The sequence below is a fragment of the Klebsiella sp. BIGb0407 genome (assembly GCF_024807845.1).
Taxonomy (GTDB): domain Bacteria; phylum Pseudomonadota; class Gammaproteobacteria; order Enterobacterales; family Enterobacteriaceae; genus JGM124.
Map to the genome: position 1 here is coordinate 1 of NZ_JANUEQ010000004.1, position 115,343 is coordinate 115,343.

Here is a 115,343-nt window from a genome sequence, read left to right on the forward strand (position 1 = left end):
AAAAAGGCGCCTTTAGGGCGCCTTATTACATTGGTGGGTCGTGCAGGATGACTCGGCCTGCGGCCTCACCCTTCGGGCCGTTGCTGCGCAACGTTGTTACGCTTCGCTTCACCCGAACCTGCTGCAGGTTCGAACCCCGCCCGAATTACGCATAGCAAAAAGGCGCCTTTAGGGCGCCTTTCTACATTGGTGGGTCGTGCAGGATTCGAACCTGCGACCAATTGATTAAAAGTCAACTGCTCTACCAACTGAGCTAACGACCCGCACTTGCGGTGTACTACATTACTGCTTGCTGCATCAGAATATTTCGTAATTGGTGGGTCGTGCAGGATTCGAACCTGCGACCAATTGATTAAAAGTCAACTGCTCTACCAACTGAGCTAACGACCCGTACTTACGATTTACTCTTACTACTCTCGATACAACATGTTGTTTGCAATGCTAAATTGGTGGGTCGTGCAGGATTCGAACCTGCGACCAATTGATTAAAAGTCAACTGCTCTACCAACTGAGCTAACGACCCGATTTAGCATGCTTTCCAGCTAGTAACAACATCACTGGGCAACGGCGGCATATATTACTGATTTAAGAATTTGACGCAACAAATATTTCTAACAAAATCACACGACTGCTGGATTTTTACGCGGCGCGACCAGAAAAACGACAACTTCTGGTCAGGACGCGAACATTACAAACCGGTTAAACGCTTTTGCGCTTGTTTAGCGCCGTCGCTGCCAGGATACTGTTTAACCACCTGCTGATAGACCGCTTTTGCTTTAGCCTTATCACCTTTGTCTTGCATGATAATCCCGACTTTCAACATGGCGTCTGAGGCTTTGGGTGATTTAGGGTAGTTTTTGACTACAGACGCGAAATAAAACGTCGCATCATCTTTTTTACCCTTGTTGTAATTAAGCTGACCGAGCCAGTAATTTGCATTAGGCAAATAAGTTGAATCCGGGTAAGCCTTTACAAACTGCTGAAAAGCAGCAATAGCTTCATCCTGACGAGCGTTGTCACGCATCAAGGCGATAGCCGCATTGTAATCGCTGTTGGCATCATTTCCCTGAACAGCGGCAGCAGGAGCTGCTGCTGCCGCATTCTGGTCAGGTGTCGCCGTTGTTGACGCTGAGTTACCGCTAGCACTTGCTGCTGCATTGCCACTACCCAGACTGTCTATTTGCAACATAATACTTTTTTGACGCTCTACAACCTGATTCAACTGATACTGGCTTTCCTGAATCTGACCACGCAGGGTGTCGATATCATTCTGGCTATCAGAGAGCTGTTGCTGGAGCTGAGTTAAAAGCTGGCTATGAGCATTAGAAATACGCTCAAGCTGGGTGACTCGGTCATCAACCGAGCCAGAGCCGACACTACTGATTGGCGCTTGTGCAATAGCGGCCCATGGAGCCGCTATGCCAACCAGTAGCGACAGACTCAACAGGTGAGTTCTGAAGCTACCAATCATGTGATGCTCTTAGTAAACCAGTACGGCACGACGGTTTTTAGCGTAAGCCGCTTCGTCATGGCCCAGTACTGCAGGTTTTTCTTTACCGTAAGAAACGATAGAGATCTGGTCAGCAGAAACGCCTTTACCTTGCAGGTACATTTTAACAGCGTTAGCACGACGTTCACCCAGGGAGATGTTGTACTCTGGGGTACCGCGCTCATCCGCATGACCTTCTACGGTCACTTTGTATGATGGGTTGCTACGCAGGAAGTTTGCGTGGGAATCCAGCATATTACCAAACTCAGGGCTCACGTCGTATTTGTCGAGACCGAAGTAAACGATGTTGTTCTGCTGCAATTGTTGCATCTGCAGACGAGCTTGCTCGTCAGAAGATACGCTGCCGTTACTCATACCAGTGCCGGCACCCAACATACCTTCACCGCTCTGGTCATTGTTGGCGCTCTTGTTAGAAGAACATGCCGCGATGGCCATAACCGGCAGAGCAATAAGCAGCCCTTTCAGCACTTTATTCAGTTGCATTTCTTTGATCCTTTAATAATCAATTTATTGTTATCACAGATACGGCGACCAGGCAGGGAATTTTACCTGTCCATCAGTTGCCGGAAGACGCGCTTTGAAACGCCCATCTGTTGAAACCAAATTCAACACGGAACCCATTCCTTGAGAGGAACTGTAGATTACCATCGTGCCGTTAGGTGCCAGACTTGGCGTTTCGTCCAGGAACGTCGACGTTAAATTCATCACGCCACCCGTCTCCAGATCTTGTTTGGTGATATGTTGCTGTCCGCTGTTTGTGCTGACCATCACCATTAATTTGCCATCGGAGCTCACATCAGCATTCTGATTCTGAGCACCTTCCCACGTCAGACGCTGTGCGCTTCCGCCGTTGACATTAATTTTATAAACTTGTGGACGACCTGACTGACCTGAAGTGTAGGCCAGATTCTGACTGTCCGGGAACCATGATGGTTCGGTATTACTGCTGCGATCGTTGGTTACCTGACGGATTTGTCCAGAGTTCAAGTCCATCACATAGATGTTCAGAGTACCAGTTTTCGACAGGGCAAACGCCAGTTTGCTACCATCAGGTGAAAACGCAGGTGCGCCGTTATGCTGCGGGAATGAAGCAATCTGACGGATAGCACCATTAGACAGCGTCTGAACCACCAGCGCAGAACGGCCGCTTTCAAAGGTCACATAAGCCAGTTTGCTACCGTCCGGAGACCAGGCGGGTGACATCAGTGGCTGAGGCGAACGGTGAACCACAAACTGGTTGTAACCATCGTAGTCAGACACACGCAGTTCATGCGGGAACTCACCACCATTGGTTTTCACCACGTAAGCGATACGGGTACGGAATGCGCCTTTAATCCCGGTCAGCTTTTCAAAAACTTCATCACTCGCGGTGTGAGCAGCATAGCGAAGCCATTTTTTATCAACTTTGTAGGAGTTCTGGGCCAGAACGGTTCCCGGTGCGCCCACGGTATCGACTAACTGATAAGCAACAGTATAGCTGCCATCCGGGTTTGCGGTTAATTGACCGACAACAACAGCGTCAATCCCGACAGCACTCCAGAGAGCAGGTTGTACTTCACCTACTGAACCCGGCTGTTGCGGTAAACGTGCGCTTGCCAGTGGATTAAATTTACCGCTGTTGCGTAAATCCGCCGCTACGATACCGGCGATATCTTCAGGTACGGCACCCGTGCCGCTCCACTGGAAAGGAACAACGCCAATAGGACGCCCCGAGTCAACCCCTTCGGTTATCTCGATACGCACTTCTGCATGCAACACCGTTGCCCACAGCATTAAGAAACCAAACGCTACACGTAATGCCTGCTTCATCATATCTCCCTTATCCGGGTAGTATACCCGCGATAATCTAGCAGAATGTCAAATAATCGCTGTTCTCTGTTATTTAAGCTTGGTTACTTTTCTCAATTATGCGAGAAAAAGTTTTCTACAGCTTAAAGTCGAGAGGGACATTTTTATACACTTCATAAACAGCCTTACTCGGCGGTTTAGGGATTTTAGCCTGCCTGGCTGCCGCAAGAGCGGCCTGACATAACGCAGGATCGCCACCTTCAGATTTAACGTCCAGTAACAAACCATCCGGAGCCATTCTTATCCGCAAAGTACAGGTTTTGCCAGCATAGGACGAGGCATCATAAAGTCTGCTCTGAATAGCAGTTTTTATTTGCCCCGCGTAACCGTCAATCTCCGCCTTCGACGGTCCACTACTTTTACCAGCTCCGGCAGAAGATGCAGTATTTCCTTGTGCAGCCCCCCCGGTTTTCGGCGCATTCTTACTAGAACTTAAGTCACCGAAGAGATCGTCAACCCCTTCAGCTTGTTTTTTCGCAGCAGCTTTGTCCGCATCGGCTTTTTTCTTATCTGCAGCTGCTTTGGCGGCTTTATCTGCGGCGGCCTTTTCAGCAGCGGCAGCTTTGGCAGCAGCGGCTTTCTCTGCAGCCGCTTTTTCGGCGGCAGCGGCTTTGGCAGCGGCAGCTTTTTCAGCAGCAGCGGCTTTTGCTGCCTCGGCTTTCTCTGTAGCAGCCTTTTCCGCAGCGGCGGCTTTTGCAGCAGCGGCTTTATCGCTCGCAGCCTTTTCAGCGGCAGCAGCTTTAGCAGCAGCGGCTTTCTCAGTAGCCGCTTTTTCAGCCGCGGCTTGTTTTACAGCTTCAGCGGCTGCAGCTTTTGCTGCGGCTTCTTCTACTGCTTTTTTCTGAGCATCCGCCGCCGCTTTTTTCGCAGCTTCGGCAGCAGCTTTTGCATCGGCTGCGGCTTTGGCTGCTGCTTCAGCCTGAGCTTTAGCTGTTGCATCGGCCTGCGCTTTGGCTTCAGCCTGCGCTTTTGCAGCAGCGGCTTCCGCCTGTTTCTGTTGCTCCTGAGCCTGCTTAGCAGCGACCTCGGCTTGTTTTGCCGCGGCTTCTGCCTGTTTTTGTTGCTCAGCCTGCTGTTTAGTCTGCTGCTCTGCCGCCAGGCGTTCCCTTTCCAGTTCTTTCAGACGCTGTTGTTCAGCAGCCTGCTTTTCCTGAAGCTCTTCCGCCTGTCGTTGAGCCTGTTTTTCTTGCTGTTCAGCTTTACGTTTGCTGTCAGTCTGCTGTTGCTGCTGTCGATTATAGTTTTGTGCTATAGCACCAGGATCGACCATGACGGCGTCAATAGACGATCCGCCACCACTGGCAGATGTATCAATATGTTCATCAAACGAGCTCCAGATCAGCAGTGCTATCAATACCACATGAAACACGACTGACCAGGATAGCGATCGTTTAAATTTAGCGTTTTCTTCAGTTGCCTTTGACACTATCGATATCCAAACGTTATACGCAAGATGGATCAGATGGGTTGAGTCATCAAACCAACGGACTTAACGCCTGCCTGATGCAACAGATTTAGCGCTTTGATAATTTCGTCATACGGAACTTCTTTCGCCCCACCAATCAAAAACACCGTTTTTGGATTAGCTTCCAGGCGCTGCTGAACTTCAGCAACAACCTGCTCGGCAGGCAACTGTTCCATACGATCCTTTTCAATAACGACGCTATACTGCCCTATTCCCGAAACTTCAATAATAACGGGTGGGTTGTCGTTAGTGCTGACGGTTTGAGAATCTGTCGCATCCGGCAGGTCTACTTCAACACTTTGCGTGATGATAGGCGTTGTTGCCATAAAAATAAGCAGCAACACCAGCAGCACATCTAATAACGGAACAATATTAATTTCCGATTTTAGCTCACGACGACCACGTCTGACTCTGGCCATGACTTACCCCTTGTTACTGCTTTTCGCTGCTGGTAAAAGCCTGACGGTGCAGGATAGCCGTGAACTCTTCCATAAAGTTGTCGTAATTCAGTTCCAGTTTATTCACGCGCTGGTTAAGGCGGTTGTACGCCATTACCGCCGGAATAGCCGCAAACAAACCAATAGCGGTTGCTATCAGCGCTTCTGCGATACCTGGAGCGACCATCTGTAAGGTTGCCTGCTTAGCCGCACCCAGTGCGATAAAGGCATGCATAATGCCCCAGACAGTACCGAACAGGCCGATATAAGGACTGATCGAACCCACCGTACCGAGGAAAGGAATATGGGTTTCAAGGCTTTCCAGCTCACGGCTCATGGAAATACGCATGGCACGGGTAGCACCATCAACCACCGCTTCTGGCGCGTGGGTATTGGCGCGATGCAAACGGGCAAACTCTTTAAAACCGGAATAGAATATTTGCTCGCTACCGCCCAGGTTATCACGACGCCCCTGGCTTTCCTGATACAGACGTGATAATTCGATACCAGACCAGAACTTATCTTCAAAAGCTTCTGCTTCACGGCTTGCGGCATTAAGGATACGCGTACGCTGAATGATGATTGCCCATGATGCTATAGAAAAACCAATCAAAATCAACATGATGAGTTTGACCAGAAGGCTAGCCTTCAGGAACAAATCAAGGATATTCATGTCAGTCACTGCTTGAACTCCGCGACAATAGACTTGGGAAGCGCACGAGGCTTCATAAGGGATAAATCAACACAGACAATCAAAACCTCAGCCTGGTTGAGAACCTGATTTTCGGCGTTAATTATCCGCTGCGAAAACACCATAGAAGCGCCTCGCATAGATTTAACTTCACTTTGAATTTCGAGTAAATCATCGAGTCGTGCTGGCGCAAGATACTCAACGGTCATTTTGCGCACCACAAAAGCCACATGCTCAGCAAGCAACATTTGTTGACTAAAACCTTGCTTACGCAGCATCTCGGTACGTGCTCGTTCATAAAAAGCAATGTAACTGGCGTGATAAACAACACCACCGGCATCCGTGTCTTCGTAGTAAACACGTACCGGCCATGAAAATAGCGATGTACTCACAATACAATCCGGAAATATCATTAAACGCAGTTACTATACGCAAGAGAATGCGGCTTTGGAATGGGTTGAGATTAACGTTGAGTAAAAAATTATGAGCTTATGAAAACTCATAATTTTTTTCTGAGAATATCTGGCGGAAATGTAACTAAGCGAAGAGCATAACCAGGGCAGCAATCAGAACGATGTCAGCCAGTAACGGGCAAAAAAAGGTCTGCCAGCGCAGCTTACGCGGACGAAATCCGACGCCGTGTACGACTCCGGCACAGATTGCCCACATCAGGACATAACCATGCCAGATTTCAAATTCACTGGTCTTTGCTGCAAAGCGGCTTGGGTCCCAAAAAATCATTCCCGCAAGCCACAATGCCATCACTAAGGACAGGGCCCGCAAGGGGCCCTTATCCATTACCGCATATAATTTTGCGATAATGGATTTCATTAGTGTTCTTCTTTTCCGGTCTTGTTGTCTTCTAACTGCTCAATAGCCAAAGCAGTGATGACACCGAATGCACAAGCCAGAAGCGTTCCCAGGATCCATGCAAAATACCACATAACTATCTCCCGATTAATACAAAGAGTGGGTGTTGCTTTCAATGTGCTCTTTAGTGATTCGGCCAAACATTTTCCAGTAACACCAGGTGGTGTAAATCAGAATGATTGGAACGAAGATAATCGCAACATAGGTCATCACGTTCAGCGTCAGCTGACTAGATGTTGCATCCCACATGGTCAGGCTCACGTTCATCATAATGCTGGATGGCATAATGAATGGGAACATAGCGATGCCCGCAGTCAGGATCACACAAGCAATAGTCAGTGATGAGAACAAGAACGCCATCGCCGGACGATTCAGACGAGACATCAGAATAGTCAGCAGCGGCAGCAGTACACCCAGTGCCGGTATCACCCACAATATTGGCGCGTTATTGAAGTTAACCAGCCAGGCTCCTGCCTGTTGAACGACTTCTTTATTCAGTGGATTAGACGGTGCGGTATGGTTAAGGACAGAAGTCACCACATAACCATCAATACCGTAGATAACCCAGACGCCAGCCAGAGCAAACGCAACCATCGTCACCAGCGCTGAGATTTGCGCTGAAACACGAGAGCGTATGTTAAGTTCACCAACAGTACGCATTTGCAGGTAAGTTGCACCTTGAGCCAGAATCATAAACAAACTGACTACGCCCGCTAACAGTGCAAAAGGATTCAGCAGCTGGAAGAAGGTACCGGTATAACTGATGCGCATATACTCATCAATGGTGAAAGGGACACCTTGCAACAGGTTACCAAAGGCAACACCAATCACTAGCGGTGGAACAAAGCTACCGATAAAGATGCCCCAGTCCCACATACCACGCCAGCGGTTATCTTCGATCTTGGAACGGTAATCAAAGCCAACCGGACGGAAGAACAGTGATGCCAGAACCAGAATCATCGCAAAATAGAAGCCGGAAAATGCGGTAGCATACACTTGAGGCCAGGCAGCAAATAATGCACCGCCAGCCGTGATAAGCCAGACCTGGTTACCGTCCCAGTGAGGAGCAATGGAGTTAATCATGATACGTCTGTCGACGTCGGTGCGACCGATAACGCGCGACAGCATACCGACCCCCATATCAAAACCATCGGTGACAGCAAAACCTATCAGCAGAATGCCAATCAGCAGCCACCAAATAAAACGCAATATTTCGTAATCGATCATTTGAGAACTCCTGTCTTAGTGTGCCGTTTTAGAAGCCACTGTGGACTGCTCAAAGTGGTAACGACCTGTTTTCAGACTGCTCGGCCCAAGGCGAGCAAATTTGAACATCAGGAAGAGCTCTGCGACGAGGAACAAGGTGTAAAGACCACAAATCAGGCCAATGGAGAGAATAAGATCGCTTCTTTCCAGTGCTGAGTGTCCCATTACTGTTGGCAGAACCTCACCCACGACCCAAGGCTGACGGCCATATTCAGCAACAAACCAACCGGACTCGATGGCAATCCATGGTAGCGGGATGCTGTAGATCATAGTACGCAGCAGCCATTTTTTCTCACCAATACGATTACGAATAGTACTCCAGAAACATGCAGCAATGAGAACCAGCATCAGCAGTCCACAAGCCACCATGATACGGAAGGCAAAGTACAGAGGCAGAACTTCAGGAATAGAATCTTTTACCGCTGACTGAATTTGCTCTTCGGTCGCATCAGAGACATTTTCGGTATAGCGCTTAAGCAACAAGCCATAACCGAGGTCTTTTTTGATTTCGTTGAAACTTTCACGTACCGCTGGATCGGCTGAACCGGTACGTAACTGTTCCAGCAATTTATATGCAACCATCCCGTTACGGATACGCTCTTCATGCTGCACCATCAGTTCTTTCAGACCAGTAACCTGCTTGTCCAGTGAACGGGTGGCGATAATACCGAGAGCATACGGAATTTCAATCGTGAAGCTGTTTGATTGCGTATCCTGGTTAGGAATGGCGAACAAGTTGAAAGAAGCAGGAGCGGGTTGCGTTTCCCATTCGGCTTCAATCGCAGCAAGTTTGGTTTTCTGTACGTCACCAAGCTCATAACCGGAGTCATCGCCCAGTACAATAACAGACAGAACAGCTGCCATACCGAAAGCAGAAGCGATAGCAAAAGAACGTTTTGCAAAAGCAATATCGCGTCCTTTAAGCAGGTAGTAGGCACTGACACCGAGCACAAACATTGCGCCACAGGTATAACCTGCTGCCACGGTGTGAACGAACTTCACCTGAGCAACCGGGTTAAACACCAGCTCAGAGAAGCTCAGCATTTCCATACGCATGGTTTCAAAGTTGAAATCTGCCGCGATAGGGTTTTGCATCCAGCCGTTGGCTATCAGGATCCACAGTGCGGAGAAGTTTGAACCCAGAGCAACCAGCCAGGTCACACCCAGGTGTTGCACTTTGCTCAAACGATCCCAGCCAAAGAAGAACAGACCCACAAAGGTTGACTCAAGGAAGAATGCCATCAGACCTTCAATGGCCAGAGGCGCACCGAAGATATCACCCACATAGTGAGAATAGTAAGACCAGTTAGTACCGAACTGGAATTCCATTGTCAGACCAGTAGCTACACCCAAGGCAAAGTTAATACCAAACAACTTGCCCCAGAACTTGGTCATATCTTTATAAATTTGCTTGCCAGACAAAACATATACCGTTTCCATAATGGCCAGCAGGAACGCCATACCCAGCGTCAGTGGCACAAAAAGGAAATGGTACATCGCGGTCAAGGCAAACTGTAATCGCGACAGTTCAACAATATCCAACATCTTGACTCCTTGCTCTTCGCATGAAGACTCCACACGTGGAACGAAAAATCGCGCCACAACGTATGCCCTAATACAAAAACATTTGCTTCCGCACACCCTTTGATAACCGAAAATATTTAAAAAACGGCCCCAAAGGTAAAGGTTACAAACACGTTAAAAAATAAATGATACAGGTCGCAAATATATTACCCCGCAATGACCTTACAATAAATAGGTATTCGCTGAATGTTTTTTGCGTTTCTAGACAATGTCTCATTTATAGATAAATTATCACTTTTTAGCCAGTTTGATCTAAAACATTTTCCGAATATTTATACCTTTATCCACTTCTTTACTTATTGATCCAGCTCAATTTAATTAGGTTTGTTAATTATTTTACACACTGGTATTCAATCGTTGGCGGGATGTTAAAGAAATGTATATTTAATTCTATTGAATGGTGCATAGTCGTTAATTAGTAATCCGCAAGTTTAATTTTTTAACTTAACGGAAATTTAATATAATCAAAATAAAACAGCGGGTTTTGTTGAGGAAAAGGCTCAAAACCGGGAGAGATACTTTTCTGAAGCGATTCGTATGTTTAACACATACAAAACAACTCGTGTATTACGGGCTGCCCTCAAGCGACTTTTTCTTCAAATTTACAGATAAATTCCTGCTTTATCTGGATATCAAAATCAGTAAATAAAGCTATCGGTTTAACGCTTTTACCCTGCTTTTCAAGTCTGACAAAACCGTAGGACTGCAGCGTTTTCAGCGTTACTGAAAGGTTACTTTTTTTCCTTCCGACTCTCTCAGCAAGCTCGGTGATAGTTTCAGGCTTTTGCTCATCAATTAATCTTAGCAGAGCGATATTATCATTGCTGAGTATCTGCCCTATGGCGTTGATGGATGTGAACCAAATTTTTGGCTCCCCAGACTCCGGCTTGTGCTCTCCTGTCACGATAGAGAGCATTCTCTTTCTAATCTGTTCTTCTGGCATAACGCCTATCAGTGCTTTCATATGAAAGACCTCTTTTCTCTCTGAGCGATAACTGCGTCTATTTTCTCGAAAAAATCGCTAATTAATTGTGCTGCCGAAACAAAGTCGTACGGGAAACCTTTGTCACTCGGATTTCGATGAACATGGTCATAAACAATCCTTCCTGAATACTTTCCTTTCTTTGGCAACTTAACCGCATGCGCATTATCCATGCCAAAAACCCGCGTATTATACTTATAGTGAAGCGTCAGACTGTATCGAATACCGTGGGGAATAAATCGGGATACCTGGACTTTCCAGACCTCAACTTTCCACCAGTAACCATCATTCCGATAAACCGTTTTCCCATGCAGTTCCAGCAGATAATCCAGCCCTGTATCTTGAATCATATCACCACACATAGTTATGACCCAATCATAACCATTAATGATGACATGGCAACTTGAATAAACAAAATGAGTGCTATTTGTAACTTTCACTCACCAGACCCCATAAAAAAGGCCATCCCTGAGGATGGCCTGATATTGCTCTCGGTCGCGCCCTGAACAGGACTATGACTTAGCGTGGCAGAATAGTTTTCAGCGCTTCGCCGATATCAGCCAGGCTGCGTACGGTTTTAACGCCAGCCGCTTCAAGGGCTGCAAATTTCTCGTCAGCAGTACCTTTGCCACCGGCAATGATAGCGCCAGCATGGCCCATACGCTTGCCTTTAGGTGCAGTTACACCTGCGATGTAACCGACTACTGGTTTAGTGACATGATCTTTAATATAGGCAGCAGCTTCTTCTTCTGCGCTACCACCGATTTCACCGATCATAACAATCGCTTCAGTTTTCGGATCCGCTTCAAACAGTTTCAGAATATCGATAAAGTTTGAACCCGGGATCGGGTCACCGCCGATACCGACGCAAGTAGACTGGCCCAGACCGATATCAGTCGTCTGTTTAACCGCTTCATAAGTCAGGGTACCTGAACGTGAAACAATACCAACTTTACCTGGCAGATGGATATGGCCTGGCATGATACCGATTTTACACTCTCCTGGAGTGATAACGCCCGGGCAGTTAGGTCCAATCATACGGACGCCAGCTTCATCCAGTTTCACCTTAACAATCAGCATATCCAGAGTAGGAATGCCTTCGGTGATGGTGATGATAAGCTTGATGCCAGCATCAATCGCTTCCAGAATCGAGTCTTTACAGAAAGGTGCCGGAACGTAGATCACGCTGGCGGTAGCGCCAGTCGCTTCTACAGCTTCACGCACGGTATTAAATACCGGCAGGCCGAGGTGCGTGGTGCCGCCTTTACCTGGCGTCACGCCGCCAACCATTTGCGTACCATAAGCAATAGCTTGTTCGGAGTGGAAAGTCCCCTGGCTACCAGTGAAGCCCTGGCAAATTACCTTGGTGTTTTTATCGATCAAAATGGACATTATTTCCCCTCCACGGCAGCAACAACTTGCTGTGCTGCATCCGTCAGGCTTTTCGCAGCAATAATATTCAGGCCACTGTCAGCCAGTTTCTTCGCACCCAGTTCGGCGTTGTTACCTTCCAGACGAACAACAACCGGAACGTTAACACCCACTTCAGCTACTGCGCCGATGATGCCATCAGCAATCAGGTCGCAACGTACGATGCCGCCAAAAATGTTAACCAGTACGGCTTTAACTTTTTCGTCTGACAGAATGATTTTAAATGCTTCAGTAACACGCTCTTTAGTTGCGCCGCCGCCTACATCGAGGAAGTTTGCTGGTTCGCCGCCGTGCAGTTTAACGATGTCCATGGTACCCATTGCCAGGCCCGCACCGTTAACCATACAACCGATATCACCGTCCAGCGCAACGTAGTTCAGTTCCCACTGTGCAGCCTGAGACTCACGGACGTCTTCCTGGCTAGGGTCACGCATTTCACGCATTTCTGGCTGACGGAACAATGCGTTACCATCAACGCCCAGTTTACCATCCAGGCAAATCAAATCACCCTGCTTAGTAATAACCAGCGGGTTAATTTCGATCAGCGCTAAATCACGGTCGAGGAAAATATTCGCCAGACCCATGAAGATTTTGGTGAACTGCTGAACTTGTTTACCTTCCAGACCCAGTTTAAATGCCAGCTCACGTCCCTGATACGGCATTGGGCCGGCCAGAGGATCAAGGGCGATTTTGTGGATCAGGTGCGGAGTTTCTTCAGCAACTTTCTCAATCTCTACACCACCTTCGGTGGAAGCCATAAACACGACGCGACGAGAGCTACGGTCAACAACCGCACCCAGGTACAGTTCAGTCGCAATATCGGTTGCAGCTTCAACCAGGATCTGATTAACCGGCTGACCATTTGCATCAGTTTGGTAAGTAATCAGATTTTTTCCAAGCCAGTGTTCAGCAAAAGCACGGATTTCTTCTTTGCTGTTAACCACTTTCACGCCGCCCGCTTTACCGCGGCCACCAGCATGAACCTGGCATTTCACCACCCAAGGACCCGCGCCAATTTTCGACGCTGCTTCTTCCGCTTCACGCGGAGTGGTGCAGGCGTAACCTACTGGTGCCGGCAGACCTGACCGGGCAAACAATTGTTTCGCCTGATATTCGTGTAAGTTCATGAGTTCTATCCATCCAGATAAAGAGCACTACAGCTCGGGGGTAAGGTTAGATTTTTTCATCGGGCGGGTGAACAACGTCACCCGCCAAAGTCTTTATTGACTAAACGTCCAGCAGCAGACGTGTTGGATCTTCCAGCAGCTCTTTAATGGCGACCAGATAGCCCACTGACTCACGACCATCGATCAGACGATGATCATAGGACAGTGCCAGATACATCATCGGCAGAATTTCTACTTTGCCGTCAACCGCCATTGGGCGGTCTTTGATGGCATGCATCCCAAGAATCGCACTCTGTGGCGGGTTGATGATTGGCGTGGACATCAGAGAACCAAAAACACCGCCATTGGTGATAGTGAAGTTACCACCGGTCAGTTCTTCTACCGTCAGCTTGCCATCACGACCTTTAACTGCCAGCTCTTTGATGCGTTTTTCGATGTCTGCCATGCCCAGAGTATCGACATCACGCAGTACCGGAGTAACCAGACCACGTGGTGTTGATACCGCAATGCTGACATCAAAGTAGTTGTGGTAAACCACATCTTCGCCATCAATAGAGGCGTTAACTTCCGGGAAACGCTTCAGGGCTTCAACAACCGCTTTAATATAGAAAGACATAAAGCCCAGACGGACACCGTGGCGTTTTTCAAAGGCATCGCCATATTGCTTACGCAGGTCCATGATAGGTTTCATGTTCACTTCGTTAAACGTAGTGAGCATTGCTGTTGAGTTTTTCGCTTCCAGCAAACGCTCCGCTACACGCTTACGCAGACGCGTCATCGGAACACGTTTTTCACTGCGACCCGCCAGTGGTGCAACAGGTGCTGCAGCCGCAGCAGGTTGTTTAGCCTGAGCTTGTGCCTGATGTTTTTCAACATCTTCACGCGTGATACGACCGCCGACACCGCTGCCTTTAATCGCGCTGGCATCCAGAGAATGCTCAGCCAGCAGACGGCGGATTGCCGGGCTCAGAGTGTCGTTATTTTGCTCTTCCAGAGAAGCTTGCTGACGCTGAGCCGGAGTCGACTCTTTGCTCTCAGTTTTAGCCGAGGTCTCTTTTCCAGCGCTGTTGCCTTCTTTTAAACGCCCCAGAATCTGACGAGAAGTTACAGTGCTACCCTCGTCTTCGAGGATAGAGTCTAAAATGCCATCAGCCGACGCCGGGACTTCCAGAACCACTTTGTCAGTTTCGATTTCTACCAGCACTTCGTCACGTTTGACGCTGTCGCCAGGTTTTTTATGCCAGGTTGCCACTGAAGCATCAGCTACAGACTCAGGCAGCTCAGGTACAAGAATATCTACGCTACTCATTATTTATCCCTTAAATTTATTCGACGTTCAGCGCGTCATTGACCAGATTCTGTTGCTGTTTCTGGTGAACGGACATATATCCTACCGCCGGAGAGGCGGAGGCCGGGCGACCTGCGTAACGCAGAGCAGACCCAAACGAAATCACTTCACGGAAGTGATGCTGGCTGCAATACCATGCACCCTGGTTCAGTGGTTCTTCCTGGCACCAGACAAAATCATGTACATGAGCGAACGGTTTAAGCGCTTCTTGTACCGCCTGAGTCGGGAACGGATAAAGCTGTTCGATGCGCACAATGGCAACATCTTTCTGATCGTTTTTGCGGCGTTGTTCCAGCAAGTCGTAGTAAACCTTACCTGAACACAGAACGACGCGTTTCACACCTTGTGGATCAAGGTCATCAATTTCACCGATAGCTGGCAGGAAGGTTCCATTAGCGAGTTCGTCGAGGCTGGAAACCGCCAGCGGATGACGCAGCAGCGACTTAGGTGACATAACAACCAGCGGACGGCGCATACCACGCAGTGCCTGACGGCGCAGCATATGGTAAACCTGAGCAGGAGTAGAAGGCACACAGACCTGCATATTCTGCTCAGCGCACAGCTGAAGGTAACGTTCCAGGCGCGCAGAGGAGTGCTCCGGCCCCTGCCCTTCGTAGCCATGTGGCAGCAGCATCACCAGGCCACACAAACGTCCCCACTTCTGTTCGCCAGAACTGATGAACTGATCGATAACCACTTGAGCTCCGTTGGCGAAATCACCAAACTGAGCTTCCCAGATAGTCAGCGTCCGTGGTTCCGCGGTCGCATAGCCATATTCGAATGCCAGAACAGCTTCTTCTGATAACACCGAATCCCAGACTTTAAATTGTCCCTGACTATTATGAACGTTAGCCAGTGGAATATAGGTAGAACCATTCGTTTGGTTATGGATAACCGCATGACGATGGAAGAACGTACCGCGACCCACATCCTCACCAGACAGACGTACAGAGATACCCTCATCAACCAAAGTGGCATAAGCCAGGTTTTCTGCAGCACCCCAATCAAGTAGCTTACTGCCGTTCGCCATTTCCTGGCGATCGCTGTAGATTTTAGCCACACGAGATTGCATTTCTACCGCTTCAGGAGCAGTACTGATGCGATTAGCCAGCTCTTGCAGACGCTTCATCTCAACCGTACTTGGGTAAGCTTCATCCCACTCATGGTTAAGGTAAGGAGACCAGGCAAAAGATTGCAGGTTCATCGGACGCCACTCTTTCACTACGCACTCACCGGCATCCAGCGCATCGCGATAAAGATTGACCATTTCAGTGGCATCTTCTAGCGTCGCAACCTGCTGTTGTTCCAGTTTATCCGCGTAAAGTTTACGTGGGGTCGGATGTTTTTTGATTTTCTGGTACATCACTGGCTGAGTTGCACTTGGCTCATCGGCTTCGTTGTGGCCGTGGCGGCGGTAGCAAACCAGGTCAATAAAGACATCACGCTTAAAGGTATTACGGAAGTCGAGTGCCAGACGGGTAACAAAGGCCACCGCTTCAGGATCGTCCGCATTCACGTGGAAAATCGGTGCCATCACCATTTTACCGATATCGGTACAGTATGGCGTAGAGCGCGCATCCAGTGGATTTGAAGTAGTAAAACCAACCTGGTTGTTAATAACGATACGTACCGTACCGCCGACTTCGTAACCACGCGCTTTGGACATATTCAGGGTTTCCTGAACCACGCCCTGTCCTGCGACGGCGGCATCACCATGGATAGTGATTGGCAGAACTTGATTGCTGCCAGGCTCTACCAGTCTGTCCAGACGAGCACGTACTGAACCGATAACCACCGGGCTCACGATTTCGAGGTGAGAAGGGTTAAACGCCAGCGCCAGGTGAACCAGACCGCCTTCTGTTTCAAACTCAGAAGAGAAGCCCATATGGTATTTAACATCGCCGGTGCCCAGATGTTCTTTGTGCTTGCCCGCGAATTCATCAAACAGTTCTTGTGGTTTTTTGCCGAGAACGTTAATTAGCACGTTAAGACGACCGCGGTGCGCCATACCCAGCACCACTTCACGCGTTCCACTCTTGCCTGCGTGATGGATCATCTCTTTCAGCATTGGAACCAAGGCATCGCCCCCTTCCAGTGAGAAACGCTTGGCTCCCGGGAATTTAGCCCCGAGATAACGCTCCAGACCTTCTGCTGCAGTCAGTTCGGAGAGAAAGCGCTTTTTCTCCTCAGCAGTAAAGGTCGATTTTCCAGCCACTGACTCAATACGTTGTTGGATCCAACGTTTTTCTTCAGTGTTGGTGATGTGCATATATTCTGCACCAATCGACCCGCCGTAGGTCTGTTCCAGAGCGACAATCAAATCAGCCAGTTTCATGGTGTCTTTGCCTACGGCAAAAGAACCCACATTGAAGGTCTGCTGGAGATCGTCTTCAGTCAGATTGTGGAAAGCAGGGTCGAGATCCGGTACGGACTCTTGCTTCCATAATCCTAACGGATCCAGATTAGCCGCCTGGTGCCCGCGGAAACGCCAGGCGTTGATCAGCTGCAGAACTTTGACTTGTTTAGAGTCATTTTCCGGATCGGTGACTGCGGTGGAATAACGTGAGGCATCCTTCGCCAGACGACGAAAATAATCACGTGTTTTAGAATGGAATTGATCTGGTCTGGCTCCGGTTCCAGGTAACTGCTGGAAAAGAGTGCGCCAGTGCGCATCAACAGAGTCAGGATCGGTTAAGAAGTCTTCATAGAGCTGCTCTATGTAGGACTGGTTTGCGCCCGCCAGCCAGGAAGAGTCCAGCCAGGGCTTCATTGCGCCGTTCTGCATCGTGATCCCTTACGCATTATTATGCTTATTACGCCGTGGAAACTATAACGTATACCGTGAAGTACACGTTCCAGGGTTCACTCGCTGCGAGCATTATCAAATGGCCCGCGAAGGAACCTTTGAAAACTGTCAGGGTGACAGCTTTCAAAGGTTTCCTGCCTTTTTAAAACGCTCCCCCTCAATCGAGAGGGAGCCGTCTGATTAAGCACTCTTCTGCAACAACATCGATTTAATGTGGCCAATCGCTTTTGTCGGGTTCAAACCTTTAGGACACACGCTAACGCAATTCATAATGCCATGGCAGCGGAATACACTGAAAGCATCACTTAAACCTTCCAGACGTTCTTCCGTTTCAGTGTCGCGGCTGTCTATCAGGAAGCGATAAGCAGCAAGCAAACCTGCCGGGCCGATAAACTTGTCCGGATTCCACCAGAACGAAGGACAAGAGGTGGAGCAGCAAGCACAGAGAATACACTCGTACAGGCCATCCAGCTTTTCACGCTGCTCTGGCATCTGTAGATGCTCGCGAGACGGCGGGTTTTGTCCATTGTTCAGCAGAAACGGCTTAATCTTCTCATATTGAGCATAGAATTGTCCCATATCAACCACTAAGTCACGAATAACCGGCAACCCAGGCAGTGGACGAATAACAATTTTTTGCTTGCCGTTACCCAGAGCGGATATCGGTGTAATACAAGCCAGACCGTTTTTACCGTTCATGTTCAGGCCATCAGAGCCACAAACACCCTCACGACAGGAACGACGGAACGACAGGGTCGGATCTTTTTCTTTTAACTGCATCAGGGCGTCCAGCAGCATCATGTCGCGCCCTTCTTCCCCTTCCAGTACGTACTCCTGCATGCGCGGAGCATCGTCAACGTCCGGGTTGTAACGATAAATGGAAAACTCGAGTTTCATCGACTCATCTCCGCTATTAATAAGTACGTATTTTCGGCGGGAACGCCGGACGCAGTTTCGGTTGCATGTTGACCTCACGACGGGTCATGCTTTCCGACTCAGGCAGATACAAGCTGTGGCATAACCAGTTCGCATCATCACGCTCCGGGAAGTCAAAGCGACTGTGAGCCCCGCGACTTTCAGTACGGAAGTTAGCAGAAACGGCCGTTGCGTAAGCAGTTTCCATCAAGTTATCCAGCTCCAGACACTCAACACGCTGGGTGTTGAATTCAGTCGAGGTGTCATCAAGGCGTGCATTTTTCAGACGCTCACGAATCGCTTTCAACTGTTCCAGGCCTTTGGCCATCGCATCGCCTTCACGGAATACCGAGAAGTTGTTCTGCATACACTCTTGCAGCGCTTTACGAATTTGAACCGGGTCTTCACCGTTACGATTATTATTCCAGCGGTTCAGACGCTCCAGCGCAGCGTTAATTTCGGCTTCACTGGCGTCACGCAATTCGCCTTGCTCAGCGATAGATTCATGCAGATGAACGCCGACCGCGCGACCAAATACCACCAGGTCAAGCAGCGAGTTACCGCCCAGACGGTTAGCACCGTGTACCGATACGCAAGCAATCTCACCGACAGCAAACAGGCCTGGGATAACAACGTCTTCACCTTCGGCATTCACCGTCAGAGCCTGACCGGTAACTTTGGTCGGGATCCCACCCATCATATAGTGACAGGTTGGGATGACCGGAATAGGTTCTTTCACTGGGTCAACGTGAGCAAAGGTACGGGATAATTCCAGAATGCCTGGCAGACGTGACTCCAGTACATCTTTACCTAAATGATCCAGTTTCAGTTTGGCATGAGGTCCCCACGGGCCTTCACAACCACGACCTTCACGGATTTCAATCATGATGGAACGGGCAACAACGTCACGTCCCGCCAAATCTTTGGCGTTAGGCGCATAACGCTCCATAAAGCGCTCGCCGTGTTTATTCAGCAGGTAACCGCCTTCACCACGACAGCCTTCGGTCACCAGAACACCTGCACCGGCAATACCGGTTGGGTGGAACTGCCACATTTCCATGTCCTGCACTGGAACACCAGCACGTAAGGCCATGCCAACACCGTCACCGGTATTAATGTGCGCATTGGTGGTCGACTGATAAATACGCCCTGCTCCACCCGTTGCCAGTATTGTCGCACGCGCTTTGAAGTAGACGACTTCGCCGGTTTCGATATCCAGCGCAGTACAACCCACGACAGCACCGTCCTCGTTTTTCACCAGATCCAGTGCATACCACTCAGAGAAGATGGTGGTGTGATTTTTCAGGTTTTGCTGGTAGAGCGTATGTAATAAGGCATGTCCGGTACGGTCAGCAGCGGCCGCCGTACGCGCCGCTTGTTCACCACCGAAATTCTTCGACTGGCCGCCAAATGGGCGCTGATAGATAGTGCCATCTTCGAGACGAGAGAATGGCAGACCCATATGTTCCAGTTCCAGAATCGCTTCAGGACCGGTTTTACACATATATTCAATCGCGTCCTGGTCACCGATGTAATCGGAACCTTTGACGGTATCGTACATGTGCCATTCCCAGTTATCTTCATGGGTGTTACCTAACGCAACGGTGATACCACCCTGCGCAGATACGGTATGGGAACGGGTTGGAAACACTTTAGACAATAAGGCACAGGTTTGGCCTGACTGTGAAATTTGCAGCGCAGCACGCATTCCTGCACCACCGGCGCCAATAACAACTGCGTCAAACTCTCTGATTGGTAAACTCATTACACACCCCACACCACAACAAATCCATAAAGAACGTAAACCAGCAATGCAGCAACAATTGCAAACTGTAATACCAGGCGGATAGCCAGCGGTTTAACGTAATCGGTCAACACCTGCCACATGCCAATCCAGGCATGGATTAAAATCGAAAAGAGTGCCAGCAGGGTAAACACTTTAGTGAAGGATGAGGCGAAGAAATCGCGCCAAATCTCATAAGTTAATTCGCCGGTAAAGGCAAAAAAACCAACCATGTAAATAATGTACAGCGTCAAGACAATGGCAGAGGCACGAACCAGAATATAATCATGCACACCATTGCGACCCAATGCGGAGGCATTGCTTACCATACGAGGACTCCTGCGAGGATTGAAAGCACGACAGTAATAACAAAAGAGATATACGCGGATCGTTTGCCCACTTGTAATGTTTCTTCCAGACAACCTATATCCATCATGACATGACGGATGCCTACCACAACGTGGTAAGCGAGGGCGGTAAGAATGCCCCACATTATAAACTTAGCGAAGAAGCTGCCCATGACCGCAGATGCAGCCTGGAAACCTTCAGGGGAGGAAAGAGACTGTCCTAATAGCCACAACAGGATGCCAACCGCCACAAAAGTTATCACACCAGAAACGCGGTGGAGAATGGAAGCGATAGCAGTAACAGGAAATTGAATCGTTTTCAGATCCAAATTGACAGGTCGTTGTTTTTTCACTTTTCTTATCATGAATAGCGCCCACATGCTCTTCTTATTGTTTCCTTCCTCCGGATCTGCATTCGGGGTCAGACAGCGCTCATTTCATATAACTGTGCATTGTGCTTTACGCAAAATACAGCTACATCCCGAGACCTAAAAAACAGGCCACAACGCTGGGTGGCTCCCGGTAGCAGGGTGTTCCGGAGACCTGGCGGGAGTATAGGCTCTTCACAAAATCATTACAATTAACAGCAATACTGTTTGCGGGGTTTTGCTCTGAACAGTGACCAGGATCACGATAACAACAATATTTTAAATTTTAACCATCTAATTTGACAAAACCAAAACAATATTGTTACAAACGGCTTTATAAAAGCCATATAATTCGTAAAAGTTATAGGGTCAGTCTTTCACCTGAAGAATAGTTATGTAACAGTGTGAACCTATTGACCCATGTAATCAGGACGGTTATTAGTGGTATAAAGATTTAAATGATACAGGCTGCTAACACCCTGATTTGCTGTCGTTCGCCCCAAAGCGAGTGTTACCTGAAAGCGCCCATTGCTCTGTACCCTGGGCTGTACAACTCTACGCAGAGCTAAAAGCTAAATAAAATTACGGGTAATAAAACAATGCGACTGTAGTGCAAATCAGGCATCCGGCAGTCTTACAAATAAGGCGCTAAGGAGACCGTAAATGTCTGACAATAAGGCAAAAATCACTCTAGATGGTGATAATGCTATCGAACTGAATGTTCTGAAAGGAACAATCGGTCAAGATGTAATAGATATCCGTAGTCTTGGTTCTAACAATATTTTTACCTTTGACCCGGGTTTTACCTCTACCGCATCCTGTGAGTCTAAAATCACCTTCATCGATGGTGATAACGGTGTGTTGTTGCACCGTGGATTTCCGATAGACCAGCTGGCGACTGAATCCAGCTACCTTGAAGTTTGTTACATTCTGCTGAACGGTGAAAAGCCGACTCAGGAGCAATTTGACAGCTTTACCAAGACTGTGACCCGTCACACCATGATCCATGAGCAAATCACCCGTTTGTTTAATGGCTTCCGTCGTGACTCTCACCCTATGGCTGTACTGTGTGGGGTTACCGGTGCACTGGCTGCGTTTTATCACGACTCGCTGGATGTTAATAATCCACGTCACCGTGAAATTGCCGCCTTCCGCCTGCTGTCAAAAATGCCAACCGTGGCGGCGATGTGTTACAAATATTCGATTGGTCAGCCATTCGTATATCCACGTAATGACCTGTCCTACGCAGGTAATTTCCTGAATATGATGTTCTCTACGCCTTGTGAAGAGTACGTAGTGAATCCTATTCTGGAACGTGCGATGGACAGAATTCTGATCCTGCACGCCGATCACGAGCAAAATGCATCAACCTCAACGGTCCGTACCGCAGGCTCTTCAGGCGCGAATCCATTCGCCTGTATCGCCGCAGGTATCGCCTCACTGTGGGGACCAGCTCACGGCGGCGCTAACGAAGCCGCACTGAAAATGCTGGAAGAAATCAGTAACGTAGACCATATTCCTGAGTTTATTCGTCGCGCGAAAGATAAGAACGACTCTTTCCGTCTGATGGGCTTCGGTCACCGCGTCTACAAAAACTACGATCCGCGTGCCACCGTGATGCGTGAAACCTGCCATGAAGTTCTGAGAGAGCTGGATCTGAAAGATAACAGCCTGCTGGAAGTGGCAATGGAACTTGAACACATCGCGCTGAATGACCCGTACTTCATCGAGAGAAAACTGTACCCGAACGTGGACTTCTACTCTGGTATTATTCTCAAAGCGATGGGTATTCCGTCTTCCATGTTTACCGTTATCTTCGCCATGGCACGTACCGTTGGCTGGATTGCACACTGGAATGAAATGCACGACGATGGCATTAAAATTGCCCGTCCTCGTCAGCTGTATACCGGTTATGACAAGCGTGATTTCAAATCTGATCTGGCAAAATAAGCCGCTTGCTGCATAGCGAGTTCTGATTCAGATTAAACGTCTGGTGCCCTGCATCAGGCGTTTTGTATTTTTGTTCTGCCATTCAGCTCTCCCCGTCCGATGCAGGTGTCTGATGGGTAAGCCATACCCGAGAGATACTACTTTAGTGGTATAAATCTACCATCTGTGGAACTATTTGTAAGTACCCTTCACTTCCCCTGCTCATTCTTTTTTTTATTTTTCTTTTTTAATTCAATGCCTTGAATTCTTTTTTTTGTCATGGTCATTCTTTTTTCTTCATTAAATGAATAATATGTAAATACATATTGATAATGATTATTATTTGTAAAATAATTATCGTTTGGTTTCAAACATGATTTATTTGATGGCTATTAAGATGATCCGCGACGAATAGCGACATTTTTAGCGTTCAAAAACACCGTTAATCTGACTTTTAAGCGATCGGTGTTATGACCATCAGGAGAGATGCAGTGAGTTATTCGCCAACCGCCAGCGCAAGTTTCGGGCCTGAAAATACAGAAGGGTCCGGCTGGCGCACGTCCGGAAGCATAACGGGCTCACTGGTACTCCATTTACTGCTGGTCGCAGGACTTATCTATGAGAGTAACCGGCATCCACTGGAGATGGCGGGCAAGGAAGGCGGAGTGATGGCTTTCACTATGGTGAATATGGCCAGTCAGCCCGTTTCAGTGCCTCCGGTCTCCAGTCCTCCGGTTGAAAATAGCCCGCAGCCGCCCGTGGTGCACAGCGTCAGAATTGAACATCCGGCTCCTGCAATCGTCTTGCCTGAACCGGTAAAACCAAAACCCCCTGTCGCGAAGCCTGAGCCCAAAACTATTCCCAAAACCAATACGCGCGAAACGTCTCCCCAGACAACCGTAAAAACAACGAAACCGACCACCACCCGGACAGTCACGCCTGCACCTGCTAAACCTGAAGAATCTAAATCGCAGTCGCTGTCACAGACACAGACACAGTCAAAATCCACATCGGAATCGGCATCCTTAACGCCTTCGAAATCACCTTCGACAACTAATAATGTGAGCGCTGCCACCGCAGGCAACAGTGATAGCGGCCAGGCAGCACAGGGCTCAGGAAATGCCACCAACCAGAATGTGAAAGCGCTGCATCGCCGGGTGAATTATCCCCAGAGAGCAAAATCACTCGGGGTCGAAGGCCGGGTACGCATCAAATTTGATATCACCTCCAGTGGCACCGTCACTAACGTGCGCGTGCTCTCAGAAACGCCCACCGGTGTTTTTGCCTCAGCTATAGATAAGGATATTGCTCGCTGGCGTTATCAGACTCAGGGAGAGGTTAAGGATCAGGTCGTTTCAATTGTCTTTAAATTAAACGGCAAGGTTGCGTTAGAAAATTAAAATCACTTATTTAAATTAGAGTTCTGGGGAAATCCGTGAAAAAAAAACTTGCCGTCATTATGGCGATTTCATTATTGCCAGGGGCGACCTTTGCACAGCAAAACGACGTTGAAAATTCAAAGAAAAACGATGAAAAAAATGATTCGCAGCAGGTAGAGAGTAGTGACTCAGGTGAGGATACTATTCTGGTGCGTTCAACGCCGACCAGCCAGTCCATGGGTACGCAGATTTTAACGGCCGAACAGATTGAACGACTGCCAATATCAAACGGCAATATCACCGAACTGTTAAAAACCAACCCGAATGTGCGTTTTGCTAATGATGCTGGTAGCAGCACTACGCCAGGAGAAATAGCGCCTGAGAACGTTTCGTTCCATGGCGAGAAGTTCTATAACAACAACTTTATGATTGATGGTTTATCGAATAACAATACCATCAACCCAGGGGCTAATGGGGGTGCATTAAATACTAACCCAGACGGCTACAATCCCATTGATTTACCAGCAGGCGGTACCCAGTCATTCTGGATTAACTCGGAGCTGGTAGAACAACTGGAAGCGTTTGATAGCAATATCTCTGCGAAATACGGTAGTTTTACCGGCGGTGTAGTGGATGCCCGCCTGAAAGACCCTGACCTCGAAAGAGCCTCAGGTAAAGTTTCCTACCGCACCTCACGAGACAGCTGGACAAAGTATCATATTGATGCCACTGATGAAGAAACCTTTAATCAGGCAGCAGAACTAACGCATCAACCTAAATTTAAAAAGAATTTTTACTCATTTAGCGCCAATCAACCCTTAAGCGATAAAGCCGGTTTTATCTTTGCCTATAACCGCCAGCAATCCGATATTCCTAACTATCACGTCTAGTTAGGCGAGTGGCAAGATCAGAAACGTATTGCCGAAACCTTTATGCTAAAAGGAACATATCTGGCCGATAACGGCGATATGATCCGCCTGACCGGTATGCACTCGCCGCACGAATCAACTTACGTTAAAAAAGATACTAAAAACGGCAAATTCACCAATAGCGGCGGCGGCCACCGGTTTAATGTTGAGTGGGAACATAACGGTAGCTGGGGAAAAATGACCAGCCTGGCTGGCTATCAGTTTGAAGAAAATAAAATCGATCATGAGTCCGATACTCACATAACTTGGCGTCGTTATCAGAACTCGACTGGTTATGTCTCTGATGCCATTAACTGGGGTAGCGGATTTCCAGGTGCCAACTTCCAAAATGCACTGATTGGCGGCTACGGATCTTTCGCCACCGAAAAAAGGTCCTATGTTCTGAAACAAGACTATGAGCTCAATCCGTTCGAATTTATTGGCTTGCAGCATCAGCTTGATCTGGGCTGGGAAATGAATGTTTATAGCGCACGCTACAACCGTTTTAGCAATGCTTATGCTTCACGCGGAGCACCAACAATCAGTTCCAGTATTGTTTGTCAGCCTGGCGATAGTTTCTGTATTAATGGCGAGCAATATTTTAAAAGCATCACGCTTTATCCTGAACGTGAAGTCTCTGGTAACTACAACAACTATGCTGTTTACCTGCAAGACAGTATGAATTTTGGTCGTCTGGAAGTCACGCCAGGCATACGTGCTCAGTATGATGACTATCTGGAAAATCTGACCCTCGCTCCACGTTTCGCTGCCTCTTATGATGTCTTCGGGGATCGTAGCACCCGCGTATTTGGTGGGGCTAACCGTTATTATGGTCAGAGTTTCCTGGCCTATAAGCTGCGCTCTGGCATTAGCTCCAACAGTATCCTGACGCGTACCGATGCCAGTGCACCCTGGGTTGTTGGAGAGCTTAAGACAGCATCCTATGACTATAATATTTCTGATTTAAGAACGCCCTACAGTGATGAATTATCACTCGGTATTTCTCAGCGAGTGGCCAATACCGTCCTGACCGCGAAATGGGTACAACGTGACGGTAGAGATCAGTTTGGTCGCAAGCCAACCACCGATGACCTGGGAAATCGTTACTACGTCCTGGATAATGAGGCGCACACTAAAGGTAATACCTTATCCCTGACTGTCGAACCTATTAGCCCAATGCATTTCTCCTGGACAGATATCAGTTGGTCACTCGGTGCCAGCTATTCGGAAAATAAGTCTAGCTCGCAGACCTATTACGACCAGGGGAATACTAATGACAGTATGGTTATTTTCAATGGTAAGTTGATGGAAAAAGGAGAGATGGATGCATTAGACTTTAACTCTCCGTGGAATGCCTTCGCTACTATCAATACCTATTTCCCAGCCATTCGCCTTAACTGGGGTCACTTTATCAGCTACACCGCAGGTTATACCGGTTACACCACCGCAAGCCTTAGCTGCCCAATGGATAACAGCATCTGTGGGGATTATGCCGGTAATGCCACTGAGTATATCGAAACAAAATACGATAATTATCTCTCCTACGACTGGCGTTTCAGCTATGAACAACCGCTATATAAAGATCAAAAACTTGATGTGACATTAGATGTGCTCAACGTATTTGATAACGTTATTGAAGCCTCTTTGAGCAAATCTAGCTTAGGTCAAACGGTAACTTATAAAACCGGCCGTCAGTTCTGGTTAGGCGTTGCCTATACCTGGTAATACGCAAAGGGGGCATTTCGCCCCCTTCAATGCGCTAATAAAAAAATGAATATTGTCGTGCTTCGCCATAGGAATAACGCAGTGAATAAGTGTTTTAACTTTATATTATTATTTATTTTTAGTGGATTCCCACTGCTCTTCGGGAACGCACAGGCAGCAGCGCCTGTGAGTCCCCTGCCCGAGATTATCACCGGTACGCTTGAGAATGGTCTGCGTTATACCCTGGTCCCGCTTGAGGGACAGAAAAAACGTGTTGATATCCGTCTTAGCGTTGATGTTGGTTCCATCGATGAAGAAGACGGTGAGTCTGGTGTAGCACATATTATTGAACATATGGTGTTTCGTGCCAGTAAAGCCCATCCGGAAGGTGTGGCAACGCAACTGCACCAACAAGGCTGGGTGCGGGCGCAGCACTACAATGCGATGACTAACTATGAGCGCACGCTCTATATGATGAGTCCGCCGGGCGGCGCGCAGCAGCTTGATGTTGCTTTGCAAGCGCTCAGTCAAATGGTTGGCCATGCCAGCCTGAGTCAGAGTGACCTGGACGATGAACGCCGAGTGGTTCTGGAAGAGTGGCGCGGTAAGCTGGGTGTTGCCGAGCGTATGAACCAGCAGCGAGTGCGGGCAATTCGTCACGACTCCCGTTATCCGACCCGACCTACCATTGGCAATGAACATTCCATTCGTACCGTTCCAGCTACCACGCTGCAACAGTTTTATCAGCGCTGGTACCATCCAAGTAATATGCGCCTGCTGATCATCGGTGATTTTAAACCGGAAGCCGTGGTTGCAGATATCCAAAAGGCATTCAATAGCTTACCGGCAGGTAAGATCCCAGAGCGTAATTACTACGAGCCAAACCTGGAAAAACGCTTAAACGTCGCGCGCTTGCAGGATAGTCAAAGCGGTGCCAGCCAGGTCTCCTTTGTGGTGCGTTTTAATCCCGGTAAAACCACTTATCGGGAACGTTTGATCAACCAAATTGCTATTTCCGCTTACACGCGACAGGTACGACGCCAGGAATCAACCCTGCCGCCCCAAGTAGGCAGTCTGGTGGTACGCAAATCGGATATCGGGAAAACGACTGAAGCACTGGGACTGTTTGCTGACGTGATGCCTGACGGCCATACCGTCGCGCTTGATGTCTTGCTGCGTGAGTGGGAGCGTATGCGCCGCTATGGTTTAAACGATGTGGATATTACTGAGATAAAACAAAGTCTCAGCGAAACGGCACAACGTATGGCCAACCAGCCTGAAGAACGTGAATTTGCCGAATGGGTGCAGAAAATAACCACCGAGTGGGCGCTGGATAAACCCTATACCGGTAGCCAGCAACGTGGACGTGAAGCGCTGGAACTGCTAAAGACCATCGATAATAAAGACGTTAATGCCCTGGTACAGCGCTGGCTGGCTTCTGAAGATACTCTGGTGCAGTTCAGCCTTCCGGGCATGACCGCCTTTACCTTACCGACCGCTGAATCTATTCGTCAGAAACAGCGTCAGCTGCAAACCGTCGAGCTGGAACCACCGGTACGCAATATTGAGCAACAGATCCCCCAGCTAGCGGTGGTGGAAAAGTCCGGCTCACGCCAGGAGGTTAAACACTTCCCGGAACAAAAAGTCGAAGAGTGGACCTTAAGTAACGGCGATCGGCTGGTCTGGTTACGTACCCCTCTGGCACAAGATAAAGTCTGGCTTTCAGGTTCGAGCGTAGCCGGTTTTCGTGCCAGTGAGTTAAATCCATGGCAGGCGCAAATGGCGAGCCAGCTGGTCGCCCAGAGTGGCCCCCAAGGCTGGAGCGGCGAGCAATTAGACGCCTGGAAGAAGCAACACGGCATATCGCTGTCAATTAAACAACAGCCGGAAGAACTTCAGTTTAGCGGGCAAAGCAGCCAGAAAGGATTATCCGATTTACTGGCGCTAAACCATGCCCTGCAGGTCATCCCGGGTATTGATGACAAGGTGCTGAAAGACAGCATGATGCGGTTATTGCGCCAGCAAACCACCCTGACTCAGATAGAACGGGAAGACAGCGCGCAAAAAATCCGCCAGCTGCGCTATGGCAAACCGGGCTGGGCAGCACCTGAAGAACAGCAGTTAAAACAAATTGATAGTAAAACACTTCTGAAACAGTGGCATACCACCACATCAGCACCTGTAACCTGGTATCTGCTGGCAGATATGACCGAGGAACAACTTCTGCCGCTGGCAGAACGTTATCTGGCGACTATCCCGCGCCAGCCTATGTCAGCAACTGCGCCGGAGTTACCGCGTAGCGGCCAGTTTGATGCCAGTGCCGCCGTCAATATTGAACCCCGTGCGAATGTTAAAGGGTGGAGTTTTACCTCGCAACCCTGGTCAGCACAGAAAGCAGTACAAGTCAGTATTGCGCGTAATCTGGCGCTGCAGGCGTTGAAAAACAGCCTGCGTGATGATGCCCTGGGCATTTATCGGTTACAGATGAACAGCGAGCTGTCAGATACCCACCAGCGTATTGAAACCGAACTGAGCTTTACCAGTGACCCGGAGCGGGCTCAGGAGCTATGGCAGCGAGCTGAGCAGGTCTTCGCCGAACTTCCTGCGCAAATCACCCAGCAGCAAGTGGATGAGCAAAAAGCACAGTTTATTCGCCAGGAACGTGCGCGCGTACAGGATATCAGTACCCTGGAGCGTCGTTTACAACTCAGCTACCGTCATTTTGATAACCCGGGTTATCTCAGTGAAGTTACAAAACTGGCGGATAGTATAAACTTGCAAGAAGTGCGCGATGCAGCTTCCCAGCTGTATAACCCGGACAATCGTGTGCTACATATTGCCTTACCGAAGGTGGCAATGTGAAAAAAATAGCGCAACAGTTCTGGGATCTCTCGCACTCCTTCTGGGGAACCCGCAAAAGCTGGCAGGCCTGGCTATTAATCGCCATCATTGTTGGGATGGGCGGCAGTATCGTCTATCTCAACGTGCGGATTAACGTCTGGAGTAAGAATTTCTACGATGCTTTAGGCGCTTTTGAAGGCGGGGTGCTGTATTCCCTGGTAAAAGAGTACTGCGTCTATATTGCTATCTATATCGGGGTTTTTGTCTATCAGGAGTGGTTCACCAAACTGCTGATTATCCGCTGGCGTACAGCCTTAACCGAAGAGCTGGTTAACAGCTGGCTGGCAAAACGGGCATTTTATCGTATGTCGCTGACCGGCGCGGTTGATAACCCGGATCAGCGTATTGCAGAAGATATCGATTTGTTTGTCACCAAAGTGATTAGCCTCTCGGTTTCGTTTCTGATCACCTCAGCCCAGCTGTTTTCCTTCCTGTTTATTCTCTGGGAGCTTTCAGGGGTACAGCGCTTCACGCTGTTTGGTCAGGAGTGGGTGGTTAAAGGCTATCTGGTCTGGGTAGCCGTGCTCTATACCTTGATAGGAAGCCTGATAACCCATCTGATAGGAAAAAAACTACACGGGATTAACTACCATAAACAGCGGGCGGAGGCCGACTTCCGTGCTTCCCTGATCCGCAAGCATGATAATGCGGAACAGATTGCTCAATACGGTGGCGAACAGCAGGAAAAAAATCATCTAAAACGTAATTTTACCGCCATTATCGGTAACTGGCGTACCCTGATGAATGCTGAACGTAATCTGAGCTTCTTTACCGTCGGTTATAACCGTATCAGCCTTATTGTTCCGGTATTCGCCGCACTTCCGGCGTTCCTCAATAAAACCGTGACCCTGGGCGGGTTGATGCAGATCCGCAGTGCCTTTGGTCAGGTACATGGTGCCCTGAGCTGGTTTATCCGCGTCTACTATTCACTGGTTGAGCTGTCAGCCAGTATGCAGCGTCTTAGCCAGTTCCGTGAGGCCATTCGGGAACATCAGTATGAACCTGAAGGGCTGTCTACCGGGAGCCAGTTGCACATAAACACCCTCTCCTTCACCACTCCATCAGGCCGTCCATTATTGTCTGATGTCGAGCTCTCTTGTGAGCCGGGTAGCTGGAGTAAACTTTCCGGGCACAGTGGCCTGGGTAAATCAACGCTCCTGCGAACGCTGAATGGTCTCTGGCCTTATCACAATGGTCACTGGCAGGCGCAGGAGGGAGAGAGTCTGTTATTACCTCAGCAAAGTTATCTCGGGCAAGGGACGCTGGCGGAAATTCTCTGTTATCCACAAGCACCTCTCTCTGACCGGGCGTTACTGTCTGAAGTGCTGGGCAAGGTGGGACTACCGACCTGGAGTGAGAGACTCGATGAGCAGTTAAACTGGGACAGGATTTTCTCCGGCGGAGAACGCCAGCGGCTGGCCTTTGCTCGCGCGCTGATTGCACGTCCCAATACCCTGTATCTGGATGAAGCCACCAGCAGCCTCGACCATGATTCCGCCCGCCAGTTGCTGTCGCTGATACGCCGTGAACTTCCGGAAACCACGGTTATCGCCATCAGTCACCAAAAAGAGCTGGACGATATGTTCCCTCAACACTTTGATCTCACGGCGTTCCGTCAGGCCTGATTTTTTATCGCTTAAAACAAAACCCCCACATAAAAAATGTGGGGGTTTATTCAGAGAATAACGTTTCTGGCTATTATTTCTGACAGTGCGGACACCAGTAAAAGGGTCTTGAGGATAACGTCGTTTTTTCAATCATATTGAAACAACGCTCACAGGGCTCGCCAGCACGATGGAAAACGTGGAAACGAAATAACGTACCGTGGTGTTTATTTTCATCCACCTCCCCTCTGGTCTGATAAGAGTTTCTCGGGATATCCAGAATGGCCTGCGCCAGACGGTCAAGAGCGTCATCAGCCAGTTCGCCAGCGTGATGTAAGGGGTCTATCTCAGCTTCCCAGAGAATTTCTGCCCGCAGATAGTTGCCTAGCCCCGCCATAAAACTCTGGTCAAGCAACAGCGTTCCGAGCTGCCTACGGCGAAATTTAGCGGACAGAATACGGGTTTTGACCTGTTCAACGGTGAAACGACTGTCCAACACATCCGGGCCGACGCGCTTTAAAAAAGGCTGCTGGTCTAACTCTGATTGCTCAAGTATTTCGATATCAGAGGCGCTGTAGAGCAGTATGGCTTTATCTGCCGTTTCCAGCCTCACCCGTAAAACCCGGGAACTGACCGGTTGATCACCCGCATCAACGATACGCCAGACGCCGTATAATTGGTTATGGGTGTACAGGATTAAGTCATTGGAAAAGTGCGTTAGCATCGCTTTACCGCGTGTTTCAATACGCTCAATCGTTTTCCCTTTCAGCATCTCTTCAAAGGGTTTTAATGTTTCATAGGCAAACCACACATGGGTTAGCGGATGACCGGCGACTGCCTGCTCAAGATTATCCGCCGCCCGGCGTATTTCAGGACCTTCAGGCATCGTTTTCTCCTGATTAAATATCTTTAAACTGTTCTCAGCCAGTGAGGAAGCCTTACCAAGGCGCTTTCCCCACCGCGATAAACCCGGTTAAGCCGGGTTAGGAATATCAATAAAGGTGACATCCAGGTCCGTTTCTGTCATCAGCCAGTCGCTTAATGCCTGAATACCGCCACGCTCGGTAGCATGATGCCCGGCGGCATAAAAATGGATGCCTTGTTCACGCGCAGAGTGGATAGTTTGCTCAGACACTTCACCGGTAATAAAGGCATCAACGCCAAAACGGGCGGCATTATCGATAAATCCTTGCCCACCTCCGGTGCACCAGGCAACCCGACGGATTTCATCCGGCCCGGTATCGCCGCACCACAGAGGAGTTCGCCCTAAGCGCAGCTCCAGCCAGGAGGCGAGTTCTACGCCAGATAACGCGGTGGGGAAAGTGCCCCAGGGCACCAGCGGGTCAATTTCGCCCTGAACCTCAATGCCCAGGAGTCGTCCGAGCTGGGCGTTATTCCCTAACTCGGCATGCATATCCAGGGGCAAATGCCAGCCATAGAGATTGATATCATTCGCCAGCAAGGTTTTCAGGCGATTGCGTTTCATACCGCGGATCACCGCCGGCTCACTTTTCCAGAAATAACCATGATGAACGATAATGGCATCCGCCTGCTGACGAACCGCTTCATCCAGCAAGGCCTGGCATGCGGTCACGCCGGTGATAATTTTGCGGATCTCGCTCCGACCTTCCACCTGCAAACCATTGGGGGCAAAGTCGCTGATGGCGCTGCTATTAAGTTTTTCATTAATCAGACGCTCCAGTTCACTATTTTTCATCGTTCTCTCTCATTTCATTACGTGCCGCTTCATAGGCAGCCAGTGTGGCAATTCGCGCTTGTTTATGATCGACAATAGGGCGTGGATAGTTAAGTATTTGCCGCCGTTTATCGGCCCACTCCCAGGGAGTATGAATATCTTTTCCCGGAATCAATGCCAGTTCAGGTAACCAGTGACGGATAAATGTTCCTTCACTGTCAAAACGCTGCCCCTGGGTCGTCGGGTTAAAGATACGAAAATACGGCGCAGCATCCGTTCCGGTTGACGCAGCCCACTGCCAGCCACCGTTGTTAGCGGCCAGGTCACCATCAATCAGTTGCGAGATAAAGTAGCTTTCCCCTTCCCGCCAGTCGATCAGCAAATCTTTTACCAGGAAGCTGGCCACCACCATGCGCAGACGATTATGCATCCAGCCAGTCTCATTAAGCTGTCTCATCGCCGCATCAACAATCGGATAACCGGTTTGACCTTGCTGCCAGGCAAGTAAAGCTTCCGGGTTATGATTCCAGCGCACCTTATCGGTCCAGGCAATAAACGGCCGATAACGACATAGTCGTGGGTGAGAGACCAGCAGATGACGATAAAACTCACGCCAGATCAGTTCATTTAGCCAGACCGCACCGGCCTCACCGTCCAGCGCACGCGGATGCTCTTTCAATAAGCGATATAAACACTGACGAGGAGAAAGCACGCCAATTGCCAGCCAGGCGGACAAGGTACTGGTTCCCTTGATTGCCGGAAAATCACGTTGTTCCGCATAATCCGCCACTGCCGTCTGGCAAAAAGTCCGTAGCTGCGAAATCGCCGCCCGCTCACCTACCGGGAACAGCTCAGGGTCAAAAGGCTGGCGCGGATAGTCCAGCTGATAAGGGGTAAACTCAACCGCCTTACCCCGGGCTTGCGGGGCCGCAACACATTCCGGCAATTGCTCTTGAAGACGTTTAATAAAAGCCCGGCTAAAAGGGGTAAATACTTTATACATTTCGCGATTGCCGGTCACCACACTGCCCGGGGGTAACAGTAAGCTGTCATCAAACCCCTGACAGACAATCTCGCCGTCAAGCTCCCGCTCAAGCCGGGCGTCCCGCTCACGTTCGTTGATTTCATACTGATAGTTGTAAAACAGCGCGCTGACATCCTGCTGCTGGCAAAACTGTTTTACTTCATCAACGGCGGCGGAAAAATCAGCTTGCTGCCGGATATGCAGCTCAATGCCACGCTCAGCAAGCTGCTCGCCGAGGGCATTAAGGTGCTGCCCGATAAACTCTGCCTGGCGGGGAGCCATATTATGCTGCTGCCATTGCGCAGGCGTTGCGATAAACAGTGCCAGCACCCGCGCATCGGGCGAGCGACATGCAGCAGATAGCGCATAGTTATCATGCACGCGTAAGTCATTACGAAACCAGACCAGATGGGTCGTCATAGGGCTCCTGCCTGCCATTATTTTGAATCAGTTATTCCGTGAATTCGGGGGTAACGTCATTAGCGTTGATAAAAATCTATCGCGATATTCTGCCACAGAGTATGGCTGCTGTCTGAAAACAGCGCTTCAGGATGTGTCTGGAGCTAAAAGGGTCAACCCACACTGTCACTTAATGGGGCTTACGCTTAAATCATCAATTATCTCAATGTAATCATCGAGCTTTTTTAACAGCTTACGTTTTTGATTGTTATCCAGGCTTTCATTCAAATCCTCGAGGAGTTCGGCGTACCTGTTTTTATTATATTGCTCGGCAGCCAACAGGCTCTGGGACTTGAATATCTGTAGATTCTTGATGAATGAAGTGAATTTAACGGGAAACTCAGGACTACTCCTCTCCGCAAGCAGCTGTTTCACGGCGGTTCTAAGCTTTAAATTGTAAGCCATACGCCCAATAACAGTTGATTCTGTCTGTATTGAATAGAGTCGAATCATATCTGACTGGCGAGTTGACAGCTTGCCAATATACTGGGTAATCCTTTTTTCTGTCTTGCTCTGTCTTTCCTCGATCTCTCCTTCAGTACCTTGCCTGGTAAAGGTATCAAACTCATCTGTATCTCTTTCAGACCATAACGCGAGCATCTCATTAATTTGCGGGTCAGATAGTTGTTGGATTATTTCTGCCGCTTCCAGAGCTATCTCATCCTGGAAGTGAAAAAGATGGTTCCGGGCTGTTGAGAACACGATAAGCCATTGTTCAGCATTAAGCGGACTGGCACGCAGATTTTGCCTTAAGGAAACCAGATCTGCCTTGTATTTAACGAGTTCACTGGAGCGATGCCATGCGTGCCATTTTTCTATTTTAACATCCAGGCGTTTCTTCTGGTCCCTGGTCAGGGTGACATAATCATCAATATAGAACTGAGCAAACCAATTAATATTATTGTAGACGGTCGGTGCTGCGGAGCACGCGCTAACTAAAAGCACTGCAATTGCCAGTAGATAGGGTCTTAATATTTTCATATTTTACTCAGTATTTTATGAACTGTCGCGTTATGGGACCCTCGCCCGATCCCAATATTTACGTTACATCTGTTGAGACATGTTGTTAGCGCGTTTTCGCTCGTCGCAGCGTGATGAGTGTCAGTTCTGACGGTCTGCCGAGTCGCAGGGCAAATCCCGGCCATAATGCAGTACCGTTATTGACGTACAGCTGCATGCCGCTGACGTTATAGAGCCCCGATACAAACCCTCCGTTTGCTAAAGCAATCACTCTATCCAGGCCCAGGATCATTCCACCGTGGGTATGACCGGATAGCTGTAATGCGACCCCCTGACTGGCTGCAACAGGTGCGTTTTTGGGCTGATGGTCTAGCAGAATGATTGATGTGTCTTTCGGTACGCCAGCCAAAGCCTTTTTCAGGTCTGGTGGAGGAAAACCGGTTGCGGGTGCTGTTATATCAGTAACGCCGGCCAGTACTATCTGAGCCCCCTCTCGCTCGATAAGCGTATGGCTGTTGGTGAGCGGTATCATTCCGAGCGCCTCGAAGTATTTCATCCAGGCTTCGTTGTCGAAGAAATACTCGTGGTTGCCGGGGATCACATAAACACCGTCTGGTGCACGTAAATCCCCCAGGGCTTCGATATCAAGCATACGGTTGGCAACTGAACCATCTATTAAGTCACCCGTGACCACGATCAAATCTACCCCAAGTGCATTCGAATCGGTAACTACCGCTCTCGTCCATGGCGCATCAAAAAGACGACTGATGTGCAAATCTGTAAGTTGCAGGATTTTGTAACCTTCAAATTGTGAAGGAAGATTATTAATAGAAAACTCCACTTCCTTAATGGGCGGAACGCGAACAGCCTGATGAACACCAACGGCGGCCAGTACAAATGCTGCCGCCGCAATCGCATAGCGTAATCCAGCGGGAATGGTCAGCCACTGCAGCCTGATAAGCATCATTAGCAGTGTTCCCAAGTCCACGACTAACTGGAAAATAGCGATTAACAGAATTGCACCGAACGCCCAGTTGAATAACATCACCATGCTGCGGGGAAATTCCGGAGAAAACACACTCCCTGAGGATAGACGAGAGAACAGGTGATATTGCGAGCCGAGCAGGATCAGCAGTGCAACCGCAATTTTGGCCGATAATGCCCAGGGTAACGGCCATAAAAAGCGGATGATGACGTACAGGCCTGGCATGCTGAAGAACACGTGAAACATCTGTTCCATTCCTTATCAGATATATTGCGTAATACCGCAGCGTCAGGACATCGTGCGAGCCGTATTGACTGATCAACGCCAGGGTATTAAAGAGTCGGCGTAACGGGCATTGTTCCAATACAATGACTACTTTCTTGGGTGCCGGGATTTACCGAATTTGGGTCTGTTGAAGTAAGAGATCAGTAAATATAATCCACCAATAAGCATGATCAATACTGCGATAAAAATAATCAGAGTGTTCATCTTTGCATCACCTTGTGAGATATTTCTCACACAATTTAGCTTAAGTGATACTCTTTCGTCACGCTATTCATTGATGTCGTGTGGTGCGTGCGGTGGGACGTAGAGTAAATGCAATTACTGACAACCCTCGACGTCGTAGCGAGAACTGAAGTGGGTTGCGATTAAGGTACTGACATCCGCATCCAGCCAGCTTCGCCATTTGCTGGCTGGATGAGTGTCCGTGCCCGGAGTGGGCGGCCAAGATACCTGCTGCCATCAATTACCCGACCATCCTCAAGTTCAATGGTTAAACCCTGCTTTAAGCGTTGGAACAATGGACCTGGAGGCACACCGTCGGCAATAAGCTGAGAGGCATCCAGAGTGCCCGGTTTATCATGCTGTTCGATACATAGCCGTAGCATTCGACAGGATGGTTTAGTGGCCAGGCGGTGCCCCTGTAGCCAGCTTCGTCAAAAACCAACCCAGTTGAGCGGAAAATAAGGGCCAAAAATTCTACTTTACAGAGGTACTGAATAACGCAGTAATAATTGTATATAACATTTTATCTCTCTCTTCTTATTAGATATATTGGGCGTAACTCTCTTGACTACGCCCCACGTTAATTTAATTACAATAAAGGCGGAACTGTTGGAATAATAGGGACTTCAATAACAGTAGGAACTGAGCGAGAGAATGCTTGTTTACATATTGCATTTATTTCTTCCAGGTTTTCTGCACGTACGCCAATGCAACCATAACCTTTTGCTAAAGAAGCAATATCTAAATCAGGCAAGTCAAGTCCGGGCATACCAGGCGCATTTTCTAATTCAGCAAAAGATTTCAAAATTGCATATTCACCGTTACGCGGAACAATAAATAAAATCGGTAGCTTAAGCTGAGCGGCAGTCCACAATCCTTGAATTGAGTACTGGAAAGAACCATCACCAATAATTGCTAAAACAGGACGGTTTCTACCACTATCCCTCTCTGCTAAAGCAATACCGATACTCGCAGGTAAATTCCAACCGAGACTGCCGCTAGCAAAAGTATAAAAAGAGTCTGGTTTATCAATCGACCATGCAGTATGTAATTCACCTAAATTAGACGGTGACTCTTCAATTAATACGGTATCCTCAGGTGTAAAGTCGCGCAGACCTTGGAAAAGCTGTAAGGCAGAAAGCAGTTCACCCTGTTGAGGTATCGATTGTGCTGCTGGGTGAGGTGCCATTCTGTGTTGCTGTTGGGGTACTTCAGGTAATGTTGTTACTCGTTTTATCACCAATTCAAGTAATGAATTTAGGGCTAAAACTGGACTAGATAACAAGCTATCACCGACGGGTGCTCTTCCTGCTTCATTCGGGTCATCAGTAATATGGAGTAATTCTAATCCCTCAGGAAGATATTCACCGGCAACATAAGGATAATATCTGAATACTGGGGCACCGATAACAATAGCTACATCATAACCTACTAATTTTTTGGATAATGGCTGAATCGCAAAAGGTAAGCCACCAGCGTAAAGAGGGTGGTTTTCAGGGAATGGTGGGACTTCTGAGGCAGGGGCACTGAATACGTGACAATTCAATTTTTCAGCTAATTGAATACCAATATCCCAACCTTCTCCTCGAGCAATGCCTGAACCATATATCAATACAGGATTCTTCGCTGTTGATAATTTCTCAGCAAACTGAGATATACGGCCAGGTTCTGGTGCAATTAGTGATGAAACACTGCGCACAACGGCATCACCTGATGCTGGTTTATCCCAATCATCTAATGGGATGGATAAAAATACTGGGCCAGCAGGTGGCTGCATTGCCATAGCATATGCTCGCATAAATGCAGCTGGCACATCTTCTGCTCTGACAGGTTCATAGCTCCATTTTATCCATGGTTTCGGCAGTTCACTCGGAGAGACATTGGTTAGCCAAGGTTCCATGAGTAACATTTCACGAGTTTGGTTCCCTGCGGTGATGATTAGCGGTGTTTTATTTTGAGCCGCGGTCATGATATTGCTCATTGAATTGCTCAGGCCAGCAGACGTATGTACGTTGACTATTGCAGGCTTTCTGGTTGCCTGGGCATAACCATCTGCTGCACCAACCGCTGATGATTCATGCAATGTTTGGATGTAACGAAAATCGGCAGGGAAATTTTTTAAAAACGTTTCTTCGGTTGATCCTGGATTGCCAAATAAAGTCGTTAGTTCAAGCTTACGTAATAAATCAAAGGTGACGTCACGAATAGATTTTGCTGTCATAGAGTTATTCCTTAAGTCAAAAAACCAATGGTTGTTTCATAAAAAACTGATTTTATGTAAGTAAAGATAAGCATGGGATATTTCTTAAAAACCATATCAAATATCCGTTCAAAATAATCGATTAATTTGAGGAAATACTGTCTGAATTGTGTGATCTGATCGACAGATAAAAATTACACATTACCAACCGGTCTAAGCGATGCCGAACACAGTGTCAATTCCCCCTAAAATGAGACAGCTATAATTAGACTTTCTGCCTTTACATTTTCAGCGGTCAAAATGAAAAAAACACGATTTGCTGAAACTCAGATTGTTAATATCCTGAAACTTGCTGATTCTAGTCTGAAAGTTGAATAAATCTGCCATCAGAACGGAATAAATAATGCAACCTGGTACAATTGGAAATCTAAGTATAGAGGCATGGAAGCTAATGATGTTAAATGATTAAAAGAACTTGAAGATGAATATTCCCGACTGAAAATACTCTTTGCTTAAGTCAGCCCGGAAAACCATGCCATGAAGGAGCTTTTTGCAAAAAAGGGCTTAACGCCATCAAGGAAAAATCCTGCTCCAGGCGATTAACAGCCTCAGGCCTGTCGGGTATTACAGTTTGTAAACCGATCTCTTTATCACGGGTATCTTTTTATCTATACAGTACTGACTGGCGGGAGGTCCATTTCGCCGGGAATTTTTGAACGCTTATTTATTTGAATCTCTCCGTTATGTCAGAGAAATGGTATGGTTCTGGCAGCAGGATTATTACCTGCATCGTACTCATGAAAGTCTGGGACACCTTCCCCGGAGACATGCCGAAAAACTCTAATCAGGTTTGTCTCAGGTAATGGGGAGTGGACACTACCTTCAGAACACACTGCCAACTATTATATTGACACTTACCGATCAGAATAAAATGCAAAAGGCACGTTGAGCAGATGCTCAGCGTGCCTTTAAATCAAGGGGTATTACCCTGTCATACTTAGCTGTGGTAAGCCGGGAATTAGAAAAAATCACCCGCCGCGGCTTCAGCCTGCTCCATCCATACCGGTTTATCGCTGGTTTTTGACCAGACACGGTGTAAGTAGCTATAAAAACGCGCCCTGTCTTTCCAAAAAAGCATAACAGGTAAAGCAGCAACACCGACAATGACCGCCAGCAGCCGACGTAACATCACTTGCCAGACAGGATAAGTTGGATATAGAGACACAGGAACCTCCTCTTAATTTATGAACAGGTTTCGCATCGGGTGCAATGGTGCAGCTAGTCGACTGAATAATCACTTTTTTCTTTCAGAAGACTCTCAAATCAAACTTTTTGACAGCGTAAAATGTGATGCATTGCAAAATGCGAAAAATATATACTTGCTATATGCAAAAATAATAACCTGAAAAACCAAACATTACAACTCATCCGACCAGAAAGATCGGATTTCTTTTTATGTTCATATTTTATACGTTTGATTATCCTGTCTTCCGAATAATCCCCTCTTTTCACGGCATTTTTATACTTTTTTTACACCCTTCCCTCTGACTTTTACAACATCTTTGCAACCAAAAATCTATCCTCGCAGCAAACAGACATACACCTGGAGGTGGATTGTGAGTATCGCCGTGATAACCGGTATCGTGCTGGTATTGTTCTTGCTGGCTTACCTGATTTATGCCCTGATCAATGCGGAGGCATTTTAATGGCTGCCTCCGCATTTTTACTGATTGCCAGCTTTCTGTTGCTGCTGTTTATGCTTGCAAAACCGGTCAGTTTTTTACTGGCCCGGCTTATCCTTGATGTTCCGGTCCCGGTCGTGAGTAAGATTGAGCCGGTGCTATGGCGGTTAATTGGCTGCAACACAGAAGAGATGGGCTGGAAGCGCTATTTAATGGCGATTCTGGCGATTAACTTTATCGGGCTGATTTTGCTGTTTATTATTCTGGTGATGCAGGGTCATCTGCCCCTTAACCCACAGCAGCTACCCGGTTTGACCTGGGAACTGGCGTTAAATACCGCGGTCAGTTTTGTCACCAATACCAACTGGCAGGCCTACAGCGGTGAAACGACCCTGAGTTATTTCAGCCAGATGGTCGGTTTGACGGTGCAAAACTTTGTCTCCGCCGCTACCGGCATCGCGGTGGTATTTGCCTTAATTCGTGGTTTTGCGCGCCAATCCACCACCACGCTGGGTAATGCCTGGGTCGATTTAACGCGGATTACCCTTTATATCCTGCTACCCCTGTCTGTGGTGCTGGCCCTGATATTTATCAGCCAGGGGACACCTCAGAACCTCCACGCTTACCAGCCCTTTACTTCGATTGAAGGGGTATCAAATCTGTTACCTATGGGGCCGGTTGCTTCGCAGGAAGCGATTAAATTACTCGGCACAAACGGCGGAGGATTCTTTAACGCCAACTCGGCTCACCCTTTTGAAAACCCGACAGCCGTCAGCAACTTTATTCAAATGCTGGCGATATTCCTGATACCCACAGCGCTGTGTTTTGCTTTTGGCGAAGCGGTGGGCGACCGACGTCAGGGCAGAACCTTACTCTGGGCAATGTCACTTATTTTTGTAGTTTGTGTCGCGGTGGTGATGTGGGCTGAACTCGAGGGTAACCCGCATTTGATGCCGCTGGGTTCTAGCAGCAGTATCAATATGGAAGGTAAAGAGAGCCGGTTCGGTATTCTCGCCACCAGCTTATATGCCGTGGTGACCACGGCCGCATCCTGCGGTGCTGTGAACGCCATGCATGATTCCCTGACAGTCCTGGGCGGCATGATCCCGATGTGGCTGATGAAAATTGGCGAAGTGGTATTTGGTGGTGTCGGTTCAGGACTCTACGGCATGCTGCTGTTCGTTCTGCTGGCAGTCTTTATTGCCGGCCTGATGATCGGCCGTACCCCGGAGTATCTGGGTAAAAAAATTGAAGTTCGCGAGATGAAAATGACCGCCCTGGCCATTCTTGTCACCCCAACCCTGGTATTACTCGCAACGGCATTGGCGATGATGACGGATGCCGGACGTAGCGCCATCTTTAACCCTGGCATTCATGGTTTTAGCGAAGTGCTGTATGCGGTTTCTTCCGCAGCGAATAACAACGGCAGCGCTTTTGCCGGTCTCGGTGCCAATACGCCGTTCTGGAATCTTCTGCTGGCGCTGTGCATGTGGATTGGCCGTTTCGGGATAATTATTCCGGTGATGGCGATTGCCGGGTCACTGGCAACGAAAAAATCCCAGGCAGCCAGCCTCGGTACCTTACCCACCCACGGAGCCCTGTTTATCGGCTTACTGATAGGAACCGTACTGTTAGTCGGCGCACTGACCTTTATTCCCGCCCTGGCGTTAGGCCCTATCGCGGAACATCTTTCTCTGATTAATTTCTTAATAGTGAGGCAAGCATGAGTCGCAAACAACAGGCGCTGTTTGAACCTGAATTGATTCGCCGTGCGCTAATTGATTCGGTTAAAAAGCTCTCCCCCAGGGTGCAGTGGCGTAACCCGGTAATGTTTATTGTCTGGGTCGGGAGTGTTATCACCACTCTGCTGGCAATAATGATGTTCAGCGGCAAACTGACAGGAAGCCCGATATTTACCGCGGCAATCAGCCTCTGGCTGTGGTTTACCGTACTGTTTGCAAACTTTGCCGAAGCCCTGGCTGAAGGCCGCAGTAAGGCCCTGGCCAGTAGTCTGAAAGGGGTGAATAAAACGAACTGGGCGCATAAACTGTCTTCCCCGCAGCCTGATGCGCCGTCAGAACGGGTTTCTGCCGCGAGCCTGCGTAAAGGGGACATCGTGCTGGTGAAAGCCGGGGATACTATTCCCTGTGACGGCGAAGTTCTCGAAGGCGGTGCGTCGGTGGATGAAAGTGCTATTACCGGTGAATCCGCTCCGGTTATTCGTGAGTCCGGCGGGGACTTCTCTTCAGTCACTGGCGGAACGCGCATTCTTTCTGACTGGTTAGTGATTCAGTGTACGGTGAATCCAGGTGAAACCTTCCTCGACCGCATGATTGCGATGGTCGAGGGTGCCACTCGCCGTAAAACCCCGAACGAAATCGCGCTGACTATTCTGTTAGTCGCCTTAACGATTATTTTCCTGCTGGTGACCGCCACATTGTGGCCTTTCTCACAATATGGCGGTACCGCCGTTAGCGTGACGGTGCTGGTGGCGTTATTGGTCTGTTTGATCCCAACCACCATCGGCGGTTTACTCTCGGCCATTGGCGTGGCGGGCATGAGTCGTATGCTGGGCGCCAATGTGATTGCGACCAGCGGCCGGGCGGTTGAAGCGGCCGGGGACGTGGATGTGCTGTTACTGGATAAAACCGGGACCATTACGCTCGGAAACCGTCAGGCATCGGCATTTTTACCCGCCCCCGGCGTTGAAGAAAGAGAGCTCGCCGATGCCGCCCAGCTGGCATCACTGGCAGATGAAACGCCGGAAGGCCGGAGTATTGTGATTCTGGCGAAGCAACGCTTTAACCTGCGTGAACGCGATGTTCAGAATCTGCATGCGACATTCGTTCCCTTTACGGCACAAACCCGTATGAGCGGTATTAATATTCAGGAACGGATGATCCGCAAAGGCTCAGTCGATGCAATTCGTCGCCATATTGAAGCCAATAAAGGCCATTTCCCTGCCAAAGTCGACCTTCTGGTCGAGGACGTTGCCCGCCTCGGCAGTACCCCTCTGGTTGTTGCCGAAGGCGCTAAGGTATTGGGCGTGATAGCGCTAAAAGATATTGTAAAAGGCGGTATTAAAGAGCGCTTTGCTCAATTGCGTCAGATGGGTATTAAAACGGTGATGATAACCGGCGATAACCGTTTAACCGCAGCCGCTATCGCCGCTGAAGCCGGGGTGGATGATTTTCTTGCCGAGGCGACACCTGAGGCAAAACTGGCCCTGATCCGCCAGTATCAGGCCGAAGGTCGCCTGGTGGCAATGACCGGGGATGGTACCAACGACGCCCCTGCCCTGGCGCAGGCAGATGTCGCCGTTGCCATGAACTCGGGAACGCAGGCAGCAAAAGAGGCCGGGAATATGGTGGATCTGGACTCTAACCCCACCAAACTGATTGAAGTCGTGCATATCGGGAAACAGATGTTAATGACCCGCGGCTCGCTGACGACCTTCAGTATTGCCAATGATATCGCCAAGTATTTTGCCATTATTCCGGCCGCCTTCGCCGCCACTTACCCGCAACTGAATGCGCTCAATATTATGCGGTTGCACTCACCAGACTCAGCGATTCTCAGTGCCGTTATATTCAATGCGCTGATCATTATTGCGCTTATCCCTCTGGCCTTAACCGGGATCCGCTATAAACCGCTGAGCGCCTCCGCCATGTTACGCCGTAATTTATGGATCTATGGCTTAGGCGGGCTAATCGTCCCGTTTATTGGCATCAAACTTATTGATCTGATCCTGACGGTTTCAGATCTGGTTTAAGAGGACACAGAGATGACTATTTTACGCCCTGCTTTACTGCTATTGATCTTAATAACGCTGATAACTGGCGCAGCTTACCCCCTGCTTACTACATTACTTGGGCAATGGTGGTTTCAGACCCAGGCAAACGGCTCGTTAATTATCGATAAGGGTCAGGTTCGTGGTTCGATGCTGATTGGTCAGAATTTTACTGAGGCTAAATATTTTCATGGTCGTCCTTCAGCCACCGCAGATACCCCTTATAATCCCATGGCTTCAGGGGGTAGTAATCTGGCGGCGAGTAATCCCGAACTGGATAAACAGATTCGGGAGCGTGTGAAAATATTACGCGCGGCGAATCCACAGGCAGACCCCGCGGTTCCGGTTGAGTTACTGACTGCCTCAGGCAGTGGCCTGGACGGGCAGCTTTCACCTGAAGCGGCCTTATGGCAGACCCCGCGCGTGGCACAGGCAAGACATTTACCTATTGAACAGGTGAACCGCCTGGTGGCTGAACATACCAGTACGCCGCCGGTGAACTTTATCGGTATGCCCGTGGTAAATATTGTGGCACTCAATCTGGCACTGGATGCCCTCCAGGCCCCGTAATCAAGGATTCGTATGACAGAAGAACCTCTGCGCCCTGACCCGGATAAACTCCTGGAACAGATGAGCCGTCAGCCTCGTGGAAAACTGAAAATTTTCTTCGGCGCTTGTGCCGGTGTAGGAAAAACCTACGCCATGTTGCAGGAAGCCCGGCGATTACGGGGCCAGGGGCTCGATGTCCTGGTAGGCGTCGTGGAAACCCACGGCCGCCGGGAAACAGCAGAACAACTTAACGGACTGAATACTCTGGCGGCGAAACGTATCCTTCATCGTGGACGCGCTATCCTTGAGTTTGACCTTGATGCCGCCCTCGCCCGCCGTCCGGCGTTAATTCTGATGGACGAGCTGGCACACAGTAATGCCCCCGGCTCCCGTCACCCTAAACGCTGGCAGGATGTTGAAGAGTTACTGAACGCCGGGATTGATGTTCTGACTACCGTTAATGTGCAGCATCTGGAAAGTCTGAACGATGTGGTTGGCGGAATAACCGGTATTCAGGTGCGGGAAACTGTACCGGATCCTATTTTTGATGCCGCTGATGAAATCGTGCTGGTTGACCTGCCGCCAGACGATCTGCGTCAGCGCCTGCATGAAGGTAAAGTCTATCTTTCTGGCCAGGCTGAGCGGGCTATCGAACACTTCTTCCGTAAAGGCAACCTTATTGCCTTACGCGAGCTGGCACTCAGACGCACAGCGGACAGGGTTGATGAGCAGATGCGTGCCTGGCGCGAGACTCAGGGCCAGGAGAAAGTCTGGCATACGCGAGATGCGATTCTGTTATGTATTGGCCATAATGCCGGTAATGAAAAACTGGTACGAACCGCCGCTCGTCTGGCCGCTAAGTTAGGCAGCGCCTGGTATGCGATTTATGTTGAAACGCCCAAGCTTCATCGCCTGCCTGAACACCAGCGTCACAGCATTCTCGGTGCGCTACGACTGGCTCAGGAACTGGGAGCAGAAACCGCTACCCTGGCCGATCCGAATAAAGAGCAAGCGGTGGTGCGTTATGCCCGTGAACATAATCTCGGTAAGATTATTCTCGGCCGCCATACCCGCAGCCACTGGTGGCATGGCAGTACCTTTGCCGAAAAACTGGGGAAATATGCACCGGATCTGGATTTAGTGATCGTTGCGCTCGACGAACTGGCCACATTTACCCATGCCAGAATCAATGATACCCGCGGCATTGGTGAGAAATGGCGCCTACAGTTGCAAGGCTGCGCGGCCGCCGTCGTGTTATGTGCATTAATCACCTGGGTGGCTAATCATTGGCTAGGCACTTTTGAAACCGCCAACCTGGTGATGGTCTATTTACTCGGTGTCGTCATCATTGCGTTATTTTATGGTCGCTGGCCTTCGGTACTGGCGGCGGTAATTAACGTTATTAGCTTTGATCTGTTTTTTATTGCCCCCCACGGCACCCTTGCGGTGTCGGATATGCAATATCTTCTGACCTTTGGAGTGATGCTGACCGTCGGCCTGGTGATAGGTAATCTTACCGCCGGGGTGCGTTATCAGGCGCGTATCGCCCGCTATCGTGAACAACGTACCCGGCATCTTTATGAGATGTCGAAAGCGCTCGCAGATGACCGTTCCCCCTCAGAAGTCGCGGCAACCAGCGTACAGTTTATCAACTCCACTTTTCAGGCGCGCAGCCTGCTCTTGTTACCTGATGAGAACGGGAAACTGAGCCGTATTTCTCACCCGGGAGAGCCAGCTCAGTGGGATGACGCCATCGCCCGCTGGAGCTTTGATAAAGGTCAACCCGCAGGAGCAGGAACCGACACCCTGCCTGCCGTGCCGTATCAAATTTTACCCCTTCGTACCCAAGAGCGAACCCTCGGACTGTTGATTATTGAAGCCGATAATCTGCGCCAGTTAGTCACGCCTGAACAGCAGCGACTACTGGAAACTTTCAGGCTATTAATCGCGGCAACGCTCGACAGACTTTTGCTGACAGACAGTGAAGAACAAGCCCGCCTGGCGAGTGAGCGCGAGCAACTGCGTAACTCGTTACTGGCAGCCCTGTCCCATGATCTGCGCACACCGCTGACCGTGTTACTGGGCCAGGCAGAATTACTGACAAAAAACCTTAACGACGAGGGGTCAAAATACAGCTATCAGGCCAATGATATCCGCCAGCATGTGCTGAATACCACACGCCTGGTGAATAATTTACTGGAGATGGCACGCATTCAGTCAGGCGGTTTTAACTTACGTAAAGAGTGGCTGACGCTGGAAGAAGTGATTGGCAGCGCCTTGCAGATGTTTGAACCCGCTTACGAGGGACGTCATATCACTCTTGAATTGCCGGATCCGTTGATGCTGATTGAGCTCGATGGCCCGCTGTTTGAGCGAGTACTGATTAATTTACTGGAAAACGCACTTAAATATGCAGGGCCCGACGCTGAAATAGGTATCCGGGCGAGAGCTAAAGCTGACTCACTGCTGCTGGAGGTCTGGGATAACGGCCCCGGTATTCCGCCAGATAAAGAGCAGCTTATTTTTGATAAATTTTCCCGCGGCAATAAAGAGTCTGCCATTCCTGGCGTCGGGTTAGGGCTGGCGATTTGCAGGGCCATTGTCGAGTTGCACGGCGGTACTATCTCGGCCACCCGGAGTGCGCAAGGCGGCGCCAGTTTTCATATAATGTTACCCTTATCGCCTTCCCCGATAATTCCTGATATCAACGAGGTCATGTGATAACCGTTTTAGTGATTGAGGATGAAAAAGAGATCGGCCGTTTTCTGCGTACTGCGCTGGAGGATGAATCCTTGCGGGTATTTGATGCCGAAACATTACAGCGCGGACTTATCGAGGCGGCGACCCGGAAACCGGATGTGGTGATTCTCGATTTGGGCCTCCCGGACGGCGACGGCGTAGAATTTATTCGTGATTTTCGCCAGTGGAGCCAGGCCCCGATAATCGTGCTGTCTGCCCGCGACAACGAACAGGATAAGATTATCGCTCTTGACGCCGGGGCAGACGATTTTCTCAGTAAACCTTTTGGCATTGGAGAGTTACAGGCCAGGTTACGCGTCGCCCTGCGACGTCATGCAAGCCTGGTACAACCCGAACCGGTTTATCATTTTGACGATATCATGGTTGATCTTGCCGCCCGCAGAATCGTCCGGGGAGAGGAAGATATTCATCTGACCCCGCTTGAGTTTCGACTGCTGGCAACCTTGCTGAATAATCAGGGTAAAGTGCTGACCCAGCGCCAGTTACTGAAGCAGATCTGGGGGCCTAATGCGGTGGAACACAGCCATTATCTGCGTATTTATATGGGGCATTTACGTCAAAAACTGGAACAAGATCCTGCCCGACCGCGTCATTTATTAACCGAGACCGGAATCGGTTATCGTTTTGTTTTATAATATAAAAATATTATTTTTTGCAGGGGGAAACCGCTATGAGTGCCTGGCTATTCTACGCACTGTTATCGGCGGCCAGCGCTGCGCTGGTCGCTATTTTTGGTAAAATAGGTTTACAGCAACTTGATGCCAATACCGCCACCGCGGTTCGGGCGATTGTCATGGCGTTATTCCTGGTAGGTGTAGTGGTGGCACAGGGGAAACTGAATCTGGTTGGAACCGTATTTGCCGATAAAAAAGCGCTGCTGTTTATTATCTTAAGTGGGGTCGCCGGCGCCCTGTCGTGGCTGTTTTACTTTATGGCGATTAAAAGTGGTGAAGTCTCCAAAGTCGCGCCAATCGATAAACTGAGCGTGGTATTTGCAGTGGTGCTGGCAGTTATTTTGTTTGGCGAGAAAGTGTCGCTGATTGCCGGGATCGGTATTGCACTGATTACCGGTGGCGCACTGATGGTTGCTTTAGGGTAAAAAAATACCATCAGGCGTAATGCCTTACAAGGATGCAGAAACATCCTGTAAGGCAAATACCAGTATTGGGTCTTTATTTGAGATTATTTTTCAGTCCATTCGCGGCCTGACTAATAGCCGTCCGCACGGCAGGAACGTCACTCAGGGCGTTCAGCAAACCATAATCATGGATCAACCCGTTGTAACGGGTAACCGTCACGTCGACACCGGCCTCATCGAGCTTACGACCAAAAGCCTCCCCCTCGTCACGCAGCACATCAAACTCAGCCGTCTGAATAAGCGTCGGCGGCAGGCCCTTTAACTGCTCAGGGGTTGCTCGCAGTGGAGAAGCCAGAATATTATTTCGGTCGCTTTCTTTGGTGGTGTAGGCATCCCAGAACCACTTCATCATATTACGTGACAGGAAATAGCCATCAGGATACTGCTGATAAGAATCGGTATTGAAATTCGCGTCAGTGACGGGCCAGAGCATGACGTCGTAGCGAATTTCAGGCGCTTGATGCTGTTTGGCCTGAAGCGCGACGGCTGCCACCATATTTCCACCGACGCTGTTACCCACCAGCGCCAGACGTTTGCCATCAACGCCAATTTCATTACCGTGTTCAGCTACCCAGCGTGTTGCCGCGTAAGCCTGATTAATGGCAACCGGGAAATGAGCTTCCGGAGATGGCGTGTAGTTAACAAAAACAGCCGCCGCACCCGATTCGCTGACGAGGTCACGAACCAGCCGTTCATGCGTTGCAAAATCACCCAGAATCCAGCCACCGCCGTGGAAGAACATAAACACGGGCAGGATCCCCTGGGCGTCATGCGGCTTCACTATATTCAGTTTCAGCTGACCGCCTTCAATATCGATGGTTTTTTCACTGACATCTGCGGCGGGCAGTTTTGCCCCTTTTTGCGCATCGATTAATACCTGACGTGCGTCTTGCACAGACAGTTGCTCAATGGGTTTTCCGCCACCGCCGTTCAGTGCATTCAGGAATTCCTGAACATGGCGTTCTGGTTGAGGGCTACCCGCAAAGCTGTTGAGCGAAACGGCAGTCATTAATGCAGATTTAATATTCATAGAACCATCCAATTAAAATTGTTTACGATTAAATCGCGCGCTATTTAAATGGGGAATATTCAAGCCGTATTCCCATCACAAAAACAGTGCGCACAGTCAAAATGAAAAAAGCATCCCCGGCTCAGGCTGATTGTATTTTTCACAATCAGCCTGAGAAAAACCCGGCCAGGACAGTAGCCGTGGGCCCCCCGGAAAAGAATTAACTACCCTACAGACCCAGGTCAGACAGACCCGGATGGTCGTCCGGACGACGGCCCAGCGGCCAGTGGAACTTACGTTCGCTTTCCTTGATAGGCATATCGTTAATGCAGGCAAAGCGGTTCTGCATCAGGCCATCTTCGCCAAATTCCCAGTTCTCATTGCCGTAAGAGCGGAACCAGTTACCAGAATCATCGCGCCATTCATAAGCGTAACGAACCGCAATGCGATTTCCGCCAAACGCCCATAGTTCTTTAATCAGGCGATACTCGAGTTCTTTTTTCCACTTACGTTCGAGAAAACCTTTGGCTTCTTCGCGGTTATAAGCAAACTCTGCGCGGTTACGCCATTTCGTATCCAGCGAGTACGCGAGCGATACTTTTTCAGCATCGCGGCTGTTCCAGCCATCTTCAGCCAGTCTGACTTTCTCTATCGCAGATTCACGAGTGAAAGGAGGAAGAGGTGGGCGAATGTGAAAATCAGACATGGTGGAGCCTCCGGTTAAATTGGATATTTTAATTAGTCATTTATTTGTCGGGATCAGACCTCTAATGCGAAGCCTGTTTTAGTAACAGTTGAGCAATGTCCCTTGCATCGTCGGCGGCGCTGTAATCACTCATTACGCGTGACATGGTGATGGCACCTTCAACCAGCACGAGCAACCGTCTTGCCAGGGCTAATGGCTGCTCTGTATTCAGCTGTTCGGTAAGCTCAACGATGTAATCCAGTAATTTCTGTTTATGCAATTTGGCGATATGACGAATAGGATCCGCAGAGTCCCCTACCTCACCCGCCGTGTTGATAAACGCACATCCACGATACCCCTCAGATTCAAACCAGCCTTTAAGCACGGTGAATATATTGAGGATCCTGTCGTGCGGCGTTTCCGCCTTATCACATTCTGCCCTGAACCATTCCATCCAGCGTATATCACGTGCATTCAGGGCTTCCGCTGCAACCTCATCTTTATTCGTGAAGTAACGATAAATCGTTTTCCTGGCGACACCGGAAGTCTTTACCAGAAGGTCCATACCGGTGGCATGAATACCATTCTGATAAATAAGTTGCTCGGCCGTGGCGAGGATTTTGTCTCTGGTATTCGTTGTCTCTTTGTTCATAGGATAATGGTAGAACGATCGTTCTCCTCCGTCAAGTAGTGGATACAAAATCTTGAGTTTTTAAGTTGAGGGGACAGCATCTAAGATTTTTTCCTGTTTCTGAAAGCCGCAACCTTCATGCGATTGCCACAGGTGGCCATACTGCACCAGCGTCGGCGATGCGACTTACTCAAATCGTGAAAAAGTAAAATACAATCATGGGCTTCACACTGGCGTACGTATTCGAACTTCTCGTCAGTGACCAGTTTTACCAGGGCATCGGCAACCGGCCAGAGCAGGCTTTCGGGGCTGGCGGTGCCTGAACGAACATCAATACGGTATCGCTGTGTCTCTTCATCCCATTGCAGCCTCGTTTCGGGATGTCCGGCCTGCAATATTCGGTTAATCACCGACAGGTCAGCCTCAACAGGCTTCATCGCGGCGTATACGATAACCCTGGCAGCATCACGAAGCAGACGGGCTTCCGCGAGTAATCCGGGTGGGGCTTCAGTTCCTTTCGGTACCAGACCTGCGGTTTCAAGCCAGTCAGTCACGCTGAGATCGTCTGTAAGACAATCATGTTTATCCTCACCTGTTCCGTATTCGCTGTTAATAAAATCCAGTGCGAGGTTATCGGCCAGAAAGAGAGGCGGAGAAGCGGGTTGTTGAGATTCCATACATATCCGTAACTCATAAAATTGTTTTGACAGGTTACCAAATATACATGTAACCTTCAAATACACATTTTAATGGTTACAAGGTATATATCATGACTTCTACCGCTACAGCCTCATCAACGACACAGATTCATTACCGATATCAACAGGCAGGTGATGTTAACGTTTTCTACCGTGAGGCTGGCGATCCGGAGCTGCCCACCCTACTGATGCTTCACGGCTTCGCGGGATCATCATTTATGTTTCGTGACCTGATTGCTGAACTGGCCGACAGTTATCATCTGATAGCGCCAGACTTGCCAGCCTTTGGTTTTACCGAGGCGCCGGGGAGAGATGAATACGCTTATACCTTTGACCAGCTTGCCGAGACTATTAACCAGTTTACCGAAGCGCTCAATCTCAATACCTATGCCCTGATGGTTCACGACTACGGCGCTCCTGTCGGTTGGCGGCTGGCATTAGCGCATCCCCAGCGTGTGACGGCCATCATTTCCCAGAATGGCAATGCCTATGAAGAAGGTCTGGGCGAAGCCTGGGCACCTATTCAGACATACTGGCGCGATCCCACCCCTGAAAACCGAAGTGCATTAAGTGAATTTCCGACACCTGCCGCAATCAAATGGCAGTATCTGGAAGGCGTGCGCGACAGAAGCCGGGTTTCACCCGATGGCTATTCGCTGGAAGGGATGCAGATATTGCGGCCGGGCAATGCGGATATTCAGCTCGATCTGTTACTGGACTATGCCTCGAATGTGAAAATGTATCCTTTGTTTCAACAATATTTCCGTGAGTATCAGCCACCATTATTAGCCGTCTGGGGAAAACATGACCCATTTTTCATGCCCGAGGGCGCCAGGGCATGGCAAGGTGATTTGCCGAAAGCCGAGATACATTTTTATGATACCGGCCACTTCGCACTGGAAACGCACGCTAAAGAGATAGGCGTGGACATTCGTGATTTTCTTGGCCGGCATATCCGCCAGACAAATTAACGCTTTCCTGAAGGAGAATACTCATCATGTCAGTGACTACAGGTGTACATCATATTGGTCTGACCGTATCAAACCTTGAAGAAAGCGCCGCGTTCTTTACTCAACTTCTGGGCTGGGAGGAAGTGAAACGACGTGAAGATTATCCGGCCATTTTTGTGAGAGATAGCGCGCTCATGATAACGCTCTGGAAAACACAAACAGAAGAGCCCGTAAAATTTGATCGCAAGATAAATGTCGGGCTCCATCACCTGGCTTTACGGGTTAAAAGCAAACAGGCTCTGTTTCAGCTGCTTGATGTGCTGAAAGCCAACCATATTGAAATCGAATTTGAGCCCGCATTAATCAGAGAAGGACCCTCAATGCATATGATGTGTTATGACCCCAGTGGTATCAGAATTGAATTTCATTATTCCGAGTAGATAACTAAAAGGCTCTCTATCAGGAGCCTTTTAGTCATTATAGCCACTTACGCCGCCAAATTTTTTACGATACGAAGAAGGCGATATCCCCACTGATTTACGAAATGCGGCACGAAAACCCTCCATCGTTCCAAATCCCGTTGATTCCATAATTTGCTCATCATTCAGCTGGTTACTTTCTAATAAGTCACGCGCAAGATTCATTCGTGACTGAAGTATCCATCTCTTAGGCGTGGTGCCCATGGCCTCTTTAAAGCGTCTCAGAAAAGTGCGTTCTGACATTAATGCTCTGTCCGCCATACTTTTAACCGACAGGCTACTGTTCAGATTTTCAAGAGCCCATTCAAGCGTTGCGGCAATTTCATCCCGTGGTTTTTGGGCAACAGGAGAAGGGATAAACTGAATTTGCCCTCCGGAGCGCTGAGGGGGCATAACTAAGCGCCTGGCCACGATATTGGCAACATGCACCCCATAATCACGGCTCACTAAATGAAGGCAGGCATCGATACCGGCAGCACTGCCCGCAGATGTAATGATTTGCCCGCTGTCGACATAAAGAACGTTAGGGTCAACGATGATACCGGGATAGCGTTCGGCAAGTTCAGTGGTATACCGCCAGTGCGTGGTTGCACGTTTACCGTCTAATAAACCTGCCGCCGCAAGAACAAAGACACCGGAACAAATCGATAACAGGCGCGTTCCTCGATGATAAGCATCACGTAATGCATCGAGTAGCGCCTGCGGAGGTTTTTCATCGCGGTTACGCCAGCCAGGAATAATAATCGTGTTAACTTCGTTCAGCGATTCCAGCCCAAAGCGGGATACAACCTGAATCCCTTCAGAAACCCGCATGGGATAAGAATCAACGGACACTATCCGGTGGCTATACCAGGGAAAGTCAAACTCAGGACGTGGAAGACCAAAAATCTCCACCGCAATACCAAACTCAAAGGTACAGAGGCCATCATAGGCGAGGATAGCCACTAAATTTTGCTGTTTTAACATTGGCGGAAAAGTACCACTTATTGTCATTTCCGCCACTTTATCACCCCGAATCTCTTTTATACAATCCGTACATACCCAAATAAGAGGTTCTGACTATGACAAGTTTAATCAGTGAAATACCGCCAGCGACACCTTCAGAGTCTCTGCTACATTTTAGCCGTCGATTAGCTTTTGAGACCGATTGTTCCGATGTCCATCAAAGTCAAAATACAGGGAATATCGATTATGTATTAGTCGATGTAAGAAATAACGCGGCCTTTGCTAAATCGCATGTTCCTGGTGCTATCAATATTCCGACCCGAACGATTACCGCGGAAAGCCTGTCCGAATACCCACGCAATACGCTATTTGTTGTCTATTGCGCGGGTCCTCATTGTAACGGCGTACACCGGGCAGCGGTTCGTCTGTCAGGTCTGGGATATTCGGTAAAAGAGATGATTGGCGGTATTACCGGATGGGTTGATGAAGGGCTTCCACTCCAGGAAGAGACGGTATCTGAGTCTGGCGATGGATTCGCCTGCGAATGTTAAATAATCATATTAATGTTCGGGCTGCATATACCTGAAGATATCCTCATTGCGAGTGGGGTCACACTATGAAAACGTCCAGAACAAATTCAAACGAAACCCTCGCTGGAATATGGCATAAATGGCAACAATCGTAGAAACAAAACCATAGTCAACTACGAGAGCTGAACGTCCAAACAGGGGCGACTATCAGAGATTAAATAATAAATGTTTAGCACATGGCTGTGCTTTATAAGGTAGAAATTAAGATGCCAGAAGCTTTCACGCTTTCAAGTTACCTGGTACTGGTAACCTCCCTGCTGGTCGCCTATGTTATTTTCGGTATTGCGGGTTTTGGCACGGCATTAGTCGCAAGCCCGATAATGGCGCTTTATATCCCTGTGGCAAAAATTGTCCCGTTGCTGGCACTACTGGACATGTGCGCGGCCATTATTAACGTCAGCCGTGATGGTCGCAATGCGCAATGGTCAGAGTTAAAACGATTGATTCCGTTGATGATAATCGGCAGCCTGTTTGGGGCGGCGATATTGCTGAAAACCCAGCCAGATATCCTCTTATTGGCTCTGGGCGTTTTTGTCTTTTTTTATGCCCTCTATTCGCTCAGCGGTTTAAAACCAGACAGGCAATTTTCGCCCAAAGCATCGGTGCCTTTTGGCCTTACGGGAGGGGTGTTCAGCGCATTATTCGGCAGTGGCGGTTTTATCTATGCCATTTATCTTAGTGGGCGCATTAAGAAAAAAGAAGACTTCCGCATTACTCAAACCACCCTTATCGGGATGAGCACCCTGACGCGGGTGGTTATTTTTTCCTTCGCCGGTATTTATTTTAATGCTGATTTATTGCTGCTGGCATTAGTCCTGGTCCCGGGCATGCTGGCGGGAATTACCCTGGGCCGTTATTTCACCTTGAAGATGTCACGTGAGCAATTTATGAAGTTAATCAATGTGGTTTTATTAGCCTCAGGCACCATGCTGGTTGTTAAGTACTTCAATTAACCATATCACGCTTATATCATCCTGATTCCCAGGCCCCGTCAAGGCGCTATGCCCGGTGCACCATAAAAAGAGGCCGCAACGTTATCCGTTGCGGCCTCTCATCTGGTATTTTTTGTCGGCTTACTTGGCGTTTTTCAGCACTTCGCTAACAATATCAACCGCTTCTTTTTCAATCTGCTGGCGATGTTCAGCCCCCAGGAAACTTTCACAGTAGATTTTATAAGCTTCTTCAGTACCGGATGGACGCGCGGCAAACCAGCCGTTTTCGGTCATTACTTTCAGACCGCCAATCGAAGCGCCATTGCCTGGCGCTGCGGTCAGACGAGCCGTAATAGGATCACCCGCCAGGGTATCGGCACTCACCATCTCTGGTGAAAGTTTTGATAAGGCAGATTTCTGTGCCAGGGTGGCGGGAGCTTGCAGACGGTTATAGCTCGGTGAACCAAAACGCTCAGCCAGCTCGTCATAATGCTGCTGTGGATTTTTACCGGTTACCGCAGTAATTTCAGCTGCCAGCAGGCACATAATGATGCCGTCTTTATCTGTCGACCAGGGCGTACCGTCAAAACGCAGGAATGAAGCCCCGGCACTTTCTTCGCCGCCGAAACCAAAGCTGCCGTCAAACAGGCCATCAACGAACCATTTGAAGCCCACTGGCACTTCCACCAGCTTACGGCCCAGATCATTAACCACGCGGTCGATCATCGCTGAAGACACCAGGGTTTTACCCACGGCGACATCAGCGCCCCACTGTGGACGGTGCTGGAACAGATAGTTAATCGCCACGGCCAGATAATGGTTCGGGTTCATCAGCCCTGCCGGGGTGACAATACCGTGACGGTCATAATCCGGGTCATTGGCAAAAGCCAGATCAAACTTATCACGCAGCGCCAGTAAACCGGCCATCGCACACTCGGAGGAGCAATCCATACGAATAGCGCCGTCTTTATCCAAGTGCATAAAGCGGAATGTCTGATCGACCTGATCGTTCACCAGGGTTAAGTTCAGGTTGTAGTGGCTGGCAATGCGCTTCCAGTATTCAATACCCGAGCCGCCGAGAGGATCAACGCCCAGGGTTAAACCGGCTTTCTGAATGGCAGTCATATCGATGATATCGACCAGCCCTTCAATAAAGGGTTGTACCAGGTCTTGTTCCTGGACATAACCGCTAGCCAAGGCTTCATCCAGAGACAGGCGTTTTACGCCCTCAAGATTTTGCGCGAGCAGCTGATTAGCACGCTTCTCAATCACGCTGGTGACGTTAGTATCAGCTGGCCCGCCATTCGGTGGATTATATTTAATGCCGCCATCATCCGGCGGATTATGAGACGGGGTAATAACGATACCGTCAGCCAGTACAGAAGAATGCTTATTATGTTCAAGAATGGCATGTGAAACGGCAGGCGTTGGAGTAAAACCATTCTCTTCCTGCACAATGACGGTGACGCCATTAGCGGTCAGGACTTCCAGCACAGAGATAAACGCAGGCTCAGACAACGCATGGGTGTCTTTACCGACATAGCAAGGCCCGGTAATGCCATTTTTAGCACGCTCTTCGGCAATCGCCTGAGCAATAGCCAGAATGTGTGACTCATTGAAACTGTGACGTAATGAACCGCCGCGGTGGCCGGAGGTACCGAACTTCACCTGTTGTTCTGCATTACTGACATCTGGCTTCAGCACATAGTATTGCGCTGTAAGCTGGGCAACGTTAATCAAATCACTCTGTTGTGCAGGTTGACCCGCACGCTTGTGGTTAGCCATTGACTCTTCCTTACTGACAGCTAGTTTTAAATGGTTCCGCAAACCTTTTCAATCAGTTCCGCCGGGAACTGCATTGACTGCATTATATGCTCTACCATACTGCGCTTACGGTCAGTATTGGTATTGGTAATCACCCAGTACGGGGTGCCAGGGACATGTTTAGGCTTGGTCTGGTTACCACTAGCCAGCAGCGTTTGCTCATTACCCGCAAAATAGACGCGCGTCCGTCCATGGAGCGACTCTGTCGCCTCACCGAAGGTTTTCGCATCCAGTTGATACAGTGTAGACAGCACCATCATAAAGCGATTTACCGCTCTGTTTTGTGCCGCATAGTCGTCGGACAGCAGAAGTTCACGTACGGCACGGACTCGCTGCTGAGCAACATTGACCGGTTTTTCTGCCACCACAGGTTCGCTGTTATCTGCAGCCAGAGATGCCGCAGGCACAGCACCAGCTGTAAATTTAAGCATGCGCCGTAAAATATCAGATGCGCTTTCACCAATATGCTGGGTATGGCTGGCAATGTAGCGATACAGCTCGTCATCAACGTCAATTTTTTTCATCTTTATCCGGTACGTTTTATTTTTGAACCTTATTAATGGCTATTATACCCAAAATAACTCCAGTTGCTTGAGTATGACGGGTAATAAGGTCAAAACCCAACATGGGGTAGATTAACAGGAAGCACAGAGTCCGAATCGGCGAAAAATTTGCCACGTACTCATAGCAATAGCTTCATGATACCCTAACCAAAGGTTCCAAAATAAAGATCTTTGCCATGAAATTAAATACTCGTCTGCAAACAGCTCAACAATCAAACAACTTACCCACTATTGTCTTGATCCATGGTCTATTCGGTAGCCTTGATAATCTTGGCGTACTGGCCCGGGATCTGGGTCAAACTTATACCCTGCTACAAGTCGACTTACGTAATCACGGGCTCTCCGGGCGTAGTGAAGAGATGAGCTACCGTGCAATGGCGGCAGATATTCTCGACACACTGGATGACAGTGGCATCGATAAAGTGATTATTATCGGCCATTCTATGGGCGGAAAAGTCGCAATGGCTTTAACCGCACTGGCTCCTGACCGGGTTGAAAAGCTGGTCGTCATTGATATTGCCCCCGTCGCGTATGAAGTTCATCGCCATACAGAAATTTTTAAAGCGATACATGCTGTGACTGATGCGGGAGCCACTACCCGTCAACAAGCCACTGAAATTATGCAGCGGGATATCGATGAAGCAGGCGTGATTCAGTTTTTACTCAAATCATTCAGTAATGGTGAGTGGAAATTTAATGTTCCGGCACTGGAGGCCGAGTATGAAACGATTATTGGCTGGCAGCCAGTACCTGCCTGGCCGCACCCGGTTCTGTTTATTCGCGGCGGCAACTCGCCTTATATTGAAGAACGCTACCGTGAAGAACTGACTCAGCAGTTCCCGCTTTCCCGCGCTTACGTAGTTGCAGGTGCCGGACATTGGGTTCACGCAGAAAAACCAGAGGCGGTTTTGCGTGCAATTCATCGATTTCTTGATTCCGGCATAGCGATTGATTAAAAAAAGAACGAGTAAGTAACTTAGGGCGCGAACGCATTGGCTCAACTGACGCGCTAATGTATGATGTCGCGCTAAAATGCGCCCTGCACCCTGCATGTGCATCAGACTTTCCTGTCAGTACCCTAATCATGGCAAAAGAACAAACGGACCGTACTACAATAGATCTGTTCGCAGATGAGCGTCGACCCGGGAGACCCAAAACGAATCCCCTCGCTCGCGACGAACAGTTGCGTATCAATAAACGCAATCAGCTAAAACGTGATAAAGTTCGTGGACTTAAGCGTGTAGAGCTAAAATTAAGTAATGAGGCAGTTGATGCTCTGGATCAACTGGCGGAGCTGCGCGAGCTTAGCCGCAGTGAATTGATTGAAGAAATGCTGCTTATGCAGCTCGCTAACACTAATCAGTGACCGGGTGAGCACGGGTAAACCCATGCGTCTGTAGCTTGAAGTATGTTGCAGACTGTGCACATCCTGACGATACTCATTTCCGCTAATGGGGCTATTCTGCTATGATTGCCCCAAGCACAGGCATTGAACAGCCGATATTAAATTCAGTTTCAAGGGGCTATCTTATTCATGGCAATCGTAGGCATTTTTTTCGGCAGTGACACGGGTAACACCGAAAACATCGCGAAAATGATTCAAAAGCAACTGGGTAAAGACGTTGCAGAAGTTCATGATATCGCTAAATGCAGCAAAGAAGACCTGGAAGGTTTTGATATTTTACTGCTGGGTATTCCAACCTGGTATTATGGTGAAGCGCAGTGTGACTGGGATGATTTCTTCCCGACACTGGAAGAAGTAGACTTCAATGGTAAGTTAGTGGCGCTTTTTGGCTGCGGCGACCAGGAAGACTATGCAGAATACTTCTGTGATGCCCTGGGCACTATCCGCGATATTATTGAACCTAATGGTGCAGTGATTGTCGGACACTGGCCAACGGCAGGTTACCACTTTGAAGCGTCAAAAGGTCTGGCTGATGACAGCCACTTTGTAGGTCTGGCTATCGATGAAGACAGACAGCCAGAATTGACCGCTGAACGTGTTGAAAAGTGGACCAAACAGGTTGCTGATGAATTGAATCTGGATAGCATCATTAACGCCTAATCAGTATGGCGCAAAACAAGCTTTGCGCCGTCTTGATAGCTTTTAACAATGAAAATAATTGCTACAAGTTTGTAACTTTCTTGTGTATCCCTGTACAATACCCACAAGTTAATTAACTGATAGTGGCGATAATTGGCTATACCGCTATGATTTTTCAGTTATGTTTTACATTATAGTGGCGGTTCACATTTTAAATTCACAGCTCTATAATGATGGACAACTCTTAACGCTCACTGCAATTTGAGCTAAACGTTAAGCAATAGGAAAATTTCCGCATGACTGACAACAATACCGCATTAAAAAAGGCCGGCTTGAAAGTCACGCTTCCACGATTAAAAATCCTTGAAGTGTTACAAGAACCGGATAATCACCATGTCAGTGCGGAAGACTTGTATAAACGCCTGATTGACATGGGTGAAGAAATTGGGCTGGCTACAGTCTACCGTGTACTCAACCAGTTTGATGACGCAGGCATTGTCACCCGTCATAACTTTGAAGGTGGCAAGTCTGTTTTTGAACTGACCCAACAGCACCACCACGATCACCTGATCTGCCTTGACTGCGGAAAAGTGATCGAGTTCAGCGACGACTCCATTGAACTGCGTCAGCGCGAAATCGCTACCCGTCATGGTATTCGCCTGACTAACCATAGCCTTTATCTGTATGGTCACTGTGCGGAAGGCGACTGCCGTACTGACGAGCATGCTCACGATAATAGCGATAAATAATACTCAGAATGGCGTCATATTTCGCCATTCGACTTAAAATAAAACCGGTATTTTTCAATCACTGAAAGTTCCGGTTTTATTTTAATCGTTTAACTACTCTTTCCTCTCTTTATTACGCTTCGTATTACTCCATATATGACTTTCCCTGTAACCTCTTAGCCAGGTATCGATTTGTTTATTCTGTTTTTTCAGTCAATGGGAATTGTCGCAATAAAAAAGCCGCAGCGATATAAAATCGTTGCGGCTTTTTGACTTCAGGCTTCAGGGTAAGACGATTACTCGCCTATTTTCGCCCAAGTATCACGCAGGCCTACAGTACGGTTAAACACCAGTTTATCGGCATTACTATAACTGCTATCCACACAGAAATAGCCTTCACGTTCAAACTGATGAGGTTTACCTGGCTCAGCATTCTTCAGACTTGGTTCAGCAAACCCTTGCTTAATCACTAATGACTCTGGATTAATAGTTGCGAGGAAATCTTCAGCTGTGCCCGGGTTTGCGACACTGAACAGACGATCGTATAAACGGATCTCGACCGGCAGGGCATGTGCTGCGCTGACCCAGTGGATAACCCCTTTAACTTTACGACCGTCTTGCGGATCTTTGCTCAGTGTTTCTGAGTCATAAGAGCAATAGATAGTGGTAATGTTGCCCTGTTCGTCTTTCTCCACACGTTCTGCTTTGATAACGTAAGCGTTACGCAGACGAACTTCTTTACCCAGCACCAGACGCTTATACTGTTTATTCGCTTCCTCACGGAAGTCAGCCCGGTCGATATAAATCTCCTGGCTAAAGGGGACTTCACGGCTACCCATATCCGGGTTATTCGGGTGATTAGGCATAGTAATCAGCAACTCTTCCCCTTGCGGGTAGTTTTCGATAATCACTTTTACCGGGTCAAGAACCGCCATCGCACGCGGTGCGTTTTCGTTCAGATCGTCACGAATACAAGACTCCAGAGAAGCCATTTCTACCGTGTTGTCTTGTTTGGTGACGCCAATACGTTTGCAGAATTCACGGATAGAAGCCGCAGTATAGCCACGACGACGTAAACCTGAGATGGTTGGCATACGCGGATCGTCCCAGCCTTCAACAACCTTTTCCGTTACCAGCTGGTTCAGCTTACGCTTGGACATAATGGCATATTCAAGATTAAGGCGAGAGAACTCATACTGACGAGGACGCGCCTCAATAGTGATGTTATCCAGCACCCAGTCATAGAGACGACGGTTATCCTGGAACTCCAGGGTACAAAGTGAATGGGTGATCCCTTCCAGCGCATCAGAAATGCAATGGGTAAAGTCGTACATCGGGTAGATGCACCACTTATTACCGGTCTGGTGGTGTTCAGCAAATTTCACCCGGTAGATAACCGGATCGCGCATAACAATAAACGGCGATGCCATATCAATTTTTGCACGCAGGCAGACGGTGCCTTCGGCAAACTCACCGTTACGCATTTTTTCAAACAGCGCCAGGTTCTCTTCAACAGTGCGGTCACGATAAGGACTGTTTTTACCCGGGCTTGTCAGCGTACCGCGATATTCACGGATTTGCTCTGGCGTCAGCTCATCGACATAGGCCAGGCCTTTATTGATTAACTCGATTGCATAGTTAAACAGCATATCGAAATAGTCAGAGGAATAGCGCACGTCACCAGACCAATGGAAGCCCAGCCACTCGACATCGCGCTTAATTGACTCAACATACTCGATATCTTCTTTTACCGGGTTGGTGTCATCAAAACGCAGATTACACTGACCGTTATAATCCTTTGCGATACCAAAGTTCAGGCAAATAGATTTCGCATGGCCGATGTGCAAATAGCCATTCGGCTCAGGCGGAAAGCGAGTACAAATCTCAGTATGCTTACCGGTCGCCAAGTCTTCATCGACTATCTGACGAATAAAGTTAGTTGGGCGGGCTTCAGCCTCACTCATTGCAGATTCCTCACAGCATGATTTTTTCTTATTAACTACGTATGATCTTATAACCTGCTGCGGGAAACAACCTTTATGCCCTAAATAATTCAATTTGCTTATGAGAGTGACTCGACGACTGAACTTGCACCTTCAAAGCCGGTTAAATCCACATCAATCACAAACCAGGTATCACAGTGGGAATAGTCCGGACTGGCGGCATAGAACATAAATCCGTCATCAACAATGTCTTCCACTGAATACGAGCCGCTCACTAACATATCTTCAATAACAGAGAGGATAGCCTCTTGGGCCATAACAGGTATCTCTCGGGGTTCGCCCGCTGAAACACAACCATAATCGGCGTTGTCCAGTGCCGGAACACTGATACCATAAGCGATAGCGTTATCTTTTGGCGTTTCAACGCCGACTGAAAAAAGCATACTGACCTCCAAATAGAAGGGTTCAAATCCCGATTTGCTCCCGCACTATACACAGATATACAGACGAAAATGCACTACAGGAAAAGTCAGGTTTATCTGTTTCTCCAGCCCAAAAAAAACGGCTGGCAAAAGCGCCAGCCGTTCGTTACTGCCTGCCCTTTCGGGCGATATTATTTGCTTTTGATTTCATACAGCGGGGTCTGACCTGCAACCACCACCGTACCGGCCTTAATCACCAGGCCTGCGAAATCATCGATATTGCTACAAACTACCGGGCTTATCATGGAACGCGCATTGGCATTCAGGAACTCAAGATCCATTTCCAGTACCGGCTGGCCAGCAGCAACTTCTGCGCCTTCTTCAACCAGACGGGTGAATCCTTGTCCATTTAAAGCAACGGTATCAATACCCATGTGCACCACAATCTCAGCACCTTGCACTGTTTCAAGGCAGAATGCGTGGTTGGTATTGAAGATTTTAACAATGGTACCCGCAGCAGGTGACACCACAGTTTTACCCGTAGGTTTAATTGCCACACCGTCACCGACAGCTTTGCTGGCGAAGGCTTCATCAGGAACCTGGTCAAGCGCAACCACTTCACCACTCACTGGAGCAACCAAAGCCGCCACTGTCACTGAATCCGCTTTAGGCGCAGCCTGAGTCTTCACTGGCGCCGGAGTCGGTTCGCTGGTTGCTGCTGCCTTAGAACCAGCAACATGACCTGCAACTTTCATCGCATCAGCAATTTTCTCTGCCGCAAAGCCAACAATAATCTGAACGCTGGTTTTATTCAGACGAATAACACCGGTAGCACCCAGACGTTTAGCCAGGGCTTCATTAACTTGTGATGAATCTTTAACGGTTAAACGCAGACGAGTGATACAGGCATCGATATTAGTCAGGTTGTCAGAACCGCCGACAGCAACGATATATTCACGCGCAAGACCTGCGGCATTGTCTTTGTTCAATTCTGCATGGCTGACGTTAACATCACGGCCATCAGCTTCATTACCCGCTACCGCCAGTTCACGTCCTGGAGTTAACAGGTTGAACTTTTTGATCATAAAGCGGAAGACTACATAGTAAATGGCGAAGAATACCAGACCTTGTGGGATAAGCATCCACCAGTGAGTTGCCAGCGGGTTACGGGTAGACAGTGCCATATCCACCAGACCGGCCGAGAAACCGAATCCGGCAATCCAGTGCATGCTGGCGGCAATAAATACCGACACCCCGGTCAGGAAGGCGTGGATAACATACAGAACTGGCGCCACAAACATAAAGGAGAATTCAAGCGGCTCAGTAATCCCGGTAAAGAAGGCAGCAAATGCAGCAGCCATCATGATACCCGCCACTTTCGCTTTATTCTCAGGACGCGCGCAATGATAGATGGCAAGCGCAGCACCCGGCAAACCAAACATCATAATCGGGAAGAAACCAGCCTGATAACGACCGGTGATACCCACAACAGCTTTACCTTCTTCAAGAGACTGTGCGCCACCGAGGAAGTTAGGGATATCGTTAATACCCGCAACGTCAAACCAGAATACGGAGTTCAGCGCATGGTGCAGACCGACTGGAATTAACAGGCGGTTAAAGAAGGCATAGATACCGGCACCAGCAGATCCAAGTTTCTGAATATGTTCACCAAAGTTCACCAGACCATCAAAAATCACTGGCCAGATGTACATCATGATGAAGGCAACCAGAATCATCACAAACGAGGTGAGGATAGGTACCAGACGACGACCGCTGAAGAAGGAGAACGCTTTTGGCAGTTCAACTCCGCTGAAGCGGTTATAAAGTTCTGCAGAGATAATACCGACCAGGATACCAACAAACTGGTTTTCGATTTTACCGAATGCAGCAGGAACCTGATCCAGTGGGATTTTTTGAATCATTGCCACTGCAGCAGGAGAACAGAGTGTGGTCAGCACCAGGAAACCAACGAAACCGGTCAGTGCCGCGGCACCGTCTTTATCTTTTGACATACCGTAAGCGACACCAATCGCAAACAGCACTGACATATGATCGATAATTGCCGCACCGGATTTGATTAATAGCGCCGCTAAAGCGTTATTCCCACCCCATGCAACCGGGTCAATCCAGTAACCGACCCCCATCAGTATTGCTGCGGCCGGCAATGTTGCCACAGGCACCATTAACGCGCGGCCTACGCGTTGTAAATAACCTAGAATACTCACTGTTGATTCCCCTCATGAGGCCCCAGTTTATGGGGTGCTCAAAGCCATTTTTTTTATTATCAGGCAACATTTAATTCATGCCGACGCTTAACATCACACGTAACAGTGTGAAAAAATTTAATTCGTATCGCAAATTAAATAGCTATAAATTGTGATAAATATCACCAAATATCGCTTCTCCACCTCCCTCACTCTGGCTATATCGTAAAACTTATTTTATGATTAAAAAAATCGACGTATCCAGACTTATGCACAATCCATCGCGATACGGACTATCTTAAAGATAGACAGCTTCCGTCGTAATGACTCTTGTTTGCATACAACTTTAGAGGTAAATGATGAGACTGATTCCTTTAGCAAACCCCGCTCAGGTCGGAAAATGGGCAGCCCGCCATATCGTTCAGCGTATTAATGCGTTTAATCCAACCGCCGATCGTCCTTTCGTATTAGGTCTGCCAACCGGCAGTACCCCGCTGGAAGCCTATAAAGCCCTGGTGGAGATGCATAAAGCAGGCCAGGTTAGCTTTAAACACGTAGTCACTTTCAACATGGATGAATATGTCGGCTTACCGAAAGAGCACCCTGAAAGCTATTACACCTTCATGCACCGCAATTTCTTCGATCATGTTGATATCCAGGCAGAAAACATTAACCTGCTGAATGGCTGTGCCGATGATGTCGATGCTGAATGCCGTCGCTATGAAGAAAAAATCCGTTCATACGGAAAAATTAATCTGTTTATGGGCGGCGTCGGCAACGATGGTCATATCGCCTTTAACGAACCGGCTTCTTCTCTGGCTTCTCGTACCCGTATTAAAACCCTGACTCATGACACCCGTGTGGCTAACTCCCGCTTCTTTGGTGGCGATGTTAATCTGGTGCCGAAGTACGCTCTGACCGTAGGTGTGGGTACTTTGCTGGATGCAGAAGAAGTGATGATTCTGGCTCTTGGTGGTGTTAAAGCGCTGGCACTTCAGGCCGCGGTTGAAGGTAATGTGAACCATATGTGGACGATTAGCTGCCTGCAGTTGCACGCAAAAGCGATCATTGTCTGCGATGAACCATCGACCATGGAACTGAAAGTGAAAACGTTGAAATATTTCAACGAACTTGAAGCCGAAAACATTAAATCGCTGTAAGCATCTTTATTAACCGGGGTAACTTATGTATGCATTAACCCACGGCCGTGTTTATACCGGTCATGAAATTCTGGATGGCCAGGCTGTTGTCATCGCTGAAGGTCTGATTAAAGAAATCTGTCCTGTTGACGCTTTACCAGCAGATATTGAAACACGTGATGTGGGTGGCGCGATTATTGCCCCCGGTTTTATTGACGTGCAATTAAACGGCTGCGGCGGCGTTCAATTTAATGACACCGCTGAAGCTGTTTCACTCGCAACGCTCGATACGATGCAGCGCGCTAACGAGCGTTCTGGCTGCACCAGTTTTCTGCCAACCCTTATCACCTGTAGTGATGAGCTGATGATGCACGGTGTCCGGGTGATGCGCGAGTATCTGGCGAATCATCATAATCAGGCATTGGGTTTGCATCTCGAAGGTCCATGGTTGAGCCTGGCAAAAAAAGGCACCCATAACCCGGAGTTCGTCCGTAAACCTACAGCAACTCTGGTCGATTTTTTATGCCAGAATGCCGATGTGATTACCAAAATCACGCTGGCACCGGAACAAGTTGAACCGGAAGTGATCCGCCGTCTGGTTGATGCCGGTATTATTGTTTCTGCGGGTCACTCCAGTGCTACCGCTAAAGAAGCAAAAATTGGTTTCCGCGCGGGTATTACCTTTGCTACTCACCTGTTTAACGCCATGCCTTATATTACCGGACGCGAACCGGGACTGGCCGGGGCTATTTTTGACGCAGAAGATGTTTACTGTGGCATTATTGCTGATGGCTTACATGTTGATTATGCCAACGTGCGCACAGCAAAACGCCTTAAAGGCAATAAATTATGCCTGGTGACTGATGCGACAGCTCCCGCAGGCGCGCACATTGATCAGTTCATTTTTGCTGGCAAAACAATATACTATCGTGATGGCTTGTGTGTGGATGAAAATGGCACACTCAGCGGTTCAGCCCTGACCATGATAGAAGGGGTCAGCAACCTGGTTGAACACGCGAGCATAGCCCTGGATGAAGCCTTGCGTATGGCAACCCTTTATCCAGCCCGAGCAATCGGTGTGGAAAAACAGTTAGGGACTATCGAAACCGGTAAAGTTGCCAATCTGACTGTTTTTACCCACGATTATAAAATTACCAAGACTATCGTTAATGGTAACGAAGTCGTCACTGAGTAAATCGAATGGTTACTGGCGGACAAGGGCAGATTGGCAATATTGATTTAGTAAAACAGTTAAATAGTGCGGCAGTTTATCGTCTTATCGATCAGCACGGCCCTATTTCACGTATTCAAATTGCCGAACAGAGTCAGCTTGCACCCGCCAGTGTCACCAAGATTACCCGCTATTTGATAGAGCGCGGGCTTATCAAAGAAGTCGATCAGCAGGCCTCCACCGGGGGCCGGCGCGCTATTTCCATCATCACCGAAACACGAAATTTCCAGGCGATAGGCGTGCGTCTGGGGCGTTATGACGCCACCATTACGTTATTTAGCCTCGGTGCAAAATCCCTTGCCGAAGAGCATTATGCCCTGCCGGAAAAAACCCAGGACCAGCTTGAAGAAGCCCTGCTTAACGCCATTAATCAATTTATTGAAAATAATGCGCGCAAAATCCGCGAACTTATCGCTATATCGGTGATTTTGCCCGGTCTGGTTGACCCCGACGGTGGCGTAGTGCGCTATATGCCCCACATCAGTGTTGATAAATGGCCGCTTTCAGATGCACTGGAAAATCGCTTTAGCGTGACCTGTTTTGTCGGCCACGATATTCGCAGCCTGGCGCTCGCTGAACATTACTTTGGTGCAACAAAGGATTGCGAGGACGCCATTCTGGTGCGAGTCCACCGCGGAACAGGGGCCGGTATCTTATCCAATGGCAAAATATTTCTTGGCCGTAACGGCAACGTGGGTGAAATTGGCCATATCCAAGTTGATCCGTTAGGTGAGCGCTGCCATTGCGGTAACTTTGGCTGTCTGGAAACCATTGCCGCTAATGCTGCTATTGAACAACGCGTCCGCCACTTGCTGAATCAAGGCTATAAAAGTCGTTTAACCCTTGATGACTGTAGTATCACCACTATCTGTAAAGCGGCGAATAAAGGGGATGTTCTGGCCTGCGAAGTGCTGGAATATGTCGGACGCCATTTAGGTAAAGCCATTTCTATTGCTATTAACCTGTTCAACCCACAAAAAGTGGTGCTGGCAGGTGAAATAACCGCCGCGGAAAAAGTGATCCTTCCTGCCATTGAGCAATGTATTAATGCTCAAGTATTGAACGCATTTCGTAAAGACTTACCCGTCGTCTGTTCCCAGCTTGACGATCGTTCAGCGATTGGCGCTTTTGCTTTGGTTAAACGTTCGATGTTAAATGGTATGCTATTACTGCGCCTGCTTGAGAATTAATCTCCCAATCGTGCCAGATATTTTATGCTATAGCCCCTAAATAATTCGGGTTGCTTGTAGGCATTGAGTGAAACGCGTCGATGAGCATAGACATACTATGTGATTCTACGCGTTTCAAGAAAGTAACACCCAAGCAACTTGAAGTATGACGGGGATAGTTACTGATTTCCTTTCGTGAGCCCATGACCTGATGACCACTATTAAAAATGTAATTTGTGATATCGACGGCGTCCTGATGCACGATAACGTCGCGGTACCTGGAGCCAAAGAGTTCCTCGCGCGCATTCTTGATAAAGGAATGCCGCTCATTATGCTGACCAACTACCCTTCTCAAACCGGGCAGGATTTGTCTAATCGCTTTGCCTCGGCCGGTATTGATATTCCGGACCACATGTTTTATACCTCCGCGATGGCAACGGCAGACTTTTTGCGCCGCCAGGAAGGCAAAAAAGCGTATGTTGTCGGTGAGGGCGCTTTGATCCATGAACTGTATAAAGCCGGTTTTACTATCACTGATATCAATCCTGACTTCGTGATTGTCGGTGAGACACGCTCGTTTAACTGGGACATGATGTATAAAGCCGCCTACTTTGTTGCCAATGGCGCACGGTTTATTGCGACTAACCCCGATACTCACGGGCACGGTTTCTCCCCTGCCTGTGGCGCACTTTGCGCGGGTATTGAGAAAATTTCTGGTCACGAGCCATTTTATGTCGGTAAACCAAGTCCATTAATTATTCGTGCTGCGCTTAACAAGATTCAGGCGCATTCTGAAGAGACAATAATTATCGGTGATAACCTGCGTACCGATATCCTGGCCGGTTTCCAGGCGGGTCTGGAAACCATTCTGGTGCTTTCCGGCGTCTCGACTCTGGCCGATATTGACGCCGTACCGTTCCGCCCGACCTGGATTTATCCTTCAGTCGCAGATATCGACCTTATCTGATGATTCAGGCGCCGGAACAAGATTCCGGCGTTTTATCAATCACGAATTTTTCCGCACTCTTCACTGTCGTTCACTCATGCCAGACACGATAAAATTATCGAATCGTTAATTTTCACGCCCTAAACATCGTTTTTTTTCATCGATCTGCAATCACTTTAAAACATTTATCAATCCAGACCAAAAATCCTTGCGTTTATCTCAGTAATTGAGCATTTTTATTGATAAATGACGTAGCGAAACCGCTGAATAGTTAAATAATTATCAAATTCACTGCTTAGAACTTGGTTATGGAGAAGTATTATGTGTTCAATTTTTGGTGTGCTGGATATCAAAACAGATAGCGTTGAATTACGTAAAAAAGCGCTGGAATTATCACGTCTGATGCGCCATCGCGGCCCGGACTGGTCCGGTGTTTACGACAGCGAGAACGCTATCCTGGTGCATGAGCGCCTGTCGATTGTTGATATTAATGCCGGTGCCCAGCCGTTGTACAACCCTGCTAAAACCCATGTGCTGGCAGTGAACGGTGAAATCTATAACCACCAGCAGCTGCGTGCCGAATACAGCGACCGTTATACCTTCCAGACCGGTTCAGACTGTGAAGTGATTCTGGCGCTCTATCAGGAGAAAGGCACCGCGTTTCTCGATGACCTGCAAGGTATGTTTGCCTTCATTCTTTATGACAGTGAAAAAAACACCTACTTGATTGGTCGTGACCATATCGGCATCATCCCTCTTTATATGGGTCATGATGAACACGGTAACTTCTACGTGGCATCAGAAATGAAGGCACTGGTTCCAGTATGTCGCTCTATTGAAGAATTCCCAGCAGGAAGCTATCTGTCGAGCGAAGACGGTGAAATTCGTTCCTACTACCAGCGTGACTGGTTTAGCTATGATGCGGTAAAAGATAACGTCACGGATAAAGAGCAGCTGCGTCAGTCATTAGAAGACGCGGTCAAAAGCCACCTGATGTCTGATGTTCCTTATGGTGTTCTGTTGTCTGGCGGTCTGGATTCCTCTGTTATCTCCGCTATCACTAAAAAATATGCTGCACGTCGTGTGGAAGACGGTGAGCGTAGCGAAGCCTGGTGGCCTCAGCTGCACTCCTTCGCGGTCGGTCTGGTGGGTTCACCCGATCTGAAAGCGGCTCAGGAAGTGGCTAACCATTTGGGAACCGTGCACCATGAAATTCATTTCACAGTTCAGGAAGGTCTGGATGCGATCCGTGATGTGATTTACCACATTGAAACCTACGATGTGACCACCATTCGTGCCTCTACCCCGATGTATCTGATGTCGCGCAAAATAAAGGCGATGGGTATCAAGATGGTGCTTTCTGGTGAAGGCTCTGATGAGGTCTTTGGCGGATATCTCTACTTCCACAAAGCGCCAGATGCCAAAGAGCTGCATGAAGAGACGGTACGTAAGTTACAGGCTCTGCATATGTTTGACTGCGCACGAGCTAACAAAGCGATGTCGGCCTGGGGTGTGGAAGCGCGCGTACCTTTCCTGGATAAAGCGTTTCTTGATGTTGCCATGCGCATTAACCCGCAAGATAAAATGTGCGGCAACGGCAAAATCGAAAAACATATCCTGCGTGAATGTTTCGAGTCCTACTTACCGGCAAGCATCGCATGGCGTCAGAAAGAGCAGTTCTCTGACGGCGTAGGTTATAGCTGGATTGATAGTCTGAAAGAAGTGGCTGCCCAGCAGATAACCGATCAGCAACTGGCTACAGCCAGCTATCGCTTCCCGTACAATACGCCGGGTTCTAAAGAAGCCTATTTGTATCGTGAAATATTTGAAGAGCTGTTCCCGCTGGCTGATGCGGCTAAATGCGTCCCTGGTGGCCCTTCAGTGGCTTGCTCTTCTGCTAAAGCCATTGAGTGGGATGAATCCTTCAAATCAATGAACGATCCGTCTGGTCGCGCTGTAGGCGTCCATCAGTCCGCTTACTAACTGAGCCGTTTTCTATAAGAGACTAACCAGCCCGCCTGTGCGTTGCTGGTTAGTCTCTTTTTTTTAGCTATTTCTGGTTATTCCCCACATCAAAACACTCAGCAAAGCTCTTCCATTACCGGGATATTTACTGGCATAGCGCTTAAAAATGAAAATATTTGCCGATAATTCAATCAAGCTGTTCGTAAGTCATTCAAATGAACAGATTCTGTAGTTTTTTAGAAAAAAACTTGTTGACGCTGCACGGCCAACTTAGCATAATGCGCCCCGCAACGCCGAAGAAGGTAATGCGTAATGAGATGGCTACGTAGCTCAGCTGGTTAGAGCACATCACTCATAATGATGGGGTCACAGGTTCAAATCCCGTCGTAGCCACCATAATTGCGGGAGTGGCGAAATTGGTAGACGCACTAGATTTAGGTTCTAGCGCCGCAAGGTGTGCGAGTTCAAGTCTCGCCTCCCGCACCATTATTTCTCGCGACGTTGTATGTGATGGGGTATCGCCAAGCGGTAAGGCACTGGTTTTTGATACCAGCATTCCCTGGTTCGAATCCAGGTACCCCAGCCACTTTTTTTATCGATGTAAAATGTAATTCTCGTCTGCATATTGGGGTATCGCCAAGCGGTAAGGCACTGGTTTTTGATACCAGCATTCCCTGGTTCGAATCCAGGTACCCCAGCCATTCGATAAAAATAATAGAAATTCATGATTGGCTACGTAGCTCAGCTGGTTAGAGCACATCACTCATAATGATGGGGTCACAGGTTCGAATCCCGTCGTAGCCACCATATCCAGATTCAATACTGAATGTCTCATTCGGTATGTGATTGGGGTATCGCCAAGCGGTAAGGCACTGGTTTCTGATACCAGCATTCCGAGGTTCGAATCCTCGTACCCCAGCCAATATTTAAACTGTTTGCCATTGCGAACAGCCCCCTTGGGGTATCGCCAAGCGGTAAGGCACTGGTTTCTGATACCAGCATTCCGAGGTTCGAATCCTCGTACCCCAGCCATATACAGATAAGCCCTACTTTTTAGTAGGGCTTTTTCTTTTGCATCAACCACAGCAAATTTATCTCCTCGTTCAAACCGTTTTCATTTCTGTTGTTCCCGCCAGCATTCATATTTGTAACATTATGTTTATTAAGCAAAAAACCATCGAATTAATTTGAATCATAATGTTAATAGTTAAATTAATGTGACAAAGATCACGTATTAATCCGTATCCGTCACCTACCCTAATAGGTATCGAGTTAATAATTAATGCGGTAATCATATGCCTGATAATAAAAAGAAAAACAGTTCCAACAAAAGAATGACGTTCTTCGTCTGCCTGATGGCGGCCCTTGCAGGGTTGCTGTTTGGTCTTGATATTGGCGTCATCGCTGGCGCACTCCCCTTTATTACCAACGATTTTGTTATTTCGACGCACGAGCAGGAGTGGGTAGTCAGCTCCATGATGTTTGGTGCTGCCGTCGGGGCCATTGGCAGCGGCTGGCTTTCTTTTAAATTAGGGCGCAAATACAGTCTTATCGTTGGTGCCATTCTTTTTGTTGCAGGCTCCCTGTGTTCAGCTTTTGCTCCTAATGTTGAAGTACTTTACCTGGCCCGGGTTATCCTGGGGCTGGCAGTGGGCGTCGCCTCTTATACCGCCCCGCTCTACCTGTCAGAAATCGCGCCGGAAAAGATTCGCGGCAGTATGATTTCCATGTATCAGTTGATGATTACTATCGGCATACTCGCAGCGTACCTGTCCGATACCGCATTCAGCTATAGCGGTGACTGGCGCTGGATGCTGGGTATCATCACTTTCCCGGCTATTCTGTTATTAATAGGCGTTAGCTTTCTGCCAGACAGTCCGCGCTGGTATGCTGCTAAGTTCCGTTTTAATGAGGCAGAAAGAGTTCTGATGCGACTGCGCGATACCCGTGCCGAAGCCAAAAAAGAACTTGATGAAATTCGCGAAAGCCTGAAAGTGAAACAGGGCGGATGGGCACTCTTTAAAGGAAACGCGAACTTCCGTCGCGCCGTCTATCTCGGTGTGTTGCTCCAGGTAATGCAGCAGTTTACCGGAATGAACGTCATCATGTACTACGCGCCGAAGATCTTTGAGATTGCCGGTTTCGCCAGCACCCATCAACAAATGTGGGGAACAGTTGTTGTCGGTCTGTTCAATCTACTCTCCACCTTTATTGCTATTGGTCTGGTTGATCGATGGGGACGTAAGCCAACCCTGATATTGGGCTTCTTCGTTATGGCGGTCGGGATGGGAATTCTGGGTACTATGCTGCATATCGGCATTCACTCCCCAGCCGCACAGTACTTTGCCATTGCCATGCTGCTCATGTTTATTATCGGTTTTGCGATGAGTGCTGGTCCGCTGATTTGGGTGCTGTGTTCTGAGATTCAGCCGTTGAAAGGACGTGACTTTGGTATCACCTGTTCCACGACGACCAACTGGATTGCTAACATGATTGTCGGGGCAACCTTCCTGACCATGCTGAACTCTTTTGGTCACGCGAATACCTTCTGGATTTACGGCGCACTTAACCTGTTCTTCATCTTCCTGACGCTGTGGCTTATTCCGGAAACGAAAGGTATTTCACTGGAGCATATTGAACGTAATCTGATGCAAGGACGTAAATTACGCGATATTGGTTCACGCGACTAATCCATTTTCAACGCCTCAGAACTGAGCTCGCGAGGCGAAAGCAAGTTTAAAACCGGCTCAGGGTGCAAGCACCCTGCCGGTTATCCCCTACAGCCCCAGCGCATATTTCAACGCTTGCTGCTTAAGCCCGCCCGCTCGCTGGGCTGCCATCAGCCCGAGGTTACGAATAGCGCGTACTGGTGCCAGATTATTACTGAATCCGACGTAAAACAGATCCATCCCGGTTTGCATCATTAAGTTATCCAGCTTGCGCTTAGACTGATAACGCTTTAATACCTCGAGACTCGCCCACTGCTCACCTAAATTACGAGCATCGATCATCACATCCAGTAGCGCCTGTACATCGCGGTAACCCAGGTTCACCCCTTGACCCGCCAAAGGATGAATGGTGTGGGCCGCATCGCCGATTAATGCCAGTCCCGGTTTTACATATTTCAGCGCATGACGGCGAGTTAACGGAAATGCACCGCTGGCAACAGGCGTCACATTGCCCAGTCGTGCCGGGAAATGGCTGGCAAGACTCTTCTGTAACTGCGCCATGTTCATGCTCTGTAGCTGGCGAATACGAGCGGGCTCGTCATACCACACCAGTGATGCCCAGTTATCAAATAGCGGCAGAAACGCATGGGGCCCCGTCGGGGTGAAGTGCTGCCAGGTACTGTCTCCCGGAGCTTCATCGCACCGGGCGGTAATTAACATACAAGACTGGCGATACTCCCAGGCATGGATCCCAATTCCTGCCCACTGGCGGATTTGTGAGTTTGCCCCGTCAGCCCCAATCACCATCGGGACATTTAGCGACTCGCCCTCGGCAAAAGAGAGCGTCCACCCGCTGTCACTGCGCTGCATCTGAGTGAGCTGAGCCGGACAGCATAAGGTGACCAGCGGATGCTTAACTAAGGCCTGCCAGAGCGCTTGCTGTAATACCAGATTCTCAACCATAAACCCGAGTTCAGGCAGCCCCAGCTCGCTGGCCGAAAATTTAACATGGGCGCTTTCCCACTCCCAGGTCTCGAGACTGCGGTAAGGATGCGCGCGCATCGACAGCACGCTTTCCCATACCCCTAAAGATTGCAGTAACGAGACGGATTGCGCACCTATAGCTGAAATACGCACATCAGGAGTACTGCCTGGCTGAAATTCTGTTGCTGCCTGATGTTCAATAACGGCAACACGAAAACCGCTGTTAGCCAGCCCCAGTGCGGCTGCAGCGCCGACCATACCGCCACCGACGACGGCAACTTCAATAGATTGATTTATCATGGCGTTTATCCTTAATTTACCTGGATTCATTCTACCGATTTCCCCCAGGCTGGTCACATCCGCATCAAAGCATTACACTATACGGCTTAACTCTTGGCTACACTTGAGCGATGACATGTCGATGACCAAAAAATTACATATAAAAACTTGGGGCTGTCAGATGAATGAGTATGACTCATCAAAAATGGCAGATCTCCTGGACAGTACACATGGCTTTACCCTGACTGATAATGCAGAAGAAGCCGATGTTCTGCTCCTGAATACCTGTTCTATCCGTGAAAAAGCCCAGGAAAAAGTCTTCCATCAACTGGGCCGCTGGAAGCTGATTAAAGCCCAAAGACCAGACGTTATTATTGGCGTCGGCGGTTGTGTTGCTTCACAAGAAGGTGACCATATCCGCGAGCGCGCCAGCTATGTTGATATTGTTTTTGGCCCACAAACACTGCACCGCTTACCCGAAATGATCAACAGAGTTCGCGGCACCCGCAGCCCGGTGGTTGATATCAGTTTCCCGGAAATCGAAAAGTTTGACCGTCTGCCAGAACCTCGCGCTGATGGTCCGACTGCCTTTGTATCAATTATGGAAGGCTGCAATAAATACTGCACCTACTGTGTTGTGCCTTATACCCGTGGCGAAGAAGTCAGCCGTCCTTGTGATGATATTTTATTTGAAATTGCACAACTGGCGGCTCAAGGGGTACGCGAAGTTAACCTGCTTGGCCAGAACGTAAATGCCTGGCGCGGGCCGTTATTTGATGGTGATCTGGGTTCTTTTGCCGAACTGCTACGTCTGGTTGCCGCCATTGACGGTATTGACCGTATTCGTTTCACCACCAGCCATCCTATTGAATTCACCGATGATATTATCGAGGTCTACCGCGATACTCCTGAACTGGTGAGTTTCCTGCATCTGCCGGTACAAAGTGGTTCAGACCGAGTGCTGAATATGATGAGCCGTACCCATACCGGGCTCGAATATAAAGCCATTATTCGCAAACTCCGTGCGGCACGCCCTGACATCCAAATCAGCTCTGACTTCATTGTTGGCTTCCCAGGTGAAACCCAGCATGATTTTGAACAAACGATGAAACTGATAGCTGATGTCAACTTCGATATGAGCTATAGCTTTATTTTCTCCGCACGTCCGGGCACGCCAGCAGCCGACATGGTGGATGATGTTCCTGAAGAAGAGAAAAAACAGCGTCTCTATATTCTGCAAGACCGGATAACTCAGCAGGCGATGGCCTGGAGCCGCCGGATGCTCGGCACTGTGCAGCGTATTCTGGTGGAAGGCACCTCACGGAAAAGTATTATGGAGATGGCCGGGCGCACAGAAAACAACCGCATGGTGAACTTTGAAGGCGACCCTGACATGGTGGGTAAATTTGTGGATGTCGAAATCACCGAAGTCCGGACCAACTCTCTGCGTGGCAAGGTGCTTCGTACTGAGGATGACATGGACTTGCGGACTATCGAATCAGCCGCGTCCGTCATTGCGCGTACCCGCAAAGAGAATGAAATTGGCGTCGGGGTTTATCAGCCTTAATCTCCCGATATCCACCGGGACGCAGATAACCGCTCCCGGCGGACAATTTTATCGTTTGTCCTTGCATTCTGGTGCTACCACCCAAATATCTTGCTTAACAATGGTGCCTGCCTGAAAGATAACGTAGGTTTTTATCAGAGTTACGGCATAAAGCTGATAACCAGTCTAAATAATCCGAGGATAAGTTTGAATATCGAAACTCGCGAAATAACATTAGAACCCGCAGATAACGCCCGTCTTTTGAGCCTCTGTGGTCCGGTTGATGACAACATCAAACAGCTGGAACGTCGTTTAGGTATCGACATCAGTCGTCGTGATAACCAGTTCCGGATAACCGGACGACCGATGACGGTAAATGCAGCGGCGAAGATATTACTGACACTCTATGTCGATACGGCTCCGGTACGCGGAAAAAGCCACGATATCGACCCGGAAAAAATCCACCTGGCGATTAAAGAAACCGGCGTGCTGGAACAAGTTTCCGATAGCGTACCTGATTACGGTAAAGCGATTAATATCAAAACCAAACGGGGCGTTATTAAGCCGCGTACGCCGAATCAGGCACAATATATTTCGAATATCCTGACTCACGATATCACCTTTGGCATCGGGCCTGCCGGTACCGGAAAGACCTATCTCGCCGTTGCTGCTGCCGTCGATGCCCTGGAACGTCAGGAAATTCGTCGTATTCTGCTCACCCGCCCGGCGGTAGAAGCGGGCGAAAAGCTGGGCTTTTTACCCGGTGATTTAAGCCAGAAAGTTGACCCTTATTTGCGCCCGCTCTATGACGCACTTTTCGAAATGCTGGGCTTCGAGAAAGTTGAAAAACTGATAGAGCGTAATGTCATCGAAGTCGCACCGCTGGCTTACATGCGTGGGCGAACGCTTAATGACGCGTTTATCATTCTCGATGAAAGCCAGAACACCACCAGCGAACAAATGAAAATGTTCCTGACCCGCATTGGTTTTAACTCCAAAGCGGTTATCACCGGTGATGCCACGCAAATCGACTTGCCGCGCAATATTAAATCCGGCCTGCGCCATGCCATTGACGTGCTGGCTGAAGTTGACGAGATAAGCTTTAATTTTCTCAACAGTGAAGATGTAGTGCGCCACCCTGTGGTAGCCCGTATCGTCAATGCCTATGAGGCATGGGAAAATACCGAACAACAACGTAAAGATGCCCTGGCCGCAGAGCGTAAACGCGAAGCAATAGCCGCCAGTATAACGCCTCGGGAGAGCGAATGAATCCAGTCATTCTTGACTTACAACTGGCCTGTGAAAACACCACAGGCTTACCTGAAGAAGCCCAGTTTCAAGGCTGGCTGAATGCGGTCATATCGCAATTTCAGGAAGAAGCTGAAGTAACTGTCAGGCTGGTGGACATTGCTGAGAGTAACGACCTGAATCTGACCTATCGCGGTAAAGATAAACCCACTAACGTACTCTCTTTTCCTTTTGAAGCACCACCGGGAATTGAGTTGCCGTTACTCGGCGATCTGGTGATTTGTCGCCAGGTTGTTGAGCAGGAAGCCCTGGAACAAGAGAAGCCGCTTGAGGCCCATTGGGCACATATGGTTGTCCATGGCAGCCTGCATCTTTTAGGCTATGATCATATTGAAGACGACGAAGCCGAAGAGATGGAAGGAATAGAAACTGAGATAATGCTTGCTCTTGGGTATGCTGACCCGTACATTGCCGAGAAAGAGTAATTATCTCTCTGTCCTGAATAATTATTTATGCAGGCGGCGGTCCATCTCACCGCCTGTGAACCATAACTAACCAGAGGCCTTAAACCTAACGCCATGAGCGACGACAATTCACATAATAGTGATACGCCTGCCAGTAAAAAGGGATTTTTTTCCCTGTTCCTTAGCCAGTTATTTCACGGTGAACCTAAGAACCGTGATGATTTACTGACGCTGATTCGAGATTCCGAGCAGAACTCCCTTATCGATCAAGATACCCGCGACATGCTCGAAGGGGTGATGGATATTGCCGATCAACGCGTGCGGGATATTATGATCCCACGTTCACAGATAGTGACTATCAAACATGACCAGACTCTGGAAGAGTGTTTGAATATCATTACTGAATCGGCACATTCCCGTTTCCCGGTGATCAGCGAAGACAAGGATCACATTGAAGGGATTTTAATGGCCAAAGATCTGCTGCCGTTTATGCGCAGTGACAGTGAGCCATTTAGTGTGGAAAAGGTGTTACGTCAGGCTGTAGTCGTTCCTGAAAGTAAACGCGTTGACCGTATGCTGAAGGAATTTCGCCAGCAACGCTATCATATGGCGATAGTGATTGATGAATTTGGCGGTGTTTCAGGTTTAGTGACCATTGAAGATATCCTTGAGCTTATCGTTGGCGATATTGAAGACGAATATGACGACCTTGAAGACAGTGATTTCCGTCAGCTCAGCCGCCATACCTGGACTGCCCGTGCACTGGCGCCTATTGAAGACTTTAATGAAGTCTTTAATACCCATTTTAGCGATGAAGAAGTCGATACTATTGGCGGCTTAGTCATGCAGGCATTTGGTCATTTGCCGGCTCGTGGCGAAACCATTGAAATAGAAGGTTACCAGTTTAAAGTCGCCATGGCTGACAGCCGCCGTATTATTCAGGTTCATGTCCGGATACCGGACGATTCTCCGCAACCGAAACTGGAAGAATAATTCCTTTATGGGTCAATACATTCAACGCCAGTCAGTACGTCTACTGCTGGCGCTTTTTTTCGGGGCTTGCGGCACGCTGGCCTTTTCTCCTTATGATTTCTGGCCAGCAGCGCTCATTTCACTTGCTGGCCTGCAAGCACTGACGCTAAATCGCCGGGCAATTCAAAGTGCCTGGATTGGTTTCTTCTGGGGACTAGGCCTGTTTGGCAGCGGTATTAACTGGGTCTATGTCAGTATCGCCCAGTTTGGCGGAATGCCTGGCCCGATTAACGTCTTCCTGGTGGTATTGCTGGCGGCTTATCTGGCGCTGTATACCGGTCTGTTTGCAGGTTTACTCAGTAAGATATGGCCGAAAACAACCTGGTGGCGCTTAACCCTGGCAGCACCTGCACTCTGGCAAGTCACTGAATTCCTGCGCGGCTGGATCCTGACCGGCTTTCCGTGGTTGCAATTTGGCTATAGCCAGATTGACGGCCCGCTGAAAGGCCTGGCGCCTGTTTTCGGCGTCGAAGCGGTAACTTTGCTGCTCATGGTTATCAGCGGTCTGGTGGTCTGGGCGCTCAATGTCCGTACCTGGAAGCCCGCAGTGCTCGCAGCTGCCCTGCTCTTCCTGCCCTGGCCGTTACAGACGCTACAGTGGTTCCAGTTGCAAAGTGACCGCCCGCTTAAGGTCGCATTAGTGCAGGGAAATATTCCTCAGGCGCTAAAATGGGATGAGAACCAGTTACTTAATACGCTCCGTATTTATTCTGATTTAACTGAACCTTTCCTCGGTAAATCACAGCTGATTATCTGGCCTGAATCGGCAATTCCGGATTTAGAAATCAATCAGCAGCCGTTTCTTAATCAGCTTAATCAGCGGTTGCTGGAAACCCATAGCTCGCTGATAACCGGTATTGTTGATGCCCGTCTGAATAGCCATAACCGCTATGATACCTACAATACTATCATCACCCTCGGAGAAGGCAGTTCGTACAGTTATGGCAGTCGCGATCGCTATAACAAAAACCATCTGGTACCCTTCGGTGAATATGTGCCACTCGAGTCGATCCTGCGCCCTCTGGCACCGTTTTTCGACTTACCGATGTCCTCCTTTAGCCGTGGTCCTTATGTTCAGCCTCAGCTTAATACCAGCGGCGTTAAACTGACCCCCGCCATCTGCTACGAAATTATTCTCGGCGAACAGGTACGGGCTAATTTCCAGCCAGATACCGACTATCTGCTGACTATTTCGAACGATGCCTGGTTTGGTAAATCGATTGGCCCGTGGCAGCACCTACAAATGGCGCGAATGCGAGCCCTGGAATTAGGACGCCCGTTACTACGTAGCACCAACAATGGCATTACCGTTGCCGTTGATGCTAAAGGTGAGATAAACGAAATGCTGCCACAATTTACCCGTGGCGTGCTGGAAACGACTGTTATCCCGACGAGGGGTCTGACACCTTACGCCCGCTTTGGTAATGGACCACTGTGGCTGTTAACGCTGTTATTTGGTGTGGCAGCTATTGTCGCGGGTGTGAAAACACGCTCTCGTCAGTAATTCTGCCTGACTCTCAGATCAGTATTTATTGACCTGAGAGTCATAACCCATCTGATTTTCTACTGCGTCCACCTTGGATATATACGTGATCCTTCTTCTCTTAATTTCTCACAACAAGTAGCGCCATAACTCAACAATACTTCTATTATTTTTTCACTTTTATATATATTTGCTCTATCTAACATGGTATCGGGCTGTCCCTGAAGAACAGGTTCATTAGGATCAATCAATCCACGTTCAAGAAACATTTTAAGTATTTCCACATTCGCTTTTTTACCGGCAACTAAACAAAAAGCCAAAGAATAGCTCTGATTCCACTTAATTTTAATTATATCTTCTTTCGTAAAATCGAACTTTGACAAAAGATATGATACAAAATCTATTTTAGATAGTTTTAAAGACTGACTTATTGCAATACATGCATCATCTTTACTTTTTAAGTAGGGTAAAAGATCTTCAGCAACCTCACATATATGAACGGCATCCTCTGCCTTCACATCCCTGAGTTTAACCTTCGTAAAATTAGTTGTGCTAATCATTCTGGGAACATGGAATTCAGGATAAAATATATAATTAAGTATTCCATCAAGCTGCTTGCTGTTTAAGTTTTCACTCAAAGTAAATTCTTTAAATCCTGAATCATTACTATTTCTTAAGAAATCAATAAGATGTAAACCTAACGCAAGTTTCATATCCTTTACATTATATATGGGCACATCATTTGCACTCTTATCTCCCCGTACGATACGAGCTTTTTCTTTTAGCATTTCAGTAAATGGGAGAGCAAATTTTTCGTATCCAAAGTCACCTCGAACGAATCTCACTTGGTTACATAAGTGATCCGTTAATGTCAAATATGCATGTGGGAATTGATCATCGGTAAGATATGCGTAAGCTCCATAATCATGGTCAGCATGTTGGGTATTAAGTGGAAGTTGTGATTTATCATCAGAAAATTCAACCCCAAGAAAAACAAAATCATGATTACCTAATTCCTTTACATCTGCATAGTTCGTGACTGTTTTGACACGATAGCCTTCAGATTGTAACTTAATCATCGATTTAATATTTAATACATCATTTGATGTAACCAGTTGATAGTTGCTCTGATGCCTGAAGTGAAGCTTTGCAGCAACCACTTTATCAACTAATTTTTTTTCCTGAGGCGTTAGATTTTGCGTCTTTTCTTTTATTTCATTTAAATATGAATTTGAAATTTTATCGAGATGCTGGAGCGAAGTGAAAGAGAATTTTTCTTTTTCTAACGGTGACAGGTCGATACCTAACTCTTTAAATCGCGCCCCCGTAGAGAACATTTTCCCATAGCTTTGCGCAGCTATTGATTTTCTAAAAAAACCTTTAATAACATTTGCACTTTTTGTTGTTAAATCATTACACGAATAAGAATCATTTGGTATGTTATTAACAGATGCACACTGCTTTAATATATCCGTTTTCTCTCTTTGACTACAGGCTGAAGAGTTGTAATTAACCGGAGGCAGGTTGTTTATTAATAAATCTGTTCGCATCATGCAATTTATATCCATTTGATTATATAGTATATGCTTTGAATAAAGCACCATAAAAACTGATACCAGAAGATATCTCCCGGCCAGAATAAAACATCCCGTAGAACAAATTCTAAGGGTGGTAATTTATTAATGATATTAATTTCCACTCTAAATATTGAATATCGTGAGTAATTTAACTGGCATGCAATTTGCTTTATTCAATCAGTCGTTAATTTTATCCGGTTAAACAGACGAATGCCGCAAGACAGTGCAAAGCCAGAAGTACACCGCACCATAATGTGACAAACGTAGCATCAGAACCGGAGCGAACAGGATAAACACCTTCAAATGATGCGTGTTACTTCTCAAAAACAAACATTAAAGCTGCAAGGTGGTTACATTAAACCAGCATAAATGTTAATTATTGATTGATTATTCGTTCACTATCTAACACAACAACAAACTGCTCAGTTCGGACACAAAAACCGTTTTAAGCATATATATTAAGGAGTTAGACATGCAATTACGTAAACTTACCGCAGCCGCATTGATGATCGGTATGAGTCTGGGCCTGGCACACGCTGAAGATGCCAAGCCTGACGCGGCCGGGCAGTCATCTACTCTGAGTAAAATCGATAAGAATGGCGTGATTGTTGTCGGCCACCGTGAATCATCGGTGCCATTTTCCTATTACGATAACCAGCAAAAAGTCGTTGGATACTCTCAGGACTACTCCAATGCGATTGTTGAGGCAGTGAAGAAAAAACTGAATAAACCCGATCTGCAAGTGAAACTGATTCCCGTCACTTCTCAAAACCGTATTCCACTGCTGCAAAATGGCACCTTCGATTTTGAATGTGGTTCAACCACGAATAACCTCGAACGCCAGAAACAAGCCGCCTTCTCTAATACCATTTTCGTCGTAGGAACGCGTCTGCTGGTTAAAAAAGGCGGCCCGGTTAAAGATTTTGCGGACTTGAAAGGTAAAGCTGTGGTTGTGACTTCGGGCACTACGTCTGAAGCATTGCTCAACAAGCTGAATGAAGAACAAAAAATGGATATGCGCATCATTAGCGCCAAAGATCACGGTGATTCATTCCGTACCCTGGAAAGTGGCCGTGCCGTTGCCTTTATGATGGATGATGCCTTGCTTGCCGGTGAACGTGCTAAAGCAAAAAAACCGGGTGACTGGGATATCGTCGGTAAGCCTCAGTCTGAAGAAGCCTACGGCTGTATGATGCGCAAAGATGATCCTGAGTTCAAGAAACTGATCGATGAGACCATTGCTCAGGCACAAACCTCTGGTGAAGCGGCAAAATGGTTTGAAGTGTGGTTCAAACAACCGATCCCACCGAAAAACTTAAATATGAATTTCGAACTGTCCGACGAAATGAAAACCACCTTTAAAGAACCGAACGACAAAGCTCTGAATTAGAAAAACAGGGGCGATATCACTCGCCCTGTTGATTGAAATGCAGTGACCCAAACACAGTTAATGCTGGCAGGTCGTTCCCCTGTAAGCATTAACCTTCCTCAATATTCAGGCAAAGATCTGACAGGGGAACTGGGGTTCTCATCAATCGTTGAGGGGTGTCTGGCACCCCTCTTTGTGGTTAACAAGGATGTTAACTGTTTATCCTGCAGTCCGTCAGGATAAACGATGACCCAGTGGTATTCGTCATCGTGCTAAGGGTAATACGACTACCCTCTTTTTTATCACGGAGTATGCTATGTCTATAAGCTGGAATTGGGGGATCTTCTTAGAACCCACCCCTTTCGGAAATACTACCTATCTGGGCTGGATTTGGAGTGGCTTTCAGGTCACCGTTGCTCTTTCCATTAGCGCCTGGATTATTGCTTTTTTTGTAGGTTCCCTGTTCGGTATCTTACGTACCGCCCCCAATAAATATTTGGCCGCTATCGGCACTGTTTATGTCGAACTTTTCCGTAACGTTCCGTTAATCGTTCAGTTTTTTACCTGGTATCTGGTGGTACCCGAACTCCTTCCTGAAGATATCGGAATGTGGTTCAAGGCTGAACTGGATCCGAATATTCAGTTCTTTGTCTCTTCTATGCTCTGTCTGGGTCTGTTTACCGCCGCCCGCGTTTGTGAGCAGGTCAGAGCGGCAATTCAATCTTTGCCACGCGGACAAAAAAATGCCGCCCTGGCGATGGGTCTCACCCAAGTTCAGGCTTATCGTTATGTTTTGCTGCCGAATGCCTACCGCGTGATTGTTCCGCCGATGACCTCTGAAATGATGAACCTGGTGAAAAACTCCGCTATCGCTTCAACGATTGGTCTGATGGACCTGGCAGCTCAAGCCGGTAAACTTCTTGATTACTCCGCTCATGCCTACGAGTCATTTACGGCAATCACCCTCGCCTATGTTCTCATTAACGTAGTGATTATGGGCATCATGCATCTGGTTGAACGTAAAGTACGTCTGCCTGGCAATATGGGGAGTAAATAATGTCAGAATACGACTGGAGTTCCATCATACCGACTCTGCCTTTCTTGATGCAGGGTCTGGTGATTACGCTAAAAATTACCGTCACCGCAGTGATTGTCGGCATTGTCTGGGGCACTATCCTGGCAGTCATGCGTCTGTCCAGCTTTAAACCCATTGCCTGGTTTGCCGCCGCTTACGTTAACGTGTTTCGTTCTATTCCACTGGTCATGGTTTTACTGTGGTTTTATTTGGTGGTACCGGGCTTCTTGCAATCGGTATTAGGCCTGTCGCCACAGACAGATATTCGTCTGATTTCTGCAATGGTCGCTTTTGCGATGTTTGAAGCCGCATACTATTCCGAAATTATTCGCGCCGGGATAATCAGCGTTTCACGCGGACAGTCTCATGCCGCCCTGGCCCTGGGTATGACTAAAGCGCAGTCGATGAGATTAATCATCCTGCCGCAAGCCTTCCGCGCCATGGTGCCTCTGCTATTAACTCAGGGGATAGTCCTGTTTCAGGATACTTCACTGGTGTATGTTATTAGTCTGGCAGACTTCTTCCGTACCGCATCCACGATTGGTGAGCGTGACGGAACCCAAGTTGAAATGATCCTGTTCGCCGGATTTGTCTACTTTGTTATCAGCCTTAGCGCCTCGTTGCTGGTCAGCTATTTGAAGAAAAGGACTGTTCAATGATCTCCTTGAAAAATGTTTCTAAGTGGTATGGTCACTTTCAGGTCCTCACCGACTGCTCCACCGAAGTGAAAAAGGGTGAGGTCGTGGTGGTTTGTGGCCCGTCTGGCTCAGGTAAATCGACGCTAATTAAAACCGTTAATGGTCTGGAGCCCGTACAGCAAGGTGAAATTATCTTCAACGGCACCAAGGTGAACGATAAAAAGACTAACCTGGCCAAGCTGCGTTCCCACGTGGGTATGGTGTTCCAGCACTTTGAACTGTTTCCACATTTATCTATCCTTGAGAATCTGACCCTGGCTCAGGTTAAAGTCCTGAAACGCGATCCAGGCGTATCGCGTGACAAAGCGCTTAAATTGCTTGAACGTGTGGGTCTGTCAAACCATGCCAATAAATACCCGTCTCAGCTTTCCGGTGGGCAGCAGCAGCGTGTCGCTATTGCTCGCGCGCTCTGTATGGATCCGGTGGTGATGTTATTTGACGAACCGACGTCCGCGCTCGACCCGGAAATGATCAACGAAGTTCTGGATGTTATGGTCGAACTGGCCAATGAAGGGATGACAATGATGGTGGTTACCCATGAAATGGGCTTTGCTCGTAAAGTGGCCAACCGGGTTATCTTTATGGATGAAGGGCGAATTATCGAAGATACCAATAAAGAGGACTTCTTCAATAATCCACAGTCCGATCGCGCTAAAGACTTCCTGGCAAAAATTCTGCACTAAATATCATGGTCTGCCAGTAATTTACTGGCAGACCCACTATTATTTAAGGATCGAAGGGTTTGCGATGGAAACGGTCATGTCCGCACTGCGGGCAGACAGATAAAATTTCAGGTGAGTAAATCGCCAGACTGAAGTGGCAGTTATCGCAGATGAGGTTACCAAAACCAACCAGTTCACCACTCTGATAAACACCGCCTTTTTCGATATCCTGAAATGCTTCACGCCATTCAATCTGACTTTTATCAGTAATATCTGCCAGCTCCTGCCATACGCTTTCTTTTATGACCCGCATAAACACACTGTCAGTGAAATCGTCTGAGTTTTCACTGTAGCTGTTAGCAAAGGCTTTCACATCCCGACGCACCGCATTGGTCACTTGCGCTATCTCGTCAGGCGTTAACTCATGTTTCTCTTCCAGAGACTGACGCGCTTCATTAACCAATTTATCAATATCACGATCGCCGCCTTCTATCTGCTTTGTCAGCGATTTCACCAGTTCATGGTATGATTTGGAAACTTTACCCATCGTTTTCTGCTCCTTTTGAAAGAATCTCACAGCAACCAGCAGGTGGCCTGTTCCAATAATAGCCCCTAACCACCGACAGCTGGAAAAATTCGTTACACGAATTGTAAGAAATCACGTAACGGTTACAAAATATGAAATGCCGATTCAAGCGTGTGAAAGGCTGTTTTGCTGCTGGCTAATCAGCTATGCTATGGGGCTATATATATAAAAGCTACATCCGTAGCTGTCTTTCATAAACAGGACCACTGGCTGCCATGCAAGAGCTATATCGCCCGGAAGAGATAGAATCTAACGTCCAGCAACACTGGCAAGAGAAACGTACTTTTGAAGTGACCGAAGACGAAAGCAAAGAGAAATACTACTGCCTCTCTATGCTACCCTATCCTTCCGGCCGACTACATATGGGCCACGTTCGTAACTACACCATTGGCGATGTTATCGCGCGTTACCAGCGTATGCTGGGCAAAAACGTGCTGCAACCTATCGGCTGGGACGCATTCGGCCTGCCTGCCGAAGGTGCTGCGGTTAAAAATAAAACCGCACCCGCCCCGTGGACGTATGAAAATATCGACTACATGAAAAACCAGCTTAAAACGCTGGGGTTTGGCTACGACTGGAGCCGTGAACTGGCAACCTGTACCCCGGAATACTATCGCTGGGAACAAAAATTCTTTACCGAGCTGTTTAAAAAAGGCCTGGTATACAAAAAAACCTCAGCCGTTAACTGGTGCCCTAATGACCAGACAGTGCTGGCTAACGAGCAGGTTATTGACGGTTGCTGCTGGCGCTGTGATACCAAAGTTGAGCGTAAAGAGATCCCTCAGTGGTTTATTAAAATCACCGACTACGCTGACGAACTGCTGAACGACCTGGATACTCTGGACCACTGGCCAGAGCAGGTTAAAACGATGCAGCGTAACTGGATTGGACGTTCTGAAGGGGTCGAGATCACCTTTGACGTCGAAAATAGCGCTGAAAAACTGAAAGTTTATACCACCCGCCCGGATACCTTTATGGGTGTCACTTACCTGGCGGTTGCAGCGGGCCACCCTCTGGCTAAACAGGCCGCACAAACGCGTCCTGAAGTCGCTGAATTTATTGAAGAGTGCCGTAATACCAAAGTGGCTGAAGCAGACATGGCTACTATGGAGAAAAAAGGCATCGCAACAGGTATCAATGCCATTCATCCGCTGACCGGTGAAGCCGTTCCTGTCTGGGTTGCTAACTTTGTGCTGATGGAATACGGCACGGGTGCTGTGATGGCGGTTCCGGGCCATGACCAGCGTGACTGGGAATTTGCCACCAAATATAACCTGACTATTAAACCGGTTATTTTAAATGCTGATGGCAGCGAACCTGACCTGTCCAGTGCTGCGATGACTGAAAAAGGTGCCCTGTTTAATTCTGGCGAATTCAACGATCTGCCTTTCCAGGCAGCTTTCGATGCGATTGCAAATAAACTGGCAGCTAACGGCGTCGGCGAGCGTAAAGTGAACTACCGTTTACGTGACTGGGGTGTTTCCCGTCAGCGTTACTGGGGTGCGCCAATTCCAATGGTGACGCTGGAAGATGGTACTGTTATCCCGACTCCTGAAGACCAGTTACCGGTTATTTTACCGGAAGATGTCGTTATGGATGGCATAACCAGCCCAATCAAAGCCGATCCTGAGTGGGCAAAAACCACCGTTAATGGCCGACCTGCTCTGCGTGAAACCGATACCTTTGACACCTTCATGGAGTCATCCTGGTACTACGCGCGTTATACCTGCCCGGATTACGATAAAGGGATGCTCGACCCGAAAGCCGCTAACTACTGGCTGCCTGTCGATATCTATATTGGCGGTATTGAACACGCCATCATGCACCTGCTCTATTTCCGCTTCTTCCACAAATTGATGCGTGATGCCGGTATGGTGACCTCTAATGAACCTGCTAAGCAGCTGTTATGTCAGGGTATGGTTCTGGCCGATGGCTTCTACTACACCGGTAACAACGGCGAGCGTAACTGGGTTTCCCCAGCTGACGCTATCGTTGAACGTGATGAGAAAGGCCGTATTGTAAAAGCGCACGATCCGGAAGGCCGTGAGCTGGTCTACGCCGGTATGAGCAAAATGTCGAAGTCGAAAAACAACGGCATCGACCCTCAGGTTATGGTAGAACGCTACGGCGCTGATACCGTGCGTCTGTTTATGATGTTTGCTTCTCCTGCCGAAATGACGCTGGAATGGCAAGAGTCCGGTGTGGAAGGTGCAAACCGCTTCCTGAAACGCGTCTGGAGACTGGTTTACGAGCATACCAGCCGTGGTGCAGCCCCGGCACTGGATGTCGCTGCACTGAGCGAAGACCAGAAAGCACTGCGTCGCGATGTCCATAAAACCATTGCCAAAGTGACCGATGATGTAGGTCGTCGTCAGACCTTTAACACCGCTATCGCGGCTATTATGGAGCTGATGAACAAACTGACACGCGTCGATCAGGACGTTGATGCTAACCGTGCCATCCTTAACGAGGCCCTGTTAGCCGTGGTACCTATGCTTTATCCGTTCACTCCACATGCCTGCTTTGCTATGTGGCAGTCACTGGGCGGTTCTGGCGATATCGACAATGCACCTTGGCCACAGGCTGATGAGCAGGCGATGGTTGATGACTCTCGTTTAGTTGTCGTTCAGATCAACGGTAAAGTTCGCGGTAAAATTACCGTTCCAGCTGAAGCGACTGAAGCACAAGTTCATGAGCGCGCGTTGCAGGAACATCTGGTAGCAAAACATCTTGAGGGGGTAAGTATCCGGAAAGTGATTTATGTTCCGGGTAAATTGCTCAACTTGGTTGTGGGCTAAGCGCAGGAGGTAACGTGCGACATCCCTTTATCACTTTGCTCGTCGCCTTTGCGGTATTAATTACCGCAGGCTGTGGTTTTCATCTGCGTGGCACCACGCAGATCCCTGCCGGGCTTAAAACGCTTGTTCTCAACTCCAGCGACCCTAACGGGCCGCTGACGCGTGAAATTCGTCAGCAATTGCTGTTGAACGGCGTCACTATTGTTGACGATACAAAACCGGATACCGCTAAAGACGTTCCGTCTTTACGTATTCTGGGTTCAAGTCTGAGTAAAGATACTGCGTCAATCTTCCAGGATGGCCGTACCGCGGAATACCAAATGGTAATGACGGTAAGGGCTCAGGTTCTGATCCCGGGTAATGATATCTATCCTATCAGTGCCACCTCTTATCGTTCGTTCTTTGATAACCCGCTGACGGCCCTGGCGAAGGATGCAGAGCAAGACCTGATAATCCAGGAGATGTATACCAACGTCGCCCAACAGCTGATCCGCAAACTTCTCTCGGTAGATGCCGCAGAGCAAGAGTCGCATAAAAAAGAGACGCTGGCAGATGCAGAAAAAGGTAACACCGAAGCAGTAACTTCTCCGGCTCGGGTGTCGACAACACTTTCGGCAACTACCGGTAGCCAATGATTCGGTTGTATCCAGAGCAACTCCGCGCGCAGCTCAATGAAGGGCTGCGCGCGGCCTATCTACTGACTGGCAATGATCCCCTTCTGTTACAAGAAAGTCAGGATGCAATTCGTCAGGCAGCCCAGCTTCAAGGTTTTGAAGAACATCATACTGCTCAAATTGACACCAGTACCGACTGGCAGATGCTCTTTTCTCTCTGTCAGGAACTGAGTTTATTCGCCAGACGTCAGACGCTGCTGTTACTGTTGCCTGAAAATGGTCCGAACGCTGCCATCAATAGTCAGCTGGAAACCTTGGTGAGTCTGTTACATAGCGATATTCTGCTACTGGTTCGTGGTAATAAACTGACCAAAGCACAAGAAAATGCCGCATGGTTGTCTCAGATTGCCGAACGCTGTGTCCAGGTGAGCTGTCAGACCCCTGAACAGAATCATTTGCCTCGCTGGGTCGCTCAGCGGGCAAAACAGATGAATCTGACGCTTGATGATGCAGCAAATCAGCTGCTGTGCTACTGCTATGAAGGTAATCTGCTGGCGCTTTCACAAGCACTGGAACGCCTGTCGCTGATTTGGCCTGATGGTAAGCTGACACTGCCCCGCGTAGAACAAGCGGTGAGTGATGCCGCTCACTTTAGTCCTTTCCACTGGATTGATGCCCTGCTGGCAGGAAAGAGTAAGCGTACCCTACATATTCTGCGTCAGCTCCGCCTTGAGGCTAGCGAACCGGTTATTCTGTTACGCACTCTGCAACGTGAATTGCTCCAGCTGGTTCAACTCAAACGCCAGATGGCCTCTATTCCGCTGCGGACGTTATTCGATAAGCAACGGGTATGGCAGAATCGTCGCCCAATATTAACCGAAGCACTCAATCGTCTGACCTTACCCCAGCTGTATCAAGGGGTTCGTTTATTAGCGCGGATAGAACTGACTCTTAAACAAGATTATGGTCAGTCAGTCTGGGATGAACTGGAAGAGATTTCGCTGCTTATCTGCAACAAGGCCCTTCCTGAGGCGTTTATTCATGACTGAGACTCCTGCGATGTTGCAGGCTATCTATGGCGGAACCTTTGATCCTATTCATTACGGTCACCTTTTTCCGGTTACCGCCCTGGCAAAAGAAGTCTCGTTGCATCAGGTGATCATTATGCCGAATAATGTTCCACCGCATCGCCCCCAGCCCCGGGCGAGCAGTATTCAGCGCAAGCAGATGGTGGAACTGGCGATTGCAGATAACCCGTTATTTACTCTCGACTGCCGTGAACTGGAACGCTCCACCCCTTCCTGGACTGTCGAAACTCTGGAGCAAATACGCGCGGAAAAAGGCCATAATCAACCCCTGGCGTTTATTATCGGCCAGGACTCACTGGTTAGTTTACCCCGCTGGCATCGCTGGGAAGATCTGCTTTCACTCTGTCACTTGCTGGTTTGTCAGCGCCCGGGGTACCCACTCACTATGGATACCCCTGAATTACAACAATGGCTGGAACAACACTGCACTGACTCGGTTGATGATCTTCACCAGCAGCCAGCAGGCAAGATATTTATGGCTCCGACTCCGATGTATGATATTTCAGCCACCGCGATTCGTCAGCGTCTGGAGTCAGGTCTGGATTGCGATGACCTGGTTCCGGCAGCCGTTTTAGACTTTATTCGCCAGCAAGATCTTTATCGCTAAACACCTCGAGCAGCGCTGCCAGTAAGCTGTCATTATCAGCGACACTTTTTATTGCCACCCGATAATAACGGCCATCCAGCCCCGGATAGTTGGCGCAGCTGCGAATAAGGATTTTTCTTTTCAGCATCTCTTGTTGCAATGCCAGATCCGGTGAATCACAACGTATAAAGATATAGTTTGCCGCGGGTCTCCAGACCTGCAATCCCTCTATGGCTGAGAGTTGCCGGAAAAGGCGCTCTTGTTCCACTTTTAGCCAGGCATGGGTGGATTCAATATATTCCCGGTCATGAAAAACCCGTTCTCCGGCCAGGGCCGCAAAGGCATTAATTGTCCAGGGTTCACGGTGAGAGAGGATCCGGCTCACCGTCGCAATATCACTGCTTACCAGATAACCTAGCCGTAATCCTGGAATAGCAAAAAATTTAGTTACTGAACGTAACACATACAGCCGGGGATAATTTATCAGCAGAGGAATAAAGCCCGCCTCTTGCGGCATAAAATCAAGAAAGGCTTCATCTATTATCAGGGCAATATTCAGAGCGCGACAACGTTCAGCTATTAATATCAGCAGCGCGGCATCCGGCATTAAACCGGTCGGATTATTGGGGGTACAGAGAAATAAACAATCCAGGTCAGGCGTCAGTGCTGCCAGCAATTGCTCGTCAGGCTGCCACGATTGCTCTTCACTTAACCGATAGTCGCGAATATCGCAGCCAATGGCTTCCAGCGCTCGTCGATACTCGGCAAATCCGGGCGTCAGTAACAGCGCCCGCCTGGGAACCAGATATTTCACCAGGTTAAAGATCAATTCTGTCTCACCGTTTCCGGCCAGTATCCAGTCGGCAGGGACGTTATGATGTTGTGCCAGAGCTTGATGTAATTCCTGATAAGCCTCGTCCGGATAACGTTCCGCCAGAGAAAGGTTATCGATAATCGCCTGCTTTAATGAGACAGGCATACCTGCCGGATTGATATTGGCACTAAAGTCGAGCAGTTCACTGGCCTCAATACCTATAGATGCGGCAGCTTCTCGAAGATTACCGCCATGATTGCTGGTAAAAACCATCAATTGTCTCCTGAGGAAATTTACTCTCTTAATGATACACTTTGCCGGCAGCTTACAAACAAAATGAGAAAAAAAGAGAGCACGGGCGCACCCACTGTTTGATTTGATAAAATCTATGAAGGTAACGCCCAGGCAACTTGAAGTATGTTGACAGGTATTCTCAGACTGTTATGCTCCGCTGCCACTAATTCCTACCCGCAATATATTGCCATTCTGAAATTGTTTTACAAAAATGGCGATGCAAACTCTGCCTCGCAATGGGATGATATAGCGCAATGATGACTCAAGCCTTTAATGCAGAGTCAAAATAGCCCATCGTCTTGCGTGGTAAAGCCGTAGCGGGTCAAATAATACAATCATTCTCTCGGGAGGACTCTTGCAGGGTAAAGAATTCCAGGATTTCGTTATCGATAAAATCGATGACCTTAAGGGCCAGGACATCATCGCGATAGATGTCAAAGGTAAATCAAGTATCACCGACTGCATGGTCATCTGCACGGGAACTTCTAACCGTCATGTCGTGTCTATTGCTGAACATGTGGTTCAGTCAGCACGTGACATCGGACTTCGTCCAATGGGTGTGAAAGGGATTAATGCCTCTGACTGGGTCGTTGTCGACTTAGGTGAAGTCATTGTCCATGTTATGCAAGAAGAGAGCCGTCAACTGTACGAACTCGAAAAACTCTGGAGCTAAGGTGTGAAGCTGCAACTGGTGGCTGTTGGGACCAAAATGCCTGACTGGGTGCAAACCGGATTTACCGAGTATTTGCGTCGTTTTCCTAAAGATATGCCGTTTGAACTGGTAGAAATTCCAGCAGGAAAACGCAGTAAAAATGCTGATATCAAACGTATTCTTGAAAAAGAAGGCGAGATGATGCTGGCAGCTGCAGGTAAAGGAAACCGGATTGTCACACTGGATATTCCGGGACAACCCTGGGATACGCCACAGCTTGCCGTGCAGCTGGAACGCTGGAAGCTAGATGGCCGCGATGTGAGTTTATTGATAGGCGGCCCTGAAGGCCTGGCTCCGGCCTGTAAAGCAATGGCTGAACAAAGCTGGTCGCTTTCTGCGTTAACGATGCCTCATCCACTGGTACGCGTGTTAGTGGCTGAGAGTTTATACCGTGCGTGGAGTATCACCACTAACCACCCCTATCATCGTGAGTAACTCTGTGCAGGTTGTATCAGACGGCAAATGAAATTACAGAATTCTTTTCGCGACCATTCTGCTGAGTCGGCGCTTTTTGTGCGTCGTGCTCTGGTCGCCTTCTCGGTTATTATATTGCTAACGGGCGTATTGCTCGTCAATCTCTATCATCTGCAAATACTCCGCTTCAATGATTACCAGACACGTTCGAATGTGAACCGTATTAAACTGGTCCCTATTCCCCCGACGCGCGGGATAATCTACGACCGGAACGGTACGCCACTGGCATCCAACCGCATCATCTATCAAATTGAAATGATGCCAGAAAAAGTGGATGACGTGCAGGCCACGCTGGAATCACTTCGTTCAGTAATAGACCTTACTGACGACGATATCGCTAACTTTAAAAAAGAGCGGGCCCGTTCGCACCGTTTCACTTTAATTCCTATTAAAAACAATCTGACAGAAGTCCAGGTTGCACGCTTTGCCGTGAATCAGTATCGCTACCCGGGCGTCGAGGTTAAAGCCTATAAACGGCGATTTTACCCCTATGGCTCTGCGCTAACCCATGTGATTGGCTATGTTTCCAAAATTAACGATAAAGACGTTGAACGCCTAAAAAAAGATGAAAAACTGGCCAACTACGCGGCAACCCGCGATATCGGTAAACTGGGCATTGAACGCTATTACGAAGATATTCTCCACGGCCAGACAGGGTATGAAGAAGTTGAAGTGAATAACCGGGGACGTGTTATTCGTCAGCTTAAAGAGGTGCCTCCGGTAGCAGGTAACGATATTTATCTGACACTGGATCTGGAACTACAGAGTTATATTGAAACTCTGCTGGAAGGGAGCCGCGCCTCGGTTATTGTGACAGACCCGAACACCGGTGGCATTCTGGCGCTGGTTTCAATGCCAAGCTATAACCCAAACCTGTTCGTGGACGGTATCTCCACCAAGGATTACTCAGGTCTGTTAAATGACCCGAATACTCCACTGATTAACCGTGCGACTCAGGGCGTGTATCCTCCTGCATCCACCGTTAAACCTTATATTGCGGTATCAGCATTAAGTACCGGGGTGATTACCCGGAACACTTCACTCTTTGATCCCGGCTGGTGGCAGCTTCCAGGTTCAGAAAAACGCTATCGTGACTGGAAGAAATGGGGTCATGGACGCCTGAATATCACCAAGTCTATTGAAGAGTCTGCGGATACCTTCTTCTACCAGGTTGCCTATGATTTAGGTATCGATCGCCTCGGTGAGTGGATGAACAAATTTGGCTATGGCGAATACACCGGTATTGACCTGGCCGAAGAGCGTTCGGGTAATATGCCGACTCGCGAATGGAAAATGAAACGCTTTAAGAAACCCTGGTATCAGGGCGATACGATCCCCGTCGGAATCGGTCAGGGTTACTGGACTGCCACACCTATCCAAATGAGTAAATCGCTGATGATCCTGATTAATGACGGTATTGTCCGCGTTCCTCATTTGCTGATGAGTCGGGTTGAAAATGGTAAACAGATCCCCTGGGTACAACCCCCGGAAGAACCGGTAGGTGATATTCACTCAGGTTACTGGGAAATTGCTAAAGATGGTATGTATGGCGTGGCTAACCGTGCTAACGGTACCGGTCATCGCTACTTTGCCAATGCACCTTATAAAGCGGCGGTGAAATCAGGTACTGCACAGGTCTTCGGCCTGAAAGCGAATGAAACCTATAACGCCAGTAAGATTGCCGAACGCTTGCGTGACCATAAAATGATGATCGGTTATGCCCCTTATGATAAACCGAAATATACCGTGACCATTATTCTGGAAAATGGCGGAGCCGGCCCTGCGGTTGGCACAATGATGCGGCAAATTCTCGACCACTTAATGCTCGGGGATAACAATACCGTACTGCCTGCCGCATTACCGGGCGCATCAGCCGCAGAGGACCAATAGTTATGACCGGCAACTCAAATAAAAAGTCTATCTGGGATAAAATCCATCTCGACCCCACTATGCTGGCGACGATTGTGGCGCTGCTGGTATTCAGTGCGCTGGTCATCTGGAGTGCCAGTGGTCAGGATATGGATATGACCGAGCGCAAACTGGGTCAAATCGCAATTGGGTTTGTGGTCATGATAGTGATGGCGCAAATTCCACCGCGGGTCTATGAAGGCTGGGCGCCCTATCTCTATATTGTCTGTATTATTCTGCTAATCGCGGTTGATGTGTTTGGTGCTATTTCGAAAGGTGCACAGCGCTGGCTTGACTTGGGGATTGTCCGTTTTCAGCCTTCAGAGATCGCTAAAATTGCCGTTCCTCTGATGGTGGCTCGCTTTATTAACCGGGATGTTTGCCCGCCGTCGCTAAAAAATACCGGCATTGCCTTGGTGCTTATTTTTATCCCGACATTGCTGGTTGCCGCTCAGCCGGATCTGGGAACCTCTATTCTGGTTGCCTGTTCTGGATTATTTGTTCTGTTCCTTTCCGGCCTCAGCTGGCGGCTAATCATAATCGCGGCACTGCTGCTCGCGGCATTTATTCCGCTGCTGTGGTTCTTCCTGATGCATGACTATCAGCAATCACGCGTCATGATGTTACTTGATCCTGAAAGTGACCCTCTGGGCGCTGGCTACCATATTATTCAGTCTAAAATTGCTATCGGTTCCGGCGGTCTGCGCGGTAAGGGCTGGTTACACGGAACCCAGTCACAGCTGGAATTTTTACCCGAACGGCATACTGACTTTATTTTTGCCGTACTGGCCGAAGAACTGGGTATGCTGGGAGTACTGGTACTACTGGCGCTCTATATCTTACTGATTGCCCGCGGTCTGTTTATTGCCGCCCACGCACAAACCACATTTGGTCGTGTCATGGTGGGTGGCCTGATGCTTATCTTATTCGTCTATGTATTTGTTAATATCGGCATGGTTAGTGGTATCTTACCTGTTGTTGGAGTGCCTTTGCCCTTAGTCAGTTATGGAGGGTCGGCACTTATTGTGCTTATGGCTGGGTTTGGTATCGTGATGTCGATACATACCCACAGAAAAATGTTATCGAAAAGCGTTTAATTGGATGAGGGGCGCAATGGTTAAGCAATGGCTTGGAGTTTGTATCGCGGCAGCCTTACTGACGGCATGTACGTTAAATGATGATGGCCAGCAACCGACAACTCAGGTGCCACCGCAGGTCGTCTGTAATGGACCTGTTGTGGAAATTACCGGCCAGGAACCACGGTATGAAACACTGAATCCGTCGCTGAACCAGGATTATCGACGCGATGGCAAGCAGTATAAAATCGTGACTAATCCGGCAAACTACAGTGAAGCTGGATTTGCGGCTATCTATGATGGCCCGGTCGATGGCAACCTGACGGCTTCTGGTGAAGAATTTGACCCCGCTGCGCTGACTATTGCTCACCCGACGCTGCCAGTCCCAAGTTATGCTCGTATCACTAATATGGCAAATGGTCGTATGCTGGTGGTACGCGTTAATGACAGAGGCCCTTATGGCACCCGGGATCGCGTCGTCGCGCTATCACGCGCAACCGCAGACCGCCTCAATACTTCAAACAATACCAAAGTTCGTATCGATCCGATTATTGTCGCACCGGATGGCACCTTCTCAGGCCCGGGCATGGCATGTACTACCATGGCTAAGCAGACCTATGCTTTACCTACGCGCCCTGACTTAAATTCAGGCTTGGGAAGTGCATCTTCTTTCTCTGCGCCAGAGGTTGCACCAAATGACGTGCGCGCTATCAGTAATAGTACCTTGCAAAGCGACGACAGCATGGGTGCCCCGATTAAAAGTGGCGGTTTTTTAGGTGCTCCATCGCCTATGCCTGCGGGAATACTCGAACAACCTGAGCCCCCAGCTGCACCCGCCGTATCACAGCCTGCACCTGTAGTCAGCGCCGCCCCTGCTCAGCAAGCGACACCGACGCAAGCAACCGGACAGTATGTGGTACAAGTCGGAGCGGTCAGCGACAGCGCGCGTGCTCAGCAACTGCTGAACAAACTGAGTCAGCAATTTTCGACTCGCGGGGCAATTTCACAAAATGGGGCGATTTATCGTGTTCAATTAGGCCCATTCAGTCAGCGTAGTGACGCCAGTGCCTTACAGCAGCGTTTGTTGTCAGAAGCGCAGCAACAGTCTTTCATTACCAACGCGCCTGCACGCTAGTCGTTAACTGGCATCTGATGTTACGTAAAGGTTTGTAAGCTTCATTAACAAACTCGTAAGCAAAGTCAGATGCCAGCAAAAAACGCTTTTGCTATAGTGAGGCACATTCTTAATCCCATCACGGATGCCGTTGTTTTAACCATGATTACAGATTTCTCTATTCCTTTTGTGAAGCGCATCGCGCTCACCACTGTGCTGGCTTTTTCGTCTGTCGCAACTGTTCAGGCTGATGAAATAAACCTTAAAACAATGATCCCCGGCGTCCCGCAGATTGATGCTGAAGCTTATATTCTGATTGATGCTAACTCAGGAAAGGTTCTTGCTGAGTCAAATGCAGATACCCGTCGTGATCCCGCCAGTCTGACCAAAATGATGACCAGCTATGTCATTGGCCAGGCAATGAAAGCCGGTAAGTTTGATGAAAACTCCATAGTTACCATTAACCAGGATGCCTGGGCTACCGGAAACCCGGTATTTAAAGGCTCCTCGCTGATGTTCCTTCAGCCAGGTATGCAGGTTCCTGTCAATAAACTGATTCGTGGTATTAATTTACAGTCCGGCAATGATGCCTGCGTTGCTATGGCTGACTTTGTTGCCGGCAGCCAGGACGCCTTTGTGGGTCTGATGAACAGCTATGTGGGTGCATTAGGACTGAAAAATACGCACTTCAAAACCGTGCATGGTTTAGATGCGGAAGGTCAGTACAGTTCAGCGCGTGATATGGCGCTAATTGGCCAGGCGTTAATTCGCGATGTTCCTAACGAATACTCTATCTATAAAGAAAAAGAATTTACCTTCAATAATATTCGTCAGACTAACCGCAATGGCTTGCTCTGGGATACTACTCTCAAAGTTGACGGTATCAAAACCGGACACACTAATGCAGCAGGCTATAATCTGGTCGCTTCCGCAACCGAAGGCGACATGCGTCTGATCTCTGCAGTTCTCGGCGGTCGAACCTTTAAAGGCCGTGAGTCTGAAAGTAAGAAATTACTGACATGGGGTTTCCGCTTCTTTGAAACGGTTTCACCGTTAAAAGCGGGCAAAGAGTTTGCGTCTGAACCTGTCTGGTTTGGTGATAACGATCGTGCAGCTCTTGGCGTCGATAAAGACATTTATCTGACGATCCCACGTGGTCGCTTGAAAGATCTGAAAGCGAGTTATGTCCTGAACTCTCCTGAGCTGCATGCTCCGTTGCAGAAAAACCAGGTGGTCGGTACCATTAACTTCCAGCTGGATGGCAAAATCATTGAACAACGTCCGTTAGTAGTCCTGCAAGAGATGCCTGAGGGTGGTTTCTTCGGCCGGATGATAGACTATATTAAACTGACATTGCATCACTGGTTCGGTTGATATCAGCCGACTTGAAAAATCGGAATTGAGCCCCATATATTCTGTAATAGAGAAACTCCTGCTTCGTCAGGAGTTATTATTTTAAGGTAGCGGGAGCGACCATGAAAACCAAACTGAACGAATTACTGGAATTTCCAACGTCCTTTACTTATAAAGTGATGGGCCTTGCGCAACCAGAGCTGGTTGACCTGGTGGTTGAAGTTGTTCAGCGCCATGCACCGGGTGACTATACGCCTGATGTGAAACCAAGCAGCAAAGGAAACTATCACTCAGTCTCTGTGACCATCAATGCCACCCACATTGAACAGGTTGAAACGCTGTACGAAGAGCTGGGTAAAATAGAAATTGTCCGCATGGTACTGTAATTCTGCTATCCCGGCTTCCGGCCGGGATAGCTAACACGGCTATTTTTGCTTTTCCTGATGCTTTGATATACTCCCTCACCTTTTGTTTTCCGGGGACGCTGTTTTGTCTCAAGATACCCTTCTAATCCGTAATCTCGGCTTACAGCCTTACGAGCCTGTATCCACGGCTATGCATGAGTTCACTCATCATCGCGGGGAAAGCACTCCTGACGAAATTTGGCTGGTAGAACATCCGGCAGTGTTTACTCAGGGACAAGCAGGAAAGGCTGAGCATATCCTGTTATCTGGCGATATTCCTGTGGTACAAAGCGATCGCGGAGGGCAAGTCACTTATCATGGCCCGGGCCAGCAAGTCGTTTACCTGTTGCTCAATCTCAAACGCCGTAAGCTCGGTGTACGAGAGCTGGTTACCGTTCTGGAACAAACCGTCGTCAATACTCTGGCAGAGTTTTCTATCACGGCCTACCCCCGCGCAGAAGCACCAGGGGTATATGTCGATGGTCGCAAAATTTGCTCACTCGGTTTACGTATTCGTCAGGGTTGCTCTTTTCACGGTCTGGCCCTGAATATCAATATGGACTTGTCACCCTTCTTACGGATTAATCCTTGCGGTTATGCCGGAATGGAAATGACACAAGTTAGTCACTTTGTGGAAAACATTACACCTGCCGAAGTACAGCCTCGTCTGGTTGCTAACCTGATTGCGTTACTGAATAATCCACCCTATATCTACTCAGAAAATGACGATCCCTTAACTGTCTGATCCCAGTTATAGTCAGGCTATCCTGCCTTAATTCACGTCCCTTCCCCACTGATAAATGAGAATGGGACGTAGTTACTATGATTATTATTTTCTGGCGAAAAAGTATGTGTCATAAGGTGCCCAAAACTGCGTCATGGCACAGACAGCACACAACAATTCATTTACAATTCTTTCGCTATTTACTGTCACGGCTTACTGATTCTGCCTTGCGCTGATGATATACTCCGCGGCATACGTTAAAAAATAATTGATATTTGCAACATTTGCTTGAAATTCAATTAGCCTGACTTAAGTATCCGCAACGGGAACCCGTACCGTATGAGTAAACCTATTGTGATGGAACGCGGCGTTAAATATCGCGACGCTGATAAAATGGCTCTGATCCCAGTTAAAAACGTGGTGACAGAGCGCCAGGAGATTTTAAGAAAGCCAGAGTGGATGAGAATTAAGCTTCCCTCTGACTCAACCCGGATTCAAGGTATTAAAGCGGCCATGCGTAAAAATGGCCTGCACTCTGTGTGTGAGGAAGCATCCTGCCCGAACCTGGCAGAATGCTTTAACCACGGAACCGCGACCTTTATGATCCTTGGTGCTATTTGTACCCGTCGCTGCCCATTCTGCGATGTGGCACACGGCCGTCCAGTGGTACCTGATGCCAATGAACCGGCAAAACTGGCACAGACTATCTCTGACATGGGCCTGCGTTATGTGGTTATCACATCGGTTGACCGTGACGATCTGCGCGATGGCGGAGCTCAGCATTTTGCTGACTGTATTCGTGAAATTCGTGCTAAAAACCCGACGATAAAAATCGAGACTCTGGTCCCTGATTTCCGTGGTCGTATGGACAAAGCGCTGGATATCCTGGTCGAAACACCACCAGACGTCTTTAACCACAACCTGGAAAACGTACCACGAGTCTATCGCCAGGTTCGTCCGGGCGCTGATTACAACTGGTCGCTGAAGTTACTGGAGCGTTTTAAAGAAGCGCACCCTCATATCCCAACGAAATCCGGTTTAATGGTTGGCTTAGGCGAAACCAATGCGGAGATAGTGGAAGTGATGCGTGACTTACGCCGTCATGGTGTCACCATGCTGACGTTAGGCCAGTATCTGCAACCTAGCCGTCACCACTTACCGGTACAGCGTTATGTGAGCCCGGATGAGTTTGACGAAATGAAAGAAGAAGCAATGGCGATGGGCTTCACACATGCGGCCTGTGGTCCGTTTGTGCGTTCTTCTTACCATGCAGATTTGCAGGCTAAGGGTATGGAAGTTAAATAATCAGGTTATGGCTTCTGGCTGGTACTGTTAAAAAACGGCTCAATATCTGTTGAGCCGTTTTTTTTATCCGACAAAATCAATGTTTGTTATCAATTTGTCCGGCAGGTGTGTCTGCGCGAGTATCAGAAGGTTTTACGGCTTCATCTTCAGCCATCGCTTTTTTAAAACCTTTAAGAGCCGAACCGAGATCGCTTCCCAGAGTCCGTAATTTTTTGGTTCCAAACAACAATACAATCAGCACACCGACCACCAGCAACTTGGTAATACTAATCTCACCCATACTTACCTTCTTTTAAGAAACACGCCGCAATAACGGCTGACAGGAACGCTCTTTATTAACCGTTATCCTGTATCACGACACAATTTTAATCTGTAACAAAATTAATCGTCTTTATCTGATACCTGATTCACCAGTTGAGGTGCGGCAAAACGACGGTTCTTCAGCACCGGTAACATCTCGCGAACCTTAACTAGCCGCTGCCTGTCCAGAGTGGCAAAAATCAATGCCGGAGACTCAGCACCAGCCGAGATGGTCACGCCTAACGGGTCAATCACACGGCTCTGGCCAATGTTCTTATTTCCACACTCACCTGATGCAACAACATAGCAAGTCGTATCCAGAGCGCGTGCAGTCAGTAAGGTTTCCCAGTGTTTTTCTTTATGCGGCCCCCTTAACCAGGCCGCAGGCAGAGCCAGGACTTCAGCGCCTTGTAAAGCCAGCGCTAATGCCTGATCCGGAAAACGAAGGTCATAACACGTCATCAGCCCGATACTCATACCTTCCACAGTGATAATCGGCGCAATATCATCTCCTGCATCAACCAGGCGGGACTCCTGAACATTGAAAGCATCATAAAGGTGTATCTTGTGATATTTTATAATCACCTCACCTGCCCGCACCGCAATCAGAGTGTTGGCGGCCCTTCCCGGAGTAGTTGGTGTATGCAGCGTCAGAACCGTCGTCAGGTTATTATGGCGGCTGGCCTCGCATAGTTGAGTAACATAAGCGCCATCCAGTGGCTGAGCTGATTGAACGGATAAATCAGGCATATCATCCTGACGTGCCAGTACCGCTTCAGGCAATACCAGTAATGAAGCACCAGCTTCTGCTGCCTGTGCCATCAGATCGGTACAGACACTGACATTGTCTTGCCAGCGAGGACCGACCGCAAACTGCCCTACTGCAACTTTCATATACTCTCCAAAAACCCAATGGGCATGATTTGAGTCGACTCATTAGCAAAAAAAAGATTTGGCGCTTACACTCTTTGAAAATGTTATCAGAAAGGATAGCTTGTGATACAGATGGCTTGTGCAGTATTTATCGGTGGGGGTATTGGCAGCGTTGCTCGCTGGTTATTGAGTGCTAAATTTAACTCAACAAATTTGGCTATTCCCATGGGCACCTTGATTGCTAACCTGGTGGGCGCATTAATTATTGGTCTGGCATTTGCGCTTTTCACCCGTTTTAGTCATCTTGACCCGATATGGAAGATACTCATTACTACCGGATTTTGTGGCGGGCTGACAACCTTCTCCACTTTTTCATATGAAGTTGTCGTTTTAATGCAGGAAGGACGTCTGGCATGGGCGGGGGTAAATATCCTGCTAAACCTTGCAGGTTCATTTCTTATGACGGCCTTTGCTTTCTGGCTGGTCAGTTCGGTGACGACGCATCAGTAACTGGATAATCATTAAATTAGCGCGAAAAAAAACCCGCCTTAGCGGGTTTTTATATTCTACTGGTAGTAGCTTAGATAGCCATTACGTTTGCAGCAGAAGGGCCTTTGGCACCGTTAGTGATTTCAAACTCAACGCGCTGGCCTTCAGCCAGGGTTTTGAAACCATTGCTCTGGATTGCAGAGAAGTGTACGAATACGTCTTTGCTGCCATCTTCCGGAGTGATGAAGCCAAAACCTTTGGATTCATTGAACCACTTAACGTTACCTTTAATCTTAGACATCAAAATTACCTTTACATTAAAAAACGACACAAATGCTGTGTCCTGCTTAAGTACAACAATTGTAGTAGGCTTTGTCCAGCCAATAATTGCTAAAAAGTGATAAAAATCTCTAATTTTTTGTCACAGTCAGCATTAACCATTGTATTTAAAGGGTTATGGAAAATCCACTTATCTGTAGAGAAATCAAACCTCAATCACATTTAGAACTGAAAACGCATCCAGGCAAAGTAGACATTACCGTTGTTGTAAGTTCCGGGGATATAGGTCATCTGGAAGATTGCCGGGCCATAGCCGACAGAAGCCAGGGGTAATACCAGTGGAACAGGGATATATTTCCAGTTGTCACGCGCAGTAAAGCCCGCCGTATACCCAAGTCCGAGATGGAAATTTTCGTCTGACAGTGGTCGCCAGGTTTTCTCCCAGCCATAGCCCCCGATAGGCTCCCATTTATTAAATGAGTCTTTGAAAGCCATAAGATAAAGACCATGCCAGTTACCTTTATCATCCCAGCGAGACTGCCCGAACCCTGCACCCCATGGACGTTCATTGTAGCCGTCAGTTTTCTCTTTGCTGTAAGCAAAACGCGCATGCCAGGTAATAGCCGGCACGTAGAGATCATAGTGCTGTGGATTTTTCCAAGTCTCAGAGACTTCAGCGGAAAATTTATCCCAGACACCCGTAAACAAGCCCTTCTTTGCAGCCTGGCTTTCTGGGGTCACAATCATCAGCGATGACACTAAAGTCAGCGCTAAGGGAAGTCGATGCATATGTGTCACGTCGTTATTACCGTATAAATAGCAAACTTAATCTTGAGTAAATTATATCGTAATAAAAACCCACAGTGCAGCCTGATATCAAAAAAACATCCTGAAAAGTAATGCTTTTATCTGTGAGAGGAGATCAAGCGGGTAGGATAATGATGGTTGTCAGAACCCTCATTTGCAGTGATTGCCGCATATTATATGCTGATAAGATAATTGCCCATCAAAAAACCTAACAAAATGATAAATAAAACATTTAATGCATTATGTTGCTAAATTTACGCCAATACTGCCGCTAATTAACAGTGACAAGTAAAAAGATAAATAATCCTTATCACCCTCGCTGGCAGTTAACGCACTCATCAGTCGTAATCACTTATCAGAGTAATCCCGTCCCGGAAACGAAACACTTGGTAACAAAAAGAAAATAATGGCAACACAAAGCCATTCTTTACCTATACTCATAGTTGTTTTTATTTTTTAGCACGTTATATCTTCGTACATAAAATATAATTGTACAAATAAATCAGTCATTAAAAAGAAAATAAATATCAAAAATGAATATTACCTAAATAAGTCTCTGAGTTACTGCCAGCAATTGATAATTTCATGCTTAAATAGCAGTACTATTTTTATGGATAAAGATAAATGATAAACATTCGCGGACGTTATGCACTATTACTTATTCTTCTCTTTTTTATCAGCAAACCTGCGCAGGCTGAAGCACTTGAAGCCGGAAAATATTCAGATTTCAGCCATTATACGCTGGCCTTATCCTGGCGAACAGGCTTCTGCCACCAGCAGCATGACAGCTATAAAAAAGAATCGAAATACTGTAAAAATCAGAAAAAAACCGCCGATAAAGGTTCATATATCACGGTTCATGGACTATGGCCAAGCTTGCCAGAATCGATTGCCGCCCGGGGAGTTGATGAAAAACGCTGGATACTCTATGGCTGTGCTACACGCCCACTGCCAGATATGCCAGAAGTTAATCCATCTAATAAATGCAATGCGCCTTTAACCGGGATATCACTTGAAGTTGCTTCCAGACTCGCTGACGTGATGCCTGCTGCTGGAGGGGATTCATGTCTTGATAGATATGAATATGCCAAGCATGCCTCCTGTTTTGGTTTCAACCCAAACGATTATTTCGATACTATGGTGCGCTTAAGTAATGAGGTCAAACAACAAAAGTTGGGACATTTTATCCAGCAACATTACGGAAAAATCGTCACCAGAGAGGAATTTAATCGTGCAGTAAAAGAAAGCTGGGGCGATAATGCCGTGCAAGCCATTAAATTAAACTGCCACGGTAATCCTGCTTATCTGACCGATATTCATATAGCACTGCGAGCAGATAAAATAAACCAGCCCTTACACAGCACTTCCTTTGCCCCTCAGAAGTTCCAGGGCAACTGCAGCAACAGTTTTCGTCTTGATGCTTCAGGTTATTGAAGCATAATATCGCCTTAAACTGACGTTTTAAGTCATCTTTACGCAGTAACTGGGATAAATGTGACTTACCAGACTTCCAACTGTGCGCTAAGCTCAGTATCATCTTAACAGAGCTGACCCTCATCGATTCCGGTGAGGGTTTTTCTTTATAACGTTTTCATTAGATAAGTGAGCGTTTTTTACACGGGGAAAATTATGTCCAGACCTGCCATCATTATTAACGAACTCGATGCCGAACGTCTCGATAGTCTGCTGGAAAAACCACAGTATGCTAAAACTCCAGTGGCAGAAATGCTGAATGCAGAATTGGATCGCGCTGAGATGTGCAGCCCGGGAGATATGCCTGCCAATGTGGTATCGATGAACAGTCGCGTAAAATTCCGCGATCTCACATCCCAAGAAGAGTTTGTGCGCACCCTGGTTTATCCGGCTAACCTCACCGACAGCGATAAGCAACTGTCCGTTATGGCTCCAGTAGGAGCAGCCTTACTGGGACTGCGAGTGGGTGACACGATTAACTGGGACTTGCCTAATGGTAATAAAACCCATCTGGAAGTACTGGAACTGCAATACCAGCCGGAATCAGCTGGCGAATTTCATCGCTAAATCCCGCCTCCCCTTCTGACCCGGAGGGGAAAGTGACACATCAGCGTGGATCTTTACTCTGAGAGAAAGGCGGATAGTCGTTAAACTATCCACCTGACGACTCTTGTCAAGCCTGAACAGTGATGCTCAGGCTGGCAAAAGTGACCGTCTGACCCGCAACAATTTTACAGCGTTTACGGGTTTCTACTACACCATCCACTTTTACCAGACCTTCAGCAATCATTGCCTTTGCCTGTGCACCGCTTTCACTCCAGCCTTCAAGCTTGAGTAAATCGCAGAGTTCTACGTGAGGGTGTTTACCTAACTCGAAGATAGCCATCAGAGCTCTCCATCAACATCATGATATTCCTCGCATGCCTGCAAGGTATTTTCTATAAGCGTCGCAACCGTCATCGGCCCCACACCACCTGGAACTGGAGTAATAAATGATGCTCTGGCTTCCGCTTCGGCATAATTAACATCACCAACTACTTTGCCATTTTCCAGACGGTTGATTCCGACGTCCATTACAATGGCGCCTTCTTTTATCCACTCACCAGGAATAAAACCTGGTTTACCTACTGCAACAATCAACAGATCGGCGTTCTCAACATGATGACGCAGATTTTTGGTAAAGCGATGTGTGACAGTCGTGGTACAACCCGCCAGCAGCAACTCCATACTCATCGGACGGCCGACTATATTCGAAGCGCCAATCACTACAGCGTTTAAACCACGGGTATCGATATTATAACGCTCAAGCAGAGTAACAATGCCGCGCGGAGTACAAGGGCGCAGGCGTGGTGCACGCTGACATAAACGACCTACGTTGTAAGGATGGAATCCATCAACGTCTTTATCCGGATTAATACGTTCCAGAACCTTCACATTATCAATACCGGCAGGTAACGGCAGCTGCACCAGAATACCGTCAATTGCCTGATCCGCATTCAGGGTATCAATCAATGTCAGTAGTTCAGCTTCACTGGTCGTCGCAGGTAAGTCATATGAACGTGAAATAAAACCTACCTCTTCGCAGGCTTTACGTTTACTGGCGACATAAATCTGTGAAGCCGGATTCGCCCCCACTAAAATCACTGCCAGACCCGGAGCACGTTTCCCTGCCGCAACACGTACCTTTACCTTTTCGGCAACTTCGTGGCGTACTTGCTGCGCAATCGTTTTACCATCAATAATCTTCGCTACCATCGAGAGAAAATTCCGTCTGTAATCTACAAGAAAGGGGGATGCCCGCTATTTTGTCAGACTCGCGCGCTGCTGTCAGGTTCTGATCTGGATTTATGCTCAATTGTTGCGCAGGTGATGCGGCCACTGCTGAGAAGCGGCCGCATTATTGTTATTTTTTAGTCTCTTCTTCAGTCGCCTCAACTTCACGATACCAGCGAGGATGGTGTTTCTTCGCCCAGCGCCGACTGACTTTACCCTCAATCATGCCTTTAATTGAGCCTTTCACCCAGAAGGCCATATAGATATGGATCAGAATGGCATGAATAATCACGATAGCCACCGTCGCGTGGATTAGAAGACTCCAGCGAACAAAAGTAATCGAGAAGTAATCGGCAAAGTAAGGTCGCCAGATAATAATGCCGGTCACCAGCAAGACAAAAATCAGGCTCATGATGCTCCAGAACATCATTTTCTGGCCTGCGTTGTATTTGCCCACATCCGCGACTTTATGTTCATTGCCCTTAAGCACTTCGACAATCCCTTTAATCCAGGGAAGATCCTGTTTATCCGGAATATTGTAATGAACAAAACGCATAAACATAAACACCAGTAAGATGAAGATCAGCACCCCGAAGAAGGGATGGAGAATTCTTCCCATTTGTGGGGTACCAAATGTCTCGGTCAGCCATTGCAGCGTAGGGAAAAATAACGCGATACCGGAAAGCGCGACTAAAAAGAAACAGATAACCACAGTCCAGTGACAGGCACGGTCGATAAACTTGGTGCGCAGGATCATTTTGCTTTTACTCATGGTCGTCCTCCTTTTCGTCATCATCCGTCTCTTTATTTGGCCCTACCCCCACATAGTGGAATATCAGTGCCGCAAAGGTGGCAATGAATCCAACGGCGGAAAGCGGTTTGAGAATGCCTTTCCACAAATCAACGGGTGTGGCGAGCTTCGGATCCGCGGGGAGATGATGATAAAGCTCTGGCTGGTCCGCATGATGGAGTACATACATCACATGCGTTCCACCGACGCCCTGCGGATTGTAAACACCGGCGTGGGTATAACCGCGTTTTTGAAGCTGTGCCACGCGACTTTCCGCTACATTCAGCATCTCTTTTTTAGTCCCAAACTGAATGGCACCGGTCGGGCAGGTTTTCACGCAGGCGGGTTCTTGGCCGACGCTGACCCGGTCAACACAGAGAGTGCATTTGTATACACGGTTATCGTCAGGATTCAGCCTCGGGATATTAAACGGACAGCCCGCGATGCAATATCCGCAACCAATACACTGCTCAGACTGAAAATCGACAATCCCGTTAGCATATTGAATAATCGCGCCTGCTGACGGACAAGCCGCAAGGCAGCCGGGATCGGTACAATGCATACAGCCATCTTTGCGGATAAGCCACTCCAGCTTATCGTTTTGCGTCGTTTCGCTAAATCGCATCACCGTCCAGGATTTCGCGCTGAGATCCATAGGGTTGTCATAAACGCCATGACAGCCCCCCACTTCATCGCGGATATCGTTCCACTCGGAGCAAGCAACCTGACAGCCTTTGCAGCCAATGCAGGTGGTAACATCGATGAGTTTTGCCACTTCAGCACGGAAATCCCGTACCCGGGGCGGAGGCGTCATCCCATTCGTCGCTGAACGCCTGATAATATCTTGTGATTGCATAGACATGAGTCCCCTCCTTTACGCTCGCTCAATGTTGACCAGAAACGCCTTGTACTCCGGCGTTTGTGAATTGGCATCACCCACTGATGGCGTCAGCGTATTAGCGAGGAAACCTTTACGTGTTGCCCCCTCAAAACCCCAGTGGCAAGGAATACCCACGGTTTCAATCCGCTTACCGTCAATCGTCAGCGTTTGTAGTCGTTTCGTTACCACTGCCCGGGCTTTGATAAAGCCACGTTTTGACATCACTTTCACCGAATCACCCGCAGCAATACCTTTACTGCTGGCCAGGGTTTCACTTATCTCAATGAACTGTTCTGGCTGAGCAATCGCGTTGAGAAGCGCGTGTTTTGTCCAGTGGCGGAATAACTCCGTAATAGAATAGGTAGTCGCCACATACGGGAAGGCCTCTGCTTTGCCCATATTCGCCATATCATCAGGGAAAATACGCGCCACAGGACTAGAAATAACGTTAGGATGCAGCGGGTTGTTGTCTATTGGCGACTCAATCGGTTCGTAGTGTTCCGGGAACGGCCCGTCATTCATTTTGTCGATGGAGAACAGACGAGCAACACCTTCCGGATTCATAATGAAAGGCCCGACATGACTGCCCGGTGCCGCCTGACTGTAATCGGCCACATCCATCCCGGTCCATTTTTTCCCATCCCAGTGCAGTAACGCCCGTTTTGCATCCCAGGGTTTTCCGGCAGGATCGGCAGAAGCGCGGTTGTAGAGAATGCGGCGGTTAGCAGGCCATGACCACGACCATCCGGGCGTACAGCCAAGCCCATAAGGATCGCTGTTATCGTTATTGGCCATTTGGTTCCCCTGCTCGGTCCAGCTTCCACAGTAAACCCAGCAGAAACTACTGGTGGAACCATCATCGCGTAACTGCGCAAAACTACTCAGTTGTTGTCCTTTTTTAGCGATAAGCTGCCCATTAACGTCGTAAAGATCTTCGAGTGCCTGACCGTTGGCCTCACGGGCAATCTCTTCCGGATGCGGGTCATACGGGTCTTTGTAATTCCAGTTGATATTTAGCAGGGGTTGCGGATTCGCCCCACCTTCCTGCCGGTAAAGCTCTCGCAGGCGCATAAATAAGCGACCGAGAATTTTCCCGTCGTGTAAGGCTTCGCCAGGCGGTTCTGCCGCTGCCCAATGCCACTGCAACCAACGCCCGGAGTTAGCAATTGAGCCGTTTTCCTCTGCAAAACACGAGGAAGGCAGACGGAAAATTTCAGTCTGAATATCCTCTGGTTTAACATCATTCATCTCACCGTGGTGCTGCCAGAAGTTCGAAGACTCGGTGACCAGCGGATCGATAACCACCATATATTTCAGTTTTGAAAGCGCACGGGACGATTTATTCTTATCCGGGAAGGCGGCCAGCGGGTTAAAACCCTGGACGATATAACCGTTAATCTTACCTTCCAGCATTAGCTGGGCCTGAGTCATCACGTCATAGAGACGATCCCATTTAGGTAGCCAGTTGTAGCCCCAGTTATTCTCTGCTGTCGCATTATCACCCCAGAAGCTTTTCATCATACTGACGAAAAACTTAGGCGTGTTTTGCCAGTAGTTAACTTCATCCACGCCCAGTGCAGGCGGGGTTATTTGAGAGATATAGGCCTGATAGTCGGTCTGTTTTTCTGAAGGCAGCGGCATATAGCCGGGCAGATTGGTTGATAGCAGGCCAAGATCGGTATAACCCTGAATATTTGAGTGCCCGCGTAAGGCATTTACGCCGCCGCCCATCATGCCGATATTCCCCAGCAGCAGCTGCAACATCGCGGCGGCACGAATAATCTGCGCTCCGGCGGTATGGTGCGTCCATCCCAGCGCGTAGAGGATAGTCGCAGTGCGATCCGGCACGCTGGTACTGGCGAGAATTTCACAAATTTGATTGAAATCGGCCAGCGACGTACCACACAGGCGATTCACCATTTCAGGCGTATAGCGTGCCACGTGGGTTTTCAGCAAATTCCAGACACAGCGCGGATGATTCAGGGTTTCATCACGTAAAGCATTCCCCTTTTCATCAACCTGATAGAACCAGCTGGACTTATCATACTGTCGTTTTTCTTCATCATAACCGCTGAATAGTCCGTCATTAAATTGGTAATCATCGCGGATAAGCAGGCTGGCGTTGGTGTAATGGCGCACATACTCATGCTGCACTTGGTTATGCTCTATCAGATAACGAATCACTCCAAGTAAAAACGCAGTATCCGAGCCTGCACGAATTGGCGCATACAGGTCAGCCACCGCGGCGCTGCGGTTAAAGCGAGGATCAACCACCACTACCGTGGCGTCATTTTTAGTCTGGGCTTCAATCACCCATTTAAAACCCACAGGATGCGCTTCCGCCGCGTTGCCGCCCATAATCAGCACCACGTTGGCATTCTTAATATCGACCCAGTTATTGGTCATCGCTCCACGACCAAAAGTCGGAGCAAGAGCGGCAACAGTGGGGCCATGACACAGTCGTGCCTGGCAGTCGATAGCGACCATGCCTAAGCCACGCGTAAACTTCCCGTCCAGAATACCGGTTTCATTACTGGCGGCTGAAGAACACAGCATACCGGTAGTAGTCCAGCGGTTAACGGTCACACCCTGCGCATTTTTCTCAATGAAGTTGGCATCGCGATCGTCTTTCATAAGACGGGCGATACGGTTAATCGCCTCGTCCCAGCTGATGCGCACCCATTTATCCGACCCCGGCGCACGGTATTCAGGATATTGCAGGCGCGTCTCACTATTAATATAGTCTAGTACCCCGGCACCTTTCGGACACAACGAGCCACGGCTGACGGGATGATCCGGGTCGCCCTCAATATGATAGATACTTTCTCTGACGTTTTTGGCCGTATCGCCAAGGCTGTACATCAGCATGCCACAGCCTACCGAGCAGTAAGTGCAGTTATTACGTGTCTCTTTTGCTTTTAAGAGTTTGTATTGACGGGTTTCCGCCTGAGCGGAAAAAGAGGTTAAAAATCCGAGAGATGCAACAGTTGTTCCTGCCATGCCTCCCGCGCAAACGCGAAAGAACTGTCTACGGCTAAACTCCATGTATTCTCCAGCTTAAACTTAAGACGTGAAAAAGGTGCACAGATTATAAGGTTAAGCAGGATGAGAGACCATTGATCCAATAGGGGTATTAAGAGAGAACAATAGAGTAATACTGCGAACCAGAAGCTTGCCTGTTCCTGCGGCATGAATATCGCGGTTAAAACTTGCCCGTATTCAGATCAAATCCCCAGGATACAACCTGCCCTAACCTACAAAATAACTGATTCCGGACAGGTTACTTTCAAGTTCCACCTGTTTATGCTTAATTGTTGCGCAGGTGATTGAAAAGTAATTGACTCCAGAGGCGTTGACCGTATAATTCCCCTCGCACTAACAGGCCTCTGCCCTGTTAGCTGCCAGCATACCCCAATGCGCCCTTAGCTCAGTTGGATAGAGCAACGGCCTTCTAAGCCGTAGGTCACAGGTTCGAGCCCTGTAGGGCGTACCATTTAGAATAAATTACTTACGCTAACTTTAAACCCGTCTGATTTCCTCCTTGTGTCGTATTTGTGTCGTTAACCCCAAAAATATCGTCAATTTTACGGATGTATTCCGTGAAATGAAGATGTGCCGCCCACATTTATCGCTGGGTTACCAGACCCCAGCTGAATGTGCAACAGACTGGAAAAATGAAGAAAAACTGAACGACATGACTAACCGAAGGTTGCATTTAATCCTGTGGAGAGGTCAGAGGAATTACCTCGCGGTAATCCCTCTGATAAACCAGCGGCAGGTGGTTGAACGGTGAACCGAAATTCCCCGCGCGGGCAATATATCCCTGACGCCGGTATAGCTTAGAGGGGTTGAGCCATACCGGCGTAAACCCTAAAGAATGGCAAAAAAGAAGGCTCATTATTTAAGGCCCATACACCGCTATCGGTATACAACCCCCAGCGTTACTGCCCCGGAATAATTTCCCGGAAGCGTATTATTTGTTGTGCAGGCATACCATTGGACTGGCACACTGGCACTGGTGGATGTACCCGAAAGCGCCGTGACCGTGTATCCGGGCAATTGTGATGATGGGTTAAACAGAACAGAACTCGAGGGATTGCCCGCTGAGCAATTCTTTGAGGGTGAGCTTCCGAGCTCGCCACGCACGACAATCCCTGTTCCATCGATATTTGATTTATTGGTTTCATTATTGATTAAACCGAGTCCGTATCCGTCCGTCGTGGCTGCTCCTGTTATCCCCGTCGCACGGATATAGGCGCGGGCAGTTACGGAGCTGCCAGCACAATTAATGGATAATGCATCAGACACGGATGCTGAAACAGCCTGGGAAGTCGATAAGTTATCAAAAACAACAGCGTTATTTCCGGCACTGATTGTACAAGGCGGGGCCTGAACAATCAGCCTGTCGCCTGTATAAATAATTTGCTTACCGGCTATGATAGCTTCAGTACCTATTGATGTCCCCTGATTAAAAAATAGTTGCGTTAAATTATATGTTCCGTAAGGAACGTTTGGGCTGATATAGGCCCAAAGGGTTAAGTTTAATGTCGCCGGTACGTTTCCGATAGCAGAGTTTGCAGCGCCACCATAATATATGTTCCCGCTCGTGGGTGCTCCTGCCGGATAGAGACAATTACTTGCAATACTTGCAGCTGATGCAGAAGAAGAGCTTAATTTACCCTGGCTGTCCCAA

General features: G+C 48.3%; 105 protein-coding genes, 11 tRNA genes, 1 other RNA gene and 4 pseudogenes (1 of these 121 running past the window's edge). 62 read left to right on the forward strand and 59 right to left on the reverse strand.

Annotation, left to right across the window (positions count from 1 at the left end):
* Positions 1 to 31: 31 nt before the first annotated feature.
* The 25 genes from M2387_RS12890 to sdhC form a co-directional block, all read right to left on the reverse strand.
* Positions 32 to 156, reverse strand: a non-coding RNA gene (locus M2387_RS12890) — RtT sRNA.
* 31 nt (positions 157 to 187) lie between these two features.
* A tRNA-Lys gene (locus M2387_RS12895) sits at positions 188 to 263 on the reverse strand.
* 51 nt (positions 264 to 314) lie between these two features.
* Positions 315 to 390: transfer RNA gene (locus M2387_RS12900), tRNA-Lys, on the reverse strand.
* Between the two features lie 57 nt (positions 391 to 447).
* Positions 448 to 523, reverse strand: a tRNA-Lys gene (locus M2387_RS12905).
* Between the two features lie 165 nt (positions 524 to 688).
* Positions 689 to 1,471, reverse strand: a complete 783-nt coding sequence (gene cpoB, locus M2387_RS12910; protein ID WP_259049886.1) for a cell division protein CpoB — start codon at positions 1,469 to 1,471, stop codon at positions 689 to 691.
* Between the two features lie 9 nt (positions 1,472 to 1,480).
* Positions 1,481 to 1,993, reverse strand: coding sequence for a peptidoglycan-associated lipoprotein Pal (gene pal / locus M2387_RS12915; protein WP_259049887.1), 513 nt, complete (start codon positions 1,991 to 1,993; stop codon positions 1,481 to 1,483).
* Positions 1,994 to 2,026: 33 nt separating this feature from the next.
* Complete coding sequence (gene tolB, locus M2387_RS12920) at positions 2,027 to 3,319, reverse strand: Tol-Pal system beta propeller repeat protein TolB (RefSeq protein WP_259050560.1); 1,293 nt, start codon at positions 3,317 to 3,319, stop codon at positions 2,027 to 2,029.
* 115 nt (positions 3,320 to 3,434) lie between these two features.
* Entirely contained in the window at positions 3,435 to 4,784 is a 1,350-nt protein-coding gene (gene tolA / locus M2387_RS12925; RefSeq protein ID WP_259049888.1) for a cell envelope integrity protein TolA, read from the reverse strand.
* Between the two features lie 32 nt (positions 4,785 to 4,816).
* Positions 4,817 to 5,242, reverse strand: coding sequence for a colicin uptake protein TolR (gene tolR, locus M2387_RS12930; protein WP_259049889.1), 426 nt, complete (start codon positions 5,240 to 5,242; stop codon positions 4,817 to 4,819).
* 13 nt (positions 5,243 to 5,255) lie between these two features.
* The gene (gene tolQ / locus M2387_RS12935) at positions 5,256 to 5,942 is read right to left on the reverse strand and encodes a Tol-Pal system protein TolQ (RefSeq protein WP_259049890.1); all 687 of its coding nucleotides are present in this window, start codon (positions 5,940 to 5,942) and stop codon (positions 5,256 to 5,258) included.
* Entirely contained in the window at positions 5,939 to 6,343 is a 405-nt protein-coding gene (gene ybgC, locus M2387_RS12940) for a tol-pal system-associated acyl-CoA thioesterase (RefSeq protein WP_259049891.1), read from the reverse strand. The genes tolQ and ybgC overlap by 4 nt, the downstream gene beginning before the upstream one ends.
* 145 nt (positions 6,344 to 6,488) lie before the next feature.
* The gene (gene ybgE / locus M2387_RS12945; protein ID WP_259049892.1) at positions 6,489 to 6,782 is read right to left on the reverse strand and encodes a cyd operon protein YbgE; all 294 of its coding nucleotides are present in this window, start codon (positions 6,780 to 6,782) and stop codon (positions 6,489 to 6,491) included.
* Positions 6,782 to 6,895, reverse strand: a complete 114-nt coding sequence (gene cydX, locus M2387_RS12950; protein ID WP_259049893.1) for a cytochrome bd-I oxidase subunit CydX — start codon at positions 6,893 to 6,895, stop codon at positions 6,782 to 6,784. Before cydX ends, ybgE begins: the two co-directional genes overlap by 1 nt.
* A gap of 13 nt (positions 6,896 to 6,908) precedes the next feature.
* On the reverse strand, positions 6,909 to 8,048 hold the full coding sequence (gene cydB, locus M2387_RS12955; RefSeq protein WP_259049895.1) for a cytochrome d ubiquinol oxidase subunit II: 1,140 nt from the start codon (positions 8,046 to 8,048) through the stop codon (positions 6,909 to 6,911).
* Positions 8,049 to 8,063: 15 nt separating this feature from the next.
* Positions 8,064 to 9,632, reverse strand: coding sequence for a cytochrome ubiquinol oxidase subunit I (cydA, locus tag M2387_RS12960; protein WP_259049897.1), 1,569 nt, complete (start codon positions 9,630 to 9,632; stop codon positions 8,064 to 8,066).
* Positions 9,633 to 10,251: 619 nt separating this feature from the next.
* Positions 10,252 to 10,635: an HVO_A0114 family putative DNA-binding protein gene (locus M2387_RS12965; protein ID WP_259049900.1), complete on the reverse strand. Its 384-nt coding sequence runs from the start codon at positions 10,633 to 10,635 to the stop codon at positions 10,252 to 10,254.
* Positions 10,632 to 11,093, reverse strand: a complete 462-nt coding sequence (locus tag M2387_RS12970) for a DUF6516 family protein (protein ID WP_259049902.1) — start codon at positions 11,091 to 11,093, stop codon at positions 10,632 to 10,634. Before M2387_RS12970 ends, M2387_RS12965 begins: the two co-directional genes overlap by 4 nt.
* 79 nt (positions 11,094 to 11,172) lie before the next feature.
* Positions 11,173 to 12,045: a succinate--CoA ligase subunit alpha gene (sucD, locus tag M2387_RS12975; protein ID WP_259049904.1), complete on the reverse strand. Its 873-nt coding sequence runs from the start codon at positions 12,043 to 12,045 to the stop codon at positions 11,173 to 11,175.
* Positions 12,045 to 13,211: an ADP-forming succinate--CoA ligase subunit beta gene (sucC, locus tag M2387_RS12980; protein ID WP_259049907.1), complete on the reverse strand. Its 1,167-nt coding sequence runs from the start codon at positions 13,209 to 13,211 to the stop codon at positions 12,045 to 12,047. The genes sucD and sucC overlap by 1 nt, the downstream gene beginning before the upstream one ends.
* A 100-nt stretch (positions 13,212 to 13,311) precedes the next feature.
* Positions 13,312 to 14,520, reverse strand: a complete 1,209-nt coding sequence (odhB, locus tag M2387_RS12985; protein ID WP_259049915.1) for a 2-oxoglutarate dehydrogenase complex dihydrolipoyllysine-residue succinyltransferase — start codon at positions 14,518 to 14,520, stop codon at positions 13,312 to 13,314.
* A gap of 16 nt (positions 14,521 to 14,536) precedes the next feature.
* Positions 14,537 to 17,344: a 2-oxoglutarate dehydrogenase E1 component gene (sucA, locus tag M2387_RS12990; RefSeq protein WP_259049917.1), complete on the reverse strand. Its 2,808-nt coding sequence runs from the start codon at positions 17,342 to 17,344 to the stop codon at positions 14,537 to 14,539.
* Positions 17,345 to 17,545: 201 nt separating this feature from the next.
* The gene (locus M2387_RS12995) at positions 17,546 to 18,262 is read right to left on the reverse strand and encodes a succinate dehydrogenase iron-sulfur subunit (RefSeq protein ID WP_259049919.1); all 717 of its coding nucleotides are present in this window, start codon (positions 18,260 to 18,262) and stop codon (positions 17,546 to 17,548) included.
* Positions 18,263 to 18,278: 16 nt separating this feature from the next.
* Positions 18,279 to 20,045: a succinate dehydrogenase flavoprotein subunit gene (sdhA, locus tag M2387_RS13000; protein ID WP_259049928.1), complete on the reverse strand. Its 1,767-nt coding sequence runs from the start codon at positions 20,043 to 20,045 to the stop codon at positions 18,279 to 18,281.
* Complete coding sequence (sdhD, locus tag M2387_RS13005; RefSeq protein ID WP_259049931.1) at positions 20,045 to 20,392, reverse strand: succinate dehydrogenase membrane anchor subunit; 348 nt, start codon at positions 20,390 to 20,392, stop codon at positions 20,045 to 20,047. The genes sdhA and sdhD overlap by 1 nt, the downstream gene beginning before the upstream one ends.
* A complete protein-coding gene (gene sdhC / locus M2387_RS13010; protein WP_259049933.1) occupies positions 20,386 to 20,790 on the reverse strand; it encodes a succinate dehydrogenase cytochrome b556 subunit in 405 nt (134 codons plus the stop codon). The genes sdhD and sdhC overlap by 7 nt, the downstream gene beginning before the upstream one ends.
* 651 nt (positions 20,791 to 21,441) lie before the next feature.
* Here sdhC and M2387_RS13015 point away from each other — a divergent pair.
* The 6 genes from M2387_RS13015 to M2387_RS13040 all read left to right on the forward strand — a co-directional run bounded on the left by M2387_RS13015 (position 21,442) and on the right by M2387_RS13040 (position 31,224).
* The gene (locus M2387_RS13015; protein WP_259049938.1) at positions 21,442 to 22,728 is read left to right on the forward strand and encodes a citrate synthase; all 1,287 of its coding nucleotides are present in this window, start codon (positions 21,442 to 21,444) and stop codon (positions 22,726 to 22,728) included.
* A gap of 470 nt (positions 22,729 to 23,198) precedes the next feature.
* Positions 23,199 to 24,107 (forward strand): TonB family protein, encoded by a 909-nt coding sequence (locus M2387_RS13020; protein ID WP_259049939.1) that lies wholly within the window; start codon positions 23,199 to 23,201, stop codon positions 24,105 to 24,107.
* Between the two features lie 35 nt (positions 24,108 to 24,142).
* Positions 24,143 to 24,976, forward strand: coding sequence for a Plug domain-containing protein (locus M2387_RS13025; RefSeq protein ID WP_259049940.1), 834 nt, complete (start codon positions 24,143 to 24,145; stop codon positions 24,974 to 24,976).
* 42 nt (positions 24,977 to 25,018) lie between these two features.
* Positions 25,019 to 26,719, forward strand: coding sequence for a TonB-dependent receptor (locus tag M2387_RS13030; protein WP_259049941.1), 1,701 nt, complete (start codon positions 25,019 to 25,021; stop codon positions 26,717 to 26,719).
* 165 nt (positions 26,720 to 26,884) lie between these two features.
* Positions 26,885 to 29,560: a M16 family metallopeptidase gene (locus M2387_RS13035; RefSeq protein WP_259049943.1), complete on the forward strand. Its 2,676-nt coding sequence runs from the start codon at positions 26,885 to 26,887 to the stop codon at positions 29,558 to 29,560.
* Entirely contained in the window at positions 29,557 to 31,224 is a 1,668-nt protein-coding gene (locus M2387_RS13040) for an ABC transporter ATP-binding protein/permease (protein ID WP_259049944.1), read from the forward strand. The genes M2387_RS13035 and M2387_RS13040 overlap by 4 nt, the downstream gene beginning before the upstream one ends.
* Positions 31,225 to 31,297: 73 nt before the next feature.
* Here the strand turns inward: M2387_RS13040 and nei are convergent, their stop codons facing one another.
* From nei to mdlC, 7 genes and pseudogenes are all read right to left on the reverse strand, one after another.
* Complete coding sequence (gene nei, locus M2387_RS13045; RefSeq protein WP_259049946.1) at positions 31,298 to 32,089, reverse strand: endonuclease VIII; 792 nt, start codon at positions 32,087 to 32,089, stop codon at positions 31,298 to 31,300.
* Positions 32,090 to 32,176: 87 nt separating this feature from the next.
* The gene (locus M2387_RS13050) at positions 32,177 to 32,920 is read right to left on the reverse strand and encodes a type 2 GTP cyclohydrolase I (protein ID WP_259049951.1); all 744 of its coding nucleotides are present in this window, start codon (positions 32,918 to 32,920) and stop codon (positions 32,177 to 32,179) included.
* Entirely contained in the window at positions 32,910 to 34,343 is a 1,434-nt protein-coding gene (phrB, locus tag M2387_RS13055; RefSeq protein WP_259049952.1) for a deoxyribodipyrimidine photo-lyase, read from the reverse strand. The genes M2387_RS13050 and phrB overlap by 11 nt, the downstream gene beginning before the upstream one ends.
* A gap of 165 nt (positions 34,344 to 34,508) precedes the next feature.
* Entirely contained in the window at positions 34,509 to 35,363 is an 855-nt protein-coding gene (locus M2387_RS13060) for a DUF6279 family lipoprotein (protein ID WP_259049953.1), read from the reverse strand.
* A gap of 85 nt (positions 35,364 to 35,448) precedes the next feature.
* Positions 35,449 to 36,573: a metallophosphoesterase gene (locus M2387_RS13065; protein ID WP_259049954.1), complete on the reverse strand. Its 1,125-nt coding sequence runs from the start codon at positions 36,571 to 36,573 to the stop codon at positions 35,449 to 35,451.
* A gap of 363 nt (positions 36,574 to 36,936) precedes the next feature.
* Positions 36,937 to 37,303, reverse strand: a pseudogene (locus tag M2387_RS13070) (MBL fold metallo-hydrolase); the annotation flags it as partial.
* A 120-nt stretch (positions 37,304 to 37,423) separates the two neighbouring features.
* The gene (gene mdlC / locus M2387_RS13075) at positions 37,424 to 39,055 is read right to left on the reverse strand and encodes a benzoylformate decarboxylase (protein ID WP_259049956.1); all 1,632 of its coding nucleotides are present in this window, start codon (positions 39,053 to 39,055) and stop codon (positions 37,424 to 37,426) included.
* A gap of 279 nt (positions 39,056 to 39,334) precedes the next feature.
* Between mdlC and M2387_RS13080 the strand changes: the two are divergent.
* Positions 39,335 to 39,726: pseudogene (locus M2387_RS13080) on the forward strand (transposase); the annotation flags it as partial.
* Positions 39,717 to 39,878: an integrase core domain-containing protein gene (locus M2387_RS25915; protein WP_409040051.1), complete on the forward strand. Its 162-nt coding sequence runs from the start codon at positions 39,717 to 39,719 to the stop codon at positions 39,876 to 39,878. The pseudogene M2387_RS13080 and the gene M2387_RS25915, both read left to right, overlap by 10 nt.
* A 174-nt stretch (positions 39,879 to 40,052) precedes the next feature.
* Here M2387_RS25915 and M2387_RS13085 read toward each other — a convergent pair whose 3' ends face one another.
* Entirely contained in the window at positions 40,053 to 40,259 is a 207-nt protein-coding gene (locus M2387_RS13085; RefSeq protein ID WP_259049959.1) for a YbfA family protein, read from the reverse strand.
* 391 nt (positions 40,260 to 40,650) lie between these two features.
* On the opposite strand from M2387_RS13085, the gene kdpF reads away from it, so the two are divergent.
* Genes kdpF through M2387_RS13120 form a run of 7 tightly spaced genes read left to right on the forward strand, consistent with a single transcriptional unit; the run spans position 40,651 to position 48,914 of the window.
* Entirely contained in the window at positions 40,651 to 40,740 is a 90-nt protein-coding gene (kdpF, locus tag M2387_RS13090; RefSeq protein WP_259049961.1) for a K(+)-transporting ATPase subunit F, read from the forward strand.
* Positions 40,740 to 42,443: a potassium-transporting ATPase subunit KdpA gene (gene kdpA, locus M2387_RS13095; protein WP_259049963.1), complete on the forward strand. Its 1,704-nt coding sequence runs from the start codon at positions 40,740 to 40,742 to the stop codon at positions 42,441 to 42,443. The genes kdpF and kdpA overlap by 1 nt, the downstream gene beginning before the upstream one ends.
* Entirely contained in the window at positions 42,440 to 44,488 is a 2,049-nt protein-coding gene (gene kdpB, locus M2387_RS13100; RefSeq protein ID WP_259049965.1) for a potassium-transporting ATPase subunit KdpB, read from the forward strand. The genes kdpA and kdpB overlap by 4 nt, the downstream gene beginning before the upstream one ends.
* 12 nt (positions 44,489 to 44,500) lie before the next feature.
* On the forward strand, positions 44,501 to 45,076 hold the full coding sequence (gene kdpC, locus M2387_RS13105) for a potassium-transporting ATPase subunit KdpC (protein WP_259049970.1): 576 nt from the start codon (positions 44,501 to 44,503) through the stop codon (positions 45,074 to 45,076).
* 12 nt (positions 45,077 to 45,088) lie between these two features.
* A complete protein-coding gene (gene kdpD, locus M2387_RS13110; protein ID WP_259049974.1) occupies positions 45,089 to 47,776 on the forward strand; it encodes a two-component system sensor histidine kinase KdpD in 2,688 nt (895 codons plus the stop codon).
* Positions 47,773 to 48,450, forward strand: coding sequence for a two-component system response regulator KdpE (gene kdpE / locus M2387_RS13115; RefSeq protein ID WP_259049978.1), 678 nt, complete (start codon positions 47,773 to 47,775; stop codon positions 48,448 to 48,450). Before kdpD ends, kdpE begins: the two co-directional genes overlap by 4 nt.
* Before the next feature lie 35 nt (positions 48,451 to 48,485).
* Entirely contained in the window at positions 48,486 to 48,914 is a 429-nt protein-coding gene (locus tag M2387_RS13120) for an EamA family transporter (protein WP_259049980.1), read from the forward strand.
* 73 nt (positions 48,915 to 48,987) lie between these two features.
* Here M2387_RS13120 and M2387_RS13125 read toward each other — a convergent pair whose 3' ends face one another.
* The 4 genes from M2387_RS13125 to M2387_RS13140 form a co-directional block, all read right to left on the reverse strand.
* Positions 48,988 to 49,983 carry an alpha/beta hydrolase gene (locus M2387_RS13125; RefSeq protein WP_259049985.1) on the reverse strand — a complete coding sequence of 332 codons (996 nt, stop codon included), beginning with the start codon at positions 49,981 to 49,983 and terminating at the stop codon, positions 48,988 to 48,990.
* Positions 49,984 to 50,191: 208 nt separating this feature from the next.
* Entirely contained in the window at positions 50,192 to 50,668 is a 477-nt protein-coding gene (locus M2387_RS13130; RefSeq protein ID WP_259049986.1) for a nuclear transport factor 2 family protein, read from the reverse strand.
* Between the two features lie 61 nt (positions 50,669 to 50,729).
* Positions 50,730 to 51,299: a TetR/AcrR family transcriptional regulator gene (locus M2387_RS13135; RefSeq protein ID WP_259049990.1), complete on the reverse strand. Its 570-nt coding sequence runs from the start codon at positions 51,297 to 51,299 to the stop codon at positions 50,730 to 50,732.
* A gap of 80 nt (positions 51,300 to 51,379) precedes the next feature.
* Complete coding sequence (locus tag M2387_RS13140; RefSeq protein ID WP_259049992.1) at positions 51,380 to 51,955, reverse strand: CGNR zinc finger domain-containing protein; 576 nt, start codon at positions 51,953 to 51,955, stop codon at positions 51,380 to 51,382.
* 92 nt (positions 51,956 to 52,047) lie between these two features.
* Between M2387_RS13140 and M2387_RS13145 the strand changes: the two genes are divergently transcribed.
* Together M2387_RS13145 and M2387_RS13150 are read left to right on the forward strand one after the other, a co-directional pair.
* Positions 52,048 to 52,947 (forward strand): alpha/beta fold hydrolase, encoded by a 900-nt coding sequence (locus M2387_RS13145; RefSeq protein WP_259049994.1) that lies wholly within the window; start codon positions 52,048 to 52,050, stop codon positions 52,945 to 52,947.
* Between the two features lie 26 nt (positions 52,948 to 52,973).
* The gene (locus M2387_RS13150; protein WP_259049996.1) at positions 52,974 to 53,366 is read left to right on the forward strand and encodes a VOC family protein; all 393 of its coding nucleotides are present in this window, start codon (positions 52,974 to 52,976) and stop codon (positions 53,364 to 53,366) included.
* Positions 53,367 to 53,396: 30 nt separating this feature from the next.
* Here the strand turns inward: M2387_RS13150 and ftrA are convergent, their stop codons facing one another.
* Positions 53,397 to 54,371 (reverse strand): transcriptional regulator FtrA, encoded by a 975-nt coding sequence (ftrA, locus tag M2387_RS13155; RefSeq protein WP_259050004.1) that lies wholly within the window; start codon positions 54,369 to 54,371, stop codon positions 53,397 to 53,399.
* 95 nt (positions 54,372 to 54,466) lie between these two features.
* On the opposite strand from ftrA, the gene M2387_RS13160 reads away from it, so the two are divergent.
* Positions 54,467 to 54,901 (forward strand): rhodanese-like domain-containing protein, encoded by a 435-nt coding sequence (locus M2387_RS13160; RefSeq protein WP_259050006.1) that lies wholly within the window; start codon positions 54,467 to 54,469, stop codon positions 54,899 to 54,901.
* Positions 54,902 to 55,146: 245 nt separating this feature from the next.
* Positions 55,147 to 55,893 (forward strand): sulfite exporter TauE/SafE family protein, encoded by a 747-nt coding sequence (locus tag M2387_RS13165; protein ID WP_259050008.1) that lies wholly within the window; start codon positions 55,147 to 55,149, stop codon positions 55,891 to 55,893.
* A gap of 120 nt (positions 55,894 to 56,013) precedes the next feature.
* Here the strand turns inward: M2387_RS13165 and pgm are convergent, their stop codons facing one another.
* Both pgm and seqA read right to left on the reverse strand, forming a co-directional pair.
* Entirely contained in the window at positions 56,014 to 57,657 is a 1,644-nt protein-coding gene (gene pgm, locus M2387_RS13170; protein WP_259050012.1) for a phosphoglucomutase (alpha-D-glucose-1,6-bisphosphate-dependent), read from the reverse strand.
* Between the two features lie 26 nt (positions 57,658 to 57,683).
* A complete protein-coding gene (seqA, locus tag M2387_RS13175; protein ID WP_259050014.1) occupies positions 57,684 to 58,220 on the reverse strand; it encodes a replication initiation negative regulator SeqA in 537 nt (178 codons plus the stop codon).
* Positions 58,221 to 58,435: 215 nt separating this feature from the next.
* Between seqA and ybfF the strand changes: the two genes are divergently transcribed.
* From ybfF to fur, 4 genes are all read left to right on the forward strand, one after another.
* On the forward strand, positions 58,436 to 59,215 hold the full coding sequence (gene ybfF, locus M2387_RS13180) for an esterase (protein WP_259050016.1): 780 nt from the start codon (positions 58,436 to 58,438) through the stop codon (positions 59,213 to 59,215).
* A gap of 128 nt (positions 59,216 to 59,343) precedes the next feature.
* Positions 59,344 to 59,625, forward strand: coding sequence for a LexA regulated protein (gene ybfE / locus M2387_RS13185; protein WP_259050017.1), 282 nt, complete (start codon positions 59,344 to 59,346; stop codon positions 59,623 to 59,625).
* Positions 59,626 to 59,793: 168 nt separating this feature from the next.
* Positions 59,794 to 60,324: a flavodoxin FldA gene (gene fldA, locus M2387_RS13190; protein ID WP_259050018.1), complete on the forward strand. Its 531-nt coding sequence runs from the start codon at positions 59,794 to 59,796 to the stop codon at positions 60,322 to 60,324.
* Positions 60,325 to 60,599: 275 nt separating this feature from the next.
* Positions 60,600 to 61,052 (forward strand): ferric iron uptake transcriptional regulator, encoded by a 453-nt coding sequence (gene fur / locus M2387_RS13195; RefSeq protein ID WP_259050020.1) that lies wholly within the window; start codon positions 60,600 to 60,602, stop codon positions 61,050 to 61,052.
* Between the two features lie 275 nt (positions 61,053 to 61,327).
* Here the strand turns inward: fur and glnS are convergent, their stop codons facing one another.
* From glnS to nagE, 3 genes are all read right to left on the reverse strand, one after another.
* Positions 61,328 to 62,995 carry a glutamine--tRNA ligase gene (gene glnS / locus M2387_RS13200; protein ID WP_259050023.1) on the reverse strand — a complete coding sequence of 556 codons (1,668 nt, stop codon included), beginning with the start codon at positions 62,993 to 62,995 and terminating at the stop codon, positions 61,328 to 61,330.
* A 98-nt stretch (positions 62,996 to 63,093) separates the two neighbouring features.
* A complete protein-coding gene (locus M2387_RS13205; RefSeq protein WP_259050024.1) occupies positions 63,094 to 63,417 on the reverse strand; it encodes a type II toxin-antitoxin system HicB family antitoxin in 324 nt (107 codons plus the stop codon).
* A gap of 170 nt (positions 63,418 to 63,587) precedes the next feature.
* Positions 63,588 to 65,621, reverse strand: coding sequence for an N-acetylglucosamine-specific PTS transporter subunit IIBC (gene nagE, locus M2387_RS13210; RefSeq protein ID WP_259050026.1), 2,034 nt, complete (start codon positions 65,619 to 65,621; stop codon positions 63,588 to 63,590).
* A 338-nt stretch (positions 65,622 to 65,959) separates the two neighbouring features.
* Here nagE and nagB point away from each other — a divergent pair, with 338 nt between their 5' ends.
* From nagB to M2387_RS13275, 13 genes are all read left to right on the forward strand, one after another.
* Positions 65,960 to 66,760, forward strand: a complete 801-nt coding sequence (gene nagB, locus M2387_RS13215; RefSeq protein ID WP_259050562.1) for a glucosamine-6-phosphate deaminase — start codon at positions 65,960 to 65,962, stop codon at positions 66,758 to 66,760.
* A 25-nt stretch (positions 66,761 to 66,785) separates the two neighbouring features.
* Complete coding sequence (nagA, locus tag M2387_RS13220; protein ID WP_259050028.1) at positions 66,786 to 67,934, forward strand: N-acetylglucosamine-6-phosphate deacetylase; 1,149 nt, start codon at positions 66,786 to 66,788, stop codon at positions 67,932 to 67,934.
* A gap of 5 nt (positions 67,935 to 67,939) precedes the next feature.
* Positions 67,940 to 69,160 carry a DNA-binding transcriptional regulator NagC gene (nagC, locus tag M2387_RS13225; RefSeq protein ID WP_259050029.1) on the forward strand — a complete coding sequence of 407 codons (1,221 nt, stop codon included), beginning with the start codon at positions 67,940 to 67,942 and terminating at the stop codon, positions 69,158 to 69,160.
* Between the two features lie 190 nt (positions 69,161 to 69,350).
* Complete coding sequence (locus tag M2387_RS13230; RefSeq protein WP_259050030.1) at positions 69,351 to 70,106, forward strand: HAD-IIA family hydrolase; 756 nt, start codon at positions 69,351 to 69,353, stop codon at positions 70,104 to 70,106.
* Between the two features lie 300 nt (positions 70,107 to 70,406).
* Positions 70,407 to 72,068, forward strand: a complete 1,662-nt coding sequence (gene asnB / locus M2387_RS13235) for an asparagine synthase B (protein ID WP_259050031.1) — start codon at positions 70,407 to 70,409, stop codon at positions 72,066 to 72,068.
* Positions 72,069 to 72,369: 301 nt separating this feature from the next.
* A tRNA-Met gene (locus tag M2387_RS13240) sits at positions 72,370 to 72,446 on the forward strand.
* A gap of 5 nt (positions 72,447 to 72,451) precedes the next feature.
* Positions 72,452 to 72,536 (forward strand) — tRNA-Leu (locus M2387_RS13245).
* A gap of 25 nt (positions 72,537 to 72,561) precedes the next feature.
* Positions 72,562 to 72,636 (forward strand) — tRNA-Gln (locus M2387_RS13250).
* Between the two features lie 40 nt (positions 72,637 to 72,676).
* Positions 72,677 to 72,751: transfer RNA gene (locus M2387_RS13255), tRNA-Gln, on the forward strand.
* 29 nt (positions 72,752 to 72,780) lie between these two features.
* Positions 72,781 to 72,857 (forward strand) — tRNA-Met (locus tag M2387_RS13260).
* A 40-nt stretch (positions 72,858 to 72,897) separates the two neighbouring features.
* Positions 72,898 to 72,972 (forward strand) — tRNA-Gln (locus M2387_RS13265).
* Between the two features lie 35 nt (positions 72,973 to 73,007).
* A tRNA-Gln gene (locus tag M2387_RS13270) sits at positions 73,008 to 73,082 on the forward strand.
* Positions 73,083 to 73,345: 263 nt separating this feature from the next.
* Entirely contained in the window at positions 73,346 to 74,740 is a 1,395-nt protein-coding gene (locus tag M2387_RS13275; protein WP_259050032.1) for a sugar porter family MFS transporter, read from the forward strand.
* Between the two features lie 87 nt (positions 74,741 to 74,827).
* Here M2387_RS13275 and ubiF read toward each other — a convergent pair whose 3' ends face one another.
* Positions 74,828 to 76,003: a 3-demethoxyubiquinol 3-hydroxylase gene (gene ubiF, locus M2387_RS13280; protein WP_259050033.1), complete on the reverse strand. Its 1,176-nt coding sequence runs from the start codon at positions 76,001 to 76,003 to the stop codon at positions 74,828 to 74,830.
* Positions 76,004 to 76,124: 121 nt separating this feature from the next.
* On the opposite strand from ubiF, the gene miaB reads away from it, so the two are divergent.
* The 5 genes from miaB (at position 76,125) to lnt (ending at position 81,776) form a co-directional block, all read left to right on the forward strand.
* Positions 76,125 to 77,549, forward strand: coding sequence for a tRNA (N6-isopentenyl adenosine(37)-C2)-methylthiotransferase MiaB (miaB, locus tag M2387_RS13285; protein ID WP_259050034.1), 1,425 nt, complete (start codon positions 76,125 to 76,127; stop codon positions 77,547 to 77,549).
* 186 nt (positions 77,550 to 77,735) lie between these two features.
* Positions 77,736 to 78,797: a PhoH family protein gene (locus M2387_RS13290; RefSeq protein WP_259050035.1), complete on the forward strand. Its 1,062-nt coding sequence runs from the start codon at positions 77,736 to 77,738 to the stop codon at positions 78,795 to 78,797.
* Positions 78,794 to 79,261 carry an rRNA maturation RNase YbeY gene (ybeY, locus tag M2387_RS13295; protein ID WP_259050036.1) on the forward strand — a complete coding sequence of 156 codons (468 nt, stop codon included), beginning with the start codon at positions 78,794 to 78,796 and terminating at the stop codon, positions 79,259 to 79,261. The genes M2387_RS13290 and ybeY overlap by 4 nt, the downstream gene beginning before the upstream one ends.
* A 93-nt stretch (positions 79,262 to 79,354) precedes the next feature.
* Positions 79,355 to 80,233: a CNNM family magnesium/cobalt transport protein CorC gene (corC, locus tag M2387_RS13300; RefSeq protein WP_259050037.1), complete on the forward strand. Its 879-nt coding sequence runs from the start codon at positions 79,355 to 79,357 to the stop codon at positions 80,231 to 80,233.
* Between the two features lie 7 nt (positions 80,234 to 80,240).
* Positions 80,241 to 81,776 carry an apolipoprotein N-acyltransferase gene (gene lnt, locus M2387_RS13305; protein ID WP_259050040.1) on the forward strand — a complete coding sequence of 512 codons (1,536 nt, stop codon included), beginning with the start codon at positions 80,241 to 80,243 and terminating at the stop codon, positions 81,774 to 81,776.
* Between the two features lie 59 nt (positions 81,777 to 81,835).
* Here lnt and M2387_RS13310 read toward each other — a convergent pair whose 3' ends face one another.
* On the reverse strand, positions 81,836 to 83,308 hold the full coding sequence (locus tag M2387_RS13310) for a T3SS effector OspC family protein (RefSeq protein ID WP_259050043.1): 1,473 nt from the start codon (positions 83,306 to 83,308) through the stop codon (positions 81,836 to 81,838).
* Positions 83,309 to 83,804: 496 nt separating this feature from the next.
* Between M2387_RS13310 and M2387_RS13315 the strand changes: the two genes are divergently transcribed.
* From M2387_RS13315 to M2387_RS13330, 4 genes are all read left to right on the forward strand, one after another.
* Positions 83,805 to 84,722 carry an amino acid ABC transporter substrate-binding protein gene (locus M2387_RS13315; protein WP_259050045.1) on the forward strand — a complete coding sequence of 306 codons (918 nt, stop codon included), beginning with the start codon at positions 83,805 to 83,807 and terminating at the stop codon, positions 84,720 to 84,722.
* A 295-nt stretch (positions 84,723 to 85,017) separates the two neighbouring features.
* On the forward strand, positions 85,018 to 85,758 hold the full coding sequence (locus tag M2387_RS13320; protein ID WP_259050047.1) for an amino acid ABC transporter permease: 741 nt from the start codon (positions 85,018 to 85,020) through the stop codon (positions 85,756 to 85,758).
* A complete protein-coding gene (gene gltK, locus M2387_RS13325) occupies positions 85,758 to 86,435 on the forward strand; it encodes a glutamate/aspartate ABC transporter permease GltK (RefSeq protein ID WP_259050048.1) in 678 nt (225 codons plus the stop codon). The genes M2387_RS13320 and gltK overlap by 1 nt, the downstream gene beginning before the upstream one ends.
* On the forward strand, positions 86,432 to 87,157 hold the full coding sequence (locus M2387_RS13330; protein ID WP_259050050.1) for an amino acid ABC transporter ATP-binding protein: 726 nt from the start codon (positions 86,432 to 86,434) through the stop codon (positions 87,155 to 87,157). Before gltK ends, M2387_RS13330 begins: the two co-directional genes overlap by 4 nt.
* 43 nt (positions 87,158 to 87,200) lie before the next feature.
* Here M2387_RS13330 and M2387_RS13335 read toward each other — a convergent pair whose 3' ends face one another.
* The gene (locus M2387_RS13335; protein WP_259050052.1) at positions 87,201 to 87,683 is read right to left on the reverse strand and encodes a zinc ribbon-containing protein; all 483 of its coding nucleotides are present in this window, start codon (positions 87,681 to 87,683) and stop codon (positions 87,201 to 87,203) included.
* 254 nt (positions 87,684 to 87,937) lie between these two features.
* Here M2387_RS13335 and leuS point away from each other — a divergent pair, with 254 nt between their 5' ends.
* Genes leuS through nadD form a run of 4 tightly spaced genes read left to right on the forward strand, consistent with a single transcriptional unit; the run spans position 87,938 to position 92,829 of the window.
* Positions 87,938 to 90,520, forward strand: coding sequence for a leucine--tRNA ligase (gene leuS / locus M2387_RS13340; RefSeq protein ID WP_259050055.1), 2,583 nt, complete (start codon positions 87,938 to 87,940; stop codon positions 90,518 to 90,520).
* Between the two features lie 14 nt (positions 90,521 to 90,534).
* Positions 90,535 to 91,155: an LPS assembly lipoprotein LptE gene (gene lptE / locus M2387_RS13345; RefSeq protein WP_259050057.1), complete on the forward strand. Its 621-nt coding sequence runs from the start codon at positions 90,535 to 90,537 to the stop codon at positions 91,153 to 91,155.
* Positions 91,152 to 92,183, forward strand: a complete 1,032-nt coding sequence (gene holA, locus M2387_RS13350) for a DNA polymerase III subunit delta (RefSeq protein ID WP_259050059.1) — start codon at positions 91,152 to 91,154, stop codon at positions 92,181 to 92,183. The genes lptE and holA overlap by 4 nt, the downstream gene beginning before the upstream one ends.
* Positions 92,176 to 92,829 carry a nicotinate-nucleotide adenylyltransferase gene (gene nadD, locus M2387_RS13355; protein ID WP_259050060.1) on the forward strand — a complete coding sequence of 218 codons (654 nt, stop codon included), beginning with the start codon at positions 92,176 to 92,178 and terminating at the stop codon, positions 92,827 to 92,829. The genes holA and nadD overlap by 8 nt, the downstream gene beginning before the upstream one ends.
* Here nadD and cobD read toward each other — a convergent pair.
* Positions 92,801 to 93,898, reverse strand: coding sequence for a threonine-phosphate decarboxylase CobD (gene cobD, locus M2387_RS13360; RefSeq protein WP_259050061.1), 1,098 nt, complete (start codon positions 93,896 to 93,898; stop codon positions 92,801 to 92,803). The two genes, nadD and cobD, sit on opposite strands and share 29 nt — an antisense overlap.
* Before the next feature lie 373 nt (positions 93,899 to 94,271).
* On the opposite strand from cobD, the gene rsfS reads away from it, so the two are divergent.
* The 9 genes from rsfS (at position 94,272) to lipA (ending at position 102,986) form a co-directional block, all read left to right on the forward strand.
* Positions 94,272 to 94,589 carry a ribosome silencing factor gene (gene rsfS, locus M2387_RS13365; protein ID WP_259050062.1) on the forward strand — a complete coding sequence of 106 codons (318 nt, stop codon included), beginning with the start codon at positions 94,272 to 94,274 and terminating at the stop codon, positions 94,587 to 94,589.
* A 3-nt stretch (positions 94,590 to 94,592) separates the two neighbouring features.
* Positions 94,593 to 95,063, forward strand: a complete 471-nt coding sequence (gene rlmH, locus M2387_RS13370) for a 23S rRNA (pseudouridine(1915)-N(3))-methyltransferase RlmH (RefSeq protein ID WP_259050064.1) — start codon at positions 94,593 to 94,595, stop codon at positions 95,061 to 95,063.
* 27 nt (positions 95,064 to 95,090) lie between these two features.
* Positions 95,091 to 96,992, forward strand: coding sequence for a peptidoglycan DD-transpeptidase MrdA (gene mrdA, locus M2387_RS13375; protein ID WP_259050066.1), 1,902 nt, complete (start codon positions 95,091 to 95,093; stop codon positions 96,990 to 96,992).
* A 2-nt stretch (positions 96,993 to 96,994) separates the two neighbouring features.
* Complete coding sequence (gene mrdB / locus M2387_RS13380; RefSeq protein ID WP_259050068.1) at positions 96,995 to 98,107, forward strand: peptidoglycan glycosyltransferase MrdB; 1,113 nt, start codon at positions 96,995 to 96,997, stop codon at positions 98,105 to 98,107.
* Positions 98,108 to 98,123: 16 nt separating this feature from the next.
* Entirely contained in the window at positions 98,124 to 99,221 is a 1,098-nt protein-coding gene (gene rlpA / locus M2387_RS13385) for an endolytic peptidoglycan transglycosylase RlpA (RefSeq protein WP_259050076.1), read from the forward strand.
* A 141-nt stretch (positions 99,222 to 99,362) separates the two neighbouring features.
* Positions 99,363 to 100,574 carry a D-alanyl-D-alanine carboxypeptidase DacA gene (gene dacA, locus M2387_RS13390; protein WP_259050563.1) on the forward strand — a complete coding sequence of 404 codons (1,212 nt, stop codon included), beginning with the start codon at positions 99,363 to 99,365 and terminating at the stop codon, positions 100,572 to 100,574.
* A gap of 101 nt (positions 100,575 to 100,675) precedes the next feature.
* Entirely contained in the window at positions 100,676 to 100,939 is a 264-nt protein-coding gene (ybeD, locus tag M2387_RS13395; RefSeq protein ID WP_259050077.1) for a DUF493 family protein YbeD, read from the forward strand.
* A gap of 103 nt (positions 100,940 to 101,042) precedes the next feature.
* Positions 101,043 to 101,702 carry a lipoyl(octanoyl) transferase LipB gene (lipB, locus tag M2387_RS13400; protein ID WP_259050078.1) on the forward strand — a complete coding sequence of 220 codons (660 nt, stop codon included), beginning with the start codon at positions 101,043 to 101,045 and terminating at the stop codon, positions 101,700 to 101,702.
* Between the two features lie 318 nt (positions 101,703 to 102,020).
* A complete protein-coding gene (lipA, locus tag M2387_RS13405) occupies positions 102,021 to 102,986 on the forward strand; it encodes a lipoyl synthase (RefSeq protein ID WP_259050079.1) in 966 nt (321 codons plus the stop codon).
* 76 nt (positions 102,987 to 103,062) lie between these two features.
* Here the strand turns inward: lipA and tatE are convergent, their stop codons facing one another.
* Both tatE and M2387_RS13415 read right to left on the reverse strand, forming a co-directional pair.
* Complete coding sequence (gene tatE / locus M2387_RS13410; RefSeq protein WP_259050080.1) at positions 103,063 to 103,266, reverse strand: twin-arginine translocase subunit TatE; 204 nt, start codon at positions 103,264 to 103,266, stop codon at positions 103,063 to 103,065.
* 101 nt (positions 103,267 to 103,367) lie between these two features.
* Entirely contained in the window at positions 103,368 to 104,180 is an 813-nt protein-coding gene (locus M2387_RS13415; protein ID WP_259050084.1) for a deaminated glutathione amidase, read from the reverse strand.
* A gap of 111 nt (positions 104,181 to 104,291) precedes the next feature.
* Between M2387_RS13415 and crcB the strand changes: the two genes are divergently transcribed.
* Positions 104,292 to 104,669, forward strand: coding sequence for a fluoride efflux transporter CrcB (gene crcB / locus M2387_RS13420; RefSeq protein WP_409040054.1), 378 nt, complete (start codon positions 104,292 to 104,294; stop codon positions 104,667 to 104,669).
* A 70-nt stretch (positions 104,670 to 104,739) separates the two neighbouring features.
* Here the strand turns inward: crcB and cspE are convergent, their stop codons facing one another.
* Both cspE and pagP read right to left on the reverse strand, forming a co-directional pair.
* Positions 104,740 to 104,949 (reverse strand): transcription antiterminator/RNA stability regulator CspE, encoded by a 210-nt coding sequence (cspE, locus tag M2387_RS13425; RefSeq protein WP_012542460.1) that lies wholly within the window; start codon positions 104,947 to 104,949, stop codon positions 104,740 to 104,742.
* Between the two features lie 200 nt (positions 104,950 to 105,149).
* Entirely contained in the window at positions 105,150 to 105,716 is a 567-nt protein-coding gene (gene pagP / locus M2387_RS13430) for a lipid IV(A) palmitoyltransferase PagP (protein WP_259050565.1), read from the reverse strand.
* A gap of 642 nt (positions 105,717 to 106,358) precedes the next feature.
* On the opposite strand from pagP, the gene M2387_RS13435 reads away from it, so the two are divergent.
* Positions 106,359 to 107,168 (forward strand): ribonuclease T2 family protein, encoded by an 810-nt coding sequence (locus M2387_RS13435; RefSeq protein ID WP_259050090.1) that lies wholly within the window; start codon positions 106,359 to 106,361, stop codon positions 107,166 to 107,168.
* A 195-nt stretch (positions 107,169 to 107,363) separates the two neighbouring features.
* Complete coding sequence (rnk, locus tag M2387_RS13440) at positions 107,364 to 107,774, forward strand: nucleoside diphosphate kinase regulator (protein ID WP_259050091.1); 411 nt, start codon at positions 107,364 to 107,366, stop codon at positions 107,772 to 107,774.
* Between the two features lie 106 nt (positions 107,775 to 107,880).
* Here the strand turns inward: rnk and ybcJ are convergent, their stop codons facing one another.
* The 5 genes from ybcJ to fdnG form a co-directional block, all read right to left on the reverse strand.
* Entirely contained in the window at positions 107,881 to 108,093 is a 213-nt protein-coding gene (gene ybcJ, locus M2387_RS13445) for a ribosome-associated protein YbcJ (protein WP_259050093.1), read from the reverse strand.
* Positions 108,093 to 108,962 carry a bifunctional methylenetetrahydrofolate dehydrogenase/methenyltetrahydrofolate cyclohydrolase FolD gene (gene folD / locus M2387_RS13450; RefSeq protein WP_259050094.1) on the reverse strand — a complete coding sequence of 290 codons (870 nt, stop codon included), beginning with the start codon at positions 108,960 to 108,962 and terminating at the stop codon, positions 108,093 to 108,095. The genes ybcJ and folD overlap by 1 nt, the downstream gene beginning before the upstream one ends.
* A gap of 148 nt (positions 108,963 to 109,110) precedes the next feature.
* The gene (fdnI, locus tag M2387_RS13455) at positions 109,111 to 109,752 is read right to left on the reverse strand and encodes a formate dehydrogenase-N subunit gamma (protein ID WP_259050095.1); all 642 of its coding nucleotides are present in this window, start codon (positions 109,750 to 109,752) and stop codon (positions 109,111 to 109,113) included.
* Complete coding sequence (gene fdxH, locus M2387_RS13460; protein WP_259050097.1) at positions 109,745 to 110,632, reverse strand: formate dehydrogenase subunit beta; 888 nt, start codon at positions 110,630 to 110,632, stop codon at positions 109,745 to 109,747. The genes fdnI and fdxH overlap by 8 nt, the downstream gene beginning before the upstream one ends.
* 12 nt (positions 110,633 to 110,644) lie before the next feature.
* Complete coding sequence (gene fdnG / locus M2387_RS13465) at positions 110,645 to 113,695, reverse strand: formate dehydrogenase-N subunit alpha (protein WP_259050104.1); 3,051 nt, start codon at positions 113,693 to 113,695, stop codon at positions 110,645 to 110,647.
* A gap of 371 nt (positions 113,696 to 114,066) precedes the next feature.
* Here fdnG and M2387_RS13470 point away from each other — a divergent pair.
* A tRNA-Arg gene (locus M2387_RS13470) sits at positions 114,067 to 114,143 on the forward strand.
* 15 nt (positions 114,144 to 114,158) lie between these two features.
* On the opposite strand, the pseudogene M2387_RS13475 reads toward M2387_RS13470, so the two are convergent.
* The 3 genes and pseudogenes from M2387_RS13475 to M2387_RS13485 form a co-directional block, all read right to left on the reverse strand.
* Positions 114,159 to 114,266, reverse strand: a pseudogene (locus M2387_RS13475) (hypothetical protein); the annotation flags it as partial.
* A gap of 146 nt (positions 114,267 to 114,412) precedes the next feature.
* Positions 114,413 to 114,517: pseudogene (locus M2387_RS13480) on the reverse strand (IS6 family transposase); the annotation flags it as partial.
* 51 nt (positions 114,518 to 114,568) lie between these two features.
* Positions 114,569 to 115,343 carry the 3' portion of a hypothetical protein gene (locus M2387_RS13485; RefSeq protein WP_259050105.1) on the reverse strand. The gene runs 122 nt beyond the window's last position, so only the last 775 of its 897 coding nucleotides appear in the window; its start codon lies beyond the right edge, outside the window; the stop codon is at positions 114,569 to 114,571.

Bases quoted from the DNA above. Each gene is read 5' to 3' on its own strand.
- cpoB (WP_259049886.1), bottom strand. From the start codon at position 1,471: ATGATTGGTAGCTTCAGAACTCACCTGTTGAGTCTGTCGCTACTGGTT.
- pal (WP_259049887.1), bottom strand. From the start codon at position 1,993: ATGCAACTGAATAAAGTGCTGAAAGGGCTGCTTATTGCTCTGCCGGTT.
- tolB (WP_259050560.1), bottom strand. From the start codon at position 3,319: ATGAAGCAGGCATTACGTGTAGCGTTTGGTTTCTTAATGCTGTGGGCA.
- tolR (WP_259049889.1), bottom strand. From the start codon at position 5,242: ATGGCCAGAGTCAGACGTGGTCGTCGTGAGCTAAAATCGGAAATTAAT.
- ybgE (WP_259049892.1), bottom strand. From the start codon at position 6,782: ATGAAATCCATTATCGCAAAATTATATGCGGTAATGGATAAGGGCCCC.
- cydX (WP_259049893.1), bottom strand. From the start codon at position 6,895: ATGTGGTATTTTGCATGGATCCTGGGAACGCTTCTGGCTTGTGCATTC.
- cydB (WP_259049895.1), bottom strand. From the start codon at position 8,048: ATGATCGATTACGAAATATTGCGTTTTATTTGGTGGCTGCTGATTGGC.
- cydA (WP_259049897.1), bottom strand. From the start codon at position 9,632: ATGTTGGATATTGTTGAACTGTCGCGATTACAGTTTGCCTTGACCGCG.
- M2387_RS12965 (WP_259049900.1), bottom strand. From the start codon at position 10,635: ATGAAAGCACTGATAGGCGTTATGCCAGAAGAACAGATTAGAAAGAGA.
- sucD (WP_259049904.1), bottom strand. From the start codon at position 12,045: ATGTCCATTTTGATCGATAAAAACACCAAGGTAATTTGCCAGGGCTTC.
- sucC (WP_259049907.1), bottom strand. From the start codon at position 13,211: ATGAACTTACACGAATATCAGGCGAAACAATTGTTTGCCCGGTCAGGT.
- odhB (WP_259049915.1), bottom strand. From the start codon at position 14,520: ATGAGTAGCGTAGATATTCTTGTACCTGAGCTGCCTGAGTCTGTAGCT.
- sucA (WP_259049917.1), bottom strand. From the start codon at position 17,344: ATGCAGAACGGCGCAATGAAGCCCTGGCTGGACTCTTCCTGGCTGGCG.
- M2387_RS12995 (WP_259049919.1), bottom strand. From the start codon at position 18,262: ATGAAACTCGAGTTTTCCATTTATCGTTACAACCCGGACGTTGACGAT.
- sdhA (WP_259049928.1), bottom strand. From the start codon at position 20,045: ATGAGTTTACCAATCAGAGAGTTTGACGCAGTTGTTATTGGCGCCGGT.
- sdhD (WP_259049931.1), bottom strand. From the start codon at position 20,392: ATGGTAAGCAATGCCTCCGCATTGGGTCGCAATGGTGTGCATGATTAT.
- sdhC (WP_259049933.1), bottom strand. From the start codon at position 20,790: ATGTGGGCGCTATTCATGATAAGAAAAGTGAAAAAACAACGACCTGTC.
- M2387_RS13015 (WP_259049938.1), top strand. From the start codon at position 21,442: ATGTCTGACAATAAGGCAAAAATCACTCTAGATGGTGATAATGCTATC.
- M2387_RS13030 (WP_259049941.1), top strand. From the start codon at position 25,019: ATGCTAAAAGGAACATATCTGGCCGATAACGGCGATATGATCCGCCTG.
- nei (WP_259049946.1), bottom strand. From the start codon at position 32,089: ATGCCTGAAGGTCCTGAAATACGCCGGGCGGCGGATAATCTTGAGCAG.
- M2387_RS13050 (WP_259049951.1), bottom strand. From the start codon at position 32,920: ATGAAAAATAGTGAACTGGAGCGTCTGATTAATGAAAAACTTAATAGC.
- phrB (WP_259049952.1), bottom strand. From the start codon at position 34,343: ATGACGACCCATCTGGTCTGGTTTCGTAATGACTTACGCGTGCATGAT.
- M2387_RS13060 (WP_259049953.1), bottom strand. From the start codon at position 35,363: ATGAAAATATTAAGACCCTATCTACTGGCAATTGCAGTGCTTTTAGTT.
- M2387_RS13065 (WP_259049954.1), bottom strand. From the start codon at position 36,573: ATGTTTCACGTGTTCTTCAGCATGCCAGGCCTGTACGTCATCATCCGC.
- mdlC (WP_259049956.1), bottom strand. From the start codon at position 39,055: ATGACAGCAAAATCTATTCGTGACGTCACCTTTGATTTATTACGTAAG.
- kdpA (WP_259049963.1), top strand. From the start codon at position 40,740: ATGGCTGCCTCCGCATTTTTACTGATTGCCAGCTTTCTGTTGCTGCTG.
- kdpB (WP_259049965.1), top strand. From the start codon at position 42,440: ATGAGTCGCAAACAACAGGCGCTGTTTGAACCTGAATTGATTCGCCGT.
- kdpC (WP_259049970.1), top strand. From the start codon at position 44,501: ATGACTATTTTACGCCCTGCTTTACTGCTATTGATCTTAATAACGCTG.
- kdpD (WP_259049974.1), top strand. From the start codon at position 45,089: ATGACAGAAGAACCTCTGCGCCCTGACCCGGATAAACTCCTGGAACAG.
- M2387_RS13120 (WP_259049980.1), top strand. From the start codon at position 48,486: ATGAGTGCCTGGCTATTCTACGCACTGTTATCGGCGGCCAGCGCTGCG.
- M2387_RS13125 (WP_259049985.1), bottom strand. From the start codon at position 49,983: ATGAATATTAAATCTGCATTAATGACTGCCGTTTCGCTCAACAGCTTT.
- M2387_RS13130 (WP_259049986.1), bottom strand. From the start codon at position 50,668: ATGTCTGATTTTCACATTCGCCCACCTCTTCCTCCTTTCACTCGTGAA.
- M2387_RS13135 (WP_259049990.1), bottom strand. From the start codon at position 51,299: ATGAACAAAGAGACAACGAATACCAGAGACAAAATCCTCGCCACGGCC.
- M2387_RS13140 (WP_259049992.1), bottom strand. From the start codon at position 51,955: ATGGAATCTCAACAACCCGCTTCTCCGCCTCTCTTTCTGGCCGATAAC.
- M2387_RS13145 (WP_259049994.1), top strand. From the start codon at position 52,048: ATGACTTCTACCGCTACAGCCTCATCAACGACACAGATTCATTACCGA.
- M2387_RS13150 (WP_259049996.1), top strand. From the start codon at position 52,974: ATGTCAGTGACTACAGGTGTACATCATATTGGTCTGACCGTATCAAAC.
- ftrA (WP_259050004.1), bottom strand. From the start codon at position 54,371: ATGTTAAAACAGCAAAATTTAGTGGCTATCCTCGCCTATGATGGCCTC.
- M2387_RS13160 (WP_259050006.1), top strand. From the start codon at position 54,467: ATGACAAGTTTAATCAGTGAAATACCGCCAGCGACACCTTCAGAGTCT.
- M2387_RS13165 (WP_259050008.1), top strand. From the start codon at position 55,147: ATGCCAGAAGCTTTCACGCTTTCAAGTTACCTGGTACTGGTAACCTCC.
- pgm (WP_259050012.1), bottom strand. From the start codon at position 57,657: ATGGCTAACCACAAGCGTGCGGGTCAACCTGCACAACAGAGTGATTTG.
- seqA (WP_259050014.1), bottom strand. From the start codon at position 58,220: ATGAAAAAAATTGACGTTGATGACGAGCTGTATCGCTACATTGCCAGC.
- ybfF (WP_259050016.1), top strand. From the start codon at position 58,436: ATGAAATTAAATACTCGTCTGCAAACAGCTCAACAATCAAACAACTTA.
- ybfE (WP_259050017.1), top strand. From the start codon at position 59,344: ATGGCAAAAGAACAAACGGACCGTACTACAATAGATCTGTTCGCAGAT.
- fldA (WP_259050018.1), top strand. From the start codon at position 59,794: ATGGCAATCGTAGGCATTTTTTTCGGCAGTGACACGGGTAACACCGAA.
- fur (WP_259050020.1), top strand. From the start codon at position 60,600: ATGACTGACAACAATACCGCATTAAAAAAGGCCGGCTTGAAAGTCACG.
- glnS (WP_259050023.1), bottom strand. From the start codon at position 62,995: ATGAGTGAGGCTGAAGCCCGCCCAACTAACTTTATTCGTCAGATAGTC.
- M2387_RS13205 (WP_259050024.1), bottom strand. From the start codon at position 63,417: ATGCTTTTTTCAGTCGGCGTTGAAACGCCAAAAGATAACGCTATCGCT.
- nagB (WP_259050562.1), top strand. From the start codon at position 65,960: ATGAGACTGATTCCTTTAGCAAACCCCGCTCAGGTCGGAAAATGGGCA.
- nagA (WP_259050028.1), top strand. From the start codon at position 66,786: ATGTATGCATTAACCCACGGCCGTGTTTATACCGGTCATGAAATTCTG.
- nagC (WP_259050029.1), top strand. From the start codon at position 67,940: ATGGTTACTGGCGGACAAGGGCAGATTGGCAATATTGATTTAGTAAAA.
- M2387_RS13230 (WP_259050030.1), top strand. From the start codon at position 69,351: ATGACCACTATTAAAAATGTAATTTGTGATATCGACGGCGTCCTGATG.
- asnB (WP_259050031.1), top strand. From the start codon at position 70,407: ATGTGTTCAATTTTTGGTGTGCTGGATATCAAAACAGATAGCGTTGAA.
- M2387_RS13275 (WP_259050032.1), top strand. From the start codon at position 73,346: ATGCCTGATAATAAAAAGAAAAACAGTTCCAACAAAAGAATGACGTTC.
- ubiF (WP_259050033.1), bottom strand. From the start codon at position 76,003: ATGATAAATCAATCTATTGAAGTTGCCGTCGTCGGTGGCGGTATGGTC.
- miaB (WP_259050034.1), top strand. From the start codon at position 76,125: ATGACCAAAAAATTACATATAAAAACTTGGGGCTGTCAGATGAATGAG.
- ybeY (WP_259050036.1), top strand. From the start codon at position 78,794: ATGAATCCAGTCATTCTTGACTTACAACTGGCCTGTGAAAACACCACA.
- corC (WP_259050037.1), top strand. From the start codon at position 79,355: ATGAGCGACGACAATTCACATAATAGTGATACGCCTGCCAGTAAAAAG.
- lnt (WP_259050040.1), top strand. From the start codon at position 80,241: ATGGGTCAATACATTCAACGCCAGTCAGTACGTCTACTGCTGGCGCTT.
- M2387_RS13310 (WP_259050043.1), bottom strand. From the start codon at position 83,308: ATGATGCGAACAGATTTATTAATAAACAACCTGCCTCCGGTTAATTAC.
- M2387_RS13315 (WP_259050045.1), top strand. From the start codon at position 83,805: ATGCAATTACGTAAACTTACCGCAGCCGCATTGATGATCGGTATGAGT.
- M2387_RS13320 (WP_259050047.1), top strand. From the start codon at position 85,018: ATGTCTATAAGCTGGAATTGGGGGATCTTCTTAGAACCCACCCCTTTC.
- gltK (WP_259050048.1), top strand. From the start codon at position 85,758: ATGTCAGAATACGACTGGAGTTCCATCATACCGACTCTGCCTTTCTTG.
- M2387_RS13330 (WP_259050050.1), top strand. From the start codon at position 86,432: ATGATCTCCTTGAAAAATGTTTCTAAGTGGTATGGTCACTTTCAGGTC.
- M2387_RS13335 (WP_259050052.1), bottom strand. From the start codon at position 87,683: ATGGGTAAAGTTTCCAAATCATACCATGAACTGGTGAAATCGCTGACA.
- leuS (WP_259050055.1), top strand. From the start codon at position 87,938: ATGCAAGAGCTATATCGCCCGGAAGAGATAGAATCTAACGTCCAGCAA.
- holA (WP_259050059.1), top strand. From the start codon at position 91,152: ATGATTCGGTTGTATCCAGAGCAACTCCGCGCGCAGCTCAATGAAGGG.
- nadD (WP_259050060.1), top strand. From the start codon at position 92,176: ATGACTGAGACTCCTGCGATGTTGCAGGCTATCTATGGCGGAACCTTT.
- mrdA (WP_259050066.1), top strand. From the start codon at position 95,091: ATGAAATTACAGAATTCTTTTCGCGACCATTCTGCTGAGTCGGCGCTT.
- mrdB (WP_259050068.1), top strand. From the start codon at position 96,995: ATGACCGGCAACTCAAATAAAAAGTCTATCTGGGATAAAATCCATCTC.
- rlpA (WP_259050076.1), top strand. From the start codon at position 98,124: ATGGTTAAGCAATGGCTTGGAGTTTGTATCGCGGCAGCCTTACTGACG.
- dacA (WP_259050563.1), top strand. From the start codon at position 99,363: ATGATTACAGATTTCTCTATTCCTTTTGTGAAGCGCATCGCGCTCACC.
- ybeD (WP_259050077.1), top strand. From the start codon at position 100,676: ATGAAAACCAAACTGAACGAATTACTGGAATTTCCAACGTCCTTTACT.
- lipA (WP_259050079.1), top strand. From the start codon at position 102,021: ATGAGTAAACCTATTGTGATGGAACGCGGCGTTAAATATCGCGACGCT.
- tatE (WP_259050080.1), bottom strand. From the start codon at position 103,266: ATGGGTGAGATTAGTATTACCAAGTTGCTGGTGGTCGGTGTGCTGATT.
- M2387_RS13415 (WP_259050084.1), bottom strand. From the start codon at position 104,180: ATGAAAGTTGCAGTAGGGCAGTTTGCGGTCGGTCCTCGCTGGCAAGAC.
- crcB (WP_409040054.1), top strand. From the start codon at position 104,292: ATGGCTTGTGCAGTATTTATCGGTGGGGGTATTGGCAGCGTTGCTCGC.
- cspE (WP_012542460.1), bottom strand. From the start codon at position 104,949: ATGTCTAAGATTAAAGGTAACGTTAAGTGGTTCAATGAATCCAAAGGT.
- pagP (WP_259050565.1), bottom strand. From the start codon at position 105,716: ATGCATCGACTTCCCTTAGCGCTGACTTTAGTGTCATCGCTGATGATT.
- M2387_RS13435 (WP_259050090.1), top strand. From the start codon at position 106,359: ATGATAAACATTCGCGGACGTTATGCACTATTACTTATTCTTCTCTTT.
- rnk (WP_259050091.1), top strand. From the start codon at position 107,364: ATGTCCAGACCTGCCATCATTATTAACGAACTCGATGCCGAACGTCTC.
- ybcJ (WP_259050093.1), bottom strand. From the start codon at position 108,093: ATGGCTATCTTCGAGTTAGGTAAACACCCTCACGTAGAACTCTGCGAT.
- folD (WP_259050094.1), bottom strand. From the start codon at position 108,962: ATGGTAGCGAAGATTATTGATGGTAAAACGATTGCGCAGCAAGTACGC.
- fdnI (WP_259050095.1), bottom strand. From the start codon at position 109,752: ATGAGTAAAAGCAAAATGATCCTGCGCACCAAGTTTATCGACCGTGCC.
- fdxH (WP_259050097.1), bottom strand. From the start codon at position 110,632: ATGTCTATGCAATCACAAGATATTATCAGGCGTTCAGCGACGAATGGG.
- fdnG (WP_259050104.1), bottom strand. From the start codon at position 113,695: ATGGAGTTTAGCCGTAGACAGTTCTTTCGCGTTTGCGCGGGAGGCATG.